Origin of the sequence: Streptomyces sp. CB00316, from assembly GCF_001905595.1 — a bacterium.
Lineage (GTDB): Bacteria > Actinomycetota > Actinomycetes > Streptomycetales > Streptomycetaceae > Streptomyces.
In genome coordinates this window covers 57,209-170,827 of sequence record NZ_LIXI01000010.1, presented here as the reverse complement: position 1 = coordinate 170,827, position 113,619 = coordinate 57,209, and the positions used below count along the sequence as shown (strand labels likewise).

Annotated in this window: 94 protein-coding genes and 7 pseudogenes (1 of these 101 running past the window's edge); 53 read left to right on the top strand and 48 right to left on the bottom strand. The window is 72.0% G+C overall.

Going from position 1 to position 113,619, the window contains the following annotated elements; all coding sequences use genetic code 11:
- Positions 1 to 134 precede the first annotated feature (134 nt).
- On the top strand, positions 135 to 542 hold the full coding sequence (locus tag AMK21_RS26155) for a rodlin (protein WP_073881650.1): 408 nt from the start codon (positions 135 to 137) through the stop codon (positions 540 to 542).
- A 166-nt stretch (positions 543 to 708) separates the two neighbouring features.
- Here the strand turns inward: AMK21_RS26155 and AMK21_RS26150 are convergent, their stop codons facing one another.
- A complete protein-coding gene (locus AMK21_RS26150; RefSeq protein WP_073881649.1) occupies positions 709 to 1,209 on the bottom strand; it encodes a DUF5949 family protein in 501 nt (166 codons plus the stop codon).
- A gap of 346 nt (positions 1,210 to 1,555) precedes the next feature.
- Between AMK21_RS26150 and rsgA the strand changes: the two genes are divergently transcribed.
- Both rsgA and AMK21_RS26140 read left to right on the top strand, forming a co-directional pair.
- Complete coding sequence (gene rsgA, locus AMK21_RS26145) at positions 1,556 to 2,713, top strand: ribosome small subunit-dependent GTPase A (protein WP_073881648.1); 1,158 nt, start codon at positions 1,556 to 1,558, stop codon at positions 2,711 to 2,713.
- A 75-nt stretch (positions 2,714 to 2,788) separates the two neighbouring features.
- Positions 2,789 to 4,219, top strand: a complete 1,431-nt coding sequence (locus AMK21_RS26140; RefSeq protein ID WP_073881647.1) for a DNA-3-methyladenine glycosylase 2 family protein — start codon at positions 2,789 to 2,791, stop codon at positions 4,217 to 4,219.
- Here the strand turns inward: AMK21_RS26140 and AMK21_RS26135 are convergent.
- Positions 4,144 to 4,626 carry a DUF456 domain-containing protein gene (locus AMK21_RS26135; RefSeq protein WP_073881646.1) on the bottom strand — a complete coding sequence of 161 codons (483 nt, stop codon included), beginning with the start codon at positions 4,624 to 4,626 and terminating at the stop codon, positions 4,144 to 4,146. The genes AMK21_RS26140 and AMK21_RS26135 overlap by 76 nt on opposite strands.
- Positions 4,627 to 4,662: 36 nt before the next feature.
- The gene (locus AMK21_RS26130) at positions 4,663 to 5,688 is read right to left on the bottom strand and encodes a helix-turn-helix domain-containing protein (RefSeq protein ID WP_073881645.1); all 1,026 of its coding nucleotides are present in this window, start codon (positions 5,686 to 5,688) and stop codon (positions 4,663 to 4,665) included.
- Between the two features lie 297 nt (positions 5,689 to 5,985).
- Between AMK21_RS26130 and AMK21_RS26125 the strand changes: the two genes are divergently transcribed.
- The 3 genes from AMK21_RS26125 to AMK21_RS26115 all read left to right on the top strand — a co-directional run bounded on the left by AMK21_RS26125 (position 5,986) and on the right by AMK21_RS26115 (position 10,123).
- A complete protein-coding gene (locus AMK21_RS26125; protein WP_073881644.1) occupies positions 5,986 to 7,587 on the top strand; it encodes a protein phosphatase 2C domain-containing protein in 1,602 nt (533 codons plus the stop codon).
- A 110-nt stretch (positions 7,588 to 7,697) separates the two neighbouring features.
- Positions 7,698 to 9,440, top strand: a complete 1,743-nt coding sequence (locus AMK21_RS26120) for a pyruvate dehydrogenase (protein ID WP_073881643.1) — start codon at positions 7,698 to 7,700, stop codon at positions 9,438 to 9,440.
- A 308-nt stretch (positions 9,441 to 9,748) separates the two neighbouring features.
- The gene (locus AMK21_RS26115; RefSeq protein ID WP_073881642.1) at positions 9,749 to 10,123 is read left to right on the top strand and encodes an ATP-binding protein; all 375 of its coding nucleotides are present in this window, start codon (positions 9,749 to 9,751) and stop codon (positions 10,121 to 10,123) included.
- Between the two features lie 51 nt (positions 10,124 to 10,174).
- Here AMK21_RS26115 and AMK21_RS26110 read toward each other — a convergent pair whose 3' ends face one another.
- Positions 10,175 to 11,284, bottom strand: coding sequence for a DUF2637 domain-containing protein (locus AMK21_RS26110; protein WP_073881641.1), 1,110 nt, complete (start codon positions 11,282 to 11,284; stop codon positions 10,175 to 10,177).
- 203 nt (positions 11,285 to 11,487) lie between these two features.
- Positions 11,488 to 12,336, bottom strand: a complete 849-nt coding sequence (locus AMK21_RS26105) for a (2Fe-2S)-binding protein (RefSeq protein WP_073881640.1) — start codon at positions 12,334 to 12,336, stop codon at positions 11,488 to 11,490.
- A gap of 145 nt (positions 12,337 to 12,481) precedes the next feature.
- On the opposite strand from AMK21_RS26105, the gene AMK21_RS26100 reads away from it, so the two are divergent.
- Positions 12,482 to 13,270, top strand: coding sequence for a GntR family transcriptional regulator (locus AMK21_RS26100; protein WP_073881639.1), 789 nt, complete (start codon positions 12,482 to 12,484; stop codon positions 13,268 to 13,270).
- Positions 13,271 to 13,292: 22 nt separating this feature from the next.
- On the opposite strand, the gene AMK21_RS26095 is transcribed toward AMK21_RS26100, so the two are convergent.
- Both AMK21_RS26095 and AMK21_RS26090 read right to left on the bottom strand, forming a co-directional pair.
- Complete coding sequence (locus AMK21_RS26095; RefSeq protein WP_199863289.1) at positions 13,293 to 14,075, bottom strand: hypothetical protein; 783 nt, start codon at positions 14,073 to 14,075, stop codon at positions 13,293 to 13,295.
- A 162-nt stretch (positions 14,076 to 14,237) separates the two neighbouring features.
- Positions 14,238 to 16,031: a PucR family transcriptional regulator ligand-binding domain-containing protein gene (locus tag AMK21_RS26090; RefSeq protein ID WP_073881637.1), complete on the bottom strand. Its 1,794-nt coding sequence runs from the start codon at positions 16,029 to 16,031 to the stop codon at positions 14,238 to 14,240.
- Between the two features lie 315 nt (positions 16,032 to 16,346).
- Between AMK21_RS26090 and AMK21_RS26085 the strand changes: the two genes are divergently transcribed.
- The 5 genes from AMK21_RS26085 (at position 16,347) to AMK21_RS26065 (ending at position 23,304) form a co-directional block, all read left to right on the top strand.
- Entirely contained in the window at positions 16,347 to 17,237 is an 891-nt protein-coding gene (locus AMK21_RS26085; protein WP_073881636.1) for an FAD binding domain-containing protein, read from the top strand.
- A gap of 2 nt (positions 17,238 to 17,239) precedes the next feature.
- Positions 17,240 to 17,839 (top strand): (2Fe-2S)-binding protein, encoded by a 600-nt coding sequence (locus AMK21_RS26080; RefSeq protein ID WP_073881635.1) that lies wholly within the window; start codon positions 17,240 to 17,242, stop codon positions 17,837 to 17,839.
- Positions 17,836 to 20,289 carry a xanthine dehydrogenase family protein molybdopterin-binding subunit gene (locus tag AMK21_RS26075; protein WP_073881634.1) on the top strand — a complete coding sequence of 818 codons (2,454 nt, stop codon included), beginning with the start codon at positions 17,836 to 17,838 and terminating at the stop codon, positions 20,287 to 20,289. Before AMK21_RS26080 ends, AMK21_RS26075 begins: the two co-directional genes overlap by 4 nt.
- A 374-nt stretch (positions 20,290 to 20,663) precedes the next feature.
- Entirely contained in the window at positions 20,664 to 22,121 is a 1,458-nt protein-coding gene (locus AMK21_RS26070) for an NCS2 family permease (RefSeq protein WP_073881633.1), read from the top strand.
- A 40-nt stretch (positions 22,122 to 22,161) separates the two neighbouring features.
- Positions 22,162 to 23,304 (top strand): XdhC family protein, encoded by a 1,143-nt coding sequence (locus tag AMK21_RS26065; RefSeq protein WP_073881632.1) that lies wholly within the window; start codon positions 22,162 to 22,164, stop codon positions 23,302 to 23,304.
- A gap of 412 nt (positions 23,305 to 23,716) precedes the next feature.
- Here AMK21_RS26065 and AMK21_RS26060 read toward each other — a convergent pair whose 3' ends face one another.
- The 4 genes from AMK21_RS26060 to AMK21_RS26045 form a co-directional block, all read right to left on the bottom strand.
- The gene (locus AMK21_RS26060) at positions 23,717 to 25,273 is read right to left on the bottom strand and encodes a peptidoglycan-binding protein (protein WP_073881631.1); all 1,557 of its coding nucleotides are present in this window, start codon (positions 25,271 to 25,273) and stop codon (positions 23,717 to 23,719) included.
- A gap of 262 nt (positions 25,274 to 25,535) precedes the next feature.
- The gene (locus tag AMK21_RS26055) at positions 25,536 to 26,267 is read right to left on the bottom strand and encodes a nitroreductase family protein (protein ID WP_073881630.1); all 732 of its coding nucleotides are present in this window, start codon (positions 26,265 to 26,267) and stop codon (positions 25,536 to 25,538) included.
- 81 nt (positions 26,268 to 26,348) lie between these two features.
- Complete coding sequence (locus AMK21_RS26050; RefSeq protein WP_073881629.1) at positions 26,349 to 26,963, bottom strand: GOLPH3/VPS74 family protein; 615 nt, start codon at positions 26,961 to 26,963, stop codon at positions 26,349 to 26,351.
- Between the two features lie 84 nt (positions 26,964 to 27,047).
- Positions 27,048 to 27,494, bottom strand: a complete 447-nt coding sequence (locus AMK21_RS26045) for a nitroreductase family deazaflavin-dependent oxidoreductase (RefSeq protein WP_073881628.1) — start codon at positions 27,492 to 27,494, stop codon at positions 27,048 to 27,050.
- Between the two features lie 283 nt (positions 27,495 to 27,777).
- Between AMK21_RS26045 and AMK21_RS26040 the strand changes: the two genes are divergently transcribed.
- The 3 genes from AMK21_RS26040 to AMK21_RS26030 are packed head-to-tail and all read left to right on the top strand — an operon-like array spanning position 27,778 to position 30,197.
- Entirely contained in the window at positions 27,778 to 28,011 is a 234-nt protein-coding gene (locus tag AMK21_RS26040; RefSeq protein ID WP_015612298.1) for an acyl carrier protein, read from the top strand.
- The gene (locus AMK21_RS26035; RefSeq protein ID WP_073881627.1) at positions 28,008 to 29,276 is read left to right on the top strand and encodes a beta-ketoacyl-[acyl-carrier-protein] synthase family protein; all 1,269 of its coding nucleotides are present in this window, start codon (positions 28,008 to 28,010) and stop codon (positions 29,274 to 29,276) included. Before AMK21_RS26040 ends, AMK21_RS26035 begins: the two co-directional genes overlap by 4 nt.
- Positions 29,277 to 29,297: 21 nt before the next feature.
- On the top strand, positions 29,298 to 30,197 hold the full coding sequence (locus AMK21_RS26030) for an alpha/beta fold hydrolase (RefSeq protein WP_073881626.1): 900 nt from the start codon (positions 29,298 to 29,300) through the stop codon (positions 30,195 to 30,197).
- Positions 30,198 to 30,225: 28 nt separating this feature from the next.
- Here AMK21_RS26030 and AMK21_RS26025 read toward each other — a convergent pair whose 3' ends face one another.
- The 3 genes from AMK21_RS26025 to AMK21_RS26015 form a co-directional block, all read right to left on the bottom strand.
- Positions 30,226 to 32,634, bottom strand: a complete 2,409-nt coding sequence (locus AMK21_RS26025; protein ID WP_073881625.1) for an endonuclease/exonuclease/phosphatase family protein — start codon at positions 32,632 to 32,634, stop codon at positions 30,226 to 30,228.
- Positions 32,635 to 33,046: 412 nt separating this feature from the next.
- Positions 33,047 to 34,126 carry a glycoside hydrolase family 5 protein gene (locus AMK21_RS26020; protein WP_073881624.1) on the bottom strand — a complete coding sequence of 360 codons (1,080 nt, stop codon included), beginning with the start codon at positions 34,124 to 34,126 and terminating at the stop codon, positions 33,047 to 33,049.
- A gap of 157 nt (positions 34,127 to 34,283) precedes the next feature.
- Positions 34,284 to 34,679, bottom strand: a complete 396-nt coding sequence (locus AMK21_RS26015) for a VOC family protein (protein WP_073881779.1) — start codon at positions 34,677 to 34,679, stop codon at positions 34,284 to 34,286.
- Positions 34,680 to 34,768: 89 nt separating this feature from the next.
- Between AMK21_RS26015 and AMK21_RS26010 the strand changes: the two genes are divergently transcribed.
- Together AMK21_RS26010 and AMK21_RS26005 are read left to right on the top strand one after the other, a co-directional pair.
- On the top strand, positions 34,769 to 36,265 hold the full coding sequence (locus AMK21_RS26010) for an MFS transporter (protein WP_073881623.1): 1,497 nt from the start codon (positions 34,769 to 34,771) through the stop codon (positions 36,263 to 36,265).
- Positions 36,262 to 37,299 carry a glutathione S-transferase family protein gene (locus tag AMK21_RS26005; protein ID WP_073881622.1) on the top strand — a complete coding sequence of 346 codons (1,038 nt, stop codon included), beginning with the start codon at positions 36,262 to 36,264 and terminating at the stop codon, positions 37,297 to 37,299. Before AMK21_RS26010 ends, AMK21_RS26005 begins: the two co-directional genes overlap by 4 nt.
- Before the next feature lie 9 nt (positions 37,300 to 37,308).
- On the opposite strand, the gene AMK21_RS26000 is transcribed toward AMK21_RS26005, so the two are convergent.
- Entirely contained in the window at positions 37,309 to 38,190 is an 882-nt protein-coding gene (locus AMK21_RS26000; protein ID WP_073881621.1) for a DMT family transporter, read from the bottom strand.
- A gap of 183 nt (positions 38,191 to 38,373) precedes the next feature.
- On the opposite strand from AMK21_RS26000, the pseudogene AMK21_RS37210 reads away from it, so the two are divergent.
- Positions 38,374 to 38,601 (top strand): annotated as a pseudogene (locus AMK21_RS37210) (DNA glycosylase AlkZ-like family protein); the annotation flags it as partial.
- 131 nt (positions 38,602 to 38,732) lie between these two features.
- Here AMK21_RS37210 and AMK21_RS25990 read toward each other — a convergent pair.
- The 3 genes from AMK21_RS25990 to AMK21_RS25980 all read right to left on the bottom strand — a co-directional run bounded on the left by AMK21_RS25990 (position 38,733) and on the right by AMK21_RS25980 (position 40,333).
- On the bottom strand, positions 38,733 to 38,930 hold the full coding sequence (locus tag AMK21_RS25990; RefSeq protein ID WP_073881620.1) for a hypothetical protein: 198 nt from the start codon (positions 38,928 to 38,930) through the stop codon (positions 38,733 to 38,735).
- A gap of 9 nt (positions 38,931 to 38,939) precedes the next feature.
- Positions 38,940 to 39,545, bottom strand: coding sequence for a GNAT family N-acetyltransferase (locus tag AMK21_RS25985; RefSeq protein ID WP_073881619.1), 606 nt, complete (start codon positions 39,543 to 39,545; stop codon positions 38,940 to 38,942).
- A 77-nt stretch (positions 39,546 to 39,622) separates the two neighbouring features.
- Complete coding sequence (locus AMK21_RS25980) at positions 39,623 to 40,333, bottom strand: hypothetical protein (RefSeq protein ID WP_073881618.1); 711 nt, start codon at positions 40,331 to 40,333, stop codon at positions 39,623 to 39,625.
- Positions 40,334 to 40,616: 283 nt separating this feature from the next.
- Between AMK21_RS25980 and gcl the strand changes: the two genes are divergently transcribed.
- Entirely contained in the window at positions 40,617 to 42,401 is a 1,785-nt protein-coding gene (gene gcl / locus AMK21_RS25975; RefSeq protein ID WP_199863288.1) for a glyoxylate carboligase, read from the top strand.
- Between the two features lie 148 nt (positions 42,402 to 42,549).
- Positions 42,550 to 43,467, top strand: a complete 918-nt coding sequence (locus tag AMK21_RS25970) for a pyridoxamine 5'-phosphate oxidase family protein (RefSeq protein WP_073881616.1) — start codon at positions 42,550 to 42,552, stop codon at positions 43,465 to 43,467.
- On the opposite strand, the gene AMK21_RS25965 is transcribed toward AMK21_RS25970, so the two are convergent.
- Positions 43,468 to 44,226: a TetR/AcrR family transcriptional regulator gene (locus tag AMK21_RS25965; protein WP_073881615.1), complete on the bottom strand. Its 759-nt coding sequence runs from the start codon at positions 44,224 to 44,226 to the stop codon at positions 43,468 to 43,470.
- Between the two features lie 912 nt (positions 44,227 to 45,138).
- Between AMK21_RS25965 and AMK21_RS25960 the strand changes: the two genes are divergently transcribed.
- Positions 45,139 to 46,758 (top strand): AfsR/SARP family transcriptional regulator, encoded by a 1,620-nt coding sequence (locus tag AMK21_RS25960; protein ID WP_234422051.1) that lies wholly within the window; start codon positions 45,139 to 45,141, stop codon positions 46,756 to 46,758.
- 54 nt (positions 46,759 to 46,812) lie between these two features.
- Here AMK21_RS25960 and AMK21_RS25955 read toward each other — a convergent pair whose 3' ends face one another.
- The 12 genes from AMK21_RS25955 to AMK21_RS25900 form a co-directional block, all read right to left on the bottom strand.
- Positions 46,813 to 48,141 (bottom strand): MFS transporter, encoded by a 1,329-nt coding sequence (locus AMK21_RS25955; protein WP_073881614.1) that lies wholly within the window; start codon positions 48,139 to 48,141, stop codon positions 46,813 to 46,815.
- Complete coding sequence (locus AMK21_RS25950) at positions 48,138 to 48,953, bottom strand: alpha/beta fold hydrolase (protein WP_073881613.1); 816 nt, start codon at positions 48,951 to 48,953, stop codon at positions 48,138 to 48,140. Before AMK21_RS25950 ends, AMK21_RS25955 begins: the two co-directional genes overlap by 4 nt.
- Positions 48,950 to 51,349 (bottom strand): non-ribosomal peptide synthetase, encoded by a 2,400-nt coding sequence (locus AMK21_RS25945; protein WP_073881612.1) that lies wholly within the window; start codon positions 51,347 to 51,349, stop codon positions 48,950 to 48,952. Before AMK21_RS25945 ends, AMK21_RS25950 begins: the two co-directional genes overlap by 4 nt.
- Positions 51,346 to 52,758: a serine hydroxymethyltransferase gene (gene glyA, locus AMK21_RS25940; protein ID WP_073881611.1), complete on the bottom strand. Its 1,413-nt coding sequence runs from the start codon at positions 52,756 to 52,758 to the stop codon at positions 51,346 to 51,348. Before glyA ends, AMK21_RS25945 begins: the two co-directional genes overlap by 4 nt.
- Positions 52,751 to 55,930: a non-ribosomal peptide synthetase gene (locus tag AMK21_RS25935; RefSeq protein ID WP_073881610.1), complete on the bottom strand. Its 3,180-nt coding sequence runs from the start codon at positions 55,928 to 55,930 to the stop codon at positions 52,751 to 52,753. The genes glyA and AMK21_RS25935 overlap by 8 nt, the downstream gene beginning before the upstream one ends.
- Positions 55,931 to 55,932: 2 nt before the next feature.
- Positions 55,933 to 57,063, bottom strand: coding sequence for a pyridoxal phosphate-dependent aminotransferase (locus tag AMK21_RS25930; protein ID WP_073881609.1), 1,131 nt, complete (start codon positions 57,061 to 57,063; stop codon positions 55,933 to 55,935).
- Positions 57,060 to 57,962, bottom strand: coding sequence for a diaminopimelate epimerase (gene dapF / locus AMK21_RS25925; RefSeq protein ID WP_073881608.1), 903 nt, complete (start codon positions 57,960 to 57,962; stop codon positions 57,060 to 57,062). Before dapF ends, AMK21_RS25930 begins: the two co-directional genes overlap by 4 nt.
- Positions 57,963 to 58,035: 73 nt before the next feature.
- Positions 58,036 to 58,728: a 2OG-Fe dioxygenase family protein gene (locus AMK21_RS25920; protein ID WP_073881607.1), complete on the bottom strand. Its 693-nt coding sequence runs from the start codon at positions 58,726 to 58,728 to the stop codon at positions 58,036 to 58,038.
- 34 nt (positions 58,729 to 58,762) lie between these two features.
- Positions 58,763 to 59,809 (bottom strand): iron-containing redox enzyme family protein, encoded by a 1,047-nt coding sequence (locus AMK21_RS25915; protein WP_073881606.1) that lies wholly within the window; start codon positions 59,807 to 59,809, stop codon positions 58,763 to 58,765.
- A 537-nt stretch (positions 59,810 to 60,346) separates the two neighbouring features.
- The gene (locus tag AMK21_RS25910; protein ID WP_073881605.1) at positions 60,347 to 61,804 is read right to left on the bottom strand and encodes a catalase; all 1,458 of its coding nucleotides are present in this window, start codon (positions 61,802 to 61,804) and stop codon (positions 60,347 to 60,349) included.
- Between the two features lie 187 nt (positions 61,805 to 61,991).
- The gene (locus AMK21_RS25905; RefSeq protein WP_073881604.1) at positions 61,992 to 62,885 is read right to left on the bottom strand and encodes a 2-hydroxy-3-oxopropionate reductase; all 894 of its coding nucleotides are present in this window, start codon (positions 62,883 to 62,885) and stop codon (positions 61,992 to 61,994) included.
- Positions 62,886 to 62,965: 80 nt separating this feature from the next.
- On the bottom strand, positions 62,966 to 63,805 hold the full coding sequence (locus AMK21_RS25900; RefSeq protein WP_073881603.1) for a TIM barrel protein: 840 nt from the start codon (positions 63,803 to 63,805) through the stop codon (positions 62,966 to 62,968).
- Positions 63,806 to 64,154: 349 nt separating this feature from the next.
- On the opposite strand from AMK21_RS25900, the pseudogene AMK21_RS36310 reads away from it, so the two are divergent.
- From AMK21_RS36310 to AMK21_RS25860, 9 genes and pseudogenes are all read left to right on the top strand, one after another.
- Positions 64,155 to 64,297 (top strand): annotated as a pseudogene (locus AMK21_RS36310) (GntR family transcriptional regulator); the annotation flags it as partial.
- A gap of 281 nt (positions 64,298 to 64,578) precedes the next feature.
- The gene (locus tag AMK21_RS25895; protein ID WP_073881602.1) at positions 64,579 to 64,818 is read left to right on the top strand and encodes a hypothetical protein; all 240 of its coding nucleotides are present in this window, start codon (positions 64,579 to 64,581) and stop codon (positions 64,816 to 64,818) included.
- The gene (locus AMK21_RS25890) at positions 64,815 to 65,213 is read left to right on the top strand and encodes a helix-turn-helix domain-containing protein (RefSeq protein ID WP_073881601.1); all 399 of its coding nucleotides are present in this window, start codon (positions 64,815 to 64,817) and stop codon (positions 65,211 to 65,213) included. Before AMK21_RS25895 ends, AMK21_RS25890 begins: the two co-directional genes overlap by 4 nt.
- A gap of 163 nt (positions 65,214 to 65,376) precedes the next feature.
- Positions 65,377 to 65,913 (top strand): 2-oxo-4-hydroxy-4-carboxy-5-ureidoimidazoline decarboxylase, encoded by a 537-nt coding sequence (uraD, locus tag AMK21_RS25885; RefSeq protein WP_073881600.1) that lies wholly within the window; start codon positions 65,377 to 65,379, stop codon positions 65,911 to 65,913.
- A gap of 20 nt (positions 65,914 to 65,933) precedes the next feature.
- The gene (uraH, locus tag AMK21_RS25880) at positions 65,934 to 66,323 is read left to right on the top strand and encodes a hydroxyisourate hydrolase (protein ID WP_073881777.1); all 390 of its coding nucleotides are present in this window, start codon (positions 65,934 to 65,936) and stop codon (positions 66,321 to 66,323) included.
- 7 nt (positions 66,324 to 66,330) lie between these two features.
- Positions 66,331 to 67,254, top strand: coding sequence for a factor-independent urate hydroxylase (gene pucL / locus AMK21_RS25875; protein ID WP_073881599.1), 924 nt, complete (start codon positions 66,331 to 66,333; stop codon positions 67,252 to 67,254).
- Positions 67,255 to 67,322: 68 nt separating this feature from the next.
- Positions 67,323 to 68,372 (top strand): solute carrier family 23 protein, encoded by a 1,050-nt coding sequence (locus tag AMK21_RS25870; protein WP_073881597.1) that lies wholly within the window; start codon positions 67,323 to 67,325, stop codon positions 68,370 to 68,372.
- A 45-nt stretch (positions 68,373 to 68,417) separates the two neighbouring features.
- Complete coding sequence (locus tag AMK21_RS25865; protein WP_073881595.1) at positions 68,418 to 69,806, top strand: 8-oxoguanine deaminase; 1,389 nt, start codon at positions 68,418 to 68,420, stop codon at positions 69,804 to 69,806.
- 293 nt (positions 69,807 to 70,099) lie between these two features.
- Positions 70,100 to 71,593 (top strand): nucleobase:cation symporter-2 family protein, encoded by a 1,494-nt coding sequence (locus tag AMK21_RS25860; RefSeq protein WP_073881593.1) that lies wholly within the window; start codon positions 70,100 to 70,102, stop codon positions 71,591 to 71,593.
- Between the two features lie 62 nt (positions 71,594 to 71,655).
- On the opposite strand, the pseudogene AMK21_RS25855 reads toward AMK21_RS25860, so the two are convergent.
- Positions 71,656 to 72,240 (bottom strand): annotated as a pseudogene (locus AMK21_RS25855) (chitosanase).
- Positions 72,241 to 72,322: 82 nt separating this feature from the next.
- Between AMK21_RS25855 and AMK21_RS25850 the strand changes: the two are divergent.
- Positions 72,323 to 73,006 carry an alpha/beta fold hydrolase gene (locus AMK21_RS25850; RefSeq protein ID WP_073881590.1) on the top strand — a complete coding sequence of 228 codons (684 nt, stop codon included), beginning with the start codon at positions 72,323 to 72,325 and terminating at the stop codon, positions 73,004 to 73,006.
- A gap of 112 nt (positions 73,007 to 73,118) precedes the next feature.
- On the opposite strand, the gene AMK21_RS25845 is transcribed toward AMK21_RS25850, so the two are convergent.
- A complete protein-coding gene (locus AMK21_RS25845; RefSeq protein ID WP_073881588.1) occupies positions 73,119 to 73,736 on the bottom strand; it encodes a TIGR03086 family metal-binding protein in 618 nt (205 codons plus the stop codon).
- Positions 73,737 to 73,896: 160 nt separating this feature from the next.
- On the opposite strand from AMK21_RS25845, the gene AMK21_RS25840 reads away from it, so the two are divergent.
- From AMK21_RS25840 to AMK21_RS25825, 4 genes and pseudogenes are all read left to right on the top strand, one after another.
- Positions 73,897 to 74,889, top strand: coding sequence for a fibronectin type III domain-containing protein (locus AMK21_RS25840; RefSeq protein WP_073881587.1), 993 nt, complete (start codon positions 73,897 to 73,899; stop codon positions 74,887 to 74,889).
- 36 nt (positions 74,890 to 74,925) lie between these two features.
- A pseudogene (locus AMK21_RS36305) lies at positions 74,926 to 75,118 on the top strand (YfcC family protein); the annotation flags it as partial.
- Between the two features lie 99 nt (positions 75,119 to 75,217).
- Entirely contained in the window at positions 75,218 to 75,853 is a 636-nt protein-coding gene (locus tag AMK21_RS25830; protein ID WP_234422059.1) for a DUF6338 family protein, read from the top strand.
- A complete protein-coding gene (locus AMK21_RS25825) occupies positions 75,850 to 76,065 on the top strand; it encodes a hypothetical protein (RefSeq protein ID WP_073881584.1) in 216 nt (71 codons plus the stop codon). Before AMK21_RS25830 ends, AMK21_RS25825 begins: the two co-directional genes overlap by 4 nt.
- Positions 76,066 to 76,083: 18 nt before the next feature.
- On the opposite strand, the gene AMK21_RS25820 is transcribed toward AMK21_RS25825, so the two are convergent.
- The 3 genes from AMK21_RS25820 to AMK21_RS25810 all read right to left on the bottom strand — a co-directional run bounded on the left by AMK21_RS25820 (position 76,084) and on the right by AMK21_RS25810 (position 83,671).
- On the bottom strand, positions 76,084 to 80,910 hold the full coding sequence (locus AMK21_RS25820) for a CHAT domain-containing protein (protein ID WP_073881582.1): 4,827 nt from the start codon (positions 80,908 to 80,910) through the stop codon (positions 76,084 to 76,086).
- 291 nt (positions 80,911 to 81,201) lie between these two features.
- A complete protein-coding gene (aceB, locus tag AMK21_RS25815) occupies positions 81,202 to 82,821 on the bottom strand; it encodes a malate synthase A (RefSeq protein WP_073881580.1) in 1,620 nt (539 codons plus the stop codon).
- A 244-nt stretch (positions 82,822 to 83,065) separates the two neighbouring features.
- Entirely contained in the window at positions 83,066 to 83,671 is a 606-nt protein-coding gene (locus AMK21_RS25810) for a nucleotidyltransferase family protein (protein ID WP_073881578.1), read from the bottom strand.
- 203 nt (positions 83,672 to 83,874) lie between these two features.
- Here AMK21_RS25810 and AMK21_RS25805 point away from each other — a divergent pair, with 203 nt between their 5' ends.
- Complete coding sequence (locus AMK21_RS25805) at positions 83,875 to 84,177, top strand: DUF5955 family protein (protein WP_199863287.1); 303 nt, start codon at positions 83,875 to 83,877, stop codon at positions 84,175 to 84,177.
- A 22-nt stretch (positions 84,178 to 84,199) separates the two neighbouring features.
- Here AMK21_RS25805 and AMK21_RS25800 read toward each other — a convergent pair whose 3' ends face one another.
- Both AMK21_RS25800 and AMK21_RS25795 read right to left on the bottom strand, forming a co-directional pair.
- Positions 84,200 to 84,844 (bottom strand): response regulator, encoded by a 645-nt coding sequence (locus AMK21_RS25800; RefSeq protein WP_073881575.1) that lies wholly within the window; start codon positions 84,842 to 84,844, stop codon positions 84,200 to 84,202.
- Positions 84,841 to 86,091, bottom strand: a complete 1,251-nt coding sequence (locus AMK21_RS25795) for a sensor histidine kinase (protein ID WP_073881574.1) — start codon at positions 86,089 to 86,091, stop codon at positions 84,841 to 84,843. Before AMK21_RS25795 ends, AMK21_RS25800 begins: the two co-directional genes overlap by 4 nt.
- A gap of 110 nt (positions 86,092 to 86,201) precedes the next feature.
- Here AMK21_RS25795 and AMK21_RS25790 point away from each other — a divergent pair, with 110 nt between their 5' ends.
- Both AMK21_RS25790 and AMK21_RS25785 read left to right on the top strand, forming a co-directional pair.
- Positions 86,202 to 87,284 carry an ABC transporter permease gene (locus AMK21_RS25790; protein ID WP_073881572.1) on the top strand — a complete coding sequence of 361 codons (1,083 nt, stop codon included), beginning with the start codon at positions 86,202 to 86,204 and terminating at the stop codon, positions 87,282 to 87,284.
- Entirely contained in the window at positions 87,281 to 87,961 is a 681-nt protein-coding gene (locus AMK21_RS25785) for an ABC transporter ATP-binding protein (RefSeq protein WP_073881570.1), read from the top strand. Before AMK21_RS25790 ends, AMK21_RS25785 begins: the two co-directional genes overlap by 4 nt.
- A gap of 11 nt (positions 87,962 to 87,972) precedes the next feature.
- Here AMK21_RS25785 and AMK21_RS25780 read toward each other — a convergent pair whose 3' ends face one another.
- The gene (locus AMK21_RS25780; RefSeq protein ID WP_030562551.1) at positions 87,973 to 88,770 is read right to left on the bottom strand and encodes an IclR family transcriptional regulator; all 798 of its coding nucleotides are present in this window, start codon (positions 88,768 to 88,770) and stop codon (positions 87,973 to 87,975) included.
- Positions 88,771 to 89,119: 349 nt separating this feature from the next.
- Between AMK21_RS25780 and allB the strand changes: the two genes are divergently transcribed.
- Both allB and alc read left to right on the top strand, forming a co-directional pair.
- Positions 89,120 to 90,463, top strand: a complete 1,344-nt coding sequence (gene allB / locus AMK21_RS25775) for an allantoinase AllB (protein WP_079181256.1) — start codon at positions 89,120 to 89,122, stop codon at positions 90,461 to 90,463.
- Positions 90,464 to 90,527: 64 nt separating this feature from the next.
- Complete coding sequence (gene alc / locus AMK21_RS25770) at positions 90,528 to 91,649, top strand: allantoicase (RefSeq protein ID WP_073881568.1); 1,122 nt, start codon at positions 90,528 to 90,530, stop codon at positions 91,647 to 91,649.
- Between the two features lie 67 nt (positions 91,650 to 91,716).
- On the opposite strand, the gene AMK21_RS25765 is transcribed toward alc, so the two are convergent.
- The 6 genes from AMK21_RS25765 to AMK21_RS25740 all read right to left on the bottom strand — a co-directional run bounded on the left by AMK21_RS25765 (position 91,717) and on the right by AMK21_RS25740 (position 99,232).
- On the bottom strand, positions 91,717 to 92,547 hold the full coding sequence (locus AMK21_RS25765; protein ID WP_073881567.1) for an aldo/keto reductase: 831 nt from the start codon (positions 92,545 to 92,547) through the stop codon (positions 91,717 to 91,719).
- A 158-nt stretch (positions 92,548 to 92,705) separates the two neighbouring features.
- Positions 92,706 to 93,461 (bottom strand): SDR family NAD(P)-dependent oxidoreductase, encoded by a 756-nt coding sequence (locus AMK21_RS25760; protein ID WP_073881566.1) that lies wholly within the window; start codon positions 93,459 to 93,461, stop codon positions 92,706 to 92,708.
- A gap of 475 nt (positions 93,462 to 93,936) precedes the next feature.
- The gene (locus AMK21_RS25755; RefSeq protein ID WP_079181255.1) at positions 93,937 to 95,316 is read right to left on the bottom strand and encodes an FAD-binding oxidoreductase; all 1,380 of its coding nucleotides are present in this window, start codon (positions 95,314 to 95,316) and stop codon (positions 93,937 to 93,939) included.
- A 312-nt stretch (positions 95,317 to 95,628) separates the two neighbouring features.
- Positions 95,629 to 96,258 (bottom strand): DUF305 domain-containing protein, encoded by a 630-nt coding sequence (locus AMK21_RS25750; protein WP_073881564.1) that lies wholly within the window; start codon positions 96,256 to 96,258, stop codon positions 95,629 to 95,631.
- Positions 96,259 to 96,344: 86 nt separating this feature from the next.
- Complete coding sequence (locus tag AMK21_RS25745) at positions 96,345 to 96,728, bottom strand: DUF6153 family protein (RefSeq protein ID WP_234422050.1); 384 nt, start codon at positions 96,726 to 96,728, stop codon at positions 96,345 to 96,347.
- A gap of 53 nt (positions 96,729 to 96,781) precedes the next feature.
- Entirely contained in the window at positions 96,782 to 99,232 is a 2,451-nt protein-coding gene (locus tag AMK21_RS25740; RefSeq protein ID WP_073881563.1) for a heavy metal translocating P-type ATPase, read from the bottom strand.
- Between the two features lie 534 nt (positions 99,233 to 99,766).
- On the opposite strand from AMK21_RS25740, the pseudogene AMK21_RS36300 reads away from it, so the two are divergent.
- Positions 99,767 to 99,982 (top strand): annotated as a pseudogene (locus AMK21_RS36300) (RNA polymerase subunit sigma-24); the annotation flags it as partial.
- Here AMK21_RS36300 and AMK21_RS25730 read toward each other — a convergent pair.
- Positions 99,978 to 100,619, bottom strand: coding sequence for a TetR/AcrR family transcriptional regulator (locus AMK21_RS25730; protein WP_073881562.1), 642 nt, complete (start codon positions 100,617 to 100,619; stop codon positions 99,978 to 99,980). The pseudogene AMK21_RS36300 and the gene AMK21_RS25730 sit on opposite strands and share 5 nt — an antisense overlap.
- A 268-nt stretch (positions 100,620 to 100,887) precedes the next feature.
- Here AMK21_RS25730 and AMK21_RS25725 point away from each other — a divergent pair.
- Positions 100,888 to 101,839, top strand: a pseudogene (locus AMK21_RS25725) (DMT family transporter).
- On the opposite strand, the gene AMK21_RS25720 reads toward AMK21_RS25725, so the two are convergent.
- On the bottom strand, positions 101,826 to 102,032 hold the full coding sequence (locus AMK21_RS25720; RefSeq protein ID WP_073881561.1) for a hypothetical protein: 207 nt from the start codon (positions 102,030 to 102,032) through the stop codon (positions 101,826 to 101,828). The pseudogene AMK21_RS25725 and the gene AMK21_RS25720 overlap by 14 nt on opposite strands.
- A 145-nt stretch (positions 102,033 to 102,177) precedes the next feature.
- Between AMK21_RS25720 and AMK21_RS25715 the strand changes: the two genes are divergently transcribed.
- The 4 genes and pseudogenes from AMK21_RS25715 to AMK21_RS36295 all read left to right on the top strand — a co-directional run.
- Positions 102,178 to 103,398 carry a sensor histidine kinase gene (locus AMK21_RS25715; RefSeq protein ID WP_073881559.1) on the top strand — a complete coding sequence of 407 codons (1,221 nt, stop codon included), beginning with the start codon at positions 102,178 to 102,180 and terminating at the stop codon, positions 103,396 to 103,398.
- A 47-nt stretch (positions 103,399 to 103,445) separates the two neighbouring features.
- Positions 103,446 to 104,192 (top strand): response regulator, encoded by a 747-nt coding sequence (locus tag AMK21_RS25710; protein ID WP_073881558.1) that lies wholly within the window; start codon positions 103,446 to 103,448, stop codon positions 104,190 to 104,192.
- A 114-nt stretch (positions 104,193 to 104,306) separates the two neighbouring features.
- Positions 104,307 to 105,479 carry a cytochrome P450 family protein gene (locus tag AMK21_RS25705; RefSeq protein WP_073881557.1) on the top strand — a complete coding sequence of 391 codons (1,173 nt, stop codon included), beginning with the start codon at positions 104,307 to 104,309 and terminating at the stop codon, positions 105,477 to 105,479.
- Between the two features lie 40 nt (positions 105,480 to 105,519).
- Positions 105,520 to 105,935: pseudogene (locus AMK21_RS36295) on the top strand (cytochrome P450); the annotation flags it as partial.
- 29 nt (positions 105,936 to 105,964) lie between these two features.
- Here AMK21_RS36295 and AMK21_RS25695 read toward each other — a convergent pair.
- Entirely contained in the window at positions 105,965 to 106,978 is a 1,014-nt protein-coding gene (locus AMK21_RS25695; RefSeq protein WP_073881555.1) for a Gfo/Idh/MocA family oxidoreductase, read from the bottom strand.
- Positions 106,979 to 107,077: 99 nt separating this feature from the next.
- Here AMK21_RS25695 and AMK21_RS25690 point away from each other — a divergent pair, with 99 nt between their 5' ends.
- The 7 genes from AMK21_RS25690 to AMK21_RS25660 form a co-directional block, all read left to right on the top strand.
- Positions 107,078 to 107,836 carry a GntR family transcriptional regulator gene (locus tag AMK21_RS25690; protein WP_073881554.1) on the top strand — a complete coding sequence of 253 codons (759 nt, stop codon included), beginning with the start codon at positions 107,078 to 107,080 and terminating at the stop codon, positions 107,834 to 107,836.
- A gap of 342 nt (positions 107,837 to 108,178) precedes the next feature.
- Positions 108,179 to 109,153, top strand: a complete 975-nt coding sequence (locus AMK21_RS25685) for a sugar ABC transporter substrate-binding protein (protein ID WP_073881775.1) — start codon at positions 108,179 to 108,181, stop codon at positions 109,151 to 109,153.
- Entirely contained in the window at positions 109,150 to 110,205 is a 1,056-nt protein-coding gene (locus tag AMK21_RS25680) for an ABC transporter permease (RefSeq protein WP_073881553.1), read from the top strand. The genes AMK21_RS25685 and AMK21_RS25680 overlap by 4 nt, the downstream gene beginning before the upstream one ends.
- Positions 110,202 to 111,056: an ATP-binding cassette domain-containing protein gene (locus AMK21_RS25675; protein ID WP_073881552.1), complete on the top strand. Its 855-nt coding sequence runs from the start codon at positions 110,202 to 110,204 to the stop codon at positions 111,054 to 111,056. The genes AMK21_RS25680 and AMK21_RS25675 overlap by 4 nt, the downstream gene beginning before the upstream one ends.
- Before the next feature lie 134 nt (positions 111,057 to 111,190).
- Positions 111,191 to 112,357, top strand: a complete 1,167-nt coding sequence (locus tag AMK21_RS25670; protein WP_073881551.1) for an ROK family glucokinase — start codon at positions 111,191 to 111,193, stop codon at positions 112,355 to 112,357.
- Between the two features lie 134 nt (positions 112,358 to 112,491).
- The gene (locus tag AMK21_RS25665; protein WP_073881550.1) at positions 112,492 to 113,088 is read left to right on the top strand and encodes a hypothetical protein; all 597 of its coding nucleotides are present in this window, start codon (positions 112,492 to 112,494) and stop codon (positions 113,086 to 113,088) included.
- Positions 113,089 to 113,133: 45 nt separating this feature from the next.
- Positions 113,134 to 113,619 carry the beginning of an alpha/beta fold hydrolase gene (locus AMK21_RS25660; protein WP_073881549.1) on the top strand. The gene runs 1,053 nt beyond the window's last position, so 486 of the gene's 1,539 nt are visible here — the first part of the coding sequence; the start codon lies at positions 113,134 to 113,136; the stop codon falls past the right edge of the window.

Sequence of the window (113,619 nt, the reverse complement as noted above, 5' to 3'; positions counted from 1 at the left end):
GGCTTGGGGGAACTGGGCAGTGGCGTCGACCTTGCGCCGGATCGAACCCATTTGAGTGGTACTGCGCAACCGATCGGGGCCCCTGGCAGTTGATCAGTACGTTCCACAACGGGACGCTCCGAAAGGTGAAGTTGATGAAGAAGATGATGGCCGGCGCTGCAGTGGCCGTGTCCCTGCTCGGTCTGTCCGCAGCCGCGGCTCCCACGGCCATGGCGATCGGCAACGACGGTGGCACCACCACCGTCAACGGCAACGGTGCCGAGTCGGAGATCGGCAACGCCGAGACCAAAGGCGACTGGAGCCCGCAGAACCAGCTCGTCCAGGGCACCCTGAACAAGCTCTGCGTCGGCCTGCCCGCCAAGGTCAACGTCGGTTCGCTCGTCGGCGTCGTGCCGATCACGGTCCAGGACATCAACGTCCTGTCCAACCCGCAGAACCAGCAGTGCACCGACAACTCCACCCAGGCGAAGGGCGACGAGCCGCTGTCGCACATCCTGGACGACATCCCGGTCCTCTTGGGCAACGGCGTCGGCAACAACTGACGCACTACAGCCTGACGTTTCGAGCGCGGGCGGTCCGGGGGTCACTCCCGGGGCCGCCCGCCCTCGCTGTCACGCCACCGCGCCCTTCGCGGCACCGGAGACGGCGATGCCCACCACTCCACGGGGGGTGGTGGGCATCGCCGTCTCCGGTGACCGGGGGGAAGGATCAGCCGAGGGAGCGGACCGGGAGCAGGCAGTGGGCGGCGGTTCGGACGACCTCCTCGTCCGCCGCGAAGGCCCGCAGCTGGTCCTCGCTGACCGGCTGCCCCGGAACGGCCTCCGGCCACGGGGTGGTGGCGAACATGCCGTACACCTGGCCCTGTCCCAGCGCGGCCGCGAGCCACTCCGCGGGGGCGGGGTACTGCGCCTTGAGGTGAGGCATCGTCAGGACGGCCTGGCCCGCCTGGACGAGGAGCTTCGCCTGGATGCCCGGGGCCTCGGCAGCGTCCTGGATCGGGCCGCCGATCTGGAGGCCCGCCCGCTCCAGTGCGATGCGCAGCGCGTTCCGGCCGGCCTCCGGTCCGTCCTGACCGTCGCCCAGCGAGTAGGCGAGGAGGTAGGCGGTGTCCTGGTCGGCGCCGGGCTGCCGACTGCTCCATCCGATCAGGGTCTGGGTGCCCAACTGGGCCGGTGTGAACGTGCCGGAAGAGGTCTGAGGTGTGGTCATGACCGGCACCCTAACGGTCACGGACCGGTCGGTATGCATGCGTATCACCCGATCGTGGGAGATCAGGGAGATCGCACGGCAACTCCGGTGCGGGCGCCGGAAAACCCGTTGACGCCGCCGGGAGCGGCGGGGCTAAGCTCAGCCGCGTAAGAACCGGGGGAATCAGGAACCGGGTAATCAGGATCCGAGGGATCAGGAGGTGAGGACATTGATGACTGTCGTTGCGATGGGCACTGCCCACAACCAGAAGAGCATCGTTCTCACCCCCGTGGCCACCGGCTGACCCACTTCACGTACCTCCCGCGCCGAGCGCGCGGTGCCGGGGCCACCCTGTGAAGGGTTTCCCTTGTCTTTCTCGTTTCTTCCGGTTCCGTCCTCCTCGCACCCGCTGGCTCCGTACGGCTGGGACGGCGACTGGGCGGCCTCCTTCTCCCCCTACGCCGAGCAGGGTCTCGTGCCGGGGCGTGTCGTACGGGTGGACCGCGGTCAGTGCGACGTGATCACCCCCGACGGCCCGGTCCGGGCCGACACCGCGTTCGTGGTGCCGCGCGACCCGATGCGGATCGTCTGCACCGGGGACTGGGTGGCGCTCGACGCGGACGGCGACCCGCGGTTCGTCCGTACGCTGCTGCCGCGCCGTACCGCCTTCGTCCGCTCGACCTCCTCGGAGCGGTCCGAGGGGCAGGTGCTCGCCACCAACATCGACCACATCGTCATCTGCGTCTCGCTCGCCGTCGAGCTGGACCTCGGGCGGATCGAGCGCTTCCTCGCGCTCGCCCTGTCCAGCTCCGACGGCGCCGCGCTGCTGGGCGACGGATACGGCCCCGGCGAACACCGGCCGGAAGCGGTCGTGCTGCTCACCAAGGCCGACCTGGTGCCCGACGCGGTCACCCTGTCCCACCTCGTCCAGGACATCGAGGCCATCGCGCCGGGCGTCCAGGTGTACCCCGTCAGCTCCGCCACCGGTGAGGGGCTGGAGGTGCTCGGCGCCGTCGTGTCCGGCGGTACGAGCGTGCTCCTCGGCATCTCCGGCGCCGGCAAGTCCACCCTCGCCAACACCCTGCTCGGCCGCGACGAGATGGAGGTGCGGGCCGCCCGGGACGTCGACGGCAAGGGCCGGCACACCACGACCACCCGCAACCTCCTCGTCCTGCCGCAGGGAGGCGTCCTCATCGACACCCCCGGGCTGCGCGGGGTGGGCCTCTTCGACGCCGGGACCGGGGTCGGCGAGCTCTTCTCCGAGATCGAGGAGCTGGCGGCCCGGTGCCGGTTCCACGACTGCGGCCACCGCAGCGAGCCCGGGTGCGCGGTCCTCGGCGCACTGGAGGACGGCACCCTGCCCGACCGGCGGCTGGAGAGCTACCGCAAGCTGCTGCGCGAGAACCAGCGGATCGTCGCCAAGACCGACGCCCGGGTGCGCTCGGAGATCCTGAAGGACTGGAAGCGCAAGGGCGCCGAGGGGCGCGCGGCCATGAAGGCCAAGCGCGGCGGCCGGGTGCGGTAGTCCGCCTGGTCCGTACGGTTCGGCGTCCGAAAACCGCGAGTGCGGCAGCGGCGGCTGCCGCACACTGGACGTGTGATGGACGAACGGACCAGGTACGAGGCGGTGAGCAGCCGCGACGCACGGTTCGACGGAGCGTTCTTCTTCGCCGTCGTGACCACCGGCATCTACTGCCGGCCGAGCTGCCCCGCCGTCACCCCCAAACGGGCCAATGTGCGCTTCTACCCGACGGCGGCCGCCGCCCAGGCGGGCGGCTTCCGGGCCTGCCGGCGGTGCCGCCCCGACGCCGTGCCCGGCTCGGCCGAGTGGAACGTCCGCGCCGATGTCGTCGGCCGGGCCATGCGGCTGATCGGCGACGGCGTGGTGGACCGCGAAGGCGTTCCCGGGCTGGCCGGGCGGCTCGGCTACAGCGCACGGCAGGTCCAGCGCCAGCTCAACGCCGAGCTCGGCGCGGGACCCGTCGCGCTCGCCCGCGCCCAGCGCTCCCACACCGCCCGGGTGCTCCTCCAGACCACCGGCCTGCCGGTCACCGAGATCGCCTTCGCGGCCGGGTTCGCCAGCGTGCGCCAGTTCAACGACACCATCCGCCGGATCTACGCCCGCACCCCCAGCGCCCTGCGCGCGGAGGCGGGGACCGGGCTCGGCGGGGGCCGGGGAGCGGGGCTGCGGGCCGGGATTCCGCTGCGGCTCGCCCATCGGGGCCCGTACGCCACCGGCGCTCTGTTCGATCTGCTGGGGGAGCGGGCCGTGGCACGGGTCGAGGAGATGGCCGGACCGCCGGGGCGCCGAACCTACCGACGTACGCTGCGGCTGCCGTGCGGGATGGGGATCGCCGCCGTCGACGAGGCCTCGCCCGGTCCCTGGCTGGAGGCCCGGATCCACCTCACCGACCTGCGCGACCTGACCACCGCCGCACAGCGGCTGCGGCGCCTGTTCGACCTGGACGCCGACCCGTACGCCGTCGACGAGGCCCTGGCGGCCGACCCCCGGCTCGCCCCGCTGGTCGCCGCCCGCCCCGGGCTGCGCTCGCCGGGAGCGGCGGACCCGGAGGAGGAGGCCGTACGGGCGCTGGTGGGGCGGGAGCGGGCCGCGGAGCTGGTCGAGCGGTACGGGAAGGTGCTGGACGTGCCGTGCGGCGCGCTCACCCATGTGTTCCCCGAGCCGGGCGTCCTGGCCGGTGCCGTCACCGACCCCGCCCTGCGGACCCTGGCCACCGCGCTCGCCGACGGGGAGCTGCGGCTGGACGCGGGGGCCGACCGGGAGGAGGCCGAGAGGGCGCTCGGCACGCTGCCCGGGGTGGACCGGCGGACCGCCGCGCTGATCCGGATGCGGGCGCTCGGGGATCCGGACGTGGATCCGTACGGGACAGCGGGCGCCGAGCGGTGGCGGCCGTGGCGCTCGTACGCCGTACGCCATCTGGAGACGGCCGCCCGTCAGCCCCAGATCAGCGCGCCCAGCCAGGCCCCCGCCACCAGCAGGCAGGCGAAGAGCTCCACCAGCACCGCGTAGCCCGTCGCCCGCATCACCGAGCGCACCGACGCCCAGCCCGCGCCACGACTGCCCAGCCGCAGCCGCTCCGCCCCGTAGATCGCCCCCACGAACCCGGCGATGCCGCCGACCACGGGCACCACGAAGAACCCCACGATCCCCGCGACCCCGCCGATCATCACCGTCCGGCGAGGCGCGCCCGACTTACCCGGGCGGCGCGGCGGCAACAGCGGTTTCAGGGCCTGGTTCAACAGCATGAGGGCCGTTGCGCCGATCAGGACGCCCCAGGCCGTCGGGGTCATGTCCGTCAGCGCCCACCACAGCACCGCCGCCCAGACGATCGCCTGGCCCGGCACGCCCGGTACCAGGACTCCGACCAGGCCCAGCAGCATGACCAGGCCCACGCCGACGAGCTGCCACAGACCCATTCGACCAGCGTGCCGGAGAGCGCACCGCTCCGCGCGTCAGCGCCCGCCCGCGACCGGCGCCGACGGCGGCCCGGGCGGAGCGGACCGGGCGACCCAGCCCCGCTCGTACGCGTGCCAGCCCAGCTGGAGCCGGGTGGAGACCCCGGTCAGCTCCATCAGCCCCTTGACCCGGCGCTGCACGGTCCGCAGCCCCAGCTCCAGCTGCTTGGCCACGCTGGCGTCGGTCAGCCCGGCCAGCAGCAGCGACAGGATCTCCAGATCGGTGAGGTCAGGGCCGACGCCATCCTCGTGCACCTCGCCGCCGCCCTCGCCCAGCCGCAGCGGCATGGCCTCCCGCCACACGGCCTCGAAGAGGCCTATGAGCGACTCCAGCAGCCCGCTGGCGTGCACGACCAGCGCGGCGGGCTCGGCACCGCGCCCGGTCAGCGGGACCATCGCCGTGGTCCCGTCGGCGATCACCAGCTTCGTCGGCACCCGGTCGACCACCCGGCACTGCTCGTCCCGGCTCAGCGCGGCCGACAGCTCCAAAACCCCCGACGGCAGCGACAGCACCTCGCGCTCGACGACCACCCGGTAGGCCACCCCGCGCGAGGCCGCCCGCTCCTCGGACTCGTCCTCCATGCCGGTCACCGCGATCGGCTTGCCGGTGACCAGGGCGCACACCTCGGACGCCGCGCCCAGCCGCAACTGGTGGAAGCGCTGGGCGACCGCCGCCGACCCGGTCACCACCTCCACCAGATCGTGCACCTCGGGCTCGCTCGCCTCCGCCCGGTACTCCGCGGCCAGCAGCGCGGACGCCAGCTCCGCCTGCCCCAGCTCGTGGCGCTGCTGGATGAGCAGCGCCCCCAGCGCCACGCCCGGCGGGGCCGCCACCCAGCGGCCCGGGCGGGCCGAGGACTGTGCGGCCAGACCCCGCTGCTCCAGCCGCCGCAACACCCGCTCGGCGTCCGCCTCCGGGAGGGACAGCCGGTGCGCGAGATCGGGGAGTTCCGCCGCTCCCGCCGCCACCAGCGCGCGGTACGCGGCTTCCTGCCTCTCGTCGAGACCTAGTGCCCCCAGCATCTCCCGACCCTCCCCGGGTGTGGTGATCGCGCGTCGCGGCGCCCGTTCCAGCCGGTCGGCCGTGGCGGAAAAGGGCCACGGCGTGAACCCGCCGCGCACATCATCCCCTGTACCCCTGGTCCCTCTGCCAGTCTTGCGCCACTCCAGTACCGACGACCTGCCCATCCGATAATCACACCGACCGGTCCGCCGGGCGCCCTTCCCGTGGGGGGTGGGGCCGCCCGGCGGACCTCATGTACGAGCCACTTTTTCCTGATGTCCCGTTTTCGGGCGGCCTTCGCGGTGGACAATAAGGGCATGAGTCAGCAGGGGGAGAAGCCCGCCGCCCATGAGGACGACTGGTGGCGGAAGCTGTACGACGAGACCGCGCCGGACACCGGTCCGGGCACCGCGCCCGACAGCCTCGACGACCGCTTCGACTCCGTGTCGGACACGGTGAGCCGGGTGGTGGGTCATCAGCGGGAGGCCGGCCCGGAGACGACCGGGGACGCGAGCGCCTGGCCGGATCCCGGCCCCGGGCTGAGACCGGAGCCGAAACCGGAGCCGAAACCGGACCCCCGCACGGCCTGGGACCCGCAACAGGAGCAGGCGCCGGACGAGGACCCGTACCAGGAGCAAGCGCCCTACGAGGAGCGGGAGCTGACGTCGCACGAGGCATCCCGCCCCGAGCGGGCGCAGTCCCCGCCCCCCGCTCCCACCGCTGTCCCCGGCCCCCGTGACACCGTCTTCCCCGCTCCCTGGGAAGCCCCCGCCGGCCCGTCCGGTCCCCGCACCTTCGCCGTGCCGAAGCCGTCCGAGCCCGAGCCGCCGCCCGCCCCGCTCACCCCGCCCGTCGCCGGACCCGCGGCGACCGATCCCGGCGCCCCGCACGAACTCCCCCCGGGCTGGGCCGCGAGCGACGCACCGGCCGATGGCGGCGGCGGGGCCCGGCCCCTCGTCGACCACCTGGGGGACCGGCCGCCCACCTACGACGCCGAGCCCGCCGCCCTGCCCGCCGCCACCTCGGAGAACCTGGACGCCCTGGTCCCCGACACCGTGCTGGACGGCGCCCGGTACGGGACGTACACCCTGCGCGCCGCCTCCGTCCGGGGCGACTCCGCCCGGTTCCGCGGTGAGCCCCGGCGCGACGCGCTGCTGACCGCCCGGTTCGGGGCGGCCGAGAGCGCCCTCGTGCTCGTCGCCGTGGCCGGGGGCGTACGGGGCGGCGAGGGGGCGCATCTCGCGGCGGCCGACGCCTGCCGCTGGATCGGCGGCGCGGTGGCCCGCAGCCACGCCCGGCTCTCCGAGGACATAAGGGCGGGCCGGAGGGCCGACCTGAAGTCCGGGCTGCACCGGCTCACGGACCGGACCTACGGCAAGCTCCGGGCGCGGGCCACCGAACTCGGCCTGGAACCGGGGGAGTACACGACCAGCCTGCGGTGCCTGCTGCTCTCCGCCGACCCCGACTGCCGTACCCGGGTCTTCTTCGGCGTCGGCAGCGGTGGCCTGTTCCGGCTCCGCGACGGGCTCTGGCAGGATCTGGAGCCCGTGCTTACGGAGCAGTCCGCCGCCTTTGACGCCGGCGGCGCGAGCGAAGAGGGGCCGGACGGTGACCGGCTGACCATGGACCTCCAGATCACCACGCCCCCGCCCCCGTCTCCGTACAGCGACGGTCCCGTCCCACCGCCCGCCGAACTCTTCCGGTTCCGTGCCTCCGTGGCCCGCCCGGGCGACACCCTGCTCCTGTGCAGCAACGGGTTGGCCGAGCCGATGCGCGACGAACCGGAACTTCCTCACGAGCTCGCCGAGCGCTGGGGGCCGCCGGGGCCGCCCGGACTGCCCGCCTTCCTCGCCGACACCCAGCTCCGGATCAAGGGGTACGCCGACGACCGCACGTGCGCGGCCGTCTGGGAGGCGTAACCGCGCACGCCATGGGTTGATGGATTCCGGAGGCCGAACGTCCGGCCGATGTTTCGGCCTCCGGAGTCCGGACAACCGACAGGCACGGGGCAAGGGAAGGGCGCGCACCCATGGCCAAGCAGAACGTGGCGGAGCAGTTCGTCGACATCCTCGCCAGGGCGGGCGTCAAGCGCCTGTACGGCGTCGTCGGTGACAGCCTGAACCCCGTGGTGGACGCCATTCGGCGTAACTCGGCCATCGACTGGATCCATGTCCGGCACGAGGAGACCGCCGCCTTCGCGGCCGGCGCCGAGGCCCAGATCACCGGGAACCTGGCGGCCTGCGCCGGCTCCTGCGGGCCGGGCAACCTGCACCTCATCAACGGCCTGTACGACGCGCACCGCTCGATGGCCCCGGTCCTCGCCCTCGCCTCGCACATCCCCTCCAGCGAGATCGGGCTCGGCTACTTCCAGGAGACCCATCCGGAGCTGCTCTTCCAGGAGTGCAGCCACTACAACGAGATGATCTCCAACCCGGAGCAGATGCCGCGCCTCCTCCAGAGCGCCATCCAGCACGCCATCGGCCAGGGCGGCGTCAGCGTCGTGACGATGCCGGGCGACCTCGCCTCCAGGACCGCCCCCGAGAAGACCGTCGAGCATGCCCTGGTCACCTCACGGCCCACCGTGCGCCCCGGCGACGACGAGATCGACCAGTTCTGCCGGATGGTGGACGAGGCCAAGCGGGTGACGCTGTTCTGCGGCAGCGGCACCGCGGGCGCGCACGCCGAGGTGATGGAGTTCGCCGAGAAGGTGAAGTCCCCGGTCGGGCACGCGCTGCGGGGCAAGGAGTGGATCCAGTACGACAACCCGTACGACGTCGGCATGAGCGGGCTGCTCGGCTACGGCGCCGCCTACGAGGCGACCCACGAGTGCGACCTGCTGATCCTGCTCGGCACCGACTTCCCGTACAACGCGTTCCTCCCCGACGATGTGAAGATCGTCCAGGTCGACGTCCGCCCCGAGCACCTCGGCCGGCGATCCAAGCTGGACCTCGCGGTGTGGGGTGATGTGCGCGAGACGCTGCGCTGTCTGACACCCCGGGTGAAGCCCAAGAACGACCGCAAGTTCCTCGACCGGATGCTGAAGAAGCACGCAGACGCGCTGGAGGGTGTCGTCAAGGCGTACACCCGCAAGGTCGAGAAGCACACCCCGATCCATCCCGAGTACGTCGCTTCCGTGCTGGACGACATGGCCGACGAGGACGCGGTCTTCACCGTCGACACCGGGATGAACAACGTGTGGGCCGCCCGCTATCTGACGCCCAACGGCAAGCGGCGGGTGATCGGTTCGTTCACTCACGGTTCGATGGCCAACGCGCTGCCGCAGGCGATCGGCGCCCAGTTCACCGACCGGAACCGGCAGGTCGTGGCGATGTCGGGTGACGGCGGATTCTCGATGCTGATGGGCGACTTCCTCACCCTGGTCCAGTACGACCTGCCGGTGAAGGTGGTGCTCTTCAACAACTCGTCGCTGGGAATGGTGGAGCTGGAGATGATGGTCGGCGGACTGCCGGCCTACGGCACCACCAACAAGAACCCGGACTTCGCCGCCGTGGCCCGCGCCTGCGGAGCGTACGGGGTGCGGGTCGAGAAGCCCAAGCAGCTGCAGAGCGCGCTGAAGGAGGCCTTCAAGCACAAGGGTCCCGCACTCGTCGACGTGGTGACCGACCCCAACGCGCTCTCCATCCCGCCGAAGATCAAGGCCGACATGGTCACCGGCTTCGCGCTCTCGGCGAGCAAGGTGGTACTGGACGGCGGCGTCGGCCGGATGCTGCAGATGGCCCGCTCCAACCTCCGGAACGTGCCCCGCCCTTGACGCCCTCTCCGCTCCTGGTGCGCCCCCGGCGCTGGCCGGAGCGCCCCTGAAGGCGTGTGCGGGACGACGCCGCCCCGTGCGCCCCCCGCTGCCTCTGCCCGTGCCCTTCCTGCCGGACCGGTAAGCGTGACCGTGTGCGTGCGGGGGCATGCATCCCGTGAGGCCGTTCGACGGACGGCCGGGACAGAGGAGGTCTGATCGCTGTGCGGGCGGGGGAAATGGTGAAGCGTCAGAAGAGGTCCCAGGCCGACGAGGGGTGCGGCCCTCAGGGGCGGAGACCGGGCGGGACGGCGCAGCAGCCGGCCCGGATGCGCCGCAGGGTCGGCCATACGGAACGGGCGGCGGTGGGGGAAGTCCGGCGCGAGCTGCGGGAGTTCCTGCGACATCGCTCGGGCCCCGATCAGGTGGAGGCGGCGGAGCTGCTGCTGAGTGAGCTGGTGACCAACGCGCTGATCCACACCCGGCACGGGGCCGTGGTCACCGCGACGGCGACGCCCGCGGCGCTACGGGTGGAGGTCCAGGACTTCGAGGCGGATCTGCCCGCGCCGTACGTACCGAACGCCGACGACGGTACGCACGGCAGAGGGCTGATCCTGGTGCGGAGCCTGGCCGACGCCTGGGGGGTCGAGGCGCGGGCCCTGGGCAAGGTGGTCTGGTTCGAGCTGCGCGGCGAGAGGGCCTGAACGGCCGCCTTCGGGACGGCTGTCGAGGCCTCTCACCGCGGCACGCGCGGGTCATGACCCCGTGTACTGCTGCTCCAGATCCTTCAGTTTCTGTTCCAGCGAGTCGAGCCGGGGGAGTGTCTGGGTGTCGTCCTCGGCGGTGAGGTCGACCGTCCGCGCGTCACTTCCCGGGTTCGAAGGGCCAAGGCTCTTCGAGCTCGAACCGTCCGCCGACTGCTTCGGGCCGACGGCTTGCAGGGATGGCCGGGGTCGCAGAGGCAGCTGACCCGGCTCTGCTATGGCGGGCTCCGCGACGGGCGGCGCCGCGCCTGTCGCAGCGGGGGCGAGGGCCGGGACGTCCACCTGGTGGCCCACCCGGCCGCCGCGGCCCCAGACCCGGTTCTGCCGGTTCAGGGCCTTGATGCGGGCCCGGTCCAGCTTCTCCTGGTCGCGCCGGCGCAGCCGGTCCTGCTCCCGCTCCCTGCGGTCCTCCCGCACCTCGTCCACCGCCTCGTCCAGCGTCCGGACGCCCTCCAGGAGCATCAGCGACCAGGCGCCGAAGGTCTCCCTGGGCGCCCGCAGCCAGCGGACGATGCGGATCTGCGGCAACGGACGTGGCACCAGGCCCTGTTCGCGCAGCGCGGCCCGGCGGGTCTGCTTCAGTGCGCGGTCGAAGAGCACCGCTGCCGAGAGGGACATCCCCGCGAAGAAGTGCGGAGCACCCGCGTGGTCCATGCCCCGCGGGGCGTGCACCCAGTTGAACCAGGCGGCGGCCCCGGCGAACGTCCACACCAGCAGCCGGGAGCCGAGTGCCGCGTCTCCGTGGCTCGCCTCCCGTACGGCCAGTACGGAACAGAACATCGCGGCGCCGTCCAGTCCGAACGGGACCAGGTACTCCCAGCCGCCGGTGAGGTTCAGGTTCTGCCGGCCGAAGCCGACGAGCCCGTGGAAGGAGAGCGCGGCGGCGACGGCCGCGCAGCAGAACAGCAGGACGTAACTGGCGGTGGCGTACAGCGCTTCCTTGCGCCTGCGGCGTTCCTCGCTGCGTTCCCAGCCGTCGTCGGCCACGGCCTTGCCGGCGGCACGCTTGCCGCGTGCGACCACCGTCACCGCCGCCATGACCCCCACGAGCAGCACGGCGCCCGGAAGCAGCCAGTCAAGCGATATGTCGGTCAGTCTCATGCGCGGTCCCTTGCGTCACGTAGGGCGTTTCGTGCGCCATCGTGACGGAATTCCCGTCCCGCTCCGGGGGTTTCGGGACAAGAGCACGCCATGGGGGTGGCAGAGGCTATCGATGGGTGGAATCTTCTCGAACTGTCGAGCTATGCGACCGAGTTGCGTTCGATTCCACATCATCCGGACGGGGGGTGTGGATGGTGCCGGGATCAGGAAGCGCTGGCGAGCTTCCGTACCCGGTCCGCGTCGCAGGTGCGCGGGCAGGTCACACAGGTGTCCTCGGGGCGCAGGGTGTAGAACAGGCAGCAGCTCGCCCGGTCCCGGGTCGGCAGCGACTGCCCCTCGGGGCCGGTCAGCTCGCGGAAGCCCGCGCTGCCGACGTACGGCTTCGTGGTGCCCGGGAGCAGCAGCTCCAGCTCGGCCATCGCGCGGCGCTCCTCGCCGAGCAGGTGCGCGATGTACCAGAGGCCCTCGACGATCTCGTCCGTCGCCATCCCCCACAGCGCCCGCTTTCCTCGCCGCATGCGCGGTCCGAACCCCGTCAGCACCGGTTCCAGGTGCTCGGTGAGGGACGCCAGCACCTCGGCTCGCAGCGCCGCTTCGTCCGGGACCACCCGGGCGCCGGGCAGGGACGCCACCGGGTCGCCCGGCAGGCAGGCGAACTCGCGGACCCGTACGGTGAGGTGTCCCAGCGCCCGCTGGAAGGCGACGTCCCCGACGGGGATGCGCGGCACCCGGCGGTGCAGGAACCAGGGCACGGTCACCAGCAGGCAGGCGGGCCAGGCGTACCGGTGGAGGCCGAAGCTGGCCACCACGTCGGGGCGGGCCTGCTGACCGTAGTCCCGGAGCACCTGGGCGTTGTCCCAGGCGAGAAAGGCGTCCACGGCCGGTCCGCCGGCGGCCAGCTCGGCCGCGCCGACCCAGCCGGCGCCGGAGGGGGCGGGCACGCCCTCGTCGAGCACCTCGGCGCGCAGCCCGGGGAAGACCTCGGTCAAGCGGGCGTACGCGGCGGTCATGGGGGACGTCGCGGCGCCGGTGAGCAGCGGAGTGAGGGTCATGCAGGGACCGCCGAATCGGGATCGTTTGCAGGTAAGGCTTACCTTACCCGACGCGATCGATGTTTGAACTGCGGCCTCCTCCCTCTATCGTGCACGGGGGCCGGGCGCACGCGAGCCGGCCCCGCGGAAGGCCGAGGAGGTCCGGGTGGAGCAGGGCAGCGCGCGAGAGGGCGTACGGCCGCCGTACGGGCCCGGCGCGTACGCGGGCACCCCGGCGACCGGCCGGGTGCCCGAACAGATGCGCGTCGGCCGTTCGCAGGACGCTCCCCTGGCCCGGGGCGAGCACACCCACAGCGAGCCGCCCGCCCCGCGTGTGATCCGTCACTCCGTCCGGGGCCAGATCCTCCAGGCCCTGCGCGCCGCTCTCGTCGACGGCGAGCTGACCCCCGGCCAGGTCTACTCCGCCCCCGCGCTCGGCGCCCGCTTCGGGGTCTCCGCGACCCCGGTGCGCGAGGCGATGCAGCAGCTGGCCACCGAGGGCGCCGTCGAGGTGGTGCCGAACCGCGGATTCCGGGTCAGCGAACGCGGGCCCCGCGAGCTGGCGGAACTGGCCGAGGTACGGGCCCTGATCGAGGTACCGGTGATGCTCCGGCTGGCCCGCACCGTCCCGGCGGACCGGTGGAGCGCGCTGCGTCCGCTGGCCGACGCCACGGCCACGGCGGCGGCCGTGGGCGACCGGGCGAGCTACGCCGAGTGCGACCGGGCCTTCCACCGCGCGGTCCTCACCCTGGCGGGCAACGGGCAGCTGGTCGCGATCGCCGACGAGCTGCACCGCCGCTCGCAGTGGCCGCCGGTCGCCGGACCCGCCACCCGCCGGGCCGACCTGCTGGCGGACGCCGCCGAGCACACCGCGCTGCTCGACGCGCTGATCGCCCAGGACCTGACCGTCGTCCAGGCCCTCGTACGGGAACACTTCACCGGCGCGGACGGCTGACCGCCCGCGCGGGGAGCGGCCCTCAGGTGGCCGCCGCCGGGCGCGGCCCCGGAACCCCGACGTGCGGCGCCAGCCACGTCGGCACCCCGCCGAGCAGCCGGAACAGCCGCCCCGCCTCCGCACGCAGCCGCGCTGCCTCCGGCTCGGGCTCCGCCTCCGCCAGGGAGATCAGCGCCGGGGCCGTACCGACCAGGTAGCCCAGCTCCTCGCGGATCCGCAGCGACTCCGAGAAGCCGTGCCGCGCCTCGGCCAGCTCACCCTCCTGGAGCGACAGGGAGGCGAGGTGGCGCCAGGTGAAGGAGAGCAGCAGCTCGTCGCCGCGCGCGGCCGCCCCGGTGTGCGCCCGGCGGTACGCCGCGCGGGCCGACTGCGGGGAGTCCGCGATGTACTGGGCGATCAGCCCGCGCCGGAAGTCCAGCAGCGGCCGTCCGGGTGCGGCGGGCGCCAGCAGTGCCGCCGCCCGGCTCAGCGCGACGCTCGCCTCGTCCGCCCGGTCCCGTACGCCCAGCAGGGTCGAGGCGTAGGCGAGATGGCCCCGCTCGCAGGCGGCCCCGCCGCGCTCGTCGTCGGTGCGGGCCAGCGCCTCCGCGCCGCGCAGCGCGTCCTCGGCGTCGGTCCAGCCCTCGCCGGTGTAGAGACACCGCTCGGTCAGCAGAGCGGTGCGCTGGAGCGCCGCCGCCGGATCGCCCGCCGCGTGCGGCTCCAGCAGGGCGGCGGCATCCGTCCAGCAGGCGCGGGACCGCAGCCGCCATACCGCTGTCTGGAGCGGCGGATCGTCATCTGCTGTCGTTCCGGAACCAGACATGGCGGTATCCGCCACATTGCCCTCCCCGAGCGCGCCATTGTGCTGTTGGGTACCGCCGAATCTCAGCACGGAATGGCACGCCGGGCCAAGGGGTCCGACCGATGTCAGGTGAAGGAATTCACAAACGGGGGAGCGGGTCCGCTCTCCGGCAGGGCCCGGGAGTCAGCTCATCCGCAGGGCGAGGAAGAAGTCGAGCTTGTCCTCAAGCCGCGAGAGGTCACGGCCCGTCAACTGCTCGATCCGCCCGACGCGGTAGCGCAGTGTGTTGACGTGGAGGTGCAGCCGGGCCGCGCAGCGGGTCCAGGAGCCGTCGCAGTCCAGGAAGGCTTCCAGCGTCTCGATCAGCTCCGCGCGGTGGCGCCGGTCGTAGTCGCGCAGCGGGTCCAGCAGCCGGGCGGTGAAGGCGCGGCGGACGTCGTCCGGGACGAACGGCAGCAGCAACACGTGCGAGGCCAGCTCGTGGTGGCCGGCCGCGCAGACCCGGCCCGGCCGGGCCGCCGCCACCCGGCGGGCGTGCCGGGCCTCCTCCAGCGCGCCGCGCAGCCCCTCTGCCGAGTGCACGGCCGCGCTGACACCCAGTGTCAGCCGCCCGTCGTCGGCGAGGCCCGCCGAGAGCGGTTCGCGTACGGCGGCGAGCAGCGCGTCGGCGTGCAGCGCGGGGTCCTGCGCCGGCGGGGCTTCCTCGGTCTCCGGCCCTTTCCCGGTCGCGGGCCCTTTCCCGGCCTCCGGCGCGGCGGCGTCGTCGGTGGGGCCGCCTACCGTGTCGGGGAGGGCGGCGGGCACAGCGGGCAGCGGTACGAGGGCGATGGCCTCCTCGCCCGTGTGGGCGACGGCGATGCGGTCGGCGGAGTCGGGCCCGCTGACCGCCGGGTCGACGAGGATCTCCTCCAGCAGGGCCTGGGCGACCGGTCCGCCCGCGATGTCGCCCGGGACGCCCTCCGGCCCCGCCGTGCCCGCGGCGGTCCAGTCGACCCGGGCCACCACGACCTGCCACTGCGGGGCCACCCCCAGGCCCGGCAGCAGGACCGGGGCGGCGACGCGGAGCCTGGCGGCGATCTCGGCCGGGGCGGCGCCCGCCTGGACCAGCTCCAGGACCTCCTGGGCGAGCCGGCGGCGTACCGTACGGGCCGCGTCACGGCGGTCACGCTCGACCGCGATCAGCTGGGTGACGCCCTGGAGCAGGTCGAGCCGGGCGGCGGGCCAGTCCGAGGCGTCCGCCTCGACGGCCAGCAGCCAGTCGGAGAGCACCGACTCCCGGACGTCACGGGCGGCCGGGACCGCGCCCCGGCCGGCGTTGCGGATCGGGAAGAGCGAATACGTCGAACCGGCGATGGCCGCCCGGTACGGCCCCCGGCGTCCGGTGCGGGTCGCCGCCAGGTGGTGCCCGGCCAGGGCCGCGCCCAGCGGACCGGGCAGCGGGGCGCCCGCCCCGGCGATCTGGCGGCCGGTGGGGGACAGGACCCAGGCCCGCAGGTCCAGGTCGGAGGTGAGGAGGTCCAGGACCACCTCGGGGCCGCCGCCCGCCGGACCCGAGGTCATCAGCCGGCGGTGCCGGTCCACCACGGCCGCCAGGTCGCCCGCGCGCTCCCCGGAGACCTGGCGCACGACGTGCTCGGTGATCGTCGCGAACGCCACGGTCTCGTTGACGGCGAAGAGCGGCAGGCGGTGCTGGAGGCACGCCTCCACCAGGTCGGCGGGGATGTCGCCGAGCTCCGCCTCGCCCGCCGCGAGCCCGGCCACCCCGGCGCCCGCCAGGATCCGGACGAACGGCTCGGAGTCGCTCGCGTCCCGGCGCCAGGCGAGTCCCGTCAGCACCAGCTCGCCGCCGGAGAGGTAGCGGCTGGGGTCACGCAGGTCGGTCGTCATGACGCCCCGGACCGTGCGGTCCAGCTCGTCCTCGCCGCCGAGCAGCCGCAGGCCCAGCGCATCGGTCTCCAGCAGTGCGCGCAGCCGCATCTCGTCGCCGCCGATCTTTTCCGTAGGGGTGGGAGCAGGTGGGTGAAGCCGGGAAGGGTGGGGGACCACAGGGGTGAACGGGTACCTGTGAATTGCGGCGAGGTTACTGATACCCGCCATTCGTTCGAATCTACAAGACGAGGACGGAGACCAGCCAACTCCTTCAGTGTTTCGGTGACTGCACCCACCGGGTCCTGGCTTGTGTACTGGGTCACACACCACGTGAACACCACATGAACGAGCCACACGAGCCAGTCGAGGGCCGGCCGTCCCCAGCCCCAGCGAACGACCCGATTGAGAAGAAGAGAGCCACTCATGGACTTCCTTCGCCCCGCCAGCTGGGAGGAGGCGCTCGCCGCCAAGGCCGAGCACCCCACGGCTGTGCCCATCGCGGGCGGCACGGATGTGATGGTCGAGATCAACTTCGACCACCGGCGACCCGAGTACCTCCTGGACCTGAACCGCATCGGTGAGCTGTCCGAGTGGGAGGTGGGCCAGGAGAGCGTACGGCTCGGCGCCTCCGTGCCGTACAGCGCCATCATGGAGCACCTGCGCACCGAGTTGCCGGGCCTGGCCCTGGCCTCGCACACCGTCGCCTCCCCGCAGATCCGCAACCGCGGAGGTGTCGGAGGCAACCTGGGCACCGCGTCGCCCGCCGGTGACGCCCACCCGGCGCTGCTCGCCGCGGGGGCCGATGTGGAGGCCGAATCCGTACGCGGAACGCGGCTGATTCCTATCGACACTTTCTACACAGGCGTCAAGCGCAACGCCCTGGAGCCGGACGAGCTGATCCGCGCCGTGCACATCAGGAAGGCCGACGGGCCCCAGCAGTACTCCAAGGTCGGCACCCGCAACGCGATGGTCATCGCCGTCTGCGCCTTCGGGCTCGCCCTGCACCCCGAGACCCGCACCGTGCGCACCGGCATCGGCTCCGCCGCCCCGACCCCCGTCCGGGCCAGGGAGGCCGAGGCCTTCCTGAACGCCGCACTCGAGGAGGGCGGGTTCTGGGAGAGCGGAAAGATCATCACCCCCGCGATCGCCAAGCAGTTCGCCGCCCTCGCCTCGGGCGCCTGCAATCCGATCGACGACGTACGGGGCACGGCGAAGTACCGCAGGCACGCGGTCGGCATCATGGCCCGCCGCACGCTCGGCTGGACCTGGGAGCAGTACCGCGGCGCGGGCCGCACGCTGGAAGGAGCTGCGTAACCATGCGAGTCAATTTCACGGTCAACGGCCGTCCGCAGGAAGCCGACGACGTGTGGGAGGGCGAGTCCCTTCTCTACGTGCTGCGTGAGCGTATGGGGCTGCCCGGTTCCAAGAACGCCTGCGAACAGGGCGAATGCGGGTCCTGCACGGTCCGCCTGGACGGCGTCCCGGTCTGTTCGTGTCTCGTCGCCGCCGGCCAGGTCGAGGGCCGCGAGGTCGTCACCGTCGAGGGCCTGGCCGACTACGCCAAGCACCGCGAGGACGCCCACCCCGGCGGCGGCTGCGCCTCCGGCGCCTCCGGCGCCTGCGGCACCACCCTGGACGCCGCCAAGCGCTGGCAGTCCAAGCCCACCGACGGCCGGGCCGCCGAGCTCTCCCCGATCCAGCAGGCGTTCATCGACGCCGGAGCCGTCCAGTGCGGCTTCTGCACCCCCGGCCTGCTGGTCGCCGCCGACGAACTGCTGGAGAACACCCCCTCCCCGTCCGACCAGGACATCCGCGAGGCGCTCTCCGGCAACCTGTGCCGCTGCACGGGCTACGAGAAGATCCTCGACGCGGTCCGCCTGGCGGCCGCCCGCCAGGAAGAGGCGGTCCAGTCATGACGACTTTCCCCGAAGCCACGACGCGGCCCACGGCCTCGGCGCCCCCGAAGGCCCGGACCGTACCGGCCGGAACGCCCACCAAGATCACCCAGGGTTCGCCCACCAAGGGCGGCATCGGTGAGTCCACGCTCCGCCCCGACGGCACCCTCAAGGTCACCGGCGAGTTCGCGTACTCCTCCGACATGTGGCACGAGGACATGCTGTGGGGCCAGACGCTGCGCTCCACCGTCGCGCACGCCGAGATCGTCTCCATCGACACCTCCGAGGCGCTGGCCACCTCCGGCGTCTACGCGGTGATGACCTACGACGACCTCCCGGCCGAGATGAAGAACTACGGCCTGGAGATCCAGGACACCCCGGTTCTCGCGAACGGCAAGGTCCGCCACCACGGTGAGCCGGTCGCCATCGTCGCCGCCGACCACCCGGAGACCGCGCGCCGCGCCGCCGCCAAGATCAAGATCGAGTACCGCGAGCTGCCGGTCGTCACCGACGAGGCCTCGGCGACCGCACCGGACGCCGTGCTCGTGCACGAGGGCCGCGACGACCACCACATCGGCCACGTCCCGCACCCCAACATCGTGCACCGCCAGCCGATCATCCGCGGCGACGCCGACGAGGCCGCCGAGCGTGCCGACGTCATCGTGAAGGGCGAGTACGTCTTCGGGATGCAGGACCAGGCCTTCCTCGGCCCGGAGTCCGGCCTCGCCGTGCCGTCCGAGGACGGCGGGGTCGAGCTGTACGTCGCCACCCAGTGGCTGCACTCGGACCTCCGCCAGATCGCCCCCGTCCTCGGTCTGCCCGAGGAGAAGGTCCGGATGACGCTCTCGGGCGTCGGCGGGGCCTTCGGCGGTCGCGAGGACATCTCGATGCAGATCCACGCCTGCCTGCTGGCGCTCCGCACCGGCAAGCCGGTCAAGATCGTCTACAACCGGTTCGAGTCCTTCTTCGGCCACGTCCACCGGCACCCGGCCAAGCTCCACTACGAGCACGGCGCCACCAAGGACGGCAAGCTCACGCACATGAAGTGCCGGATCGTCCTGGACGGCGGCGCCTACGCCTCCGCCTCCCCGGCCGTCGTCGGCAACGCCTCCTCGCTCTCGGTCGGTCCGTACAAGATCGAGGACGTCGACATCGAGGCGATCGCGCTCTACACCAACAACCCGCCCTGCGGCGCGATGCGCGGCTTCGGCGCGGTCCAGGCGTGCTTCGCCTACGAGGCGCAGATGGACAAGCTCGCCGCGAAGCTGGACATGGACCCGGTCGAGTTCCGGCAGCTCAACGCCATGGAACAGGGCACCCTGCTGCCCACCGGACAGCCCTGCGACTCGCCGGCCCCGGTCGCCGAACTGCTGCGACGGGTCAAGTCCCGGCCGCTGCCGCCCGAGCAGCAGTGGCTGGCGGCGGGCAGCGAGGGCACCTCCATCGACGTGCGGGCCCTGCCCGGCGGGCTCTCCAACACCACCCACGGCGAAGGCGTCGTCCGGGGTATCGGCTACGCGGTCGGCCTCAAGAACGTCGGCTTCTCCGAGGGCTTCGACGACTACTCCACCGCCCGCGTGCGGATGGAGGTCATCAACGGCGAGCCGGTCGCCACCGTCCACACCGCGATGGCCGAGGTCGGCCAGGGCGGCGTCACGGTCCACGCCCAGATCGCCCGTACCGAACTCGGTGTCAACCAGGTCACCATCCACCCCGCCGACACCCGCGTCGGCTCCGCCGGATCCACCTCCGCCTCCCGCCAGACGTACGTCACCGGCGGCGCGGTCAAGAACACCTGCGAAGCCGTACGGGAGAAGGTCCTGGAGCTCGGCCGCACCAAGTTCGGCACCTACCACCCGGCCTGGGCCACCGCCGAGCTCCTCCTGGAGGGCGGCAAGGTCGTGACCGACGGCGGCGAGGTCCTCGCGGATGTGGCCGACGTCCTGGAGGACGAGGCGTTCGACATCGAGCTGGAGTGGCGCCACCGGCCCACCGAGGCGTTCGACCTGCGCACCGGACAGGGCAACGGCCACGTCCAGTACTCCTTCGCCGCGCACCGAGCGGTCGTCGAGGTCGACACCGAGCTCGGCCTGGTCAAGGTCATCGAACTGGCCTGTGCCCAGGACGTCGGCAAGGCGCTCAACCCGCTCTCCGTCCTCGGCCAGATCCAGGGCGGCACCCTCCAGGGCATGGGCGTCGCCGTGATGGAGGAGATCATCGTCGACCCGAAGACCGCGAAGGTGCGCAACCCCTCCTTCACGGACTACCTCCTCCCCACCATCCTCGACACGCCGACCATCCCCGTCGACGTGCTCGAACTCGCCGACGAGCACGCCCCGTACGGGCTGCGCGGCATCGGCGAGGCACCCACCCTGTCGTCGACCCCGGCCGTCCTCGCGGCGATCCGGAACGCGACGGGACTGGAGCTCAACAGGACCCCGGTACGCCCCGAGCACCTCACCGGCACCTGAGAACCGGTACCTGAGACCGGGTATCCGAGAACCGGTACCGGAGGGCCCGCCGGGTGACCTACCACCGATCGTCACCCCGTAGCCCCTGAGCGGTCCCCCCCGAACTCTCCGGGCGGTGTGCTGAGCCGAGAACGTCACACTTTTCCGCACCCCGCACCGCCCGGAGACACCAAGCACCGCACCGCTCGCGGTACTTCGCCGTACGCCGGCACACGGCAGCGCCTCACGGATCATCCGTGCCTCCGGCACATCCGTATCTGCTTCAACAGTTCGTCCCGGCCGTCCCCGGGTCGTGCAGCCGACGCAGTCATCCCAAATCCCGCATTCAGGAATCTCCAAGCGGGTGCCCCTGTGAACCTTGGGAGTCAGGCATCATGACCCAGCAGTCAGTGGAACCGAAGACCAGCGCGGAGGCCGCGGGCCCCGGCTCGCGCGTCCCCGCCGGAAGATCATGGCTCGACCGCTACTTCCACATTTCCGAACGAGGCTCCACGGTCGCGCGTGAGGTGCGCGGCGGCGTCACGACCTTCATGGCCATGGCCTACATCCTTCTGCTCAACCCGCTGATCCTCGGCGGGGAGGACGTCAACGGGAACCTCCTCAGCCAGCCGGGCCTGATCACCGCGACCGCCTTCGCGGCTGCGGCGACGACCCTGCTCATGGGCTTCGTCGGCAAGGTGCCCCTGGCGCTCGCCGCCGGACTCAGCGTCTCCGGCGTGCTCGCCTCGCAGGTCGCGCCGAACATGACCTGGCCGCAGGCCATGGGCATGTGTGTGATCTACGGTGTGGTGATCTGCCTCCTGGTGGTCACCGGCCTCCGCGAGATGATCATGAACGCGATCCCGCTCGCGCTCAAGCACGGCATCACCATGGGCATCGGGCTCTTCATCGCCCTCATCGGCCTCTACAAGGCCGGCTTCGTCCACCAGGGCCAGGCCACCCCCGTCTCCCTCGGCCCGGCCGGTGAACTCGCCGGCTGGCCCGTCCTGATCTTCTGCGTGACCCTGCTCCTCATCTTCATGCTCCAGGCGCGCAACATCCCCGGCGCGATCCTGATCGGCATCGTCGTCGGCACCCTGGTCGCCATCGTCCTCAACGCGATCATCGACATCGACGTGAAGGCGTGGAGCAGCGGCCCGCCCACCCTGGAGGGCGGCGCGGTCGCCACGCCCGACTTCTCGCTCTTCGGCAACGTCGAGTTCGGCGGCTGGGGCCACGTCGGCGTGATGACCGTCAGCCTGATCGTCTTCACCCTGGTGCTGGCCGGCTTCTTCGACGCGATGGCCACCATCATCGGCGTCGGCACCGAGGCCGAGCTCGCCGACGACAAGGGCCGGATGCCGGGCCTGTCCAAGGCGCTGTTCATCGACGGCGCCGGCGGCGTCATCGGCGGTGTCGCCTCGGGCTCCGGTCAGACGGTCTTCGTCGAGTCGGCCACCGGGGTCGGGGAGGGGGCCCGGACCGGGCTCGCCGCCGCCGTCACCGGCCTCTTCTTCGCCGCCTGCCTCTTCTTCACCCCGCTCACCGCGATCGTGCCCACCGAGGTGGCCGCCGCCGCCCTCGTCGTCATCGGCGCGATGATGATGCAGAACGCCCGGCACGTGGACTGGAGCGACCGCTCCGTCGCCATCCCGGTCTTCCTGACCGTGGTCCTGATGCCCTTCACGTACACCATCACCACCGGTGTCGCCGCGGGTGTCATCGCGTACTCCGCCATCAAGCTCGCCCAGGGCAGGGCCCGCGAGGTCGGGGCCTTCATGTGGGGGCTGACGGTGATCTTCATCGTCTTCTTCGCCCTCAACCCGATAGAGAGCTGGCTCGGCGTCCACTGACGCCTGCCGTCCGACCCCTCTTCCCCTAAGGAGACACGCCATGCTGGACATCGCCGAAGAGCTTCACCGGTGGGTCTCGCAGGGACGCGAGTTCGCCGTGGCCACCGTGGTGGCGGTCGGCGGCAGCGCGCCCCGGCAGCCGGGTGCCGCCCTCGCCGTCGACGCCGAGGGCACGGCCATCGGCTCGGTCTCCGGCGGATGTGTGGAGGGCGCGGTCTACGAACTGTGCCGACAGGCACTTCAGGACGGGAGGTCCGTCCGCGAGCGCTTCGGCTACAGCGACGAGGACGCCTTCGCGGTCGGCCTGACCTGCGGAGGCATCATCGACATCCTGGTCACACCGGTGCGGGCGGACGATCCCGCCCGCCCGGTGTTCGCCGCGGCGCTCGCGGCCGCCGCCGAGGGGGCGGCGGCCGCCCTGGCCCGCGTCACGGAGGGCCCCGACGAGCTGCTCGGACTCCCGCTCCTGGTCCGGTCCGACGGGAGTCACGAGGGCGGGCTCGGCGGCCACCCGGCGCTGGACCGGACCGCCGCGGCCGAGACCCGGGCCCTCCTGGACGCGGGCCGCACCGGCCCGCTCGCCATCGGCGCGGAAGGCTCCCGCTGCGGCCGGCCGATCGAGCTCCTGGTCGAGTCCAGCGTGCCCCCGCCCCGCATGATCGTGTTCGGCGCGATCGACTTCGCCGCCGCGCTGGTGAGGGCCGGGAAGTTCCTCGGCTACCGGGTCACCGTCTGCGACGCCCGACCGGTCTTCGCCACCGCCGCGCGTTTCCCCGACGCCGACGAGATCGTCGTCGACTGGCCCCACCGCTACCTCGCGGAGACCGCAACCGACGCCCGTACGGTGCTCTGCGTCCTCACCCACGACGCCAAGTTCGACGTGCCGCTGCTGGAGGCCGCCCTGCGCCTCCCGGTCGCCTACGTCGGCGCGATGGGCTCGCGCCGCACCCACCTGGAGCGCAACGACCGGCTGCGCGAGGTCGGCCTCACCGACCGCGAACTGGCCCGGCTGCACTCGCCGATCGGCCTCGACCTCGGCGCCCGTACCCCGGAGGAGACGGCCCTGTCCATCGCCGCCGAGATCGTCGCGGTCCGGCGTGGCGGCAGCGGCGTACCGCTCACCGGGGCCCATACCCCCATCCATCACGACAGCAGCGGACAACCACTGGCGTCGGTGGCCTGAAACACCTGGTCGACGCAGGGCGGTTAGCCGCCACGGCGGTTTCCCGCCCATGCCGAACGCAGCGGACACCCCGGATCTACCGGTAGATCAACCGCATGACTCCTTCCCCCTCCTCCGTTCCCGGCCGGGCGAGATCCGCGCGCCCAGGACGCCGTCACCGTGGACCGCCCCGACGGGGCGAGCGGCGGGTCCGCGTCCAGCAGGCGGGCACCAGGGGATCATCAGGGCCTTCGGCCTGAAGTCCTGACACGACCTGCTGAGACGTGGTCCCGGGCCCCCGCGCTCCGGGGGCGCGGAACCACCTGCGTGGAGCGAGACCGGGTACCCGGTCGGCAGCGGCACGGAGTGAGCCGGTGCCGGTGTGCGGGGGCCTGCCCCGGGTCACACCGGCACACGGTCACGTCCTTCCCGCTCAGCGCCCCGCCTGCAGCGCCCCCCACGTGGCCGGGCCCACCTTGCCGTCGACGTCCAGGCCGCGGCTGGTCTGGTAGGTGCGTACCGCGCTCTCCGTCGTCTGGCCGAAGCTGCCGTCGGCGCCCACCGTGGTGCCGAGCGCCGCCGTCAGGGAGCGCTGGAGGCGCTTCACCGCGTCGCCGGAGCTGCCGCGGGCGAGGGCGGGGGTCGTGCCGGCGGAGAGCAGGGCCGTCCAGGTCTTCGGGCCGACCGCGCCGTCGGCGGTGAGGGAGCGGGCCCGCTGGAACGCCTGGGTGGCGCTCTTGGTGTCCGGGCCGAAGATGCCGTCCGCCGTGCCCGCCGCGTACCCCTGGGCGTTGAGCAGCTGCTGGATCGCCTTCACCTGCGGGCCCGACGAGCCCGACTGCTGGAGGGTGTACGAGGGGAAGGTCAGGCTGTCACCAGGGGTGCCGGGGCTGCCCCCGACCAGCTGCATGTAGTAGTTCCAGTCCCAGTGCACTCCGGGGTCGGTGTGGTCGTTGCCGGGGACCTCGCTGTGGCCGACGATGTGCGTCCTATTCTTCGGGATGCCGTGCCGCGCGGCGAGGTGCGAGGTCAGGGCGGCGGACGAGCGGTACATCGCGTCGGTGAACCAGGCCGGGTTGTCCACCCACCCCTCGTGCTCCAGACCGATGGACGAGGAGTTGGCGCTGCGGGCGTGCCACGCCGTGTCGGAGTCGCGGACCGTCTGGGTGATCTCGCCGTCCGAGGAGCGGATCACGTAGTGGGCGCTGACCTGGGACGCCGGGTTCTGGAACCAGCTGATGGAACCGGCGTACGAGCCCTGCGTGACGTGGACGACCACCTTGTCGATGGTCGCGGTCCGGCCGGTGGCGTAGTTCTGGGACGAGGCGGGGACCCAGAGCGCAGAGGGGTAGTCGGGGCTCTGCGCGTACACCCCGGCGGCGGCGAACTCGTCCTTGTCCGGGGCGACCGGGCGGGAGGGCACCCGAACCTCCTCGCCGCCGGGGGTTGTCGCGGTCAGGCCCTGGGCGAGGAACGTGAACACCGTGTCCGCGTAGAGCGCCGCCGCCGGCCCCTCGGCCTCGCTGTACCGGGCGACCGCCGGGTACCAGGCGTTCACATCCCGCCGCTCCGTACGGTCCAGGCCGAGGCGGTCGGCGTGGTCGCGCAGGACGGCGGCGCCGCCGAGGATGTTCGTCGCGGTGTCCCGGCGCAGCCGGTCGGCCGACTCGCCGGTCAGCGCCGCGGCCTTCTCCAGCGAGCGGTTGTCGGGGTTGCTCGCCAGGTGCATCACCCCGTACCCGTTCGCCTGGCTGGGCTCGCCCGCGTGGCCGTCGAGGCGGCTCTCGCCGTAGCCGACGGCGGCCAGCAGATCACGCGGTACGCCGTACTCCCGCGCCGCCCGGTCGAAGGCGCGGTTCAGCGGTTCGGCGGCGGGCGGGGCGGGGGCGGCGGTCGCCGGCTGGCCGGTGGCGACCAGTGCGGTGACCGTGAGGGCCGCCAGGACGGACGCGCGGGCCCGGGTGCGGGCGACGACGGGACTTCTGGGCATGGGGGCTCCTGCTCTGTGGGGAATCTGTGGGGAAATCCGTGGGAGGAGAAGAGAGCAGCCCCCGGCCCGGGTGAAGGACGCGAGGGGCTGCGAGCGCACCCAGGCTAGCGAGGTGAGAAGGGCATGACAATGAAGGCCGGTTCGCGGCGTGTCGCACAACTGGCCTTACAAGCGGGGAAGTTGATGGTCAATCAGGGTCCTGTCGGGTGACAGGGCGTGTCACCCGACAGGGGGTGCGATGGGCCGATCGGCTCCGCCTGCGCTACCAGCGGTTCCGGTGGATGACGTCCGCCACCGGGCGGCGCCGGACCGGTCCGAAGTTGCCCTGCGGCCACCCCACCGGGACGGCGGCGAACGTCGCCATGTCCTCCGGGATGCCCAGCTCCTGCTTCCACTCCTGCTCCAGGAACAGATGCCAGATGGTGATGTTCGCCGCGAGGCCGAGACCCCGTGCCGCGAGCAGCAGGTTCTGGACGCCCGGATAGACGCAGGAACCCTCCGCCAGCGCCTGGAACCGCGTCTGAGAGGCCATCATCCGCTTGCTCGCCTCCGGGCCGAGGGCCTGCGCGGAGGCGATCAGCCCCTCCTCGTCGAGCCGCGGCGCCGGGAAGCGGTAGCACGGCACGATCAGCGCGGGAGTGTCGGCGAAGTGGTCGCGCTGGTACTCGATCGCCGCCACCATCCGCCCGTACGCCGCCTCGTCCATGCCCTCGGGCGCGTACTTCCCGGTCGTCGCCAGGTAGGAGTCCACGCACCGCTTCCAGAGCGGCGCGAGCCGGGCCATCACCTCACGGTCGGTCACCACGACGTACTCGTAACACTGCATGTTGCCGCCGCTGGGTCCCCAGACGGCGGCCTGTATGAGCTGATCGATCGTCTCGTCCGGTACCGCGTCCGGCTTGAGGCGGCGCATGGCACGCATGGTGGCCATGGTGTCGAAGAGAGCGGGGCCGCCGAGGGCGGACGGGTCGGCCTGAACCGTTTTCATGGTCATGATCGCGGAGTCTAGGCAGAACTCCCGGCTCAGGGGAGTGGGGTGCCTCCCCGACTTCCGAGGCCGCGGCGCTCCTCCGCCTCAGGGGCCGCGCCAGAGGTTGGCGAAGGCCGAGTTCTCGATCGTCCGCCGCTGGCGTACGGCTTCCAGCTCCATCACCGCGTCGTGGACGGCGGTCACCACGGCCGTCACCGCATCGTCGTCCGGGCCCGGCTCGTCCTCGGCGTCCTCGGGCCGTCCGCCCTCGACGCCGACCGCCGAGGCGAGGGCGGCCAGGACGGGTTCCCGCCGCTCCCAGCGCTCGGCCGCCTCGCGTCGGGCGGGGGTGTCGGCCGGCTCCACGCGTTTCGAGCCGAAGGAGAGCCGGCCGCTCCGCTCCCGGGTCAGCTCACCGTCCTCCTCCAACGCGGCCTGGTAGGCGGCCGAGAGGTCCCGGCCCCGCCGCCACAGCCAGTCCTCGATCCGCTCGTGGGGCGACTCACGGGTGAGCTGCGCCGCGGCTTCGCCCAGGAGCCGGTCCTGCGGCGTCGCCGCCTCGCCCGGCACGATGTGGTCCTCGTCCACGGTGACGGCACCCGCGTCGATCAGATCGATCAGTTCGGCTCCCGCGAGTGCGAGCGACAGGTCGCCCTGCCCCACGGAATGCGCCGGCTCCGGTTCCATGGCGATGATGAACAGGTCTTTCGCCGTGGTCATGAACGGCTCCTCTCGGAACATCGGCGGAGAATCCACAGAAGATGGGTCGATCAGTATCACGCCGCCCGGGTGGCCGGGCGCCCGTCAGCTCCTCGTCAGCCGGACCACCGGGATGTCGCGCTCGGTGCCCGCCTGGTACTGCGCGTAGCGCGGGAACAGCTCCACCAGGCCCGGCCAGACCCGGGCCTTCTCCTCGGCCGGGAGGGTCGCCGCGACGGCCGGGAAGCGCTCGGTGCCCACGCGGAGCTCCACCTCCGGGTTGGCCTGGAGATTCAGGTACCAGAGCGGCGGGCGGTCCGAGCCGCCGTTGGAGGCCACGATCAGGTAGTCCTCGCCGTCCCGCCCGTACATCAGCACCGTCCGCCGTACGACCCCGCTGCGCCGCCCCACGTAGTCCATCAGCAGACAGGGGACCCCGAGCTGAGTCGTGCCCTTCGTGCCGCCGGACGACTCGTACAGCTCCGCCTGCCGGGCCACCCAGCCGGTGGGGCTGACCTCGACCTCCGCAGCTCCGTCCGCTTCCGCCGCCATGTGCCTCTCCTTCGCCTCGTGCGGTCCGTTCCCTCACCTCGTACGGTCCGTTCCCCCTTCTCGTACGGTCCGTCCCTCCATCCTGCACCCCCGTCCGGCCGCACCGGGGGATTCGTACACCTGGACAGGGCTCCCACCGCACGGGGGAACGCGAGCCGGGAACCCCTCGGTGAAGGCGTATAAAGGGTCCTTCCGGAGCAGCCGGCGTCCCCCGATGGCCCCTCCCCACCTCACCCCCAACCGCGCGGCCGGCGTCACCGCGTCACTGAGCCCAGGAGCGCCAATGAGCACCTCGGAAGAGATCAGCGCCCTGCTGGTAGCGAAGTTCGGAACCGACCCCGAGGCGCTGCGCCCCGATGTTCCGCTGCACCGGCTGCGGCTGGACTCCCTCGCCCTGGAGGAGCTGCGGCTGCTCATCGAGGACCGGCTGGACGTCGATCTGGAGGACGTCGCGCTCACCTCGCGCGACACTCTCGGCCGGCTGATCGAGGTCGTCCACGTGAAGGCCACCGCATGAGCGCCCCAGCGGCCCCCGCGCCCTACCGCCGTACGCCGCTCGCCCCGTTCGCCGCCGCCGTCACCGGGGTCGGCCTCGTCACCGCGGCCGGTACGGGCGCCCGGGCCGCCTGGCACGGCGTCACCGAAAAGCTCGCCCCGTCCGTCGGCCCCCGCCCCGAACTGGACGGCCTCCCCTGTGACTTCTTCTACTCGGTCACCGACTGCGACCCGCGCGAGGTACTCGGGGTGGCCGCCCAGCGGCTGATGGACCGCTTCGCCCAGCTCGCCGTCATCGCCGCCCGCGAGGCCGTCGCGGACGCCGGGCTCGACCCGGCCCTCTGGGACAGCGGCCGGGTCGGCATCGTCATCGGATCGGCGCACGGCGGGCTCCCCTTCTACGACGAGCAGCACGCCGCCCTCACCGCGCGCGGCGCCCGCCGGGTCTCCCCGAAGCTCGCCCCCCTCAGCGTCGTCAACGGTGCGGCCAGCAGCGTCAGTCTGGACCTCGGCGTCCAGGGCCCCAGCCAGGCCGTCTCCACCGCCTGCTCCTCCGGCACCGTCGCCATCGGCACCGCCCACCAGATGCTCCGCTCCGGGGCCTGCGACATCGTCATCGCGGGCGGTGCCGAATCCACCTGCAGCCGCCTGCTGTTGGCCAGCGCCTGCAGCCTGAAGGCCGTCTCCACCCGCCGCGAGGACCCCACGGCCGCCTGCCGCCCGTTCGACACCCACCGCGACGGCTTCGTCGTCGGTGAGGGCGCGGGCCTCCTCGTCCTGGAACACCCCGAGCACGCCCGCGCCCGCGGCGCCACCGTCCGTGCCCATGTGAACGGTTACGGAGCCTCCAGCGACGCCCACTCCGCCGTCGCCCCGGACCCCGAAGGCCTCGGCATCGAACGGGCCCTGCGCACCGCCCTCGCGGACGCCGGGCTCTCCCCGGCCGACGTCGGACACGTCAACGCGCACGGCACCTCGACGCTCGCCAACGACCTCATCGAGGCGACCATGCTCCGCCGCGTCCTCGGCGCGAGCCCTCTCGTCACCTCCACCAAGGCGATGACCGGCCACACCCTCGGTGCGGCGGGCGGCATCGAGGCCGCGCTGACCGTGCTGGCCCTTCAGCACCAACTGGTCCCGCCCACAGTCAATCTGGACGCCCCTGACCCGCTGATCGAGATGGACGTCGTCGCCAAGGAGGCCCGCAGCGCCTCCTTCGAGTGCGCGGTGAAGACCTCGCTCGGCTTCGGCGGACACAACGCGGCACTCGTCCTCACCAGGGCCTGAACGGAAGGGAGTCGGGGAACGATGCCCGAGGAGATCATCCGGACGCTGTCGGTGGACGGCGTGCGTTACGGCTACCGCGTCCTGCCGCACGCCTCCGCCGGCGGCGCCCCCCTCACCGAACCCGCGCTCGTCCTCGGCGGCGCCCTCCAGGGCATGTACGGCTGGCCCCAGATGGACGACCACCTCGGCCCGGCCACCGACGTGGTCACCGCCGACCTGCCCGGCATGGGATCCGCCGACCCCCTGCCGCCCGGCCCCAGCGCCGACATCCTGCGCCGGGCCGTGCTCCGGATCGCCGACGACCTCGGCGCCCCCCGGCTGAACCTCTTCGGCTTCTCCTACGGCACCGCCATCGCCTTCGGCTTCGCCCGGCGCCATCCCGAGCGGGTGGCCCGGCTCGCCCTCGGCGGCGTACCGGTCCATATCGACCAGGCCCAGGTGGAGCGCTGGGAGCGGGCGCGGGAGGTGCTGGCGGGCGGGGACCGCGAGGGCTTCGCGGCGATGGCCGCGGACGCGCTGATGTGCCTGGACCCGGAACGTATCGTGCATCGGCGGGAGTTGGCCCGCCGCTACGTACGCCGCTCGTTCCTGCACGCTCTCACCCACTCGCCGCACGCGACCAACTCGCTCTACCGGGCGCTGGCCGACCGGCCGGACTTCTCCGGCGGGCTGAGTGGCGTCCAGGCCCTGGTGTTCGCCGGGGAGCACGACACGGTGACCTCGCCGGAGCGGCAGCGGGAGTTCGCGGCGACCATCGAGGGCAGCCGGTTCCTGACGGTTCCGGAGTCCGACCACTGGGTGGTCCTGGAACGGGCCGTCGAGGTGGCGGACCTGGTGTCACGGTTCTTCCTGGAGGGGCCGCCCGCGAGCGCCCCCGTCAGCCTGCCGCGTCAGGCGGGTGCCCCGGCGGGCCGGACCTGAGGGTCCGGCCCGCCCGGGCGCCTGGGGCTCAGTGCCCGGAGCCGCCGACCTTGATCCGCACCACCTGCGGGTCGTGGTCGCTCGCCTGGTCGGCGAACTCCGCGTTGATGTGCACCACGTCGTAGTCGAAGCGCCGGACCGCCGGGCTCGTCAGGATGTGGTCCAGCGTCTGTGAGTTGCCGTCGAAGACGTAGCTGTACCGCTCCGAGGGGTGCAGCGTCGTGATCAGAGGCTTGAGCACCTTGCCCTGGGTCAGCGCCGTGAACGTCGGGGAGAACTCGAAGTCGTTGAAGTCCCCGAGCGCCACCACCTGCGCCGACTTGTCCGCCTTCAGCAGGGAGGTGACGAAGGTGTTCACCTCGGCGGCCTGCTGGATCCGCTTGGTCTCCGAGGAGCGGTTCGGCTCCTGGAAGCGGCCGTGCAGCGGCTGGTCGCCACCCTTGGAGCCGAAGTGGTTGCCGATGACGAAGACCGGCTTGCCCCGGAAGGTGAACTCGCCCACCAGAGGCTTGCGGCTTGCCTCCCACGCCGGGCTCGCCGGGTTGATCCGGCCGGGCGAGGCGGAGAGCTCGACGCCCTTGCGGGTCTTCACCGCCTGGACCGGAGTGGTGGCGTCGCCGCCCGACCGGTCGGCGAAGGAGACCCGCTCGGCGTTGTAGAGGAAGACGTTGCGGATGTTGCCGCCGGGCTCGCCGCCGTCCTTGTTGTTCTCGGGGGCGATGTAGCGCCAGGCGTAGCGCGGGCCGCCCTTGGCGACGATCGCGTCCGTGAACCGCTTCAGCGTCGCCTCGGAGCCCACGGTGCCGTCGTTGACCGGCCCGTTGTCGTCCTGGATCTCCTCCAGCGAGACGATGTCGGGGGAGGAGAGGTTCGTCGCGACGCCCTCGGCCAGCGTGTCGAACTTGTCCTGCGGGTCGGCCGCGTCCAGGTTCTCCACGTTGTACGTGGCGACCGCGAGCTCGTTCCTCTTCTGCTTGCGGGTCACCTCGCGCCCCAGCTTCTTGTCGACGTGCGTGCCCAGCTCGGTGGCCTGCACGTTGTAGCCGCCGTAGGAGGCGTAGTCGAGCACACCGGTGGTGCGGCCCTTCAGCACGTCACCCACGTTCGCCGTGGGGATCGGCTGCGCCGGGTCCAGCGACATCACCTTGAGGCGGCCGGTGTTCTGGTCCGTGTACGAGGCGTAGAGCGTGCCGCCGCGCCGGGTCGGGTTCTCCTTCGGCTTGACCGTCACCCAGATCTCGTCGTACGCGGTCGTCGCCCCGGTCACCCGGGTGTCGGCGATCTCGACCCGGGCGCCCTCCAGGGCCTCGTACAGGTCCAGGGCGTAGCGCTTCGGCTCCAGGGGCAGCGCGTCGGTGGCGCCGCCGCCCGCCGAGGGCACGTAACGGCCGGGCACCGAGCGGGCGTCGAGGACGACCGGCGCGGGCAGCGCGTTGCCGGAGGAGAGGACGGTGGTGCGCGGCGCGGTGAGCTGGGTGATCGACTGGGTGCTGGTGCCCGGGTAGTACTCGGCCACCTTGCCGCTCACCAGGACCGCGTCGCCGACCTTGACGGCCGGTGCTGCGGAGCCGGTGTAGACGAACAGGCCCTCGCTGGTCCGCACGTCCTGGTCGGGCGCGGTGTCCTGGATCCAGAAGCCGCGCGAACCCGTGGTCCGTACGCCGGTGACGGTGCCCGGCACGCCGGTGACCGCCGTGCCGGCGAGCGGGGAGATACGGGTGGTGCCCTGGATGTCGTGGATCCGTACGGGGCCGGGCTCGGTCGGGCCGGGCTCCTCCGGCTCCTGGCCGCCGCCGGACGTCTCGCCCGCCGCGTTGACGGGGGTCGGGGCGCCGGCGGAGAGGTCGGCGGCGTTGTCGTCGGTGTCGGTGAGCGAGGCGGTCCGGGAGACGGAGGCGGTGGCCGAGGCGGTGGGGGCCGGGCCGCTGCCCTCCCGGACGACCGCGGAACCGTAGCCGACCAGGTCCACGATGCGGGGCTCGGCCGCGCAGTCCGCCGCCGTTTTGCAGGTGAGCGGCGTGGTGCCCGAGACCAGGGCCACGGTGCCGCTTCCGGCGGCCATGGCGATGGTGCCGGTGGCGTCCGGGGTGGGCAGGGCGACGGTGCCGCCGGTGCCCGCGGCCTGGGCGACCAGGTAGCGGCCGCCGGGGGCGATCGCCCCGGTGAGCGCGGAGACCTGCCACTGCGAACCGGCCGACGGAGCGCCCGGCAGGTACTGGACGCTGAAGCCGGCGACCTCGAACGGCGTGGAGCCGGCGTTGGCCAGCTCGACGAAGTCCCGGGTCAGCGTCGCGCCGGAGTTGCCCCCGCCGCCGTACACCTCGGAGATCACCGCGGTGGCGGACGGGGCCGCCTGGGCGGCGGGCAGGGCGGTCACCGCGAGCGCGACGGCGACGGCGCCGGTCAGCAGGACGGAACCGGATCTGGATATCTGCACGGGAGGTGCCCCTCAAGCTTGGTGGTAAGAGCCAAAAACTATGCGCGTAGAACGGGGCATGACAAGGCATCACCGGTTAATTCCCGGCGTCACCCCCATGGAGGACAGGCTGCCACGCCTCGCACGGCCCCTCGTACGGGCTCGTCGCGCGCCCGCCACGCGCCCGTCACGTGCGGCAATGTCCGGGCCAGACGCCCCCGTGAGACGGCCGTCCACCATGCGGTCAACGGTTCGGCGTCGTCGACCACCGCCCGGCCACCACCGCCCGCGCGGACCGGGTCGTCGTCCTCGACGCCCGAGCCGTCACCGAGAGCGGCAGCCATGGCGCGCGACGCCGGTCACTCCCCGGCGGTCACCGACGGCGCCTCGTCGCGCCGCCGTTCTGCGTGACCGCCGAGGAGGCCGGTCGGGGTCACTGGCGGATGCGCTCGCGGATCCAGACCCCGGCCTCCTTCAGGACCCCGGTCCCGGTCCAGTTGGAGCCGTTGCAGGTGCCGGTCTTGAAGACGGCACCGGAGCGGTGGTCGTCGGAGTAGTTCCAGTTGGTCCAGGAGATCTTCTTGCGCTTCATCAGGTCGAGGTAGCGCTGCGACATCGTGAAGTCGTTGGCGCCCTCGCCCGCGTAGTTCTGCGTCCCGAACTCCGTTACGAAGACCGGGAGTTTGTCGGAGGCCCGATCCAGGGCGCTGAGGTACGCCTCACGGTGCGACGACGCGTAGAAGTGGAAGGTGTACATGATGTTCGAGGCGCGGACCGGGTTGTTCACGACCTCCGACTCGTTCGAGCCCTCCGAGACCCCGAACGAGGACCAGGCGCGCGTCCCGACCAGGACAACCGCGTCGGGGTCCTGCGCCCGGATCACCGGGATGATCTGCTCGGAGTACGACTTGATGGCCGACCAGCTCACCCCCGAGGGCTCGTTGGCGATCTCGTAGAGCACGCCCGGGTGGTCCTTGTACTTCTTCGCCATCGCGGTGAAGAAGGTCTTGGCCCGCGCGAGGTTCGCGTTCGGGTCGCCCGGCGTGAGCATGTGCCAGTCGATGACCGCGTACATGCCGCGCGCGTGTGCCGCGTCGATGAACTTCTGTGCCCGGGCGGTGAATCCGGCCGGGTCGGTCTCGTACCCGCCCTCCTGTACGTAGGTGGAGACGCGCAGCACGTCGGCGCGCCAGTCGGTGGCCAGGGCGTTGAGCGACCCGTCGGTGACGCACTGGGCGTACCACTGGGTGCCGTGGGTGCTCATGCCGTTCAGGGCGACGGCCTGGCCCGAGGCGTTACAGAGCTGCCGACCGCAGACGGAGAGCTGGCCGTTGGCCGCGAGCGGGGTCGCGGCGGTGGGGGCGGCGGGGGCCGGTGCGGCCCCCGCCCGGACGGGGGCCAGGAGTGCGGTGACCACGCCGAGCGCGGACGCGGCGATCAGGGCCTTGCGGGTGAATCTGCGCCGGCCGGCCGTGGGGGTCGGCTCGGTGGGAGAAGTGGTGCGCTGGTACATGGTGGTGCTCCCTTCGGGTGGGGGTGGGAGACGCCATGGCGGCAGAACTGAAAGTAAAGCTTCCTTCCAATTGACGCAACAGTGTGGGGAAACTCTCCTGTCTGTTGAGGCCAAGAGAAAAGGGGCCCCTAAGAGCCCCTGGGTCTCTCGCCGTTGATCAGCCCTGCGGCAGCGGGTACACCGCCAGCGAGAACGAGTGGCCCGCCGGATCCCCGTACACCCGGACATCGCGCGGACCGCTGTTGCTGTCACCGGTGTCGACGGGCCGGGCCCCGAGCGAGATCGCCTCGCGCTCGGCCTCGTCGATGTCGTCGCTGCTCACCAGGATCCGCAGATGGGCCTGTTGGGAGTCCTCCGGGCGGGGCCAGCTCGGTGGTGCGTAGCCGTGGTCGCGGCGGATCGCCAGCCGGACGCCGTCGTTGCCGACGATCTCCACGAAATCGGGGTCGGAGCCGATCCGTATGTCCGCCGCGAGCAGACCGGCGTAGAACTCGGCCAGCTCCATGGGTTCGGCACAGTCGAGGACGAGGACGCTCGTTTTCTCCACAGTCATGCGGGAACAGGTACCCCCGGTCACCCCGGACACGCCGTGCACCGGATGTCCGGATGAGGAAAGACCCGGCCCGACCTAAGGTGCGAACCATGGCAGAGAGCGCGGCGCGTCCCGGCCCGGGCGGACGGGACGCCGACCCCGGCCCCGACCCTCGGCGCTGGAAAGCGCTGGCGGTGTGCCTGGTGGCGGGGTTCATGACCCTGCTGGACGTCTCCATCGTCAACGTGGCCCTCCCGTCCATCAGGGAAGGGCTGAACACTGCCGAGTCCGACCTCCAATGGGTGCTCTCCGGCTACGCCCTCGCCTTCGGCCTCTTCCTGATCCCGGCCGGGCGCCTCGGCGACGCGCGCGGCCGCCGGGTCGTCTTCATGGCCGGACTCGCCCTGTTCACCCTGGCCTCCGCCGCCTGCGGAGCCGCCCAGTCCAGCATGTGGCTGGTCATCGCCCGACTGGTCCAGGGCGTCGCGGGTGGCCTGATCTCGCCGCAGATCTCCGCGCTGATCCAGCAGATGTTCTCCGGGCGCGAGCGCGGCCGCGCCTTCGGCATGTTCGGCACGGTCGTCGGGATCTCGACCGCCGTGGGCCCGCTGCTCGGCGGTCTGCTCATCCAGGCGGCGGGCCCCGACCACGGCTGGCGCTGGGTCTTCTACGTCAACCTCCCGCTCGGCGCCGTCTGCCTCCTGCTGGCCCACCGCCTCCTCCCGGACACCCCCTCCGCCGGCCGGGTCCGCCCGCGCGACCTGGACCCGGTGGGCGTCCTGCTCCTGGGGGCCGGGGTCCTGGCCCTGCTGCTGCCCTTCGTCCAGGCCCAGCAGTGGCCCGGCAACGGCAAGTGGCTCCTGGTCGTCCTCGCCGCCGCCCTGCTCGGCGCCTTCGTCGCCTGGGAGGCGCGATGCACGGGCGGGCCGACCCACCCCGTGCTGGACCTCTCGCTGTTCCGACTGCGCTCCTACTGGCTGGGGTGCCTGCTGATCCTGCTCTACTTCGCCGGGTTCACCTCGATCTTCTTCGTCACGACCCTCTACCTCCAGTCCGGCCTCGACTACTCCGCCCTCCAGGCCGGGCTCGCCGTCACCCCCTTCGCCCTCGGCTCCGGGGCCGCGGCGTCGATCGGCGGCCGGCTCGTCGGGCGGTTCGGCCGCCCGCTGGTGGCGGTCGGACTCACGATGGTCGCCCTCGGCCTCGCGGGCACCGCGCTCGCGGTCCACTGGGTCCCGGGCGGCGGCGCGGGCTGGGCGATGGCCGCGCCGCTGCTCCTCGCCGGCCTCGGCAGCGGGCTGGTGATCGCCCCCAACCAGACGCTGACCCTGGCCGAGGTCCCCGTACCCCGGGCCGGTAGCGCCGGAGGTACCCTCCAGACCGGTCAACGGGTCGGCTCCGCGGTGGGGATCGCCGCCGTGGGCGCGGTGTTCTTCGCCCAGGTCGGCACGGAGGGCTGGGCCGACGCGTACGACCACGGCCTGATCGTCTCGGTCGCCTTCGTGCTGGCCGCGCTGATCGTGGCGCTGGCCGATGTCGGAGCCGACCGGCGGGGCAGACGACGTGAACGGAAAGAACGCACCGATCCGACGAGGAGCGCGGCATGAGCGACACATCCGGAAAGAGCGCCGGGAGCGACGGCAACACCTCCTACGGCCACAAGCCGTTCAAGCGGTCCCGCAGCCACTTCGCCGACCGCATCACCGCCGACGGTCAGGACGGCTGGCCCGTCGAACCGGGCCGCTACCGGCTCGCCGTCAGCCGGGCCTGCCCCTGGGCCAGCCGCGCCCTGGTCTCCCGGCGCCTCCTCGGCCTGGAGGACGCCCTCTCCCTGGCCGTCACCGACCCCCTCCAGGACGACCGCAGTTGGCGCTTCACCCTGGACGCCGGCGGCAAGGACCCGGTGCTCGGCATCCGCTATCTGAGCGAGGCGTACGACGCCCGGGAGCACGACTACCCCGGCGGCGTCAGTGTGCCCGCGATCGTCGACGTACCGAGCGGGCAGCTGGTCACCAACGACTTCCAGCAGATCACCCTGGACCTCGCCACCGAGTGGACCGGCCTGCACCGCCCCGGCGCCCCCGACCTCTACCCCGAGCCGCTGCGCGCGGAGATCGACGAGGTCATGGAGGGCATCTACCGGGACATCAACAACGGGGTCTACAAGGCCGGGTTCGCCAGCAGTCAGCAGGAGTACGACGAGGCGTACGAGGCCCTCTTCGCCCGCCTCGACCAGGTCTCCGCCCGCCTCGCGGACCGGCGCTACCTGGTCGGCGACACCATCACCGAGGCCGACATCCGGCTCTTCACCACCCTGGTCCGCTTCGACGCGGTCTACCACGGACACTTCAAGTGCAACCGTACGAAGATCACCGAGGACCCCGTCCTGTGGGCGTACGTCCGCGACCTCTACCAGACCCCCGGGTTCGGGGACACGGTCGACTTCGACCACATCAAGCGCCATTACTACCAGGTGCACACGGGCATCAACCCGACCGGCATCGTCCCCCTCGGCCCCGACCTCTCCGGCTGGACCACCCCGCACCACCGCGAACAGCTCGGCGGCCGCCCGTTCGGTGACGGGACGCCGCCGGGACCCGTACGGGACGACGAGCGGGTCACGTCGGTCGACCAGGTCTGAGCCCGGGCCTCAGCTCACCCGAGGCGGGGGCGGCTGCGCCGCGAGGGCGTCGGCGGCGAGCGGGGAGCGGGCCAGCACCACACAGCCCGTGGCGATCAGCCCGAGCCCGGCCAGCTCGGGCAGCAGCCACCAGCCGGTGCGCAGCTCCTCCTCGAAGAGCGTCACCCCGTACAGGATGCTGATCAGCGCGTCCCCGAGCGTCAGCACCGGCTGCACGGCCACCAGGCTGCCCGCGTGCAGGGCGTTCTGGAGCAGGAAGAGCGCCCCCACCCCGGCCGCGGCCGTCGCGTAGAGCTGCCAGGACGTCACCAGCGCGACGGCCCCGCCGTCCGGGCCGAGGTGCGCCATCGCGTCCTTCATCAGCGCCGCCGTCAGCGCGTAGCCGCAGGCGGCGGCCAGCCCCAGCAGGGCCGCCCTGGCGTTGCCGCGCACCCGCAGCGCGGCGACGATCAGCACCGCCTCGAACGTACCGGTCAGCAGCAGCGTCGGGACCCAGTCCGCACCCCGTACGGCGTCGGTGCCGTCGACCGGCGCGGCCGACGCGAGCCCGATCGCGAGGCCGGCGGTCACCGCGGCGACGCCGTACCAGACCGTGCGCGGCGCGCGGACCCGCATAATCCAGCCGGCCAGCAGCAGGGTCGCGGGCAGCTCGATGACGAAGATCGGCTGCACCACCGAGATCGGCCCGGTCGCCAGCGCCACCGCCTGGCAGACGGCGGCCACGATCACCAGGGCGATCCCGGCCAGCCACACCTTCTGGCGCACCAGATGGCCGATCAGGGAGAGGTGCAGCGCCTCGCTGTCCGGCACCCGCATCGCCGCCCGGCGCTGGAGCACCGAGGCGGAGCCGTTGCTCAGGGCGGTCAGGACGGCGAAGAGGACACTGATCACCGGTTCATCATGGGGCGGGCGGGGGAGGAGCGCGCGGGGCGGGGGCCGATGGGCGTAACGCCGTAACTCCCGTGATCCGTGGTCGCGGACCGTACCTGTCCGCATGCATCGCTACCGTACGGACCATGGCCGCGAAGAAGCACCCCGCCGTCCTCTCCACCCGGGCGCTGAACCGGGCGATGCAACGGGGCGGGCAACCAGTCGTACGGGACCGTCCTGGTCGACGGGTTCTTCGACGCCGTCTGGCGGGTCGACCGGGACGGGGACGCGGCGGCCCTGACCGTGCGGCCGCTGCGCACCCCGCGGCCAGGCGAGCGCGCTGAGATCACCGAGGAGGGGCAGCGGATGCTGTCGGTGATGACGGACGCGACCTCGTACGCCGTCCGGTTCGGCACGTTCCTGGACTTCGGGACGGAGGCCCTGCCCACACATGCCACGACGTCCACCTCACGCGGCGCGAGCCGCACCTCCCGGACCACCGCATCGGCCGGTTCCGGCGCTTCGACGCCTTGTCCGAGCGCGCCATGCCGAGTGCGGCCCGGTCAGGCGGCTTCGATGATGTCGGAGCCGTCCGACCGGGTCGCCGTCGCCCATTCGATGAGCAGCACCTCGTACGTCGCGGACTCCACCGCGGACCAGTCCTGGCCCGCACGTGAGTCCACGAGCGCGCGGATGGCTTCGTTCGCCTGGGCGGCGGACGCGACGGCGGGCTGCGCGGCATGACGTGGAGTCAAATCCATGCCCTTAGCTTACGGGGCACCACTGACAGCGACCGACGCCGACTCAGGCGCCGGTACGGACGCCGGTGGTGGTGCCGGTGCCGAAGGCTGTAGGGGCAGCAGTTCTCGCCGCATGCAGACCCGCGGCCAGCGGTCCAGGCCGTGCTGCGCCTCCTCCCCGCGGATCGTGCGCAGCCCGTCGGTGAGCTCGCGCTCGTGCAGCACCCGGAAGCCGATGCGCGTGTAGTACGGGGCGTTCCAGGGCACATCGCTGAAGGTGGTGAGAGTGAGCGCGGTGAGCCCCTGTCCGAGGGCGAGCGCGGCGAGCCGGTCGATCAGCGTGCGGCCGATGCCCCGGCGGGCCGCCACCGGGTCCACCGAGATCTGCTCGATGTGCAGGGCCCCGTCGACGGGATCGGCGATCACATAGCCGAGCGGCCGGTCACCGGTGGCGGAGAGGGGATCGGTGGCCACCCAGCACCGTCCGGCCCGCCGGTAGCTCTCCAGCAGGTCGAGCGGGGGCGGATCGTCGTCGGCCACGGAATGCATGCCGAGGGTGCGGAAGGGTTCCCCTGCGGCGCGCTCGATGTCCTGGAGAAGGCGGAGATCGGAGCGTCTGGCGGAGCGGATACGCATGTACTCAGTGTGCCGCGCCGGGCGGGGCACCGGTACGGGGTGGCCCGAAAACGCCCCCCGGGGAAGCGCCCGGCCGTTCAGGCCCCGGTGCTGACCAGCTCGTCCGCCGGACTGTTCACCGGCTGCGGCGCCCCCGTGAGGTCCATGACGAAGAGCGGAAGGCCGACACCGTCCGCCCGGGCCCGCGCCTCGGCCCCGTACCCCGCGAGCGAGAAGAACACCCCGGCCGCCGACGAGCCCAGGGCGTTCAGCCAGAGGCACTCCACCGCGCGCAGTTCCACCGGCCGGGTCGTGGCGTCGACCTGGGCGACGAGTCCGGTGGCCCGCAGATCGATCCCGCCGGCGGTGCGCACCCGGGGCCGGGCCACCTCGCGGTAGCCGAGCCAGGTGAGGTAGAGGGCGGCCGCGCTCACCGCGTCGTGGCCGGTACGGATCGTCCGCGGCCGGAACGAGGGGCGGGGGTGGGCGGCGGTGCGCGGCAGCGGGATGTGCGCCGGGGCGGCGGGCCGGGGCGGGGGCGCGGGCTCGTCCACCGGGCGCACCGGTATCCGCAGCAGTGCTCCGCACGGGCAGCACAGCTCCGGCTGGGGCCACTGGTCCCGCCGGTCGCAGGCCGTGCAGCGGACGGTGACCCAGTCCTCGTCCCAGGTGCGCCGCGTGACCTGGAGCGCCGGGGCGCCGGGCAGCAGCGGCGGGGCGGTGGGGGCTCCGCACGGGCACGGGTAGGCCGGTGCGACATAGGCGTGGTCCCGGCTGCAGACCGGGCACCTTACCGGCACGGACGTCACGATCGTCTCCCTCCGGCACGGCCCCGCAGGACGGCTGCGCTCCGTGCCTCCCTCGTCACCTCATCGTCCACCAGGAGCGAGGTCCTGGGGAGGGAATGCGCGCCTTTCCCGCCACTGGGCGCCGACTCCCGCTCTTGACGGCGGCCTCGTCCGCTCTTGACGGCGACCCCGCCACGTTTTAGATTGCTTCCGTATAGCAGAACTGAATTTCCGCCATGCGGAATTGGTGCTCTCAGGTGGCGCGACAGAGCCCGACTCCACCAATCCCGAGCAGGAGCTCTCCATGCCTCGTATGACCGCTGCCCGTGCGGCAGTCGAGATCCTCAAGCGCGAAGGCGTCAGCAACGCGTTCGGTGTGCCGGGTGCGGCGATCAACCCCTTCTACGCCGCCCTCAAAGCCTCCGGCGGGGTGCAGCACACGCTGGCACGGCACGTCGAGGGCGCCTCCCACATGGCGGAGGGCTACACCCGGGCCAAGGCCGGCAACATCGGCGTCTGCATCGGTACGTCGGGCCCGGCGGGCACCGACATGATCACCGGTCTGTACTCCGCCATCGCCGACTCCATCCCGATCCTCTGCATCACCGGTCAGGCCCCGACCGCCGTCCTGCACAAGGAGGACTTCCAGGCCGTCGACATCGCCTCGATCGCCAAGCCGGTCACCAAGGCGGCGACCACCGTCCTGGAGGCCGCCCAGGTGCCCGGCGTCTTCCAGCAGGCTTTCCACCTGATGCGCACCGGCCGTCCGGGCCCGGTCCTCATCGACCTGCCGATCGACGTCCAGCTCACCGAGATCGAGTTCGACCCCGAGCTGTACGAGCCCCTCCCGGTGCACAAGCCCGCCGCCTCCCGCAAGCAGATCGAGCGGGCCGTGCAGATGCTGAACGCCTCGGAGCGCCCGCTGCTCGTCGCGGGCGGAGGCATCATCAACGCCGACGCCTCCGAACTGCTCGTGGAGTTCGCCGAGCTGACCGGCGTCCCCGTCATCCCGACCCTGATGGGCTGGGGCATCCTCCCCGACGACCACGAGTTGAACGCCGGCATGGTCGGCCTGCAGACCGCGCACCGCTACGGCAACGCGAACTTCCTGGAGTCCGACTTCGTCCTCGGCATAGGCAACCGCTGGGCCAACCGTCACACCGGCAAGCTGGACGTCTACACCCGGGGCCGCACCTTCGTCCACGTCGACATCGAGCCCACCCAGCTCGGCAGGATCTTCGCCCCCGACCTCGGTATCGCCTCCGACGCCAAGGCCGCGCTGGAACTCCTCGTCGAGGTGGCGCGCGAGCTGAAGGCCGCGGGCAAGCTCACGGACCGCTCGGTCTGGGCCGCCTCCACCCAGGAGCGCAAGGCCACCCTCCAGCGCAGGACCCACTTCGACGACGTGCCGCTGAAGCCGCAGCGCGTCTACGAGGAGATGAACCGGGCGTTCGGTCCCGAGACCCGCTACGTCACCACCATCGGGCTCTCGCAGATCGCCGGCGCGCAGATGCTGCACGTCTACAAGCCGCGCCACTGGATCAACTGCGGCCAGGCGGGCCCCCTCGGCTGGACGATCCCGGCCGCGCTCGGCGTCGCCACCGCCGACCCGGAGGGCACGGTCGTCGCCCTCTCCGGCGACTACGACTTCCAGTTCATGCTGGAGGAGCTGGCCGTCGGCGCGCAGCACCGCATCCCCTACGTGCACGTCCTGGTGAACAACTCCTACCTGGGGCTCATCCGCCAGGCGCAGCGCAACTTCGACATCGACTTCCAGGTCAACCTGGAGTTCGAGAACCTCAACTCCCCGGAGCTGGGCGTCTACGGCGTCGACCACGTCAAGGTCGTCGAGGGTCTCGGCTGCAAGGCCATCCGGGTCACCGAGCCGGACCAGCTGCTGCCCGCCTTCGAGGAGGCGAAGAAGCTCGCCGCCGAGTTCCGGGTCCCGGTCGTCGTCGAGGCGATCCTGGAGCGGGTCACCAACATCGCGATGAGCGGCACCGACATCGCCTCGGTCAACGAGTTCGAGGACATCGCCACGGACCCGTCCCACGCCCCCACCGCGATCCGCCCGCTGACGGTGTCCTGAGCCCGTCTCAACTCCCCTGCGTCAGGCCCCCGACCCGGATTCTACTCCGGGACGGGGGCCTTCCCCTCGTACGGAGGTACGCTCGCCCCGGAGGCCCGCCCGGTCCGGGACGCGGGCCCACCGGTGGCCGAAGGGCGGGGAACGGACCATGGCCGACTACCACCAGGGCGAACTCACCGTCCAGCACCGGGCCGGACTGCGCGCCCCGGCGGCCGGCTCGCTCCGGGCCATCCGCGACGCGGTGCCCGACGCGGCGGCGGTGTTCCTGGCCCGCCAGCCGATGATCGTCATCGGCGCGGCCGACGCCTCCGGACGCCTCTGGTCCACCCTGCTCACCGGCGAGCCCGGCCTCCTCGGGCTGCCGGACCCGCGAACCCTGACGATCGGCGCCCTTCCCGCGGCCGACGACCCGCTCGGCGCGGCGCTCCGGGAGCCCGGCACCCGGGTCGGCATGATCGCCATCGAACCGGCCACCCGGCGCCGTATCCGCCTCAACGGAACCTCGGTCCCCGAGGCCGACGGCGTACGGGTCGCTCTCGACCAGGTCATCGGCAACTGCCCCAAGTACCTCCAGAAGCGGGAGTACGCCGTGCTCCCGCCGGACCGGGGCGGCCGCCGCACGGCGGTCGGCCGGGGAGAGGCGCTGACCACCGTCCAGCAGCTCACCCTCGCCACCTCCGACAGCTTCTTCGTCGCCACCGCCTCCCCGGGCGGCGACGCGGACGCCTCGCACCGGGGCGGCAACCCCGGCTTCCTCCAGGTGCTCTCGCCCACCCGGCTGCGCTGGCCCGACTACGCGGGCAACGCCATGTTCCTCACCCTCGGCAACCTCGAACTCCACCCGCGGGCGGGGATGTTGGTACCCGACTGGGAGACCGGCGACCTCCTCCAGCTCTCCGGCACCGCCCACACCGTCTGGGACTCAGCGGAGGCGGCCGCCGTACCGGGCGCGCAGCGCGTCGTGGAGTTCCGCGTCGAGGCCGTCCAGGAGACCCGGGACGCGGTACGTCTGCGCTGGAGCGATCCGGAATTCTCCCGGTTCAACCCGCCGGTGGCCCCGGGGTAGTCAGCAGCACGGGGAGGCCCGGACGGCATGGGCCGGAGCCCCCGCGGCCTCGGCCTTCCATCCCGCGACCCCGGTCCGCCGCTCCACCCGGCCTGTCTTCTGCTCCAGCAGCCCGGCGACGACGGCCTCCAGGCCCTTGCGGTGGTCATCCCGGGCGGTCAGCCCCGCCCACCGCCTGCCGACCGCGTTCAACCGGGGGAAGTCCACCGAGTCCAGGAATTCCAGGGCGTGCTCGCGGTACTCCGGGCGCTCGGCCCGGCCCCGCACGCGCTCCCGGCTGACCCGGATGGCGAGTTCGCCCGTGGTGTAGTGCCAGATCACGCGGTACGCGTACACGGCGTCCTCCAGCGCCATCCCGCACTCGACCGCCGCGTCGACGATGCTCTCCACGACCCACAGGGCGGACTCGCTGACGAAGTCGTCGAAGGAGAGCACCTCCACGATCCACGGACAGTCCGCGAGGAGATCGTGCAGCACCTGGGCGGCGGCGAGGAGCCGGGTCCGCGGTTCGCTCGGCAGCACCGGGCGCGGGTAGCGCCGGGCGTGCGCGTCCAGCAGCAGCAGGAGGAGCTCGTCCTTGTCCTTGACATGGTGGTAGAGGGCCATGGCCGTACTGGACATCTCCCGGGCCAGCCGGCGCATGGAGAGGCGCTCCGGACCCTCTGTGTCGAGGATGCGCTGTGCGGCGACGAGGATCGCCTCCTGCGAGAGGCGGGGCGGGCGGCCGGTTCGGCCGGAGCGTTGTCCGCGGGACTCCATACATCCATCTTTCTTCGCGAGGCAACTTGCGAACCGGCCGGATCGGGCCGAATGTTCCGGCCACCGGGGCGAATCCGCGTCCTGGGCAGGGAAGGCGGCGGCATATGCCGCTGAGGTGAATACCTGTAAGGGAAAGCTTGGCAGAAGGGTGCTGCACATAAACTGGACGACCGGGGAATGCGTGGCCGCCGCAGTGAAGTGCGCGGACGCGTCGGGATCACCTCGCGAACCGCCACGGACACGTCGCAGACCCGCCATGGGTTCGCCGCTCAAACCTGAGTTGGCCGGTAACAGCAGTATGAAAAGGCGTCAGTGACAACCCACTATCACCCCGCTACTGTTATCTTACGCGTACGTCTCAGGGATACAGGAATGGCCGGAAGAGAGGCGCCTGAAGTGGTCATCGACGGCGAGGCCGTGTTGATCTTAAAGGCAGGTGCGGGCTGCGAAAGGAATCATGCCGCCCGCAATCCTGTCGGGTGTCTGAATTCCACCCCATGTCATTCACCCCGCCGGGGAACCGCCGGGGCAACGTCCACGCGGAGCGCGATGTCGCGGACGTGTCCGGGCCACTGGCCCTGAGCCTCACGCGCCCGCATCCCGGGCACGACCCGCCCGGAGCGGCCCCGCTTCACCACCCGGCCCGCCTCCTTCCCGGAGGGCGTACGGGCCGGACCGACCGGTCCCGGAGCCACCTCGTGGATCCGGTGCGCCGTCGCGGCGCCTTCCGGGGCGCCCCCACCGGGACCTGGCGCGAGCCGCCCCCGGACACCACCAGCCGGCCGCCGTACCGACGAGGTGCGGTGCGCACGCGACACGATCACAGGAGGCGACCGAGTGTTGGCCACGTCGGGGGAACCGTTGCGCATACAGCTCTTAGGGCCGATACGTGTATGGCGGCAGGGCCAGGAGGTGCCTCTCGGGCCGCCCAAGCAGCGCGCGGTGCTCGCTCTGCTCGCCAGCAGGGCCGGCGAGGTGGTCGGTGTCGACAACATCGTCGACGCGCTCTGGGAAGGTGACATCCCGCAGACCGCGACGAACGGGGTCCACACCTATGTGGCCGGCCTGCGTCGCGCGCTGGAACCGGGGCGCAGCAGACGCGAGGCGGGGGCGATCCTCACCTCGGTCTCCGGCGGCTACTGCCTGCGGATGGACCCGGAACAGGTGGACGCCACGCTCTTCACCCGCCGCCACGCCCGGGCCCGCAGATCACGGATCGGGGCGAGCCCGGAGGAAGCCGTCCGGTGGTACGAGGAGGCCCTCGCGCTCTGGCACGGTGACGCGTACTCCGGGGTCCCGGGACCGTTCGCCGCCGTTGAGCGGACCCGGCTGCGGGACCTTAGGCTGACCGCCGTCGAGGAGTGGGCCGCCGACATGCTGGAGGCGGGCCGCCACGCGGAGGCGGTCGCAGAACTCTCCGCCGCCGTGAGCGAGGAGCCGCTGCGCGAGAAGTTGAGCTGGCTGCTCATGCTCACCCTCTACCGCAGCGGACGACAGGCGCACGCGCTGGCCGTCTACGCCGGGACCAGGAATCTGCTCAACCGGGAGCTGGGCATCGAGCCGGGCGCCGAACTGCGCAGCCTGCACCAGCAGATACTGGCCGGTCACCCCAGGCTGCGCCGGGAGGGGGAGGCCACGGACCCACACCACGGCCGAAGACGCGTGGACGCCACCCCCGACCTCTCCCGTCCGGTGCAACTGCCGCCGCTGGCACGCGGATTCATTGGGCGCACGGCAGAACTCGGGCACCTGGAGGAGCTGTTGGACGACGAGCGTGGCAGGTACGGTGTCAGCACCCCCATCGCCGTCGTCGACGGCCCACCGGGCGTCGGCAAGACGGCGTTCGTCCTGGAGCTGGCCCACCGGCTGCTGGACCGTTTCCCGGACGGCCAGCTCTATGTGGACCTCTGCGGCACGGGCCGGCAGGGCCGGCCGCTGACCGCCTCGGACGCGCTGGAACAACTCCTGACCAGCCTCGGCGTCGAGCGCTCCCGGATGCCCGCCGACGCGGCCGGCCGCTCCACGCTCTACCGCAGCCTGCTGCACGGCCGCCGGATGCTCGTGGTGCTCGACGAGGCCCTCGGCGCCGACCAGTTGAGGCCGCTCATACCGCGCGGCTCGTCCTGTGTCCTGGCCACCAGCCGACAGCGGTTCAGTGGACTGGCCGCCCGCGACGGCGCGCATGTGCTGACGATGGGCCCGCTGGCCGACCATGACGCGGCGACCCTGCTCACCAGTCTCTGCGGGGGCCGGCTCCGCGGGCAGGAAGCGGCCGTGGTGCGGCTGGTGCGGCTGTGCGGCGGACTGCCGCTGGCCTTGCGGATCGCGGCGGAGGAGTTGGCGGCCAACCCCACCGTCCCGCTCGCCGCCGTCATCGAGCGGTTCGCCGCCGCCTGCGCGGAGCGCGAGTCGCCGGGGAACCGTGAGGCGGCCCTGATCCGGCTGGTCGAGTGGGAGACCGGGTCCGGGCGGGAGGCGCAGCCGCCCGTGCAGGTGGAGATGGGCGACGTCCGCACCGTCGTCCTGCGGTAGCCGGCCGCCGGCGGGGCGGACGCGGTCCACCGCATCCGCCCCGCCGGCGAAGAGTCAGGCCGGGAGCTCCTCCGGCCCGGTCGGCATCGTGCGCAGCTTTCCGACGGGCGAGAGGATGATCGGCACGAGCATCGCGGCCGACAGCACCCCCGCGACCCACAGCGCCGCGTGCAGCCCCAGCACCCCGGCCAGCAGCCCGCCGACCGGTCCGCCGAGCGCCCCGCCGCCGTACAGCAGCATCCGCATCGCGGCCGTCATCCGGCCCATCAGCGGCTGCGGGGTGATGCTCTGCCGCAGGCTCACGATGATCACGTTGGAGATGCTGGAGCCGAAGTACTCCAGGAAGAACGACGCGACGAACAGGCCCACCAGCAGCCACGACGGCCCGCCCGCCGCCGGGATCAGCAGCGGGCCCAGGAAGATGATGGAGACCGACACCCGGTAGGCCGTCCCCACCGAGAGGCGGCGGACCACCATCCCGGCGATCAGCGCACCGAGCAGGCCGCCCACCGCCGCCGCGCCCATCACGAAGCCGACCGTCGCCGCGGACAGCTCCTTGTCCCGTACCGCGTACAGCAGGAACAGCGACTGCACCATGGTCAGGAAGAAGTTGCAGGAGCAGCCGATGAGCGCGATCGCGCGCAGCCACCGGTTGCCGAACACCCAGCGCAGCCCCTCCGCCAGCTCGGTGCGCAGCCGCCGCTTCGAGGCCCGCGCCGGAGGATCCGGCTCCGGCGCCCGGACCAGCAGCAGCGAGATCACCGACAGGGTGTACGAGAAGGCGTTGGCAGCCATCGCAGCGGGCGCCGAGAAGGCGGTGACCAGTGTCCCCGCGATCCCGGGCCCCGCCACATCGGCCGACGACAGGGTGGCGTTGAGCTTGGTGTTGGCCTCCAGCAGGCTGCGCCTGTCCTTCACCAGCACCGGTACGTAACTCATCCAGCTGACGTCGAAGAGCACCGCCGCCGTGCCGACCCCGAACGCCAGCACGTACAGCAGCGGCAGGGTCAGCAGCCCGAAGTGGTACAGCAGCGGCACCAGGCCGATGAGGACCATCCGGACGATGTTGGCGCCCAGCATCACCGGGCGTTTGCGCACCCGGTCCACCCAGACGCCGAAGACCAGGGCGAGCGCCAGGAACGGCACCAGCTGGGCGAAGCGGAGCATGCCGAGTTGCTCGGGCCCGACCTGGAAGACCAGGACCGCGGTGAGCGGCAGGGCGAGGTTGGCTATCTGGGTGCCGTACAGGGAGAGCCCTTCGCCCACCCAGAAGACCAGGAAATCCCGGTTGTGCCACAGGCTCCGGGGCGGCGGTGGCTCGGCCTCCTTCGTCCCGGAGCCGGTGGCGGTGCCCGCGTCGCCGCGGCCGTTGTCCTCGCTCACACCGAAGCTCCCCTGCGCAGTGCCTGGTTGACGATGTCCGTGATGGCCACGAGCCCCGGTTCCCGCCAGATGGAGTGATGGTCGCCCGGCACGGTGTGCTGGTCGAGCCAGCTCGCGTACGGCTCCCAGAGCAGCAGGTGCGGCTCGGACCCCTCCGCCCTGACCAGGGTGGTCGGGCCGTCGTGGACCCCGTCGATGACGTGGTCCACCATCGCGCGGGCATGGGCCCGGAACAGGGTGAACCGCTCCAGCAGGAACTCCGCGTCGAACTCCTCCGGTACGGTCCCGGAGTCCGCGATGGCCTCCAGCCGCTCCTGCGGCCCCGCCTCCGGGCCGAGCTTCGCCAGCGCCCGGTCCAGCTCCGGCGCCCCGCCGCTCACCAGACCCAGGAAGTCGTGGAGGAAGTACCGGACCAGCGCGGGCCCTGGTGGGAAGGGCTGGGTGCCGGGCAGCGCCGCGTCGATCACGACCAGCAGCGGCACCTCCTCACCCTCGGCGGCCAGCAGCCGGGCCATCTCGAAGGCCACGACCCCGCCCAGGGACCAGCCGAGCAGCTGGTAGGGCCCGTGCGGACGAGCCGCCCTGAGCGTGGCCGTATGCGCCTCGGCCAACTCCCCGATCGACTGCGCCGGTTCGCCGACCCCGTCGAAGCCGGGGGCCTCGAAGCCGAACACGGGGGTGCCGGGGTCGAGCCGCGCGGCCAGGTCGGTGTAGCAGTACGGCGAGCCGGAGACCGGGTGGACGCAGTACACGGGAGGCAGGTGGCCGCCCGCGCGGAGCGGGACGAGGCTGTCGTCGGGTGGGGCGGTCACCTTGTCCGGCCTCCGTCTTCCTGTGCTGTCGCGGGTGGCGCGGAACCGAGGAGCTCGTCGATGGCGGCGGCGACACCGCTGACGGTGCCACCGCCGTGGAGCAGACGTACGTTCACCTTGATCCCGAAGTGTTTGCTGAGCCGGCTGACCGCCCGCATGGCCTGGAGTGAATCGCCACCGGCGGCGAGGAAGGAGCTGTTCGCCCCGATCTTCGGGGCCGACAGCACGGTGGAGAAGATGTCGGCCACCGCCTTCTCCGTCGGGGTGGCCGGCGCCACGTACGACGCCTCCCCGTCCTCCGGCGGCGGCGGCGCGGGCAGCGCCCTGCGGTCGGTCTTGCCGTTGGCGGAGAGCGGCAGCCGGTCCAGGACGAGGACGACGCCCGGCACCATGAACGGCGGTAGAGCGCCCTGCAGATGGGCGCTGATCACCCGGGGCCGGACCGTGCGGCCGGGGTGCGGCACGACGTATCCGACCAGCCGCAGATCACCGGCGGCGTCCCTGCGGGTGGCGACGACCGCCTCCCTGACCGCCTCGTGGGACCTCAACACCGCCTCGATCTCTCCGAGTTCGATGCGGTGGCCGTTCACCTTGACCTGGAAGTCGGACCGGCCGAGCAGCTCGATCAGCCCGTCGGGGCCGTACCGGGCCACATCGCCGGTCCGGTAGAGCCGTTCGTTCCCGACCTCGCCGTAGGACCAGTCGAAGAACCGCTCCCCGGTCAGCTCGGGCCGGTCGAGATATCCGGTGGCCAGACCGATGCCCGCCAGATGAAGTTCGCCCGCCACGCCGGGTGGCACCGGCTGGAGGCCGTCGTCCAGGATGTACGTGCGCTGGTTGGCCATCGGCCGCCCGTAGGGGATGCTCGTCCACCCCGTGTCGACCTCTCCCACCTCGTACAGCGTGGAGTGGATCGACGACTCGGTGGCCCCGCCGAGCGCCACGAACCGGAGCCCTGGAGCGGCCTTTCGCGTCCGGTCCGGCAGGGAGAGCGGTACCCAGTCCCCGCCCAGCAGGGCCAGGCGCAGGGCCTCCAGCGGTGGGGCGCCGCTCTGCTCCAGCTGCTCCACGACCAGTTCGAGGAGCGCGGGTGCCGAGTTCCAGACCGTGATCCGGTGCGTGGCCAGCAGATCGGCCCAGTGCTGCGGGTCCTTGGCGAGCGCGGGCTCGGGCAGGACGACCGTGCCCCCGGCGGCCGTCAGCCCCAGGAACTCGTAGACGGACATGTCGAAGCTGGGGGACGAGAGAGCGAGCACCCGGTCCCCGGGGCCCACGGCATAACGGGAGTTGAGGTCCGCGATGTTGTTCATCACCCCGCGGTGGCGCAGTGCGATCGGCTTGGGCGCGCCGGTCGACCCCGAGGTGTGGATGACGTACGCGAGGTCCCCCGGGACCACCCCGCTGCTGACGTTCCCGGCCGGGGCGCCGGCCCACCGCCCCGCGTCCCGGTCCAGCTCCACGACCTGCGGACCCACATCACAGAGCCGTGACGAGAGCCCGCTCCGGGAGACGATCACCGCGCACGAGGTGCCGGTGGCCATCGCCACGATCCGCTGCTCCGGATAGTCCGGGTCCAACGGCACGTAGGCGGAGCCAGACTTGAGGACGCCCAGGACTGCCACGAGCAGGTCGGGCGACCGGTCCAGGCAGATACCCACCCGTCCCCCGACACCCGCGCCGAGCCCGCGCAGATGACGCGCCAGCCGGTTGGCCGCCGCGTTGACCTCGCCGTACGTCCACTGCTCCGCGCCACGGATCAGCGCGAGCGCCCCGGGGTCGGCGGCCGCCCGCTCCTCGAACGCCTGGTGCAGGCAGCGCTCGTGGGGGAGTTCGGCGGCGGTGTCGTTCCACTCCACCAGTGTGCGGCGCAGCTCGCCGTCGGAGAGGAGCCGCAGCCGGGAGACCACGACGTCCGGGCGGGCGAGGGCGTCCTCCATCAGCGTACGGAAGTGGGTGAGCAGACGGAGGACGGTCTCCTGGTCGAACAGCGTCGCGTCGTAACGGAGTTGGACGGTGCGGTGGACGTAGGACCCGCCGCTGCGCTCCAGTAGCACCAGCTCGTAGTCGGCCGGTTCCTCGCCATCGGCCACCGGTTCGCGGTTCTCCAGGAGGGTGCGGGCGAGACCGGCCGGTGTCGTCCCCTCGTCGATGGCGCAGCTCAGCCGGAGGGAACCGGCACCGGGCGTACGGACGCGGAAGGCGAACTCCTGCTGGCCCGTGTACCGGTGGAGCAGCGCGGCGAACCCGGCGAGCAGCAGCTCCTCCGGTGCCGTCCCGGCCGCACCGTCGAGCACGACCCGCTGCCGGGCGGTGCAGCCCGCGGGTTCGCTCCGGCGCGGCCGGTCGGTCGGCAGCAGGGCGGGGGGCGCCGAGCCGTCCTGGTGATGGAGCGTCACGCCATGCCTCCCACCCGCACACCGGAGGCCGCCGCAGCGGGCACCCCTGCGGCCTGCACCCCGGACACCGCCCCCAGGGGCAGCGGATGGCGGGCACACAGCTCCGCCACCCCCGCCCGGACCGCGTCCCGCTCCCCGGCGTCGAGGACGTACTCCCGCTCGCCCCGGACCGTCGTCGCCTCCAGCACCCGGTGCAGCAGAGCGGCACAGCTGCGCATCGCGGCCGGGCCCATGCCGCGCTGGGCCAGGATGTTGGTGCCCAGCCGCAGCCCGCTGGTGACGAGCGGCGGCCGGGTGTCGTCCGGGACCCGGTTCCGGTTGGCGAGGATGCCGCACTCCTCCAGGGCCCGTTCCGCGACCACCCCGGTCATGGGGCGGCCCGTGAGGTCGATCAGCACCATGTGGTTGTCGGTGCCGCCGGTCAGCACCCGGTGGCCGAGCGCCGACAGGGCGTCCGCCAGGGCCGCCGCGTTGTCGACGACGAGGCGCATCGTCTCCTTGAAGGCGGGCTCCGCGACCAGCGCGAGGGCCCGGGCCTTCGCCGCGATGGCCGCCGGGTTCGGCGTGCCCTGGGACAGCGGGAAGACGGCCCGCTGCATCAGCCGCGACAGCGGGGTGCGGCCGTCGGGGCCGGGCGTCGCGTGCTCACGCCCGATCAGGATCAGCCCGCCGCGCGGCCCGCCGAGCTGCTTGTAGGTACTGGTCGTCGTGGCGTGTGCCAGATCGACCGGCGTCGGATGCTCCCCGGCCGCCACCAGACCCGCGATGTGCGAGATGTCCGCGACCAGGTACGTCCCCACCGAGTCCGCAATGGCGCGGAAGCGCGGGAAATCCAGCGTGCGGGGGTGGGCACTGGCCCCCGCGATGAGCACGCTCGGCCGGTGCAGCTCGGCCAGCGCCGCCACCTGCGCGTAGTCGATCCGACCCTCGCCGTCCAGGCCGTAGTGCACGGCGTTGTAGTGCATCCCGGTCACCGAGGCCGGGGAGCCGTGGGTGAGGTGCCCCCCGGAGTCCAGGTCGAGGGCGAGGATGGTGCCGCCCGGGCGGACCAGCGCGGCCAGCACCGCCTGGTTGGCCGAGGAGCAGGAGTGCGGCTGGACATTGGCGTACACCGCGCCGAACGCCTGCCTGGCCCGCTCCACCGCGAGCCGCTCCACCCGGTCGAACTGCGAGGCCCCCGGGTGGTAGCGGGCCCCGGGATACCCCTCGGCCGTGACATTGGAGAGCGCCGATCCGGCGGCCGCCAGCACGGAGGGATCGGCGATGCTGGTGGACGCCACCATGGCGAGCGTCGCGTGCTGCTGCGCCACCTCGGCGTCCAGCAGTCCCGCCAGCTCGGGGTCGGCCGCACTCAGCGCGGCGGCCCCCTGCTGCGCCAAATCCGCCTGTGACAGGACGGGTTCAGGCACGGCTGGCCGCCTTTCCGGCCTTCGCCACCAGCTCGTCGATCGCCGTCGCGAGCGCGCCGACCGTGGCACCGCCGTACAGCAGCCGGACGTTGACCTTCACCTTGAAGTGCTTGTTGAGCCGGCTGACCGCCCGCATCGCCTGGAGCGAGTTGCCGCCCAGCTCGAAGAAGCTGGCACCGGTCCCGACGCGCTCCTGGGCGAGCACGGTCCCGAAGACCTCGACGACCTTCTCCTCGGTCGGGGTGGCCGGGGCGATGTAGGAGTCCGCCGCACCGCCCGCGCTGACCGGGGCCGGCAGCGCCGCCCGGTTGATCTTGCGGGCCGGGGTCAGCGGGAACTCCTCCAGCTCCACCCACGCGGTCGGCACCATGTACTCGGGCATCGTCCGCCCCAGGTGGTCCCGCAGCTCCGCCACCGTCGGCGAGGTGTCCCCGAGAATTGTGTAGTACCCGACGAGCTGCTTCTCCCCGTCGTCCTCGCGCAGCAGCACCAGCGCCATCCGGACCTTGGGATGGGTCAGCAGCCCCGACTCGATCTCACCCAGCTCGATCCGTAGACCACGCAGCTTCACCTGGTTGTCCAGGCGCCCGATGAAGTCGATCTGGAGGTCGGGCGTCCAGCGCACCAGGTCACCCGTGCGGTAGACGCGCCCCTCGCCGAGGAACGGGTCCGGCACGAACTTCTCGTCCGTCAGCTCCGGCAGGTTGAGGTAGCCGCGCGACAGCCCCTCGTCGCCGCCGATCAGCAGCTCACCCGGGACGCCGATCGGCACCAGGTTGAATTCCTTGTCGACCACATAGTGCAGTCGGCTGAACTCCGGGCGCCCGATCGGCGGCGAGGACTTCCACTCGCGGTGCTCACACAGGTACTCCGTGGTTGCCACCGACGCCTCGGTCGGCCCGTACAGGTTCACGAACTGGCGGCCCGGCAGGTTCCACTTGTTGACCAGCTCGGCCGGGAGCGCCTCCGCCCCGCCCATGATGTATTTGAGGTCCGGGTACGGCTCCGCCTCCACCAGCGACAGGATCGCCGGCGAAAGCCCCGCGTAGGTGACGCGCTGGTCGCGCATCAGGGCACCCAGCGACTCCGGAGACGAGGCGTCCTCCGGCGCAACCAGCACCATCGCGGACCCGCTGATCAGTCCGGCGAAGATCTCGCCCTGCGACATGTCGAAGGTGAGCGCGGGCAGTTGGAGCAGCCGGTCCGTGTGGCCCCACTCGCCGAAGGTGCGCCGGTAGGCCTCGATGAACATGCGCAGCCCGCGCTGTTCGATCATCACGCCCTTGGGCTTGCCGGTCGACCCGGAGGTGTAGAGGACATAGACGAGGGAGGTCGGCTCCGCCCACTCCTCCAGGGGCACGTCGTCGGCCTCGGCCTCCACCGTCTCCCACTCGGTGTCGATCCGCAGCACTTCCCACCCGCTGGAGGGCGGCAGGTCACCGACGTCGGCGTCCCGGGTGATGACGAGCGGCGCGGCGGTGTCCCGCAGCATGTGGTCCAGGCGCGCGTTCGGGTGCGACGGGTCGATGATCGTGTACGCGGCCCCGGAGACCATCACGCCGACGATCGCCACCAGGGCGTCCAGGTCCCGGTCCATCGCGATGGCGACGACCTGCTCCTGCTTCACACCCCGCGAGCGGATGTGGCGGGCCAGCTTGTCCGCCCGCCGGATCAGCTCCGCGTACGTCATCTCCTTGCCCCGGCACACGGCGGCGACCAGGTCGGGGTGCTCGCGCGCGATGCGGGCGATGGTGGCGTGCACCGGCTCGGTCGGGTAGTCGAAGTCGGCCCCGCGCCCGGCCTCCAGCAGCTCGCGCCGCTCCTCCTCGGAGAGCAGCGGCAGCTTGGAGACCGGTGTGTCCGGGTCGGCGGCGGCCGCGCCCAGCACCGTCCGGAAGTGCTCGACCATCGCCTCGACCCGGCGGCGGTCGTACAGGTCGGTGGCGTACTCCACGATCAGCCGCAACCGGTCCGCGCCCTCGATGAAGCTGAAGGACAGATCGAAGCGTGAGCGCCCGCCGGAGACCAGGATCGACTCGGTCTCCAGGCCGTCCAGCTGGAGCGCGTCCCCGGTGGTCGTCTCGCCGAGCAACTGCACGGCGATCTGGAACAGCGGGTTGCGGCCCGCGTCCCGCACCGGCTGCACCCGGTCGACGACATGGTCGAAGGGCACGTCCTGGTTGTCGTACACATCGAGGTTGTTGTCGGCGATCCGCTCGATCAGCTCAGCGAAGGTGATCCCGCCGGAGAGGTCCGAGCGCAGCACCGTCATATTGATGAACAGGCCGACGACGTCTTCGAGTTCGGGATCGGTACGGCCGAGCATCGGCACCCCGATCGCGATGTCGTCCTGCCCGCTGTACCGGGCCAGCACCACCTTCAGCGCCGCCGCCACCACCATGTACAGCGAGGCGCCCTGCTCCTGCGCGAGGGAGCGCGCGTGGCCGAGCAGGTCGGCCGGGAAGCTGACGGTGAAGGTCTCGCCGTTACGGGTGGGCTCCGCCGGGCGGACCCGGTCGGCGGGCAGCTCCAGCGCCTCCAGACCGGCCAGTCGCTCCTGCCAGAAGTCCAGCTCGCTCTCCCACTGCCCCGAGGCGCGCTGCTCCCGCTGGCGCTCCACATGGTCGGCGTAGGTCGCGGCCGGGGCCGGCAGATCGGCAGTGAGGCCCGCCCGCAGCTGGCGGTACGCCTCGGTGATGTCCCGGCTGATCACCCCGCCGGACCAGCCGTCGGTGACGATGTGGTGGTAGTTGAGGGAGAGTACGTGCTCCTCGTCCGCCAGCCTGAACAGCTGGAACCGGCGCACCGGCCCCGCCGCCAGGTCGAACGGGGTGTCGGCCTCGGCCTTCAGCGCCCTGTCGAGCGCCTGTTCCCGCTCCTCCTCCGTGAGCCCCGACAGATCCGTGACCGGCAGCGGGGTGTCCTCGGCCGGGGCGACGACCTGGTGCGGCACGCCGTCCACCGCGTGCAGGGTCACCCGCAGCTGGTCGTGACGGGCCACGAGGAGGTTGAGCGCCCCCTCCAGCGCGGGCAGGTCCAGCGGGCCGCGCAGCCGGTAGGCGGTGGGGACGTTGTAGGTGGTCTCCCCGGGGTTCATCTGGTCCAGGAACCACAACTGCTCCTGCCCGAAGGACAGATGCATACGGGACTCGTCAGCGTCCGACGCGCTCATGGTCACAGGACTCCGTTCGGCAGATTGCTGTTCTGTCCGCTGAAGGGAGCAGCGGACGGGGGAGCTTGGGGGGTGGGGCGGAGCAGCGGTTCGATCCGTCTCAGCCCCTCGGTCACGGCCTCGGGATCGCGGGCGAAACAGATCCGGAAGCCGTCGGTGGCCCCGAGGGTCTCGCCGGGCATCAGCAGCACTCCGGCGTCCAGCACCCGGCGGCAGAGCGACAGCGGCTGCTCCCCGGTGGTCAGCCGGAGCCAGGCGAAGGGGGTGTTCTCCGGCTCCACGAGCTGCACGGCGTCCGCGTTGCGCCTCGCGAACTCCCGTACGAGCCTCAGTCCTTGGCTGGTGATGTCCGCGTACCGGCGCAGATAGTGGTCCCGGTGGTCCAGCACATCGCAGGCCAGCGTCTCGCAGAGCACCGAATTGGCGATGGTGGAGAGGAACTTGCGTCGTGCGCACCCCTCGACGACCTCCGGCGGCCCGTACATCCAGCCGACCCGCAGACCGGGGAATCCGTACACCTTGGAGAGGCTGGAGACCGAGATCACCCGGTCGCTGGAGCGTGCGGGGGAGTCCCTCAGATCGAGCGCGTACTCCTCGTCGAGCAGCAGATAGGCGTCCCGCCGCTCCGCCAGCTCAAGCAGCCCGCGCAGATCGGCGTCGGCGATCCGCCGACCCGTGGGATTGCAGGGGGAGTTGGCGACTATCAGCCGCAGCCCGGGCCCGGCCAGCGCGGCGGCCGCCTCCACGTCGAAGGTGAGGTCCTCGCGGTAGGGGGCGCAGTCGACCTGGCACCCCAGATCGGCGGTGATGTCCCAGGACTGCTGCCACCCCGGCCGGTAGACGATCACCTGGGCGCCGGGGGCGAGCAGGGAGGCGTAGACGAGGTAGAGGGCCTGCTGGGCACCCTGGGTGATCAGTACGGAGGCGGCGTCGCCGGCGTAGAGGTCCGCGACCCGGTCGCGCAGCGCGCCGATGCCCCGGTCGTGCCCGTAGTCCAGCTCCAGCCCGGGGTCCACGGCGAGCTGGTCGAGCCGTCCCGGGAGCATGTTGCTGTCCCCGAGGTCGATGTCGAAGCGTCCGGCGGCGTCCTGGAAGACCCACCGCTGCATGGGGTACTCATCCGTGATGCTCATCGGGCGGCCTCCGCGGTGCGGTCCAGCCGGGCGCGCAGCGCCGGGGCGAACACACCGGTCGCCACCTGCTGGGACTCTCCGGTCAGCGTCACCGACCCGTCCGGCGCGAGGGCCACGGTCACACTGCCACCTGGCATACGGACCTCCACCCGGTCCTCGCAGAGCCCCAGTTCGCGGGCGGCGGAGGCGGCGGCGCAGGCGCTGCTGCCCGAGGCCAGCGCGTAACCGGCGCCACGTTCGTACACCTCGATCTCCAGGACCCTCCGGCTCACCACCCGCAGGAACTGCACATTGGTGCGCTGCGGGAAGCGGGCGTGCCCGGCGATCTCGGGGCCCAGGCTCCGGGCCAGCTCGGCGGTCGGCGCGTCCACGGGCACCACCGTGTGCGGGTTGCCGTTGTGGAGGGCGGTCACCGTCAGCTTGCGCTCCCCGACCGTCAGCGGCACGGAGAGCGTCGGTCCCTCGGCCGGCGTGCCGTCCTCGTCCAGCAGCGGCAGGGCGGCGGCATCGAACAGGGGCCTCCCCAGGCCGACTTGGACGATCCCGGCCGCCCGGTCCAGGATCTGCACGGGGCTGTCGCCCGCGGCCGTCCGGAGCGTGAACGGCTCACCGCCCGCCCACGTCCCCGGGTCCCGCTCGGCCAGGTGCAGGGCGAACATCCGCAGCCCGTTGCCGCTGCGCTCGCAGACGGAGCCGTCCGAGTTGAAGAGGGCCAGCGGGACCGGGCGCCCGGGGCGGGGCTCCTCCAGCGGGCCGTGCAGCACCCCGTCCGCGCCGATGCCGAAGTGCCGGTCGCAGAGAAGTCGTACGGACTCCGGCGAGACGGGGACGTCGGTGCAGCGGGGGTCGATCACCACGTAGTCGTTGCCCAGTGCCTGATACTTGAAGAAGTCGGTCATGACTCGTCTCAGGTAGGTGGCGGGGGACAGGGCCGCTCCCGGCGCGAGCTCGGGCCGGGAGCGGCCCCGTACATCAGGCGTCCTGCTCCTCCAGCGCCGCCGCGTCGTGCTCCTCGCCGTACCACTTCTCCGCCCAGCGGGAGAAGGCGATGATCACGATGTCGCGGTGGCCGGGCCCGCCGTCGGCGGAGAGGACGTCGGTGACGTCGTGGGCGAGCCCCCGGTCGTCCAGCAGGACCGCCTGGCCGGCGTCGAGCGTGCCCGACCAGAAGGGTGCGTCCGCCCCCGGCTTCCACAGCCGGGTGGTGCCGCCCGCCACGTTCACCTTGTTCAGGATGGCTATCATGACGAACTCGTGCCCGTCGTGGTGGACGCCCTCCGGCGTGAGCGGGCCCGGCTTGCCGCCGTCGGCGCGGGTCCGGTTCTGGTGGACGTTGATCTGCCACGGCTCGGACCGGTCCAGGCCCAGTTCGCGGATGCCCTCGGAGATCAGCGGGGTGAAGTCCACCTCGATCGGCTCGTAGACGCGGCGGATACCGCCACCGACCGGATTGAACTTCTTGTACGTGGTGTAGTCGCGGTGCGGAAGCCGCTTGAACGACCAGCTCTCGTCCTCGGCGGGCGTGAGCTTGTACTGCGAGAACCGCTTGAAGCGGGTCCCGTTCCCCATGTAGTCGTCGACCGGGCACCGGTCGTAGCTGGGCAGGATGTCGGGCGCGACCTCGGGCAGGTCGATGACGGTGAATCCTTCGGCGCCGAGCGGCATGTGCTCTCCCCTCCTGGTGGGTGGTGGCGGAATGTCAGGCGGTGACCGACGGCATGCGCTCGTCCAGGTACGTCGCCGAGGAGTTGAGGCGCCACAGGATGCCGCGGGCGATGGCCCGGCGCATCCGGGGGGACTCGGCGGCGGGCAGCACCACGTTGTGGAACCAGCCCTGGGCGTGCTGGGAGTCGATGGTGATGTGCAGCCGGTGGTAGACGATGCCGACGTCGGGCAGCCCGAGCCGCTCCCAGGCGTGCACGACCTGGACGAACCGGTCCGGCGCCATCCACTCGGTCATCCCGAGGTAGCCCACGGCCTCCGGGTACAGGGCGCGGTAGCGGCACAGCAGGACGGCCAGGTTGCCGTTGAGGAGCGAGTTGGCGGTGAGCGAGCGCTCCAGCTCCTCGTCCGGGATCTCGAAGACCTCGAAGATCTTGTTGAAGAGGGTGGTATGGACCTGGGCGTGGTCCCCGTTGCCCATCTCGTCCCAGAAGTTGGAGGCGATCTCCATCTTCGCCGCACCCGCCGTACCGACCTGCATCATCGCCAGCAGATCGTCGAAGCGGCCGTCGACCACGGACTCCTGCATCACGTAGTTGCGCAGGTCGGACTCGGTGGCCCGGTTGCGGATGAACTCGTGGTAGTAGGGGTGTTTGTACACCCGGTGCTCACGGGCGGTCTTCTTCAGCCAGGAGAGGTAGGCCCGCGGTTCGGTGGGCGCTTCCTCCAGCAGCCCCGGCTCGATCAGCCGGTCCTGCGCCTCGGCGGTCGCGGCCTCCAGCTGCCGGCCGATCTCGTGCACGACGACCGAGCCCTCGGCGGTCTCCTGGTCGGTGAGTTTGGTGTGCAGCCGGTAGACCCGGTCGAGCAGGAACTGTTGGGCGTAAAGGGCCTGTTGGTCGTTGGCGGCCGCCGCCTTGTTGATCTCGGCCACCCGGCCGAGCAGGGCGGTGCGAGCGTCGCCCGCGAACTGGGAGTCGACCTTGTCGGCGGCCGTCGCGAGTATCGCGGTGACCTCGTCGACGGTGGCCAGAAAGCCGGTGGCGGGCTCGGTCCCGGCCCGGGAGGTACCAACTTCGAGCATCTGCTTCCCCTTGTGTTCACCTGATGACTGTGACGTGCCGTATGTGCTGTGCGGGTAGCCGTCTGTCGTGCTGAGGAGAGGAGGGAGGAGGAAGGGGTATCGCACCGCACACGGCCCTGAGGTGCCGGGCAGGGTGTGTGCCAGAACGGCAGAGGCGGTCAATGCGCGCCCATAGTGCCCGCAGAGCTCTGGGCAGACTCTGTACGCGGTCTATATGGATTCAAGCCACCGGCCGGGACGCGTGGGGAGCGCGCCCGGACCTGGGCGAGGACATGCCGAAGAGGGCGCGCAGTACGGGACCGTATCCGTACTCCGCGCCCTCGTTCGGGGGTGGTGGAGAAGTGGTGCTGGGGTATGACAGGGACCGCGGCGGCGGCGATCGGAGCCGGGTGAGCGCGTCTCCTTCAGGTCAGAAGACGGTCCCCGGGTCCTTCACCACCGCACTGGCATCGCACAGCCGCCGCGGCCTCGTCGTCCTGCCCGCGCCGCGCGGCACCCCTCATCCGGGTGCGCGGTGCGGGCAGGGGCTTTGAACGCTCAGTCCTCGCGCAGGGCGCGGACGGCCTCCTCGACGCGCTTGCCGTAGTCGGTGTCGGCCGCGTGGAAGTGGGTGAGGTTCTTCTCGATCACATCGTCGCGGGTGACCTGCGAGAGGCCCCCGGCGATGTTGGCGACCAGCCGGCCCTTCTCCTCCTCCGACATCAGCCGGAAGAGTTCGCCGGCCTGGAAGAAGTCGTCGTCCTTGGCGTGGGCGGGCGCCTCGTGCGTGCCCGTCCAGCCGTGGATCGCCAGCGGGGCGGCGAGCGCCGCGTCGGTCTGGGCCGGGCCGGCGTACGAGTTGGGCTCGTAGTTCTTGTCGTGGCGCGAGCCGTGACGTGTGGCGTGCAGCCCGTCGCGGCCGTAGTTGTCGACCTCGGCCGCCTTGGGTGCGTTGACCGGCAGCTGGGTGTGGTTGACGCCCAGGCGGTAGCGGTGCGCGTCCGCGTAGGCGAACAGCCGGCCCTGGAGCATCTTGTCCGGGGACGGGCCGATGCCGGGCACGAAGTTGTTCGGCGAGAACGCGGCCTGCTCGACCTCGGCGAAGACGTTGTCCGGGTTCCGGTTCAGCACGAGGCGGCCGACCCGCTGGAGCGGGTAGTCGGCGTGCGGCCACACCTTGGTGAGGTCGAACGGGTTGAACCGGTACTCGGCGGCCTCTGCGGCCGGCATCACCTGGACGTGCAGCGTCCAGGACGGGTTGACGCCCCGCTCGATGGCCTGCAGCAGGTCCGTCTGGTGCGAGTTGGCGTCCTTGCCGACGAGCTCGGCTGCCTGCTCGGCGGAGAGGGAGCGCACACCCTGGTTGGTCTTGAAGTGGTACTTGACGAAGAACGCCTCGCCCTCGGCGTTCGTCCACTGGTAGGTGTGCGAGCCGTAGCCGTTCATGTGGCGGTACGAGGCGGGGATGCCGCGGTCGCCCATCAGCCAGGTGACCTGGTGCGTCGCCTCGGGGGCGTGCGCCCAGAAGTCCCAGACGTTGTCCGGCTCCTGCCTGCCCGTGAACGGGTCGCGCTTCTGCGAGTGGATGAAGTCGGGGAACTTGATCGGGTCCTTGATGAAGAACACCGGGGTGTTGTTCCCGACAAGGTCGTAATTGCCTTCGTTCGTATAGAACTTGAGGGCGAAGCCGCGCGGGTCACGGACAGCGTCCGCGCCACCGAGCGAGTCGGCGACGGTGGAGAAGCGGATGAACGTCTCGGTGCGCTTGCCCACCTCGGAGAGGAAGTCGGCGCGGGTGAAGCCGGTGACGTCGTCGGTCACCTCGAAGTAGCCGTACGCGCCGGAGCCGCGGGCGTGGACCACGCGCTCCGGGATGCGCTCACGGTTGAAGCGGGCGAGCTTCTCCAGGAGGTGCTGGTCCTGGAGGAGGATCGGTCCACCGACACCGGCGGTGGCGGAGTTCTGGTTGTCGGCGACCGGGGCGCCTGACTCGGTCGTGAGCACACGCTTAGCCATGTGGCGGGATGACCTTTCGTACGAGCTGCTGACGGCTTGAGGAGCGTAGATTCGCCGCGAGGCGGCGTCAACAGTTTGTTGAAATCGAAGGGTGTGGTTCCGGGCCGCGGCAGCGCCTGGGCGCGACAGGACAGGTGTCAGCGCCACCGCGGCCCGGAGTTCGTGGGGCTCCTTGCGGAGCGAGGGGTCAGACCTGGGAGCCGGAGAGCCGCTCGACCGAGCGCAGCAGCGCCGAGTGGTCCAGGCCGCCGTCGCCCTGGGCGCGCAGCGAGGCGACCAGCTGGGCGACCACGCCGCCGACGGGCAGAGCGGCGCCGACGTTGCGGGCGGCGTCGGTCACGATGCCCATGTCCTTGTGGTGCAGGTCGATCCGGAAGCCGGGGGCGAAGTCCCGCTTCAGGAAGTTGTCCTTCTTGCGGGTCAGCACGGTCGAGCCGGCCAGACCGCCGTTGAGGACGTCCAGTGCGGCGGCCAGGTCCACCCCGGACTTCTCCAGGAAGACCACGGCCTCGGCGCACGCCTGGATGTTGACCGCGACGATCAGCTGGTTGGCCGCCTTCACCGTCTGGCCGGAGCCGTGCGGGCCGCAGAGCACGATGGTCTTGCCGAGCGCCTCCAGGAGCGGCTTCGCGGCAGCGAAGTCCGCCTGCTCACCGCCCACCATGATGGACAGCACCGCCTCGATGGCACCGGCCTCGCCGCCGGAGACCGGCGCGTCCAGGACCCGCAGGCCCTTCTCGGCCGCGTTCTTGGCGAGGTCCACCGAGGTCTGCGGGGTGATGGAGGACATGTCCACCAGCAGCGCGCCGCGCTTGGCGTTCTCCAGGATGCCCTCGGGGCCGTAGGCGATGGCCTCGACCTGCGGGGACGCGGGCACCATCGTGATGACGACATCCGCGTCCCTGACCGCGTCCGCGATCGAGGGGGCGCCGCTGCCGCCGGCCGCGACCAGCCGGTCGATCTTGTCCTGCTCCAGGGTGTATCCGGTGACGGCGTAACCGGCCTTGACCAGGTTCTCCGACATGGGGGAGCCCATGATGCCGAGACCGATCCAGGCGACCTTGGGGAGGTTGTTGCTCATGAGGGTGCCTTCCTGAAAAACGTGTGTACGTAAGGGGGTTGGGCGCAACTCTCAGGTCCGCCCGGCCCGTCCGCAGCTGGTCAGCCGGCCGCTCGGGCCGACGCCGGGAGCCAGTCGAAGGACTCGGCGCTCGGCCGGTCGCCCGGCTTGTACTCCAGGCCGACCCAGCCCGCGTAACCGGCGTCCTTCAGCTCGTCGAGCAGTCGCTCCAGCGGGAGGGTGCCGGTGCCCGGCGCGCCGCGGCCCGGGTTGTCGGCGATCTGGACGTGGCCGGTCTTGGCGGCGTACGCCTTGATGACCTGGCTCAGGTCCTCGCCGTTCATCGACAGGTGGTACAGGTCCAGGAGGAACTTGGCGTTCCCGAGGCCCGTCGCCGCGTTGACCTTGTCGACGACCTCGATCGCTGCCGGTGCGCCGACCAGCGGATAGAGCGGCGACTCCGGCTTGTTGAGGGCCTCGACCAGGAGGATCGCCCCGATACGGTCCGCCGCGCGGGCGGCCAGCACCAGGTTCTCCAGAGCGAGCGTGTCCTGCACCTGCGGGTCCACGCCTTCGACGCGGTTGCCGTACAGCGCGTTGAGCGCCGTGCAGCCGACCGAGGCGGCGAAGTCGGCCGCCACCTCGATGTTGGCCCGGAAGCGGTCCGACTCCGTGCCGGGCACGGAGAGCGCGCCGCGGTCGGGGCCGGGCAGCTGTCCGGCGTAGAAGTTCAGCCCCACCAGCTGGGTGCCGGCGTCGTCGAGCGCCTTCTTGAGGGCGTCGAGCTCGACCTGAGGCGGGGTCGGGGTCTCGATCCAGGGCCACCACAGCTCGACCGCCGTGAAGCCCGCCGCGGCGGCTGCCGCGGGACGCTCCAGGAGCGGGAGTTCCGTGAAGAGGATCGAGAGGTTCACATCGAAGCGCTGGTCCGGGTATCCCATGAGGGTGTCGGCGCTCCTTCCGTATTGCGGAAGTTAGTTTCTGCTTAACGGAAGATTGCCTGGGGGGTGGTGGGGCTGTCAAGGGGGCGGAACGAAATTCGTCCCGGTGGGCGGGGTGCTGAATCGGTGGCAGGAGCCCCTTCGGGCATACGAAGCGGAAGATCCGCCCCGCCGGGGTGTGCTGGGTGCTGGGATCCGTTCGACGACGACCGGCACGGCACGCCTCCTTCCCGTGGCTGGGGGTCGGGTGGGGCCGGGTCAGGAACCGGCGTTCATGGCCCGGCTGATGTCCTGCGAGGCCCTCGCCGCCTCCTTGGCCGGATCACCCCCGGTGAGCACGGCCGTCATGATCGTCTCCCGCCTCGCCCTCGGCCCCGCCGCCGAGGTCACCCCGGACCGGGGGGCCACCACCCGGGCATCCCGCCGGGCGACTTCGCTCACGGCGACGCGATCACGTCCTCGACCAGGGGGGACATCCAGACGGGGGCCTGACCGCCGGCTCCGACGCGCGTCGCGCAGAACGCGACTGCGGTTGCACTTCTTGCCGCTCGGGGCCTGGCAGGCCAGGGTGGCGGCACATCCGAAGCAGCCGAACCCCCACACGAGGTGCCTCGCATGAACGCCGTACCCCGCCCTGCCCTCGCCCACGGTCACGGCCTCCCGCCGCCCCATCGGCGGCTCCGGCCCCACCCGCCTCTCCGAGTTACAGTCGTGGCCGAGCCGCGCTCCCGCACCCGCGGCGAGGACATCAGGGAGGCACAGTGCGCTTGAGGGTGGAATTCACCACCGAGCCCTTCGATCTCGACGAGGCGCCCGCCCACGCGGTGGTGGCCCGTGAGGTCATCCAGAGCGCCGAACTCGACGCCGTGGACGTCGGGCCGTTCGGCAACACGGCGGAAGGGGGCGCGGACGAGGTGCTCACCGCCGTGGACTCCCTGCTGCGCCGGGCCCTGGCCTCGGGTGCCACCCGGGTGTCGCTCCAGGTCAACGTGATCGGGGAGGAGGTCCAGTGACCGAATCCGCCGATCACGTTCCGGTCACCGTCGACCACCCCTTCGTATCGGCGGTCAAGCCGCTCGTCGACGCGATGGGCGCCGAGCTGCTCGGTCCCGAGCAGGCCCAGCCGGACGACGTGGTGCTCGCGTGGGAGGGCCAGGACGTCATAGCCGTACGCCTGCCCCAGCTCTCCGACTCGCTGGACCACATCCTCGCCGCGCTGGAGAGACGGCACGGGATGCCGCTCGCCGAACTGGACCGCAAGGCCAAGCAGTCCGTCGTCCGGACCCTGGAGGCACGCGGTGCCTTCTCCGTACGGCACGGGGTGGAGACCGTGGCAGGCGCCCTGGGCGTCTCCAGATTCACCGTGTACAACTATCTGAACCGGGAACATTCGGCCAAGGGTGAGTAGTTGGCCGAATCCGCCGAACCTCCGGGAAGCCGCTGTCCGCATGCCGGGACGGCGGCTTTCTTCGTTCGCGAGATTTCAACAAAGTGTTGACGTCGTGTTGCGGAGGGCGTTAGCTATCCGCAGCCCGAACAACGCACAGCGAAAAACAGCCACGGAGGCTCCCGTGACTTCGAGCTCCACGCCGGGCCTCACCCGGTTCAACACCCTGGCGGACGGCGAGGCCACCCCCGTACTGCACGAGGTCTGTGCCAGCGCGGCCTGGGGAGAGAACGTCCTCGCCGGTCGTCCGTACGCCACCGAGGAAGCCCTGCTGTCCGCGAGCGACGCCGCCATGGCCGAGCTCACCGCCAAGGACCTGGCCGAGGCGATGGCGGGCCACCCGCCGATCGGCCGCCCGAAGCCCGGCGACCCGACCTCCTCCCGCGAGCAGCGGGGGATGGCCGGCGCCTCCGAGGAGCTCAAGACCGAGATGCTCGAACTGAACCTGGCCTACCAGGAGCGGTTCGGACATGTCTTCCTGATCTGTGCCACCGGCGCCACCGGTGAGCAGATGCGCGACGCGGTGAAGTCCCGGATCGGGAACTCGCCCGAGCAGGAGCGGGAGATCGTGCGCGCCGAACTGGGCAAGATCAACCGCATCCGGCTGACCCGTCTCGTACGGGAGACCCTCGCAGAGGAAGCTCCCGTGCAGGACTCTTGAGATCTAGGAGAGTGACGGTCTTGAGTACCGACACGACCGCATCGGTGTCCACGCACATCCTGGACACCAGCATCGGCCGCCCCGCCGCGTCCGTCGCCGTCTCGCTCGCCGCCCGCAGCGGCGGCGACGCGCCGTACGTGACGCTCGGAGCCTCCGCGACCGATGCGGACGGGCGCTGCAAGGACCTGCCGGCGCTGCCGGAGGGCACCACCCATGTGCGTCTCGACTTCGACACCGAGACGTACTTTTCCAAGAAGCAAGCCGAGGCGCAGCAGGACGCCCCCCGCGTAAGGGACAGCGGCGCGTTCTTCCCGGAGGTGACCATCGCGTTCGCGGTCGTCCCGGGCGAGCACTATCACGTACCGCTGCTGCTCAACCCGTTCGGCTACTCCGTTTACCGAGGGAGCTAGCACCGACATGCCCACGATTCTCGGCCAGAACCAGTACGGCAAAGCAGAGAACCGCGTCGTAAAGATCACGCGGGACGGCGACACCCACCACATCAAGGACCTCAACGTCTCGGTCGCCCTCTCCGGCGACATGGACGACGTCCACTACTCCGGCTCCAACACGCACGTCCTGCCGACCGACACCACCAAGAACACGGTGTTCGCGTTCGCCAAGGAGCACGGGATCGAGTCCGCCGAGCAGTTCGGCATCCACCTCGCCCGGCACTTCGTCTCCTCGCAGGAGCCGATCCACCGCGCCCGGATCCGGATCGAGGAGTACGCCTGGGAGCGCATCGCGACCTCCGACGGCAACTCGAAGTTCATCGGCGCCGACGAGGTCAAGCACTCCTTCGTCCGCAAGGGCCAGGAGACCCGTGTCTCCCAGATCACCTACGACGGTGAGAACTGGGAGGTCATCTCGGGCCTCAAGGACCTGACGGTGATGAACTCGACCAACTCCGAGTTCTGGGGCTACGTCAAGGACCGGTACACCACGCTCAAGGAGGCGTACGACCGCATCCTCGCGACGGACGTCTCCGCGCGCTGGCGGTACAACTGGACCAGCGACGAGCAGCCCATGCCGAACTGGGAGAAGTCCTACGAGCAGGCGCGCAAGCACATGCTCCAAGCTTTCGCCGAGACGTACTCCCTCTCGCTCCAGCAGACCCTGTACCAGATGGGTTCGCGGATCATCAACAGCCGCAGCGAGATCGACGAGATCCGTTTCTCGCTGCCGAACAACCACCACTTCCTGGTGGACCTCGAACCGTTCGGCCTCAAGAACGACAATGAGGTCTACTTCGCGGCGGACCGTCCCTACGGTCTGATCGAGGCCACCGTGCTCCGGGACGGCGTAGAGCCGAAGATCCCGGTCGACATGACCAACCTCTGACGCGGCACTGAACCCGCCCCCGCCCGCCCGTGGTCGGGCGGGGGCCGGTCATCCCGGAGGAATCACCCATGGCACAGCCTGCAACGGGGCCGGTCGAAGGCCTGTGCGAAGCCCCGAGAACCCTCACCGCCACGGCAGTTCACCCGGTCGACGAGAAGCTACCTCCCGCCCGGCTCGTTCCCGCCGCGCTCCAGCACATCGCCGCCATGTACGCGGGCGTCGTCACCCCTCCGCTGATCATCGGCCAGGCCGTCGGCCTGGACACCGCCGGCATGACCCGGCTCATCGCCGCGAGCCTCCTGATCGCCGGAATCGCCACCATCGTGCAGACGGTGGGAGTCGGCACCTTTGCCGGGAACCGGCTGCCGTTCGTCAACGCGGCCTCCTCCGCCGGTATCGCGCCGATGCTCGCCATCGCCGAGACCAGCGCGCCCGGCCACCGACTCCCCGCGATCTACGGGGCGGTGCTCGTCGCCGGGGTCCTCTGTCTGGCGGTCGGGCCGTTCTTCGGCAGGCTGTTGCGCTTCTTCCCGCCGCTCGTCACCGGGGTGGTCATCACCCTCATCGGCGTCACCCTCATGCCCGTGCCGGTCGCCTGGGCGCAGGGCGGCGACGCCACCGCCGCCGACTTCGGCGCGATGAAGCACCTGGCGCTGGCCGCCTTCACCCTCGTCGTCATCCTGCTCATTCAGCGTTTCGGCCGTGGCTTCCTCAAGAAACGCCGCGCCGACGGCCGTACGACCGCCCGGGGCCTGCGCACGGACGGCATCGCCACCAGCGCCTTCGCCCAGAACGTCGGCGTCGTCTCGCTCGTCCCGATGCCCGTCCTCGGCGGCGCCGGCGTCGTCCTCTTCGGCTCCATCGCTGTCAGCGGCATCCGTACGCTCTCCGAGGCCGGACTGGACGACAGCTCCAACATCATCCTGGTCGCGGTGGCGCTCGGCGCGGGCGTCATCCCGCTCGCCGCGCCCACCTTTCACACCGGATTCCCGGCCTGGGCGCAGACCGTCCTCGGCTCCGGGATCAGTGCGGGAGCACTGGTCGCGGTCGTGTTCAACCTGTTCTTCCACCATCTCGGCACCCACAGCCGCCCCGCTGTGGCACTCAAATCCTCCTAGGGTCCTGCCGTGCCCACATCGCCACAGAGAGAAGAAGGAAGCGCCATGGCAGCTTCGGCAGACCCTCAGCGCATCGTCATCGAGAACTGCTCGATCGCCACCGTCGACGCCCACGACACGGAGTACGCCTCCGGGTACATCGTCGTGGCGGACAACCGCATCGAGTCCGTCGGCGCCGGCAAGGCGCCCGAGGGGCTCACGGGGGTCGTCCGGCGTATCGACGCCTCCGGGCACCTCGCGACACCCGGTCTGGTCAACACCCACCACCACTTCTACCAGTGGATCACCCGGGGCCTGGCCACCGACCACAACCTCTTCAACTGGCTGGTCGCCCTCTACCCGACCTGGGCCCGCATCGACGAGCCGATGGCCCGCGCCGCCGCGCAGGGGTCGCTCGCCATGATGGCCCGCGGCGGAGTCACCACCGCCATGGACCACCACTACGTCTTCCCGAAGGACTCCGGCGACCTGTCCGGCGCCATCATCGGGGCCGCCCGCGAGATGGGCGTACGGTTCACCCTCGCCCGGGGCTCCATGGACCGCGGCGAGAAGGACGGCGGCCTGCCCCCGGACTTCGCCGTCGAGACCCTCGACGGCGCGCTCGCCGCCACCGAGGCCACCATCGACGCCCACCACGACGCCTCCTTCGACGCCATGACCCAGGTCGCCGTCGCCCCTTGCTCGCCGTTCTCGGTCTCCACCGAACTGATGCGCCAGGGAGCCGAGTTGGCTCGCCGCAGAAGTGTCCGGCTGCACACACACGGCTCGGAGACCGTCGAGGAGGAGCAGTTCTGCAAGGAGCTGTTCGGGATGGGCCCGACCGACTACTTCGAGTCGACCGGCTGGCTCGGCAGCGACGTGTGGATGGCGCACTGCGTCCACATGAACGACTCCGACATCGCCGCCTTCGCCCGTACGGGAACGGGCGTCGCCCACTGCCCGTCCTCCAACGCCCGCCTCGCCGCGGGGATCGCCCGGGTCCCCGACATGCTCGCCGCCGGTGTCCCGGTCGGCCTCGGCGTGGACGGCACCGCCTCCAACGAGTCCGGCGAGCTCCACACCGAGCTGCGCAACGCGCTGCTCATCAACCGCCTCGGCGCTCACCGCGAGGCCGCCCTGAACGCCCGTCAGGCCCTGCGCCTCGGGACCTTCGGCGGGGCCCAGGTGCTGGGCCGCGCCGACCAGATCGGCTCCCTGGAGGCCGGCAAGCTCGCCGACCTCGTCCTGTGGAAGCTGGACACCCTGGCCCACTCCTCGATCGCCGATCCGGTGACCGCGCTCATCTTCGGCGCGGCCGCCCCGGTGACCCTCTCCCTCGTCGACGGCAAGCCGGTCGTCGAGGGCAACCACCTCACCACGGTGGACGAGGACGCCATCGCCCGCGTCACCCGCGACGAGGCCCGCCGCCTCGCGCAGATCGCCGCCGGAGCCTGACTCCCGCGGTATCCCCGACCGGCCGGTCGAGGGGGACGGCCCGAGACCGGCCGCCGTGGACCCGAGCGGGGTCCGCGGCAGCCGGTCCGGCGGACGCGCACCCGATGGTGGGCGCCCGCCGGACCGGTGATCAACGCTGCCCGCACACACCTGACCGTGCGCGCCCCCCCCCCGCACCCCCCTCTGCACGACCTGCACCACCTGAGAGAGCCGCAAGCACCACCGCACCACATACGCAGCACCTCCCTGACACCCGCGTCGCCGACGACGCGTAACCGACCGGAGGAACCGCCGTGGCCGCTGAGCCCAGGTTTCGCAAAGACGCAGACACAGCCGCCCCCGACGTGACGGACGGTGCCGTCACAGAAGCAGAAGCAGAAGCAGAAGCAGAAGCAGAAGCAGAAGCAGCAGACGGCCGGAAGCATCCGGTCGACGAGACCCTCCCCCCAGTGAGGATGTTCACCAGCGGCCTCCAGCACGTGGCCGCGATGTACGCGGGCGTGGTGGCCCCGCCGCTCATCGTGGGGCCGGCGGTCGGTCTCACCGCCAAGGAGACGGCCTTCCTGATGGGGGCGAGCCTCTTCACCGCGGGCATCGCCACCCTGCTCCAGACCATCGGCTTCTGGAAGGTCGGTGCCAGGCTGCCCTTCGTCAACGGCGTCTCGTTCGCCGGTGTGGCCCCGATGATCGCGATAGGCAAGGACCGGGGGCACGACGGCATAGCCGTGATCTTCGGCGCGATCATCGTCGCGAGCGTGCTGGGCTTCCTCCTGGCACCGTACTTCTGCAAACTGGTCCGCTTCTTCCCACCGGTCGTCACCGGCACCGTCATCACCCTGATCGGTGTCTCGCTCCTGCCGGTCGCCTTCAACTGGTCCCAGGGCGGCAACGCGGCGACGGACGACTACGGTTCGATGACCAACATCGCCATGGCCGCCGTGACCCTGGTGATCGTGCTGGCCCTGCGTAAGCTGCTGCGCGGCTTCCTCCAGCAGATCGCGATCCTGCTCGGCCTGATCATCGGAACCCTGATCGCCATCCCGGCGGGCATCACCGACTTCAGCGCCATGAGGAACGCCGACGTGGTCGGCTTCCCGACGCCGTTCGCCTTCGGTGGCCCGCAGTTCGAGATCGCCGCCATCATCAGCATGTGCATCGTGATGCTGGTCTGCATGACCGAGTCCACCGCGGACATGCTGGCGCTCGGCAAGATCGTCGGCCGCCCGGCCGACGAGAAGGTCATCGAGGGCGGCCTGCGGGCCGACACCCTCGGCAGCGCCATCAGCCCCTTCTTCAACGGCTTCATGTGCAGCGCCTTCGCCCAGAACATCGGGCTCGTGGCCATGACCAAGGTCCGCAGCCGCTTCGTCGTCGCGGCGGGCGGCGTGATCCTGATCGTCCTCGGCCTGGTCCCGGTCGCCGCCTCCGTCATCGCCGTCGTCCCGCTGCCGGTGCTCGGCGGCGCGGGCATCGTCCTCTTCGGTACGGTCGCGGCCAGCGGCATCCAGACCCTGGCCACCGCCGCACTGGAGAAGGGCGAGAACGCGCTGATCGTGGCGGCGGCCGTCGGCATCGGCCTGATCCCGATCGCGGCGCCGCAGTTCTACCACGCCTTCCCGGAGGACCTGCTGGTCGTCCTGGACTCGGGCATCTCGACCGGCTGCGTGGTGGCCATCGTGCTGAACCTCGCCTTCAACCACTTCGGCCGCAAGCCTGATGCGGAGGACGAGGAGGGGGCGGACGGCGAACATGTGGTCCCGGCGGCGGCCGGGGTGGGCGTGCACTGACGTATCCCACGCCCGATCGCACCCGGTGAAGCCCCGTGCCCCGCACGGGGCTTCGGCCGTCGTCAGCCCTTGTCGATGCGGTACCCGTCCCCGTGCACCTTCCACCGCAACGGTGTCTCCAGCTCCAGCTTCCCCTCCCGTACGAAGACCCGCTGGGCGCTCTCCACCCGGCCGGCGGCGGTGTGCGGCGGCTCCCGGCCGATCGCGGCCACCCGGGCATAGAGGAACGCGTTCAGACATGCCTGCTCGTCGCCGCTCCGCGCGGGCGGCCGGGCCGCCGCCAAGGCCTCGGGGCATATCGTGCGGAACCCGACCGAGCCTTCGGTGTCACCCGCGCCGTTCATCACCTACGCGTCGTAGTAGACCTTCCTCATGTCACCGGTGCCGGAGCAGAACCCGATGACGCCCGCCGTGTACCCCCGGCCGTCCCCGATGTCCTCGATGTACGGGTACTGCGCCTCCCAGTCCAGCGAGGAGTTCTCCGCGCTGGAGACCAGCTCCACGGCGATCCGCTTCTTCGCAGGTTCGGCCGGCTGCGTGTCGGTCTGCCCCGCCTCGGACGCGGATCCGGAGCAGCCGGTCAGGGCGGCGGCCGTGAGGAGGGTGACCGCGAGGGGGAGGCGCAGGGCGCGGACGATGTGCTTCACCCGCCCCGCCTGCCAGGCCGGGACCGGGACCGGGCCGGGGCCGTGGAGCGGACGGCCGCCCGGCGGCTGTAGCGTCAGGGGTATGGAAGATCAGTCAGTTGTGGATGTCGGCGATGTGCGCCTCGCGTACCGGACCTGGGGCGATCCGTTCGGCTCGCCCGTCGTGCTGCTGCACGGCCTCGGCGGCTCCGCCGCGGACTGGGAGGCGGCCGGCCCCCTGCTGGGCCAGGAGTGGCGGGTCTTCGCCCTGGACCTGCGCGGCCACGGCGAGAGCGACTGGCCCGACGCGTACGACCTGGAGCTGATGGCCGAGGACGTCGTCGGCTTCCTCGACGAGCTGGAGCTGAACCGGGTGGGCCTGGTCGGCCACGGCATGGGTGGCGTCGTCGCCCGGCTGGTGGCCCACGAGCACTCCGACCGGGTGGAGCGGCTGGTGCTGATCGAGACCCCGGCCCCCTTCCCCGGCGACCCTGGCCCGGCCGGGCGGCCCGAGGGCCCGGTGGACTACGACGAGAACGCGGTGCCCGCCGTACGCGACCAGCTCGCGGACCCGGGCCCGGACGCGGACGAGGGGCTCGGCGAGATCGTCGCCCCCACGATGATCATCACCGGAGGTCCGGAGAGCCGGATGCCGCAGGAGCGCCAGGCCGACATGGCCTCCCTGATCCCGGACTGCCGGCTGATCACGGTCCCCGGCGGCCACCGCATGCATGAGACCCGGGCCGACCAGGTGGCCGCGCACATCACCGAGTTCTTCACCAGCTGAGGGACGCTCCGGCGATGCCGGGGACCGTAGGCGAGCAGGGTCCGAACTGGAAGAACGCACCTTTCTGGTGCGAGAGGCACCGGAACGGAACCGTGTGGCGCGCCGGGTGTTCTCAGCCCCCCGGCCGCCAGTCGGGCCGGCGGCCGCTGAGGCCGATCACCCGGTCCAGCAGCGGGGCGTCGTCCGGCACCGGGACCGGCGGGCCGAAGATGCCCCCGCGATCCGGGTCGTCGTCGACCGGGGCGAGCAGGGCCGCGCAGGCACGCAGCTCGGCCTCCCCGGCGTCGTACGGCTGTCCGGTCGACCGGGCCAGGTCCCAGCCGTGGACGACGAGTTCGTCCAGCGCGACGGCCCCGGCGACCTCGCCGGGCAGCTCCACCCCGCCGGCCCGGGTCATGCCCGTCCAGGCGGCGGGGGAGCGCCAGGCCGCCGCGACCTGCTCCAGCCGCCGGGGCAGAACCTTGCGCCACTCGTCGTCGAGTACGGGCAGGGCGGAGTCCGGCGAGACGGCCGTGCTCGCCCCGAGATCCTTGCGGGCCGCGTCACGGAAGGCGGCGGCCAGCCCGTTCAGGTGGGCCAGCAGCTCCCGCACGGTGTAGTCCGGGCAGGGAGTGGGGCCGCCCAGCCGGTCATCGTCGATCGCGTCGAGCAGTTCGGTGACGCGCCGCGCGGCCGGCTCCAGGTCGAGGGTGGGGGCGGGGGTGGAGGCATGCGTGCTGTCGGAGTTCATGAAGGGCAGACCGTGCCGCGGCCGAGAACTCATCGGACCGGACCCGCCGGTCCGCGGCAAGGCGCGCGGCGCACACCACCACATAGCGGAAGGTTCCTCGTCGTCCTCTTGTCGGAGACCCCCGTGCCATGTCATACAGGTCTGGACCATTGCTGTCCGGATGGAAGGCACCACCGTGCAACGCCCCCACATATCAGCCGCGTTGGCCTGTTCCGCCCTGCTCCTCGCCCCCCTCCTCGTCGCCTGCGGCTCCACCGCCGAAGCCGACACGCAGCCCCCCACCACCCCCGGCGGGGTGACCGCGCAGGCCAGCAGCTCCACCTCGGTGCACGTCATGTGGGAGGCCGCCTCCGACGACGAGGCGATCGCCGGCTACGAGGTCTTCCGAGGGAAGGCCAAGGTCAGGAGCGTTCCCGCGACCAAGCACATGGTCGACGTCGACGGGCTGACGGCCTCCACCGACTACACCTTCACCGTCCGGTCCAAGGACGCCGCCGGGAACCTCTCCGCACCCAGCAAGGCCATTCCCGTCACCACCCAGGCCATCCCGCCCGAGGACGACGCGCCCCCCACCGCCCCGGCGAAGCTCACAGGCGGCGCCGAGGGAAGCCGGGCCGCCACCCTCACCTGGGGCGCGTCCACGGACGACGTCGGCGTCACCTCGTACGACATCTACCAGGAGGACTCCCGTATCCACAGCGTCCCGGCCTCCCAGACGACGGCGAAGCTCACGGGCCTGCGCCCCGGGACCGTCTACACCTTCACCGTCCGGGCCCGCGACGCCTCCGACAAGTCCTCGGCCGACAGCAACGCGCTCGACCTCACCACCGCGTCGGCCCCCGGCGCCCCCGCGAGCACCGCCCCCACCGGGCTGCGCACCGAGATCGGCAAGGAGGGGGCGGAGTTCACGGTCGACCTGTCCTGGGACCAGCCCGACACGGGCGGAGTCGTCCCCGCCTACCAGCTCTACCTGAACGGCAAGCTGACCACCACGATCGTCTGGGGCGGTGCGCCCCCGAAGGGCCGGGCCACCTACCGGCTGAACCTCGCCGACCCGCCCGGTACCCGCTACTCGGTGAAGCTCAGGGCCAAGCTCCCGGACGGCAAGTGGGGTGACTTCTCGGCCCAGCCCACGATCGTCCTGGCGGACTGACGCCTTCCGGTCCATCCCAGCGCCCTCACCATCCTGGTGGTCGTCACGGCCCGGCAGGCGTCGAGCGGCTGGATGAACCTCTGGGTCCCGACGACGGCGGTGACCATCGGCGGGGTGGCGCCGGCGAGGATCGGCTACGACAGGTACCTCCGGGTTCGTCTGGCCGCTGCCGGCCATTCTGGCCGTGCTGGTCTGCGGGTTCGCGGCGCTGGGGGCGGTGTGGACGTGAAGGGGCTTGGGCGGGCCGGGAATCATGCGTCATCCTGGGGCGGCAACGAGGTCGAGGCGATGAGCACGGGGGTGCGGCACCACCATGGTTCCGGGAACGGTGGGGCAATTGGCCATCCTGCTGGTCCTCGTGCTGCCCGGTGTCTTCTACCAGGCGGTGCGGGAGCGGCTGCGCGGCGCGCTGGCCAGTGAGCAGGAGCCGCAGAACCGGCTCGTGCGCGCCATCGCCGCGAGCGCCCTCCTCGACACCCTGTACGCGGTGGTCGCGGGGCCGTGGCTGGTGCGGCTGCTGGCCGGGGGAGGGGAGGGGCCCGTCGCCGGAGTGCTGCGGCAGCCCCGTCAGGCGGGGCTCGCCGCGCTGCTGCTGATCGTCGCCGTGCCGTCCGCGCTGGCCTGGGCGGAGGCGGTGTGGGGGAGGCGGCGTGCGGGGGCGCGGTACGAGCCGACGCCGACCGCCTGGGACGCCCTCTTCAGGGATCGTGGGTCCTGCTTCGTCCGGGTGCGCCTCAGGAGCGGCCTGTGGGTGGGGGGCTGGCTCGGTTCGCGGTCGGCCGTCTCGGCGTTTCCGCAGCCGGGTGACCTCTATCTGCAGGCTCAGTACCGGATGGGGCCCGACGGCAGGTTCCTCGGCAGGATGCCGGGCACGGCGGGTGTGTATGTGCGGGCGGACGATGTGGAAGTGCTGGAGGTGCTGCTGCCGCCGTCGGCGGGAGCGGACGGAGGGAGTGACCGGTGACGAAGAAGCACGGGACGGGCGACGGCGGGGAACGAGGGGCGGGCGACGACGCCGAGTTGGCGGCCCTTGTCGCGGAGTTCTCCTTCCGCAAGACCTATCGCCCCACCGATGAGATGGCCGAGCCGGACGACGTGCCGCACGGGCCATCGGGCACGGCGATGGGGGATGTCGCGCCCACCGCTCAGGTGGCCCCGGAGCCGGACGTGCCCTGAGCGCACACCGGCCCCTCCTCAGGGGCCCGTGTGGATGTGCGCCGCCCACAGGTGCGGTGCCTGCGCGTAGCGGTCGCGCAGGGCCCTGACCGGGCGGTGCAGGGCCGTGGCCGGATCGATGGGGCGGCCCCGGGCCAGGTCCTCGGCGAGCGCGGCGTAGAACTCCTCGGTGAGGTGCGTCGCCAGTTTGTCGGCGACGGGCCACAGGGTGCCGATCACATGCGGGTATCCGGCCAGTTGGAAGGAGGAGGCCAGCTGGACCGCCTCGTCGGACAGCGTGATGCCGCCCTGGGCCGCGGAGCAGGCGGACAGCACGGCGAGTTCCGGGTTCCCCGGACGCCGGGCCGCCGCGTCGGACGCGGTGAGCCGTCCGTCGTAGAGGATCAGCCCGCTCCGCGACGGGTTGAGCAGTTCGCTGACGCCGTGGCAGCTGAAGTGGACCCACGGGTGGGCCTCCAGCGCCCGGCCGACCGCCTCCACCGTGGCATCGGGCCCGGCCAGCAGCCGCCCCTGCGGGAACAGCTCCATGAGCAGCTCCACCTCCCGCGAGACACCCGGCAGCGGCGCGGCCCCCGGCGTCTCGGCGAGGGCCACGACCAGCGGGGCGGGGTGTGTGGAGCCGCCCGCGCCCCGGCCGCCGCGGGCCCGCACCAGGGCCCGGAGGGTCGGGGTGTACGAGGAGACCGCACGGTCGACGACCCAGGTGCCGGAGTCCGCCGCACCGCGACCGGCGGCGTGCAGTGGCAGGAAGGAGAGCCGCCCGGTGGGGCACCACCACAGGCGGGGCCACGGGTCGCCGTCACGCGGTACGGAGTCCAGGCCGAGGTGGTCGAGTACGGGCGCGGCCACGGCATCCCAGAGCCAGCCCAGCGTGCCGGATAGCGTACGCATCATGGCGACGGCCTCCTCGACGCCGTTCTCCCCGTACGCCGTGTCCACGCCCTCGATGAACTCCGCCGCCCGCGACACGGTGGCTTCCAGCGTGAGGTCGGGCAGGGGGACCACGTCGATCCCGGCATCGGCGGTCACCACGAGGGCGTCGCAGCGGTAGGTGCTGACGTTGACGACCACCACAGGCCCTTCGGCGGCGGAGGCCACCAGCTCCGCCACGGAGGGCGGTCGCAGGAAGTCATCGAGACCCGGCAGCTCCCGTATCTGTGCGATGAGCTGCTCCCAGCGCCGGGCCAGGGCGTGCCGGGCCTCGGCGATGACGGCCGCCTCCTGGGCTCCGTGGAACGGGGCCGCCGGGCCGTCGACTCCGGGGGCCGGCACCGGGGAGGGCCGGGCCGGCTCGCTCAACCGGCCCCGTATCCGCTCGAACTCGGCCGCGAGGCCCGGAGCGAGGGTGTGCAGCCGCGACACATCGGCCCGGTCCTCCAGCCCCTGGGCCAGCAACACCCCCCTGCCCTGTTCGAGGAGGGCGAGGGCACGGTCCGCCGCACCCTCGTCGAGCGCCAGCGCGGCGGCGTCGCTCGCCAGGCCCTCGCTGACCAGCAGCCGCGCCTCCTGATCGGCTCGGGCGAGGCTGCGCGGTGCGATGCCGGGCAACAGGCCGACGGCGTACGCGTACCCCTCCAGGGCGTCCGCGTCGTGCCCCGCCTTCACCGCGGCCCGCCCCCAGGCGTGGGCGGCCCGGATCCGGGCGGCGACGGGGGCGACCGGATTGTGTGCGCCGTCGCGGGCGACGCGGGCCACCTCCACCAGGTCGACCCGGTCCCCCAGTGCCGTGCGGGCCAACTGCACCCAGGCCAGAAGCATCTGGGAGGGGCCGTGCTGCGCACGGTCCGCGGACGTGCCCGCGAGGGCTTCCCGGGCGGCGGCCTCCGCCCGGTGCAGCGCCCGCCGGGCGACGTCCTCGGCGCGCTCCCGCGCCAGGGCGGCGACGATGGTGCAGGCGCTCGCGAGCTTCTGCAGGGCGTAGGGGCGCGCGGGGTGATGCTCCCCGAACCCGGCGACCACCTCTTCGAGGACCCGCCGGGCCTCGTCGGCGATGCGCAGATCCTCGTCGTGGTGGGCCCTGTTGGTCAGCAGGACCCCCAGGTTGATGCCGGCCATCTCGGCACCCGAGCGGTCGCCGTGCTCCACGGCCATGGCCTCGCGCAGGAGCCCGGCCGCCTCGTCGGCGGCGGACCTGTCGCCGACGGCCTCGTACCAGCAGCGCAGTGCCTCGGCGAGGTTGTTCAGGTGCAGGGACCGCTCCACCCCCGCCGGCGGGCTCTCCTTCACCGCGCGGCGCAGCACCGTCACGGCCTCGGCCAGCCAGACGCGGTTGCCGGTGGCCAGACCGCGGTTCATGAGGGCGCTGCCCAGGTTGGTGAGCGCCATGCCGCGGCGCATCTGGAGCACATGGGTCACGGCCTCGCGCAGCGTGGCGACGGCCAGGTCCATGAGCCTCTCGTCGCCGCTGTCGACGGCCCGGCTCCACCGGACGTAACCGAGGCCGGTGAGGAGGGTGCCCCGCAGGCTCGATGCCACAGGTTGCGGGGCGGCGAGGGCGGCCTCGTAGTGCCGCACGGCCTCGTCGCTCCACCGCGCGTCACCGGTGCGGCGGTAGAGGGCCCCCAGGCTGTTGGCGAGGCCGAGCAGGGCCTGGGGCGAGGGTGGTCCCGCCGCCATGGCGACCGCCTCCCGGTGACACCGTACGGACTCCTCCAGCGGAGCGTCGTCGGCGGTGAGGCGGGCGAGGTTGCGCAGGGCGTCCCCGAGGGCCGTGCGGCAGTCCGCCCCGCTGTACGTGGACGCGTCGGAGGCGGCCACGGCCCTGCGTAACACCGCGACGCCCTCCTCCAGTGCCTCGGTGTCCGAGCGGAACTCGGCGAGGGCCAGCAGGGCCTCACCGAGACTCATGAGCAGATGGACGGAGAAGGGGTCCTGCGCCGACGACAGGGCGACGGCCTCCCGATGGGCGGCCACCGCCTCGGGCAGGAGCTCGGTGCGACCGGTACATGTGGCGATGCTCAGCAGGCCGAAGCCGATGTTCGACCGGCGTACGGCGCTTTCGGCGCGGGGGAGCGGAGCGTGCCGCACCTCCTCGCGCAGCAGGCGCACCCCTTCCTCGTACAGGGCCGCATCGTTCGTCGCGTCGGCCCGGTCCATGAGGGCGTGGGTGTACTCCGCATGGCAGTCCCAGTGCTCCGGGCCGTCGGCCCGGAGCAGCCCGAGGCCCCGGAGCATCTCCTCGCTCCCTCTTCGCCAGGCCGCGTCGTCGTCCGCCCCGGCGCGTCGAGCCAGCGCGGCCCCGAGGGCGAACCGGGTGGTGGCCCGGAAGCTGCCGGTGGGAGGAGGCAGGGCGAGGCACTTGTGGTAGCAGTCGACGGCCTCGTCGAGGCCGTCCGTGTCGCCGGGGATCTGCAGGCAGCGCCCGAGCGCCAGCAGGATCCGGGCCCGCTCGGCGGAACGGGCCGGGACCTCCGCGGCAAGGGCCCGGAGCACCGTGACCGGGTCGTCGAGTTCCCCGGGGTCACCGGGCTCTCCGGTGGCCACGACATGCCGGACGGCCCGCTTCCACAGCAGCTCCGCGTGGCCGGTGGCGTGGAGCACCCGCCGGGCCACGTCGTCGGCCGGCGCGCACTCCGTCGCCCGGCGGGCCTGCGCGACGGCTTCGTCCAGGTCGCCCATGGAGCCGGTCGCCGTGTACCTCGCGTCCAGCACCTGCGAGAGGGCGAAGTGCGCCCGGCCACGCACCGGATGGCCGGGCGGGGCACCGTCGAGGGCCTCGCGGGCCGTGGCGTACGCGTCGTCGAGGAGCCCTGGACGGCCGGTGCGGGCGGCGACCCCGGCCAGCATCAGTCCGAGGTTGATGAGGTACGTGGCGCGTTCGAAGGCGTTCGGGGCCGTGTCCGCGGCCCCGCGGCAGGCGGCGACACCCTCCTCGTGGAGTTCGTCGCCGCTACCGCTCGCGACGGCTTCCGCGAAGAGGGCCACACCCAGGTCGGAGAGGAGCCCGGCACGGTTGGCCACGGCGGCGTCCGGCTCCGCGAGGGCCGTGCGCAGCAGGGCGACGCCCTGGGAGCGCAGCGCGGGATCGTCCAGGTGGTCGGCGGCCAGGCACAGCGCGGAACCGAGGGTGGCGCTGTGCTGCGCACGGTGGGGACTGTTCTCCGTGCAGAGCTCCACCGCCTTCCGCAGTTCGGCGACCGACTCCCGCATCGCGTCCATGTCCCCGGTCACGTCGGCCCAGTGCCGGAGCGTGTGCCCGAAGTTGCTGTGCCTGCGGGCCTGCTCGTCCCGGTCCCCGGGGGCGCAGACCACGGCGGCGCGGCCCGTGCCGACGGCGTCCGAGAGCGCCTGGCGGCCGACGCCGTCCTGGAATCCGTAGAAGAGGACGAGACCCAGGTCCGACAGGCAGACGCCCTGCTCGACGCTGCCCTGTCCGGAGACGGTGGCGGCGTGCCGCAGCAGGGTCTCGGCCATACGCAGGACCCCGGGGTCGCGGCCCCGCTGGAACACCGTCATCATCCCGACCCCGGCGTCGTACGCCAGGCCGGGGTGGGTCGCGGCCCCGTCCGGTTCGCCGGACAACGTGGCGAACAGCGGGCGCAGCCCGAACGGAACCTGCTCGGGGTCCTGTTCGTGGACCACGCCGAACCGGAGCAGCGCGGTGGCGAGCGCCCCTCGGTCGGCCGCGCCCCGGGCGGCGTAGCGGAACAGGTCGGCGTAACCGAGCGCCAGGACGCCGAGGGCCCACGCGCTCCCGTCGGGGAGGGCGATGGAGCCGAGCACCTCGTCGGCCGCCCGCGCGGCCTCCGGCCCGGCGAACCATTCCAGGACGCCGGGCTCGGCGTCCGCGCGCTCGGCCTGCTGGAGGATGCGGCGGGCGGCGTCCTCGGCCCTCGTCGGCGTCATCGGCCCCCCCCGTCGCGTCGGCCTGTCACTGTCCCGGCGGGGCGGACGCCGGTATCGCGATCACCCTACTGATGCGGAGGTCGTCTCCGGGCCGTCGATTTCGGCCTTTCCGAACGTCCATGCCGCCGGGCTGTTGCTTCGCCGGCGCGGCACGACGGGTCGGGCGGGTTCGTTCTCCCACCCCAATCACCGGCCCCACGGGTTCGGGTGAGGGGCCCTGGACAGCAGCCGCACCGCCCCCGGCGCTGTGCGGTGCCGGGGGCGGTGCGGCTGCTGTTCCGTTCACGCGGGTCAGCGCAGCTGCTCGTACGCGGGCAGCGTCAGGAAGTCCGCGTAGTCCTGGTCCAGGGAGACCTGGAGCAGGAGGTCGTGGGCCTGCTGCCACTTGCCCGCGGTGAAGGTCTCCTCGCCGATCTCCTCGCGGATCGCGGCCAGTTCCTCGGCGGCGACCTTGCGGGCCAGGTCCGCGGTGGCGTGCTCGCCGTTCTCGAAGACCACCTCCGCGTTGATCCACTGCCAGATCTGGGAGCGGGAGATCTCGGCGGTGGCCGCGTCCTCCATCAGGTTGAAGATGGCGACCGCGCCCAGGCCCCGCAGCCAGGCCTCGATGTAGCGGATGCCGACCGCGACGGCGTTGCGCAGGCCCTCGTACGTGGGCCTGGCGTCGAGCGTGTCGATGGCGATCAGGTCGCCCGCCGCCACCGAGACGTCCTCGCGGAGGCGGTCCTTCTGGTTCGGCTTCTCGCCGAGGACCGCGTCGAAGGAGGCCATGGCGATCGGGACCAGGTCGGGGTGGGCGACCCAGGAGCCGTCGAAGCCGTCGCCGGCCTCGCGGTCCTTGTCCGCCTTGACCTTCTCGAAGGCCACCTTGTTGACCTCGGCGTCGCGGCGCGAGGGGATGAAGGCCGCCATGCCGCCGATCGCGTGCGCGCCGCGCTTGTGGCAGGTGCGGACCAGGAGTTCGGTGTACGCCCGCATGAACGGGGCGGTCATCGTCACCGCGTTGCGGTCCGGCAGGACGAACTTGGCGCCGCCGTCACGGAAGTTCTTGACGATGGAGAAGAGGTAGTCCCAGCGGCCGGCGTTCAGCCCGGAGGCGTGGTCGCGCAGCTCGTAGAGGATCTCCTCCATCTCGTACGCGGCGGTGATCGTCTCGATCAGGACCGTCGCGCGGACGGTGCCCTGCGGGATGCCGACGTAGTCCTGGGCGAAGACGAAGATGTCGTTCCAGAGGCGGGCCTCCAGGTGCGACTCCGTCTTGGGGAGGTAGAAGTACGGGCCCTTGCCGAGGTCGATCAGGCGCTGGGCGTTGTGGAAGAAGTAGAGCCCGAAGTCGACCAGCGCGCCGGGCACGGGGGTGCCGTCCAGCTGGAGGTGGCGCTCGTCCAGGTGCCAGCCGCGCGGGCGGGTGACGACGGTGGCGAGCTCGTCGGCGGGGTTCAGCGCGTACGACTTGCCCGACTTCGGGTCGGTGAAGTCGATGCGGCGCTCGTAGGCGTCGGTCAGGTTGAGCTGGCCGAGGATCACGTTCTCCCAGGTGGGGGCGGAGGCGTCCTCGAAGTCGGCGAGCCAGATGCGGGCGCCCGAGTTGAGCGCGTTGATCGTCATCTTGCGGTCCGTCGGACCGGTGATCTCCACCCGACGGTCGTTCAGAGCGGCCGGGGCCGGCGCGACCTTCCAGGAGTCGTCCGCGCGGACCGCCGCCGTCTCGGGCAGGAAGTCCAGAGTGGAGGTACGGGCGATCTCGGCGCGGCGCTCGGTGCGCCGGGTGAGCAGCTCATTGCGGCGCGGCGTGAACTGCCGGTGCAGCTCGGCCACGAACGCGAGGGCCGCGTCGGTCAGGACCTCGTCCTGCCGGGGCAGGGGCTCGGCATCGACGATGGCCAGCGTGGACGGCGCTGGTGCGGACATGAGCTGTCACTCCTTCAGCGGGCGGCGGCGTCTCATGGCCGCCGGGTCGCCTGGCACGGCGTGCCATGGGCTCCGAGATACGGCCGTGGGTGCCGCCTGAGGTTCAGAGGGCTTCTGACCAGTGGATAGTAGTTTCCTCATGGTGGAAGTTCAATGGTTTGTTGATATCGAGATTCTCCGGCTCGACAGAAATGGGCCGTCGGCGGCGCGGCGTGCCAGGGCGGGTACGGAGCGTTCATCGGGCTCATTCCAGGTGGGTCAGGTCGTGTGCGGTGTCGATGTCGTACGCCTGCGCCACATCCGAACACTCCACCAGCGTGATCGCATCGCGGTGCTCGCGCAGATACGCCCGGGCCCCCTGGTCGCCCACCGCCCCCGCCGCGATGTCCGCCCACCGGTCCGCCCCGAACAGCACCGGATGACCGCGCTCCCCGTCGTACGAGGCGGCCACCAGGCTCGTCCGCGACCGGTACGCCAGACGCACCCGCGCCACCGCCTCCGCGCCGATGCCCGGCTGGTCCACCAGCAGGACGAGTGCCGCGTCCGCCCCCGTAGCGCTCGCGGCCGCCAGGCCCAGTCGCAGCGAGGAGCCCATGCCCTCCTCCCACCCCGGGTTCACGGTCACCGCCGAACCCGTCAGATCGGCCCGGGCCCGCACCTCGTCGGCCGCCGCGCCCAGCACCACATGGAGCGGGCCGCAGCCGCCGTTGCGCAGGGCCCGCAGGGCGTGCTCCACCAAAGGGCGGCCGCGGCGCTCCAGCAGGGCCTTGGGGCGACCGCCGAGCCGCCGGCCGCCGCCCGCGGCGAGCAGCACCCCTGCCACCTTGGGATTCTTCGCATGAGAAGCCATGAGCCCTGGATACCACCGAGCCGTTCGCACACGCGACACGCATGTCACTCTCAGGGGTCACCCTGATTTCTGTCCGTGGAGTGGCGCACACAGCCTGTCATGGCGTTAACTTGCGGGCGAACCCCGGTACTTGGCCACCGTCCCGGGGCTGGGGGGCCACACCGGCACAAGGACGTGTGAGGGGGAGTGCTGTGTTGCGAAGCGTGGGGCAGAAGCGGGTCACCGGCAGCGGCGAGGACCCGAGGGTGGCGGAGCTGCGCATAGCCGTCTCCCGGCTCCGCCGAGAGCTGGCCTCACTGTCCTTCGAGTTCCCGGACCGGCCCATCGCCGAGGAAGAGCTCGCGGCACTCGATGCCATGGCGGTCGGCGGGGTCCCGGAGATCCCGCGCATGCGCAGCTCGCTGCTGCTGATCGCGGGGTCGGTCGGCTCGGTCAGCGCACTCGCCGCCGCACTGCGCGACGTGCGCAACGCGGTGGACCTCTTCGGGGAGCCGCCGCGCGGGTGAGGCCGGGCGTCGCCCGGTCGACTCAGCGGCGGATCAGCCGGCGGGCCGTCGCCGCCGCGACCGCCGACGTACGGGAGTCCACGCCCAGCTTCGCGTAGATGTGCACCAGGTGGGACTTGACCGTGGCCTGGCTCAGGAAGAGCTTCTTGCTGATCTGGAGGTTGGACAGCCCCTCCCCGACCAGTTGCAGCACCTCCAGCTCCCGCCGCGTCAGCGCCTCGGCGGGTGTGCGCATCCGGTCCATCAGCCGGTGGGCCACCGAAGGGGCGAGCGCGGAGCGGCCCGCCGCCGCCGTGCGCACCGCCGCCGCCAGCTCCTGCGGGGGCGCGTCCTTCAGCAGATAGCCGCTCGCGCCCGCCTCGACGGCCGCCAGGATGTCGGCGTCGGAGTCGTACGTGGTGAGGACCAGGACGCGGGGGCCGTCGGCGACGGCGGTGATCGCCGCCGTGGCCTCGGAGCCGTGCATCCCCGGGCCCGGGCCGAACTGGAGGTCCATGAGGACGACGTCGAAGCCGCCCGCCGCCGTCAGCGCCACGGCCTCCTCGGCGGTGGCCGCCTCGCCCGCGACGCGGAAGTCCGGCTCGGTGTCCAGGACCGCGCGGAGCCCCGCCCGTACGACGGGGTGGTCGTCGGCGAGCAGCAGCCGGATGGTGCTCTCCTCGCTCATGCGGCGCGCTCCCGGTCCCGAGGGCGGCCTGCCAGCGGCAGGGTGACCGCCAGCGCCGTGCCCTGGCCCGGCGCCGACTCCACGCTCAGCGTGCCGCCCAGCGTGGCCGCCCGCGACCGCATCGCGGGCAGCCCGAAGCCGCCGTCGCCGCGCTCGTCGACCGGCGCGCCCGAGGGGTCGAAGCCGCGCCCGTCGTCCACCACGTCCAGCGCCACGGAGGTGTCCATGAAGCTCAGCGTGATCTCCGCCCGGCCCGCCCGCGCATGGCGCACCGTGTTGGCCAGCGCCGACTGGGCGGTCCGCAGCAGCGCCACCTCGTACGGGGTCGGCAGCTCCACCGGCGTACCGCTGACCGCGAACCGTACGCTGAGGTCCGGCCCGGTCGTCCGGGCGCAGAGCCGCTCCAGCGCGGCCGCCAGCGAACCGTGCTCCAGGTCCGGCGGCGTCAGCGCCCGTACGAAGGAACGCGCCTCGGCCAGGTTGGCCTGCGCGGCCTCCCGGGCGGCGCGGACGTGCGCGGCGGCGGGCGCGTCCTCGGGCAGCGTGCGCTCGGCCGCGCGCAGCAGGAGCTGGATGCTGGACAGGCCCTGGGCGAGCGTGTCGTGGATCTCCCGGGCGAGCCGTTCGCGCTCGGCGAGGGTGCCCGCCGTACGCTCCGCCTCGGCCAGCTCCGCCCGGGTGGCGACCAGCTCCACGATCAGCTCCCGGCGCCGCTCGCTCTCCCGGAACAGCGCGTCGTACCCGAGGACCGTGGCGATGGCGACGGCCGCGCCGAGCAGCGGGCCGATGAACGCGCCCGGGGCGATCTCCTGCCGGTGCGCGACGAAGCTGGTGATCGCGGCCACCGCGGTGACGGCGACGGCGGGCACGCCCCAGCGCGTCGGCAGCAGGTGCAGCTGGAGGAAGTAGAGCGGGAAGGCGACCCACAGGGCATCGGGGGAGAGGGCGAGCAGCGCCAGCCAGAGGGTCCCCAGCGCGGCGAGCCAGGTGGCGGCGGCCTTTGTGCCGGGGCGCACGGACGCGGCGAGCGCCCCTTGCCGTACGGAGGCGGCGAGGGCCCCGGTCCCCGCCAGCGCCCCCGCCGCGTACGCCCCCGCCGTCACCAGCGTCAGCGCCACCACCGCCCCCGCGTGCGGCGCGCCCTCGCCCACCGCGCGCACCGCCACCAGGGCCAGCAGGCCCGTCAGCAGCGCGTGCAGACAGAGCCGCAGGGCAGCGGTGACGTGGGTGTGCGAACGCGAATCCATGGTCCGTCCAGCGTAGCGGCGGTCCCCGCTCGGCCGGTCAATCGAAAGGTTGATCCGGGGACCGTCCCCCGCGCGATGTTTCCCCGCCCCGAACCACCGACGATGGATCCATGTTCGTCGCATGGAGAGACCTTCGGTTCGCCAAGGGCCGGTTCGCGCTCATGGGGTCGGTCGTGGTCCTGATCACGCTGCTCGTGGGCCTGCTGTCCGGCCTCACGGCCGGCCTGGCCCGGGAGAACGTCTCGGCCGTCACCGGCCTGGACGCCGACCACCTGGCCTTCGCCGCCCCGCGCGGTGACCAGTCGGTGTCCTTCACCAACTCGACCGTCCGCGAGGACGACTGGCGGGCCTGGGCCGATCGCCCCGGGGTCGAGGCCGCCCAGCCGTTGGGCATCCGCACCCTGAACGCCACCGCCCCCGGCGACCGTACGGCCCCGGTGTCGGCCTTCGGCGTCGAACCGGACGGCACGCTGGCGCCGGAAGGCATCGGCCCGGGACGTGTCGTGCTCTCCGGGAAGGCGGCCGAGGAGCTCGGCGCGGCCCCCGGCGACAGGATCGCGCTCGGCCGGGCCGAGCGGGAGGTCGCCGCCGTCGCCGAAGACGCCTCCTACAGCCACACGCCCGTCGTCTGGACCACCCTCGACGACTGGCAGCAGATCGGCCACGACGGCGCGGGCCCCGCCGAACAGGCGACCGTCATCGCCCTGACCACCACCGACGGCGCCGACCTGGCGGCCGGGGACGAGGCCGCGGAGACCCGCACGCTCTCCCTCGACGACTCCCTCACCGCGATCGGCTCCTACCAGGCCGAGAACGGCTCGCTGCAACTCATGCGCGGCTTTCTCTTCGCCATCTCCGCCCTCGTCATCGGCGCCTTCTTCACCGTCTGGACCATCCAGCGCAGCGCCGATGTCGCCGTACTGAAGGCGCTCGGCGCCTCCACGCCGTATCTCCTGCGCGACGCACTCGGGCAGGCCGTGGTGATGCTCGTCCTCGGTACGGGGCTCGGGACGGCGCTCGCCGCCGGGGCCGGGGTCCTGATCGGCGGGGGGCCGGTGCCGTTCGTGCTGGTCGCGGCGACCGTCCTGATCCCCGCCGCGATCATGATCGTCCTCGGTGCCCTCGGGGCCGCCCTGTCCATCCGGCGGATCACCGCCGTCGACCCCCTCACCGCACTCGGGAGTGCCCGATGACGCTCACCCTCACCGATGTGACCCTCACGTACCCGGACGGCGACGGGCGGCTCACCGCCCTGGACCGGGTCTCGCTGGAGGTTCCGGCGGGCACGCTCACCGCCGTCGTCGGGCCGTCAGGGTCGGGCAAGTCCAGCCTGCTGGCCGCCGCCGCGACGCTGGTCACCCCGGACTCCGGCGAGGTCGTCGTGGCCGGTACGAGGACGGGGCCGCTCACTCCGGCGGCGCGGGCGGCCCTGCGCAGGGAGCACATCGGGATCGTGTTCCAGCACCCGAACCTGCTGTCCTCGCTCACCGCCGCCGAGCAGCTCCAGGTGATGGCCCACCTGTCGGGCGGGCGGGCCGGGGGAGCCCGCCGCCGGGCGCTGGAGCTGCTGGACGCGGTGGGTCTGGCGGAGCAGGCGGACCGGCGGCCGCACCAGCTGTCGGGCGGTCAGCGCCAGCGGATCAACATCGCCCGCGCCCTGATGAACGAGCCTGAGGTGCTCCTCGTCGACGAGCCGACCAGCGCGCTCGACCATGAGCGCGGAGCGGCGGTGCTGCACCTGCTGGTCACCCTGACGCGGGAGCGCGCCACGGCCACGGTGCTGGTCACGCACGACCTGGCCCACCTGGACCGGATGGACCGCACGGTGACGATGGACGACGGGCGGCTGACCGTACCGGCGCAGGTCTGAACCCCCGGAGGTCAGTTCGCCCCGTTGCTCGCCAGCGCGTCCGACAGCTCGCCCGCGACCTGCTGGAGGATCGGCACGATCCGCTCCGTCGCGCTCTCCGTCACCCGGCCCGCCGGGCCCGAGATGGAGATGGCGGCCGAGGTGGGGGAGTTCGGCACGGAGACCGCCAGGCAGCGGACCCCGATCTCCTGCTCGTTGTCGTCCACCGCGTACCCCGCCCGGCGCACCTGCTCCAGCGCGTCGAGGAAGCCCTCGGGCGTGGTGATCGTCTTCTCGGTCGCGGCCGGCATACCGGTGCGGGCGAGCAGCGCGCGGACCTCGTCGGCCGGGGTGTCGGCGAGGAGCGCCTTGCCGACCCCGGTGGAGTGCGGGAGGACCCGGCGGCCCACCTCGGTGAACATCCGCATCGAGTGCTTGGACGGCACCTGGGCGACGTACACGATCTCGTCGCCGTCCAGCAGCGCCATGTTCGCCGTCTCGCCGGTCTCCTCCACCAGCCGCTGGAGGTAGGGACGGGCCCAGGTGCCGAGCAGCCGGGAGGCGGACTCGCCCAGGCGGATCAGGCGGGGGCCCAGCGCGTAGCGGCGGTTGGGCTGCTGGCGTACGTAACCGCAGACGACGAGCGTGCGCATCAGTCGGTGGATGGTCGGCAGGGGCAGGCCGCTGCTCGCGGACAGCTCGCTCAGCCCGACCTCGCCCCCGGCGTCGGCCATCCGCTCCAGCAGGTCGAAGGCGCGCTCGAGCGACTGCACCCCACCGCTGGCACCGGAGGGCTTGGAGTCGGCTGTGCTGGCGTGGGACGGCGGCACGTCAACGGTCCTTTCGAAGCGGAAGGCAAGGCAGCAGCCTACCGGGCGCTTCCCGATCGGCCCACAGCTGTCCGGTCGGCGTCCGTGCCGGTCAGGGGCTGTTTTGTCCGGGTGCCGAGAGTGTGGGGGCGGCCGGCGCGGCAGCTCGGTGCCGCCTCTCCTGGCCCATACTACGTTCCGCACTCCGAAATATGACTTTTACTTTGTGGAAACCTCCAGTCGGGCGACGGGGGGTGGCCCCTCGGGCCCTCTCGGAGGAAAGTGGGTCTTGACGAGGGTGATTCCCGAGTAGAAGACTCCCTCAGGAGTTTCAACAGTTCGTTGAATTCCTGGAGTGAAGGAGGCACGGGTGTCCGGTCCGGACGTGAACCTGGTACTGCGCTCGACGCGCGTCGTCACCCCCGAGGGCACCCGCCCGGCGACGGTCGCCGTCGCGGGCGGCACCATCGACGCGGTCCTGCCGTACGACACCGAGATGCCGGCGGGCGCCCGCCTGGAGGACTTCGGCGACGACGTCCTGCTCCCCGGCCTTGTCGACACCCACGTCCATGTGAACGACCCCGGCCGCACCGAGTGGGAGGGCTTCTGGACCGCCACCCGCGCCGCGGCGGCCGGCGGCATCACCACGCTCCTGGACATGCCGCTCAACTCCCTCCCGCCGACCACCACCGTCGAGAACCTGCGGATCAAGCAGCAGGTCGCGGCCCCCAAGGCGCACGTCGACACGGGCTTCTGGGGCGGTGCGCTCCCCTCCAACGTGAAGGACCTGCGCCCGCTGTACGAGGCCGGGGTCTTCGGCTTCAAGTGCTTCCTCTCGCCCTCCGGGGTGGAGGAGTTCCCCGAGCTGGACCAGGAGCAGCTGGCCCGCTCCCTGGCGGAGATCGCCGGATTCGGCGGGCTGCTCATCGTCCACGCCGAGGACCCGCACCACCTCGCCGAGGCCCCCCAGCGCCCCGGCCCCGCCTACGCCGACTTCCTTGCCTCCCGCCCCCGCGACGCCGAGAACACCGCGATCGAGGGGCTCATCGCCCACGCCAGGCGGCTGAACGCCCGGGTCCACGTGCTGCACCTCTCCTCCAGCGACGCCCTGCCGCTGATCGCCGACGCCAAGCGTGAGGGCGTCCGGGTCACCGTCGAGTCCTGTCCGCACTTCCTCACCCTCACCGCCGAGGAAGTCCCTGACGGGGCCACCGAGTTCAAGTGCTGCCCGCCGATCCGCGAGGCCGCCAACCAGGACGCCCTGTGGGCCGGGCTCGCCGACGGCACGATCGACGCGATCGTCTCCGACCACTCGCCCTGCACCACCGACCTCAAGACCCCGGACTTCGCCTCCGCCTGGGGCGGCATCTCCTCCCTCCAGCTCGGCCTGCCCGCCATCTGGACCGAGGCCCGCAGGCGCGGCCACTGTCTGGACGACGTCGCCCGCTGGATGTCCGCCGGCCCGGCCGAGCTGGCCGGACTGAGCCGCAAGGGCGCCATCGAGGCCGGACGCGACGCCGACTTCGCGGTCCTCGACCCCGAGGCGACCTTCACCGTCGACCCCGCCGAGCTCTTCCACCGCAACCAGGTCACCGCCTACGCCGGGAAGACCCTGCACGGCGTGGTCCGCTCCAGCTGGCTGCGCGGCGTCCGCATCGCCGCCGACGGCGTCCTCGCCGAGCCCACCGGCCGCCTCCTCGAACGCGACCACTGACCGCGTCCCTGGGCCGCCCGCCCTCGTACGAGACCACCGACCGTCCCCGAAAGGACCCCTCACCATGACGGACGCCGCGATACCGAGCTTCACCGGCGACGCCGCCCCGTACGCGGGCGGCGACCCGTACGCCGACCACCGCACCGCCGCCTTCCCCTTCACCCACCTCGTCGACCTGGCCGACCGGCGCCTCGGGGCCGGGGTCATCGCCGCCAACGACGAGTTCTTCGCCGAGCGCGAGAACCTGCTGAAGCCCGGCCCCGCCGTCTTCGACCCGGAGCACTTCGGCCACAAGGGCAAGATCATGGACGGCTGGGAGACCCGCCGCCGCCGCGGGGTGAGCGCCGCCGAACCGCACCCCACCCCCGACGACCACGACTGGGCCCTCGTCCGCCTCGGCGCCCCCGGTGTCATCCGGGGCATCGTCCTGGACACCGCCCACTTCCGGGGCAACTACCCCCAGGCCGTCTCCGTCGAGGCCGTCTCGCTCCCCGGCTCCCCGTCGCCCGAGGACCTCCTCGCCGCCGACGTGAAGTGGACGACCCTCGTCCCGCGCACCCCGGTCGGCGGCCACGCGGCCAACGGCTTCGCCGTCGACGCCGAGCAGCGCTTCACCCACCTGCGGATCAACCAGCATCCGGACGGCGGGATCGCCCGGCTGCGCGTGTACGGAGAGGTCGCCCCGGACCCCGCCTGGCTCACCGCGCTGGGGACGTTCGACCTCGCGGCGCTGGAGAACGGCGGCCAGGTCGAGGACGCCTCCGACCGCTTCTACTCCCCGGCCACCAACACCATCCAGCCGGGCCGCTCGCGCAAGATGGACGACGGCTGGGAGACCCGCCGCCGGCGCGACCGCGGCAACGACTGGATCCGCTACCGCCTCGCCGCGCGGTCCGACATCCGGGCCGTCGGGATCGACACCGCCTACCTCAAGGGCAACTCGGCGGGCTGGGCGAGCCTTTCGGTACGGGACGGCGAGGACGGCGACTGGTCGGAGGTCCTGCCCCGGACCCGGCTCCAGCCCGACACCGACCACCGCTTCGTGCTGGACGGTTCGGTGCGCGCCACCCACGTGCGGATCGACATCTTCCCGGACGGCGGGATCTCCCGGCTCCGGCTGTACGGATCCCTTACGGACGAGGGCGCGACGGCACTGGCGGCCCGTCACCGGGAGCTGGGCGGCTGACCTCAGGCCGGCGTGCCAACGTGATCGCAGAGGGACCGCGGCGGCGCACCGGCCTGTCCACCGCGCCTCAGAACTCCTCGTGCGTGTCCGGGTCGCCGCCGAAGCGCCGCTGCCGCCCCGACGCGATCGTGGTCAGCTCCTGCGCCGTCAGTTCGAACCCGAACAGGTCCAGGTTCTCCCGCTGCCGCCCCCGATCCGCCGACTTCGGGATCGGTACCGCACCGACCTGCGTGTGCCACCGCAGCACCACCTGCCCCGGGGTCACCCCGTGATCCTCGGCGATCGCCACCGTGGAGGGGTCCTCCAGCACCTCACGGCCCCGGGCCAGCGGGCTCCAGGCCTCCGTGACGACGCCCTTCGCCGCGTGCACCGCCCGCAACTCCTCCTGGGGGAGCAGCGGGTGCATCTCGATCTGGTTCACCGACGGCAGCACGCCCGTCTCCCGCTCCAGCCGCTCCAGATGGGCGGCGGTGAAGTTGGAGACACCGATGGAGCGGACGAGTCCGTCCTCGCGGAGCCTGATCATCGCCTTCCAGGTCTCCACGTACTTGTCGACGTGGGGGAGCGGCCAGTGGATCAGATACAGGTCCACGTACTCGACGCCCAGCCGGGCCCGCGACTCCTCGAACGAGGCCAGCGTCTGCTCGTACCCCTGGTGCCTCCCCGGCACTTTGGTGGTCAGGCGGATCTCCTCGCGCGGGACGCCGCTGCGGGCGATGCCCCGGCCGGTGCCGGCCTCGTTGCCGTAGTTCAAGGCCGTGTCGATGAGCCGGTATCCGAGTTCCAGGGCTCCCGCGACGGCCTCCTCCGCCTCCGCGTCGTCCAGCGGATAGGTGCCGAGGCCCACCGCCGGGAGGGTGGTGGAGTCGTTGAGCGTATGAACGGGTACGTCGCCCATGGTCCGTCCTGACCTTTCCGTAGCCCTTGTCGCGTCACGTCACGTCATGTCACGTCCTGCCCCGCCCCGGCCAGCGTAGGCGGGCGGCGGGGGCGGGGCAGCTCGGAGTGATCGCGGAAGGGGAGGCGGGATCGCGGTTACGGGAGGCCGGGGACGGCTCAGGCCGCGTGACCGCCGTCCACCACGACCTCCGTACCGGTGATGAAGCCCGCGTCCGCGCTCGCGAGGTACGCCACCAGCGACGCCACCTCGTCCGCCGTACCGAACCGGCCCAGTGCCGTCGCCGCCCGCTGGCCCTCGGCGAACGGCCCGCCGACCGGGTTGAGGTCGGTGTCCACCGGGCCGGGCTGGACCAGGTTCACCGTGATCCCGCGCGGCCCGAGCTCCCGGGCGAGCGGTTTGGTCAGCCCGATGAGGGAGGACTTGCTCATCCCGTACAGCGTCGATCCGGTCCCGCCCACGTACCGGCTCAGCGCGGTGCCGACCGAGATGATGCGCCCACCGTCGGCCAGCCGGTCCGCCGCCGCCCGGCAGGCGAGGAAGACCGCCCGCACGTTCACCGCCAGGACACGGTCGACCTCGGCGTCGGGCAGTTCCGCTATCGGGCCGAGGACGCCGATGCCCGCGTTGTTGACCAGGACGTCGAGCCGGCCGAGCGCGTCCGCCGCGCGGTGCACCCCCTCGGCGGCGGCCCCGACGTCCGCCGCGTCACAGCGCAGGGCGACCGCGCGCCGGCCCGTCCCCTCGATCTTCGCCACGACCGCGCGGGCCGCCTCCTCGTCCCGTACGTAGGTGACGGCGACGTCCGCCCCCGCCTCTGCGAGCCGCAGGGCGATGGCCGCGCCGATGCCGCGGCTGCCCCCGGTGACCAGGGCGGCCCGGGATGCGGAGGTGGTGATGGTGGTGCTGGACATGGTGGGGTTCCTTGCCTTCGGGGAGCGCCGCCGATCCGGCGACAGGAACCAGCAAACTCGCCCGGAGGCCCGGACACCGGCGGGAATCGGACGGGGTGTGGCCACGGCCCGCCCCGGCCGCCGTCGTCCTGTCGGGGCTTCCGCGGCTCGGAGCAACGGAATCGTCCGGCGCGCGGGCAGACCGTGCGCCGGGAAGTGCAAGCCCGTGCGCTGTCGGCGGGCGATGCTGCTGCTCGCCCGTCGTGGCGTCACCCACTCCCTCGGCTGCCACTCCGTCGATGACGGCCCCGAGGCGGCGTCACAGGGTGGCGCGGGCGTGCGGCGCCATGATGTCCGTCGCCGAGGACATGGGCCGAGCACGCTGAAGCAGTCAGCGAGGGTGCTCGCGTCTGCCTCTCCCGGACTCCTGGACGACGCCTCGGAGTGGGCCCAGCCGCCTCAGGTACGTCCGTTCCCCTATGGTCGCCGATCGCCCCTACGGCTTGATGTTCTGGTTCACGTGGAACAGGTTGCCGGGGTCGTAAGCCCTTTTGACCTCTACGAGGCGTTCGTAGTTGCCCTGGTAGTTGGCCTTGATACGGCCCTGGTCGTCCTCGGCCATGAAGTTGATGTACCCGCCTTCCTCCGAGTGTGGAGCCGTGGCCTGGTAGTAGTCGCGCACCCAGGCGGTGTTGGCCTCGCTGTCGGCAGGGTCCGGCCACATTCCGGCGATGACGGTGGCGAACGTGGCATTCCGGTAGGCGAAGGCCGTGTCCTCCGGTGCCACGCGGTGGCAGGCGCCGTTGATCGGATAGATGTGCACCGTCGAATTCATGGCGGGCAGCCGAGGCCCGTGATCGAGGTGTGCTGTGATCGCCGCATCACTGAGCTCTGTCACGAAGTTGGCCTTCCAGTAGTGCTGCAGGCCAGGCGGCACGAGCGCGTCGAACGCGCTGTTGAGTGCGGGATACGGCATGGGGCCGACGTGCTCGGCAACCACCGGTGCGAAATCACGGAACCGCTGGACGGCGCGCTCTCCCTCATGCATGGGTCCGGCCCAGCACGCGACGATGAGGATGAAGGTGTCGCCGTGCCGGTCCTCCGGGATGAACGGCAGTGGCGGGGCGATCTGGAAGGCAGGGAAGCAGCCGAGTTCCTCCGGGGCGTCGGCTATGAGTTCGCGGAACGAACGCAGAACCGTGCCGGCATCTTGCAACTCGTACAGGATGGGCCCGCCGTAGACGTCCTCGACCGGACTGAGCCGGAACTCGAACGATGTCACCGCGCCGAAGTTGCCGCCGCCGCCACGGATGGCCCAGAACAGGTCGTCGTGTTCGTGCTCGCTCGCGACGAGCAGCCTGCCGTCCGCAGTCACCACATCGGCCGAGATCAGGTTGTCGCAGCTCAGGCCCAGGCTGCGGGCGAGGTATCCGATGCCGCCACCCAGAGTGAGCCCTCCGACGCCGGTGGTGGAGACGATTCCTCCCGTGGTCGCCAGACCGAACGCGTGCGTCGCCGCGTCGAAGTCGCCCCAGGTCGCTCCGCCGTCCACCCGCGCGGTCCGTCGCTCGGGATCGACGCGGACGCCTCGCATGCCGGACAGATCGGCCACCACGCCGTCGTCGCAGGTCCCGAAGCCGGGCACACTGTGGCCACCACCACGCACCGCGAGGTCCAGCTCATTGCCACGTGCGAAGTCGACCGCAGCCATGACATCGCCCGCGTTGGCACACTGCACGACGGCAGCCGGGCGCCGGTCGATCATGCCGTTGTACACCTTGCGCGCCTCGTCGTAGCCATCGCTGTCGGGTGTGACTACCGGCCCCCGTGCACGCTCCCGCAACTGGTTGATCGATGAGGTGTTCACCAACCTCACTCCTTGCGCGTCATTTGGCACGAGTTCCGGAATCACTCAGCCCTCGACTTCCGGAGTTACTCAGCCCTCGACCACGGTCGCCCGTCGCTCCCCCGGCCGCTCTGCGACCCGGCTCCGCCCGGTCCAAGTCTCTTTCACGCTACGCCGATGAGCCGGATGCTCAACTCGACAGCCTCGGGAACGTCCACGCGGCCGGGGAACCGGTGCCAGGGCGTGTCCGCGCCCTTGATGACGTAGGCGACGAAGGAGACGACCAGACCGGCGGGGGCGAGGGCGGCTCCGCGGGCCGGGCAGGTCGCCGCCCTGCCGCTGTCAGCCGGTCTTGAGCATGGTGCGCATCTGGGCGATCTCGGCGGTCTGGGAGGTGATGATGTCGTCGGCCAGGGCCTTGGCGGGGTTGTAGGCGCCTTGCTGCTTCTCCGTCTCGGCCATGCCGATCGCGCCCTCGTGGTGCTCGATCATCAGGGTCAGGAACATGGTGTCGAAGGCGTTGCCCTCGGCATTGCCTAGCCGGCTCATGTCCTGGTCGTTCATCATCCCGGGCATGCCGGAATCGTCATCGCCGTGGCCCATGCCGTCCATGCCGTGGCCGGTGGGGACCTTCTCGCCCCACGCCTTGAGCCAGCCGGACATGGTCTCGATCTCCGAGGCCTGGGCCTTCTTGATCTTCTTCGCGAGTGTCTTGACGTCGGTGGAGGCGGCGTGGGTGGCGACCATGTCCGACATCAGGACGGCCTGACGGTGGTGGGGGATCATCCCCTGCGCGAAGGTGACGTCCGCCTGGTTGTGCCGGTCGGCCTCTGTCGACGCCGGGGCGGTCGCGGGAGTGGTTCCGGCCGTGTTCGCACTGTTGTCGCTGCCGCACGCGGCCAGGACCAGGCCGACGGCGGCCGCAGTGGCCGCCAGGGCCGCGCGGCGCGGCAGGGATCGGTTCGTGTTCATTTCGTCGGGCTCCAGTGATCGGATGCGGGAAGGAAGGGCTGGGCCGTCCGTGGTCGGCGCCCTCGGCGCGTGCATAGGAGGAGCCCTCATATCCGCAGGATCTGGAGTTCGGTGAGCATGGGTGGTGCCCGCCCTCCGGCGGGCTCGTAGTCCAGCGCGAGCGGCAGCGCGGCCGGGGTGTCGGCGATGCCGGGGGATCCGGGCAGCGCCGTGGATGCGCACCTCTGGTCCGCGTGGCCGCCGTGGCGGGTCGGGCCCGGGGCGTCGTCGGGGCACAGGCACTGCGGGCCGGCCTGCGCCGCCGCCACGTGGTGGGACATGTGCTCGGTGGCGCCCGACGACGGCAGCGCGGCGGCAGTGCCCAGAGCATGCAGGCCGACCAGCCCGAGGGTGAGTCCGGGAACCAGCAGCAGCCTGAGCCACAGCACCGGCTGGGGCCGCGGCGGCGTGCGGGGCTCGCCGACGGTCACATCTTCCCACCGTAGGCCGCACTGGCGCCCGGCGGAGCGCGGCCTGGGCCCGGTCACCTGCCACTGCCATCACCTCCGTCCACCGGAGCCGTAGGGGCAGGGCGCGGCAGGGGGAGGCGTTTGAGGGCGAGGGCGTTGACGGCGACGATGATGCTGGATCCTGACATGGACAGTGCCGCGATCTCGGGGCGCAGGATCAGGCCGGTGGCGGGTTCGAAGACACCTGCGGCGATGGGCAGGGCGATGGCGTTGTAGCCGATCGCCCAGCCGAGGTTCTGGCGCATCTTGCGCACGGTGCCCCTGCCGATGCGCAGGGCGGTGGGGACGTCGAGGGGGTCGGAGCGCATCAGGACGAGGTCGGCCGTCTCGATGGCGACGTCGGTGCCGGCGCCGATGGCGATGCCCAGGTCGGCCTGGGCGAGGGCGGGTGCGTCATTGACGCCGTCACCAACCATGGCAACCTGGCGGCCGCCGCGCTGAAGCCCGGCGATGATGGCGGCCTTGTCGCCGGGCAGGACCTCGGCGATGACGGTGTCGATGCCCAGACGCTGCGCGATCCGCTCGGCGGTGGCCTGGTTGTCGCCGGTGAGCATGACGACCTCGACGCCCAGGGCGTGCAGTTCGCGTACGGCAGCCTCGGAGGTCTCCCGCGGCGCGTCGGCGATGCCGATGAGGGCGGCGGCCTGGCCGTCGACAGCGGCGATGACGACGGTGCGGCCGGTGGCTGCGAACTCGTCCCGCCGGGCGGCCAGAGGACCGAGGTCCACGCCTTCGCGTTCGGCCAGCCGGCTGTTGCCCACGGCGACCCGGTGGCCGTCCACCACGGCGGTCGCCCCGTGGCCGGGAACGTTCTCGAAGTGCCGGGCCTGCGCCGGCCCGGCACCGCGCGACTCGGCGTGGCGTACGACCGCCTCGGCCAGCGGGTGCTCGGACTCCCGCTCGACGGCCGCGATCAGCCGCAGGATCTCGTCCTCGTCTCGGCCGGGCGCGGTGGTCACCTCGGTGACCTCGGGTTCGCCCTTGGTGAGGGTGCCGGTCTTGTCCATCACCACGGTCTGGATCCCGGCGGACGTCTCCAGGGCCATCGCGTTCTTGAACAGGACTCCCCGCTTGGCCCCCAGGCCGGTGCCGACCATGATCGCGGTGGGAGTGGCCAGGCCCAGCGCGTCCGGGCAGGTGATGACGACCACCGTGATCGCGAAGAGCATCGCGCTGCTGAAGGGGCGGTCGGTGGCCAGCAGCCAGACGGCGAGGGTGAGCGCGCCGCCGATGAGGGCGACGAAGACCAGCCAGAATGCGGCTCGGTCGGCGAGCCGTTGGCCCGGTGCCTTCGAGTTCTGTGCCTCCTGGACCAGCTTGACGATCTGAGCCAGTGCCGTGTCCGCGCCCACCCTGGTCGCTTGTACCCGCAGGGTGCCGTTGGCGTTGAGGGTCGCACCGACCACGGCGTCGCCCGGCGCCTTGTGCACCGGCAGGCTCTCCCCCGTCACGGTTGACTCGTCGACCTCGCTCTCGCCCTCCTCCACGACCCCGTCCGCGGCGATCTTCGTTCCGGGGCGGACGAGCAGCAGGTCACCGACGGCCACCTCGGTGGTGGCGACCTCGACCGGTTCGCCGTCCCGCAGGACGACGGCCTTGGGCGGGGCGAGGTCCAGCAGAGCGCGGATCGCGTCGTTGGCACCGCCGCGGGCGCGCATCTCGAACCAGTGGCCGAGCAACACGAAGGACGCCAGCACCGTGGCGGCCTCGTAGAAGACGTCCCCGCCGCCGGTGAGCGTGACGACGAGGGAGTACAGCCAGCCCGCGCCGACGGCGACCGCCACCAGCACCATCATGTCCAGCGTCCGGGCGCGCAGGGCCCGTACTGCGCCGACGAAGAAGATCGAGCACGAGTAGAAGATCACCGGCAGGCTCAGCAGGAGCGCCCACACGTCCTGACGGAGCCCGAACGGCACGGGCACGTGCCAGCCGAAGACCTCCTCGCCGATGGGGGACCAGATCACGATAGGAATGGAGAAGATCACCGCGACGAGGAAGCGGTTGCGCATGTCGGCGGCCATCGCCGCCATCGACATCCCCGCATGACCGCCATGACCGTGATGGCCGTCATCGTCCACCGTCGCCTCGTGGGGCGAGTGCATGACCTCTGGCTCGTGCCCCACGGGCGCGGGCCGCACGGCTTCGGGCGCACGTGCGGGGCCGGGCGGGTCAGGCTCGTCCATCGGGTCGCAGACGTGTGACGGCACCGACTGGCCGGCGCAGTGGTAGCCGCACTCGGTCACCCAGCCGCGCAGCTCGGCCAGGGAGGTCCGCGTCGGGTCGAAGACGACGGTGGCCGACTGCGCCACGGGGTTGACCTCGACGTCCAGGACACCCGGCCGGCGGCCCAGAACGGCGGCGACGGTGTTCTGCTGACTGGCACGCACCATGCCCCGCACGTCCAGCACCGCCGTGCTCCGATCCGTACGCGGATCGCTCGGTCCCAGTCCTGGCGGGTGCCTCATGCGCGTTCAGCTCCTAGGCGCGTACGTGCTCATCCATGTAAACGGTTCGTCTGGCAGCAGCCTGCGGCGGTCGTAGCCGCGCCGCAACGGCTGATACGGCTCGCGGGCGCATAATGGCGCATAACGGCGTGAAAGAGGAATAGGGCGACGTTCTCGTGACAGCGGCGTCAGTCGGGAGGTGCCCGCCTTCCCGCCCCCTGCCAGGTGGTCACTTCCGTCGGGGCCTGGGATGGTCGTGGTGCCTGCGGTCCATGTCCGGTATTTCCTGCATGCTGCGGTCGTCGCTTTTGTCGCGCGTGTCTCACATCATGAAGAACATCATCAGCGGGCACATGGCAACGATCCCGACCCAGGCCAGGGCCGCCAGCGGGATTCCCCGTGTGAGGGCTCCGACCCGAGAGCCGGACCACCCGTGAGCCCGAGTTCCGCCTGGTCCCGCGCGCCTCGCTGTATCCGCCCCCAAGCCGCAAACAACCCCGGGAGAGATCCGGGCGACTTCACGTCGGCACCGACCAGCTGTGCCGTGTCCTGTCAGCCGGGCTGCGCCCGGTCGAGGGCGAGCGCGTCGCCCAGTACCTGATCCACATCGCCGACAAAGCCCCTGGGCTGACGCTCCTGGAGCGGACGGTCAACGGCCGGCCCGGCCTGGTCGCCCAGCACGCCGGCGTCACCGTCACCGTGGCGGCGTTCAGCCTCACCGGCGGCCGCATCACTCGCATCCGGGCGGTCCGTGCCCCGGAGAAGCTCAGGGCACCGGCAGCGAAGCACCCTCCGTCGCCGCCGCCCGCAGCCGTCCCAGGATCGCGCGCGCCGCCTTGGCGTACCCGAGGCTGTTGTTCTGCAGCACCGACTCCGCGTTGGCCAGCTCCAGGAACGCGATCACCTCGAAGGCCAGCTGCCGTACGTCGGTGTCCCCGGCCAGTTCGCCCGCGGCCCGCGCCTCCTCGATGGTCTCCTCGACGAAGATGACCCAGCCGGTCTGTGCGGCGGCCAGGGCGTCGTGCACCTTGCCGCCGCGCGCGTCGAACTCGGCGGTGGCCGCGTAGAAGAAGCAGCCGCCCCGGAAGACCCGCTCCCGGGAGTACGCGATCCACGCCTCGCACATCCGCCAGACCCGGCCGATCCCCGGCGGGACCGAGCGGGTCGGACGCAGCACATGGTCGACGTAGACCGCGACCGCGGCGCGCACCGTGGCGAGCTGCAACGCCTCCTTCGACCCGAAGAGGGCGAACACACCGCTCTTGCTGAGCTTCAGCTCGGCCGCCAGCCGCCCCAGGGAGAGACCTTCCAGCCCCTCCACCGAGGCGATCTGGACCGCGCGCCCCAGGATCAGCTGCCGCGTCTGGTTGCCCCGCTCGATCCGCCCGTCCAGCCGTACTGCCGCCATGTGACCACTCCGTACCTCAGAGTTATCGAGGCGTCAGTCTAGAGACGGCCGGAGGCTCCCCCGGACCCCCCGCCGCCCGCTCCGCCTCCCCGTTCACCGGCGCGTCCGGCTCTGACCACGGGTGATACCGGCGGATGATCCGGGCGGGATCCGCTCCGTGAGACAGGTGTTCCTTTCCGCCACGCCCGGCGAGTAGCGTGATCGTTTCCGCGTGTGAGCCGGTGAGGTCTCCACCATCTGTCCCCCTGTGGAGAACCAGGAGCACCAGGTGTCCGCTGCCGTCGCGCCCGCACCCGCCCTCGCACCACCCCGCAGAGCCTGGCTCACCGACCTCCCGGTCCTGGCGGTCGCGGTCGTCTGGGGCGCCAGCTATCTCGCCGCCAAGGGCATCACCACCACCCACACCGTCATCGCCGTCCTCGTCCTGCGCTTCGCGATTCGTGCTGCCCGTCCTGGTGGCCACCGGGTGGCGCAAGCTGCGGGCGCTGACCGGCGCGCAGTGGCGGGGGGCCGGGCTGCTGGGCCTGGTGCTGAGCGGGATCTTCCTGCTGGAGACGTACGGGGTCGTCCACACCTCGGCCACCAACGCCGGGCTGATCATCAGCCTCACCATGGTCTTCACGCCGCTCGCCGAAGCCGCCGTGACCCGGGTCCGGCCCCCGGCCTCCTTCGTCGCGGCGGCCGGGCTCTCCGTCGCCGGGGTGATCCTCCTGACCCAGGGTGGCGGGTTCACCAGCCCTTCGGCCGGAGACCTGCTGATGCTGCTCGCCGCCCTCGCCCGTACGGTTCACGTCCTGGCCATGGCCCGCATGAAGGCGGTCCGGTCGGCCGACTCGCTCTCCCTGACCACGGTCCAGCTCGGCAGCGCGGTCGCCGTCTTCGCCGTCCTCGCCGCGCTCCCGGGGACGGGAGCCTCGCCGTGGAGCGTGGCGGCGGACTTCGGTCCCCGGGAGTGGGCGGGGCTGGTCTTCCTCTCCGTGTTCTGCACGCTGTTCGCGTTCTTCGTGCAGATGTGGTCGGTACGCCGCACATCGCCGTCCCGGGTCAGCCTGCTGCTCGGTACGGAACCGCTGTGGGCCGCCGCCGTCGGCATCAGCCTCGGTGGCGAGCGGCTCGGCGCCTTGGGGGTGGCCGGGGCCGTCCTCGTCCTGGCAGGCACCGCGTGGGGGCGCCGCAGCGCGGAAGGAGCGGACCGAGGAGCGGGCCCTACTTCTTCGTGACCGCGTCCGGCGCGATCATGACCGCGAAGCCCGTCACGATCAGCACGATGCTGACGAACAGCGCGCGGTCACCGAAGAAGTCGATGTGCTGGGCCAGCGTCCACAGCCGCAACCACCCCGTCCACTCGTAGACCAGCCCTCCCACGCCCTGCAGCAAGATGATGAACCCGACCGCCTCTATGAACTTCTTCATGCGCCGAGCTTCGTGGCACACCCGTTCGCGCCGCGTCGGCCACAGGGCCCGACCGCCGCGCCGAAAGTAGCGGGTCCCGCGACTTTGGTCGCTCCCTCGCCGCACCGGGCCCGTCCCGGGTGCCCGGCTGCGTAGCTTCGTCGATATGACGCGCAACGAGTACCCCTGGCCGCTCCCCTCGGAGATGGCCGGAGCCGAGCTGCCCGGCGACCCGGCCCGGACGCGGCGGACCGTACGCGACTGGGTCGTCGACATCACGGCTTTCCTCATCGCGGCGGGCATCGCCCTCATCGCCCTCGCCGCGATCGAGACCGAAGGGTCCACCCCGGACGCCGTGCTCGTCGTCGACTCGGTGGTCGGCGCCGCCGCCTGCTGCGCCCTCTGGTTCCGGCGGCGCTGGCCCGTCGGGCTCGCCGCCGCCCTGACCGTCCTGTCCGTCGTGGAGCCCGTCGCGGGCGGCGCCCTGATGGTCGCCCTGTTCAGCCTGGCCGTCCACCGTCCCTTCAAGCCGGTGGCGATCGTCGGCGCGGGCGCACTGATCGTGGCGCCCCTCCAGCCCTGGCTGCGTCCCGACCCGGAGACAGGCTTCGTCACCTCGGTCGTCTTCGGGGTCCTGCTGATCCTGCTGGTGCTCAGCTGGGGCATGGTCGTACGTTCCCGGCGCCGGCTCGTCCTCACGCTCCGCGAACGGGCCCGCCGCGCCGAGGCCGAGGCGGAACTCCGCGCCGAGCAGGCCCAGCGGCTGGCCCGGGAGGCCATCGCCCGCGAGATGCACGACGTCCTCGCCCACCGGCTCACCCTGCTCAGCGTCCACGCCGGGGCCCTCGAATTCCGGCCCGACGCCCCCACCGCCGAGATCGCCCGGGCCGCCGGAGTCATCCGGGACAGCGCCCACGAGGCGCTCCAGGACCTACGGGAGATCATCGGCGTGCTGCGCGGCCCCGGGGACACCGGCGAGGGCGAGCGGCCGCAGCCCACCCTCGCCACCCTGGACGGGCTGATCGACGAGTCCCGCCGGGCGGGCATGAAGGTCACCGTCGACCAGCGCGTCGACACCCCGGCGGACGCCCCCGCCGCCACCGGCCGCACGGTGTACCGCATCGCCCAGGAGTGCCTGACCAACGCGCGTAAACACGCACCCGGTACGGAGGTCACCGTCACCGTGACCGGCGGCCCCGGGGACGGGCTCACCATCGAGGTGGCCAACCCGGCCCCCACCGAACCCTTCGAGCGGGTGCCCGGCTCAGGCCAGGGCCTCATCGGCCTCACCGAGCGCGCCACGCTCGCCGGGGGCCGGCTGGAGCACGGCCCCACGCCGGACGGCGGTTTCCTGGTCCGCGCCCGGCTCCCGTGGCCCGCCGCGTGAGGCGGGGGGTGGCGGCCGCCCGGGACCGACTGGCTACGGTGGCTGTCATGAACACCCCGGCGTCCCCGCACTCTTCGGCGTCCTCCGCGTCCGCGTCCTCCCCTGTCCGGCTGCTCATCGTCGACGACGACCCGCTCGTGCGCGCCGGACTCACGCTGATGCTCGGCGGGGCCGACGACGTCGACATCGTGGGGGAGGGCGCGGACGGCAGCGAGGTCGCCGCCCTGGTCGAACGGCTGCGCCCCGACGTCGTCCTGATGGACATCCGGATGCCCGGCATGGACGGGCTCACCGCGACCGAGGAACTGCGCCGCCGCCCCGACGCGCCCGAGGTCGTCGTCCTCACCACCTTCCACGCCGACGAACAGGTCCTGCGGGCCATCCGTGCCGGAGCCGCGGGATTCGTCCTGAAAGACACCCCGCCCGCCCGGATCGTGGACTCCGTCCGCCGGGTCGCCGCCGGGGACCCGGTGCTCTCGCCCGCAGTCACCCGGCAGCTCATGGCCCGGGCCGTCGGCGGTGCGCAGGATGACCGCACCAGCCGGACCGAGCGGGCCCGCAGGCGGTTCGCGGAGCTGGCGGAGCGGGAGAAGGAGGTGGCGGTGGCCGTCGGACGCGGACACTCCAACGCGGAGATCGCGGGCGAGCTCTACCTCAGCGTCGCCACCGTCAAGACCCAGGTCTCGCGGATTCTCGCCAAACTCGACCTGAACAACCGCGTCCAGATCGCCCTGTTGGTCCACGATGCCGGGCTGCTCGACACGGACGACGAGGAGAGCGACGGCCTACGCTGACCGGACCGGTCCGGACGGGACCGGCTTGCGCCGCGTGGCCGGGCCGACCTACGCCGACCGGATCGGGCCGGCCCTACGCTGAGTGGTCCGGACCGGAAGAGAAGGCTGACCACGATGGCTGTGCTCGATCTGCGGGATCTGCCGGATTTTACGGCGAATCCCTACCCCTACTATGCGAAACTGCGCGCCGAGGGCCCGGTGCACACGGTGCGCACCCAGCACATCGAGCGCCTCCACCTGATCGTCGGCTACGAGGAGGCCCGCTCGGTCCTCGCCGACCAGCGGTTCGGCAAGGACTGGCGGACCACCGAGCGTTGGACCGCCCAATCGAACGCGATCAGCTCCAACATGCTGGAGCTGGACGCCCCGCACCACACCCGGCTGCGCAAGCTGGTCGTCCGTGAGTTCACCGCCCGCCGGATCGAGGCGCTGCGGCCCCGCGTCACCGAGATCACCACGGAGCTCCTCGACGCCATGGTCCCGGCCGGCTCCGCCGACCTGGTCGACACGCTGGCCTTCCCGCTCCCGATGACCGTCATCTGCGAGCTGCTCGGCGTCCCCGACATCGACCGGGACGCCTTCCGGACGCTCTCCAACGGCGTCGTCTCCCCGACCCCGGCCCAGCGAGAGGCCGACCTCGTCGGCGCGATGGGTGCCTACCTCGTCCAACTGATCGAGGACAAGCGCAGTTCGCCCGGCGATGACCTGCTGAGCGCGCTGATCCGGAGCCGCGACGAGGGCGGCGACCGGCTCTCCGCCGACGAGCTGGTCGGCATGGCCTTCCTGCTGCTCGTGGCCGGGCACGAGACCACCGTCAACCTGATCGCCAACGGGGTGCGGGCCCTCCTCGACCACCCGCACCAACTGGCCCTGCTGCGCGCCGATCCCGAGCTGCTCGACGGGGCGGTGGAGGAGATGCTGCGGTACGACGGCCCGGTGGAGACCGCCACCTTCCGCTTCACCCAGGAGGACGTCACGGTGGGCTCCACCGTGATCCCGCGCGGCGAGGTGGTGCTCGTCGCCCTCGCCTCGGGCGACCGCGACCCCGAGCGGTTCGAGGACCCGGACACCTTCGACATCCGCCGCGCCCCCCAGGGGCACCTGGCCTTCGGTCACGGGGCGCACTACTGCCTGGGCGCCCCGCTCGCCCGCATGGAGGCACGCATCGCGATCGGGGCCCTTCTGGAGCGCTGCCCGGACCTCGCCCGTGACCCGGCGGGCGGCGAGCCGGACTGGCTGCCCGGCCTGCTGATGCGCGGGGTGCGGCGGCTGCCGGTGCGCTGGTGAGGCCGCTGTACCCGCACAACTCTGCGAGAGGGGAGACGCCTTGACCACCCAAGCGACCCCGGAATCCGAGGAGCTGGTCGATCTCGCCGCACTCGGCCATGAGTTGATCCGCGACCCCTACCCCGTCCACGCCGCGTTACGGGCCAGGGGCCCGGTCCACCGGGTCCGCAATCCCCGAGGGCACCCACGCCTGGCTCGTCGTCGGGTTCGAGGCCGGGCGGACGTTCCTCGCCGACCAGCGGCTCTCCAAGGAGTGGGCCAAGGCCTCGGCTCGCACTGGGCGCCACCAAGGTCTCCCCAGGCACCTCGATGCTCAGCAGCGACACCCCTGACCACACCAGGCTGCGCAAACTCGTCGCCCGGGAGGTCACCCCGCGCCGGGTGGAGCAACTCGCCCCGCGCGTGCGGAAGATGACCGACGAGCTGCTGGACCGGATGCTCGCGGCCCCGGACCGGCGGGGCGTCTCAGCCGCCCGGCCCCGGCCTCACCCGCCCGGGATCTCCTCCATCGCCACCGGGCGGCGTTCGCGGCGCGAGACCTCGCAGGCCTCGGCGATCCGCAGCGCGTGCAGGGCCTCCCGCCCGTCGCACGGGTTGGCCAGCTCGCCCCGGGCGACCCGGAGGAAGGCGTATAGCTCCGCCTCGTACGCCGGGGCGAACCGCTCCAAAAACCCGGGCCACGGCTTCGGCGGTGCGCCCGGGCCCTCCGGCTCGGCCGAGGTCAGCGGCGTACGGTCGTCCAGGCCGACGGCGATCTGGTCCAGCTCGCCGGCCAGCTCCATACGGACGTCGTAACCGGCACCGTTGCATCGGGTCGCCGTGGCGGTGGCGAGCGTGCCGTCGTCCAGGGTGAGCAGGGCTGCGGCCGTGTCCACGTCGCCCGCCGCGCGGAACATCGCGGGACCGGCGTCCGACCCGGTGGCGTACACCTCGCTCACCTCGCGGCCCGTCACCCACCGCAGGATGTCGAAGTCGTGCACCAGGCAGTCCCGGTACAGCCCGCCGGAGAGCGGGAGGTAGTCGGCGGACGGGGGAGCGGGGTCGGAGGTGACCGCCCGTACGGTGTGCAGCCGCCCGAGCCTGCCCTCCCGCACCGCCGCCCTCGCCTCGGCGTACCCGGCGTCGAAGCGGCGCATGAAGCCCAGCTGGAGGACGCTGCCCGCCGCCTCGACCTCCGCGAGGGCGCCGAGCGTGCCGGGCAGGTCCAGGGCGATCGGCTTCTCGCAGAACGCGGGCAGCCCGGACCGGGCGGCGCGGGCGATGAGCGGGGCGTGGGCGGCGGTCGCCGAACAGATCACCAGCGCGTCGGGGAGGCCGTGGCCCTCGCCGGTGAACATCGCGTCCACCGGGACGGCCGAGGCTCCGGTCCGGGTGGCCGCCACGGCGGCGCGCTCCGGATCCGCGTCCGCCACCAGCAGGGAGTCCACGGCGGGGTGACGGCTCAGCACCTCCGCATGGAAAGTGCCGATACGTCCCGTTCCGATGAGTCCGATGCGCATGGCCCCAAGGTGGCCTTCGCCCGGTCATCATGTCAAGCGTTTGTCCTGACAAATGACGCCACCATGGCTTTGTCCGGACAATCGAACTAGGCTCGCCGCGTGACCGTACAAGGAGCCGAACAGCCGCTGCCGCTGAGCGTGGACCGCACCAGCCCGGTGCCGCTCTACTTCCAGCTGGCGCAGCAACTGGAGGCCGCCGTCGAACAGGGCCGGCTGACCCCCGGCACCCTGCTCGGCAACGAGATCGAGCTCGCCGCCCGGCTCGGCCTCTCCCGGCCCACCGTCCGCCAGGCCATCCAGTCGCTCGTCGACAAAGGGCTGATGGTCCGCCGCCGGGGTGTCGGCACTCAGGTCGTGCACAGCCAGGTCCGCCGCCCGCTGGAGCTCAGCTCGCTCTACGACGACCTGGAGGCGGCCGGCCAGCGCCCCGCCACCAGGGTTTTGCGTACCACCATGGAACCGGCCACCGCCGAGATCGCCGCCGCCCTCGGTGTCGCCGAGGGCACCGAGGTCCACCTCGTCGAGCGGCTGCGCTACGCCCACGACGAGCCGATGGCCCTCCTGCGCAACCACCTCCCCCCGGACCTGCTCGCCCTCACGGGGCGGGAGCTGGAGTCCACCGGGCTCTACCGGATGATGCGGGCCTCGGGCATCACCCTGCACAGCGCCCGACAGTCCGTCGGCGCCCGCGCCGCCACGGCGGGGGAGGCCCGGGCCCTGGACGAGGAGCCGGGGGCGCCGCTGCTCACCATGGAGCGGACGACGTACGACGACACGGGTCGTGCGGTCGAGTTCGGCTCCCACGTCTACCGCGCGTCGCGCTACGCGTTCGAGTTCCAGCTGTTGGTGCGCGCCTGAGCCGCCTGATCCAGCCCTTCCGGGGTGCCCGATCAAGCCCGTCCGGCGTTCGAGGGCGGAACCCTTGCGCCGGTGAGCCCGCAGGCAGAGGATTCCTGGGGCACGGGCTCCCCCGAGGGCGACCGGCGCCCACATCGACGGGTCCGTCCTCAAGCGCCGGACGGGCTGGAGGTGGCACCCCGCACGGGCTGGAAGGCGCCCCCCGGGCGGGAGCGGGCAGGGCTCGGGGATACTGGGCAGCCGGTCCGGGGCCCCGTACACTCCCCGGCCCGATCAAGCGCACAGCGAGCAGCAGTAGAAGGGCACGGCGTCGTGGCAAGGGTTCGGACAGGGGTACGCGCGCTGGGCGCCGTCCTGGCAGTGGTGCTGGCAGCCGCAGGATGCAGCAGCACCGGCGGCAAGCGGGCTGAAGAGCGCGCGGCTGAGGCCGCCGGGGGCCGGGCCGCGGTGAACACGCCCCGCTGGACCTTCGCCATGGTCACCCACTCGGGCGACGGCGACACCTTCTGGGACATCGTCCAGAAGGGCGCCGAGCAGGCCGCAGTCAAGGACAACATCAACTTCCTCTACTCGCACAACGACGAGGCCAACCAGCAGGCCCAGCTCGTCCAGACCGCGATCGACAAGAAGGTCGACGGGCTGATCGTCTCGCTGGCCAAGCCCGACGCCATGAAGGCCGTGATCGGCAAGGCCGTCAAGGCGGGCATCCCGGTCATCACGGTGAACTCCGGCTCCGCCGAGTCCAAGGAGTTCGGCGCCCTGGCCCACATCGGCCAGGACGAGTCGATCGCCGGTGAGGCCGTCGGCGACGAGCTCGACAAGCGGGACCGCAAGAAGGTCCTCTGCGTCCTGCACGAGCAGGGCAACGTGGGCCACGAGCAGCGCTGCGCCGGGGCGAAGAAGACCTTCGACGGCACGCTGCAGAACCTGTACGTCGACGGCACGAACATGCCCGACGTCACCGCGTCCATCGAGGCCAAGCTCCAGTCCGACAAGAGCATCGACGCGGTCGTCACCCTCGGCGCGCCCTTCGCCGACGCCGCCGTGCAGGCCAAGCAGACGGCGGGCAGCAAGGCCGAGATCGACACCTTCGACCTCAACGCCAAGGTCGCCACCGGCCTCCAGACCGACAAGCTCGGCTTCGCCGTCGACCAGCAGCCCTACCTCCAGGGGTACGAGGCCGTGGACCTGCTCTGGCTCCACCGCTACAACCGCAACGTCCTCGGCGGCGGCCTGCCCGTCCTGACCGGCCCGCAGATCATCACCAAGGACGACGCGGACGCCCTGGCCGACTACACCAAGCGGGGCACCCGATGAGCGGCTCCACCGCCGCCCCGCAGAAGCCGGCGGAGGTGGACGAGCGCCTCGTACGCACCTCGCCGCTGCGCAAGCTGCTCAGCCGCCCCGAGCTCGGCTCGGTCGTCGGCGCGGCGGCCGTCTTCCTCTTCTTCGCGATCGTCGCCGACAGCTTCCTCCAGGCCTCCAGTTTCGGCACCGTGCTGTACGCGGCCTCCGTCCTCGGCATCATGGCCGCCCCGGTCGCGCTGCTGATGATCGGCGGCGAGTTCGACCTCTCCGCCGGTGTCCTGGTGACCAGCTCCGCGCTGATCTCCTCGATGTTCAGCTACCGGATGACGGCCAACGTCTGGGTCGGCGTCTTCGTGTCGCTGCTGGTCACGCTCGCCATCGGCGCGTTCAACGGGTTCGTGCTGACCCGCACCAAACTGCCGAGCTTCATCATCACGCTCGGTACGTTCCTGATGCTCACCGGCCTGAACCTCGGCTTCACCAAGCTGATCAGCGGCACGGTCTCCACCAAGGCCATCGGCGACATGGAGGGCTTCGAGTCCGCCCGGGCCCTGTTCGCCTCGACGCTGACCCTCGGCGGCGTCGAGTACAAGGTGACGATCCTGTGGTGGGTGGCGCTCGTCGCGCTCGCCACCTGGATCCTGCTCCGTACCCGCTTCGGCAACTGGATCTTCGCCGTCGGCGGCGAGGCGGATGCCGCCCGCGCGGTCGGCGTCCCCGTCATCCGTACGAAGATCGGGCTCTACCTCGGTGTCGCCTTCGCCGCCTGGATCTCCGGCCAGCACCTGCTCTTCAGCTACGACGTCGTCCAGTCCGGCGAAGGCGTCGGCAACGAGCTGACGTACATCATCGCGGCCGTCATCGGCGGCTGCCTGATCACCGGCGGTTACGGCTCCGCGATCGGCTCGGCGGTCGGTGCCTTCATCTTCGGCATGACCAGCAAGGGCATCGTGTACGCCGAGTGGAACCCGGACTGGTTCAAATTCTTCCTGGGAGCGATGCTGCTCCTGGCCACCCTGCTCAACGCGTGGGTGCGCAAGCGCGCGGAGGCGACGTCATGACGGCCACTTCTGACACTACCGAGAAGACCGCCGGCCCCCTCGTCGAGCTGGACGACGTATCGAAGTTCTACGGCAACATCAAAGCCCTGGAACACGTCTCGCTGGAGGTCCACGCGGGCGAGATCACCTGCGTCCTCGGCGACAACGGCGCCGGAAAGTCCACCCTCATCAAGATCATCGCGGGGCTGCACCGGCACGACGCCGGCCGGTTCCTGATCGAGGGGGAGGAGACGATGCTCGCCAACCCTCGCGACGCGCTGGACCGGGGCATCGCCACCGTCTACCAGGACCTCGCCGTCGTCCCCCTGATGCCGGTCTGGCGGAACTTCTTCCTCGGCTCCGAACCCACCATTGGCTTCGGCCCCTTCAAGCGCCTCGACGTCCGGAAGATGCGCGGGACGACCCGTACGGAGCTCCTCCGCATGGGCATCGACCTGCGCGACGTCGACCAGCCCATCGGCACCCTCTCCGGCGGTGAGCGCCAGTGCGTGGCGATCGCCCGCGCCGTCTACTTCGGCGCCAAGGTCCTCGTCCTCGACGAGCCGACCGCCGCCCTCGGTGTCAAGCAGTCCGGGGTGGTGCTCAAGTACGTGGCGGCCGCGCGCGACGCCGGCCTCGGCGTGGTCCTCATCACCCACAACCCGCACCACGCCCACCTCGTCGGCGACCGGTTCGTCCTCCTCAAGCGCGGGGCGATGTCCGGCAGCCACACCAAGGACGACGTCACGCTGGACGAACTGACACGTCAGATGGCGGGCGGCAGCGAGCTGGAGGAGCTCAGCCACGAGCTGGAACGCACCCCTACCCCCACCCTCCCGGGCGGTCCCGCCGCGACCGACGACACCCCCTGACCGACGACCCGCCCCGGCGCGGCCCACCCCCACCCAGCGGTCGCAGGGGCCCGGCAGTGGCAGAATCGGGCGCGGCGGGCGCCGTCCGCCGCCGGGCGCGAGAGGCGACCGGCCCCCCAGACCCCGCAGGGACGATGAGCACGTACCGCGACTTCGCAGACCGCGGCTCCGCCCGCGCCACCGTCCTCAAGACCGTCGGCACCAAGGAACGCCGCTCGCACCTCACCGCCCCCCGCGTCCCCACGGTCGGGATCGACATCGGCGGTACGAAGGTGATGGCGGGCGTCGTCGACGCCGACGGCACCATCCTGGAACAGCTGCGCACCGAGACCCCCGACAAGTCCAAGAGCCCCAAGGTCGTCGAGGACACCATCGTCGAACTGGTCCTGGACCTCTCCGACCGGCACGACGTCCACGCGGTGGGCATCGGCGCGGCGGGCTGGGTGGACGCCGACCGCTCCAAGGTCCTGTTCGCCCCGCACCTCGCCTGGCGCGACGAACCTCTGCGTGACGCCATCGCCTCCCGCCTCGTCGTCCCCGTCATGGTCGACAACGACGCCAACACCGCCGCCTGGGCGGAGTGGCGCTTCGGAGCGGGCCGCGGCGAGGACCACCTCGTCATGATCACGCTCGGTACGGGGATCGGTGGCGCGATCCTGGAGGACGGCCAGGTCAAGCGCGGCAAGTACGGCGTCGCCGGCGAGTTCGGCCACATGCAGGTCGTGCCCTCGGGCCACCGCTGCCCCTGCGGCAACCGGGGCTGCTGGGAGCAGTACAGCTCGGGCAACGCCCTGGTCCGCGAGGCCAGGGAGCTGGCCGCCGCCGAATCCCCGGTCGCCCACTATCTGCTGGACCGGGTGAAGGGCAACGTCTCCGACATCACCGGCCCCCTCATCACCGAACTGGCCCGCGAGGGCGATGCCATGTGCATCGAGCTCCTCCAGGACATCGGCCAGTGGCTCGGCGTCGGCATCGCCAACCTGGCCGCCGCGCTCGATCCGTCCTGCTTCGTCATCGGAGGCGGCGTCAGCGCCGCCGACGACCTCCTGATCGGCCCCGCCCGGGACGCCTTCAAGCGCCACCTCACCGGCCGCGGCTACCGCCCCGAGGCCCGCATCGCCAAGGCGCAGCTGGGCCCCGAGGCGGGTATGGTCGGCGCCGCGGACCTCGCCAGGCTGGTGGCCCGCCGTTTCCGCCGGGCCAACCGGCGCCGCGTCGAGCGGTACGAGCGGTACGCGCAGATCTACGACCAGGCGGCGAGCACCATCCGCAACACCCGTTCGACCCGCACGGTCGACTGAACCGCGACGGCCCGCCCGGCGTCTCAGCTCCGTACGCGCTTTCGGACCCGTACCCGACCCTGTACCCGACTCCGTACCCGACCGGCCTTTGCGCCTGACGTACTCCGCTCCGCAGCACGAGGGACCTCCTGATCATGATCGCAGCCGACCACCCCGTGGCGCCGCCCCAGTCCGAGTCGCCGGGCGACGGCGGGGGCAAGCCGCCTGAGAGCCCCCGACAGGTCTTCAGGCGGCGGTTCATCACCGCCACGATCATCGTCCTGCTGATCGGCATCCCGGCGGGCTACCTCCTCGTCTCCGCGGGCCAGAGCCGCCGCTCGGGCAAGGACAAGGAGGCCGAGGCGGCCGCCGTAGGCCTCCGCGAGGGCTGGCCCTCCAAGATGCAGCGCCGGATCTTCGAGATCCCGATCCCCGGCAACGGGATCGGGGTCCAGTACTACGAGACGAACAACTGGAAAGCCAGCCGGATGTACGCCAAGTTCCGGACGACCTCCGCCGGTCTCGACCGCTTCCTGTCCGGCGTCGGCACCGGCCGCGCCGCCCTGGAGCCCGGGAAGGTCAACATCAGCCCCCGGGACACCGCCATCACCGGGTGGTACTTCAGCCCCAACGAGGACTGGGCGAGCGTCACCCACACCAACAAGAAGCCGCGCCCCACCCAGACCATCACGGTCAACATGACCGACCCGGCCAGTCCTGTCGTCTATGTCGTTTCCGCGGCGACCCCCTGACCGGGACCCGGAGGGGCGCTCACTAACCTGGAGCGAGTGAGCGAAGTGAGCGAGACGACCCCGCAGCCCCCGCGCGCCCCCCACCCCGGCGGACCCGCCCCGTACCCCGGCCCCCCGCTCCTGGCGGCTCCGGCCCCGGAGCCCGCGGCCCCGCAGCTGATGGGACCCGGGTTCCCGCAGCCCGTGGCGCCGCCGGCCACCCCCGTACAGCTGCCGGCACCTGCACCGCACCCCCCGGCGGCGGAGCAGGCGCCCGCCCCGCAGCCCCAGCCCCCCTCGCCCCGGCCCTCCAGCCCACGGCCCGCCGCCGAGGCCCCGCGCACCCTCCAGTACCGGTTCGACGGTCCTGAGGACGCCCCGGTCCTGGTGATCGGGCCCTCCCTGGGGACGACGTGGCACATGTGGGATCGCCAGATACCCGAGCTGGCCCAGCACTGGAGGGTCTTCCGCTACGACCTGCCGGGCCACGGCGGCGCCCCCGCCCACGCGGCGCCGTCCGTCGCCGAGCTCGCGGACCGGCTGATCGCCACG

What these genes read in the sequence shown, in the direction of transcription:
- gcl (WP_199863288.1), top strand. Translation starts at nt 40,617, where the DNA reads ATGCCTCGTATGACCGCTGCCCGTGCGGCAGTCGAGATCCTCAAGCGC.
- AMK21_RS25705 (WP_073881557.1), top strand. Translation starts at nt 104,307, where the DNA reads ATGGCTGTGCTCGATCTGCGGGATCTGCCGGATTTTACGGCGAATCCC.
- AMK21_RS26070 (WP_073881633.1), top strand. Translation starts at nt 20,664, where the DNA reads ATGACCCAGCAGTCAGTGGAACCGAAGACCAGCGCGGAGGCCGCGGGC.
- AMK21_RS25905 (WP_073881604.1), bottom strand. Translation starts at nt 62,885, where the DNA reads ATGAGCAACAACCTCCCCAAGGTCGCCTGGATCGGTCTCGGCATCATG.
- AMK21_RS25870 (WP_073881597.1), top strand. Translation starts at nt 67,323, where the DNA reads ATGGCACAGCCTGCAACGGGGCCGGTCGAAGGCCTGTGCGAAGCCCCG.
- AMK21_RS26110 (WP_073881641.1), bottom strand. Translation starts at nt 11,284, where the DNA reads ATGAGACTGACCGACATATCGCTTGACTGGCTGCTTCCGGGCGCCGTG.
- AMK21_RS26060 (WP_073881631.1), bottom strand. Translation starts at nt 25,273, where the DNA reads ATGCCCAGAAGTCCCGTCGTCGCCCGCACCCGGGCCCGCGCGTCCGTC.
- AMK21_RS25730 (WP_073881562.1), bottom strand. Translation starts at nt 100,619, where the DNA reads ATGGCGGCAGTACGGCTGGACGGGCGGATCGAGCGGGGCAACCAGACG.
- AMK21_RS25710 (WP_073881558.1), top strand. Translation starts at nt 103,446, where the DNA reads ATGAACACCCCGGCGTCCCCGCACTCTTCGGCGTCCTCCGCGTCCGCG.
- AMK21_RS26080 (WP_073881635.1), top strand. Translation starts at nt 17,240, where the DNA reads ATGCGAGTCAATTTCACGGTCAACGGCCGTCCGCAGGAAGCCGACGAC.
- AMK21_RS25930 (WP_073881609.1), bottom strand. Translation starts at nt 57,063, where the DNA reads ATGAGCATCACGGATGAGTACCCCATGCAGCGGTGGGTCTTCCAGGAC.
- AMK21_RS25900 (WP_073881603.1), bottom strand. Translation starts at nt 63,805, where the DNA reads ATGGGATACCCGGACCAGCGCTTCGATGTGAACCTCTCGATCCTCTTC.
- aceB (WP_073881580.1), bottom strand. Translation starts at nt 82,821, where the DNA reads ATGTCCGCACCAGCGCCGTCCACGCTGGCCATCGTCGATGCCGAGCCC.
- AMK21_RS26120 (WP_073881643.1), top strand. Translation starts at nt 7,698, where the DNA reads ATGGCCAAGCAGAACGTGGCGGAGCAGTTCGTCGACATCCTCGCCAGG.
- AMK21_RS26020 (WP_073881624.1), bottom strand. Translation starts at nt 34,126, where the DNA reads ATGTACCAGCGCACCACTTCTCCCACCGAGCCGACCCCCACGGCCGGC.
- AMK21_RS25715 (WP_073881559.1), top strand. Translation starts at nt 102,178, where the DNA reads ATGACGCGCAACGAGTACCCCTGGCCGCTCCCCTCGGAGATGGCCGGA.
- AMK21_RS26125 (WP_073881644.1), top strand. Translation starts at nt 5,986, where the DNA reads ATGAGTCAGCAGGGGGAGAAGCCCGCCGCCCATGAGGACGACTGGTGG.
- AMK21_RS26045 (WP_073881628.1), bottom strand. Translation starts at nt 27,494, where the DNA reads ATGGCGGCGGAAGCGGACGGAGCTGCGGAGGTCGAGGTCAGCCCCACC.
- AMK21_RS25665 (WP_073881550.1), top strand. Translation starts at nt 112,492, where the DNA reads ATGATCGCAGCCGACCACCCCGTGGCGCCGCCCCAGTCCGAGTCGCCG.
- AMK21_RS26075 (WP_073881634.1), top strand. Translation starts at nt 17,836, where the DNA reads ATGACGACTTTCCCCGAAGCCACGACGCGGCCCACGGCCTCGGCGCCC.
- AMK21_RS25800 (WP_073881575.1), bottom strand. Translation starts at nt 84,844, where the DNA reads ATGAGCGAGGAGAGCACCATCCGGCTGCTGCTCGCCGACGACCACCCC.
- AMK21_RS25750 (WP_073881564.1), bottom strand. Translation starts at nt 96,258, where the DNA reads ATGAACACGAACCGATCCCTGCCGCGCCGCGCGGCCCTGGCGGCCACT.
- AMK21_RS25935 (WP_073881610.1), bottom strand. Translation starts at nt 55,930, where the DNA reads ATGAGCGCGTCGGACGCTGACGAGTCCCGTATGCATCTGTCCTTCGGG.
- AMK21_RS25785 (WP_073881570.1), top strand. Translation starts at nt 87,281, where the DNA reads ATGACGCTCACCCTCACCGATGTGACCCTCACGTACCCGGACGGCGAC.
- AMK21_RS26040 (WP_015612298.1), top strand. Translation starts at nt 27,778, where the DNA reads ATGAGCACCTCGGAAGAGATCAGCGCCCTGCTGGTAGCGAAGTTCGGA.
- AMK21_RS26140 (WP_073881647.1), top strand. Translation starts at nt 2,789, where the DNA reads ATGGACGAACGGACCAGGTACGAGGCGGTGAGCAGCCGCGACGCACGG.
- AMK21_RS25720 (WP_073881561.1), bottom strand. Translation starts at nt 102,032, where the DNA reads ATGAAGAAGTTCATAGAGGCGGTCGGGTTCATCATCTTGCTGCAGGGC.
- AMK21_RS25820 (WP_073881582.1), bottom strand. Translation starts at nt 80,910, where the DNA reads ATGACGCCGACGAGGGCCGAGGACGCCGCCCGCCGCATCCTCCAGCAG.
- AMK21_RS25765 (WP_073881567.1), bottom strand. Translation starts at nt 92,547, where the DNA reads ATGGGCGACGTACCCGTTCATACGCTCAACGACTCCACCACCCTCCCG.
- AMK21_RS26035 (WP_073881627.1), top strand. Translation starts at nt 28,008, where the DNA reads ATGAGCGCCCCAGCGGCCCCCGCGCCCTACCGCCGTACGCCGCTCGCC.
- AMK21_RS26105 (WP_073881640.1), bottom strand. Translation starts at nt 12,336, where the DNA reads ATGACCCTCACTCCGCTGCTCACCGGCGCCGCGACGTCCCCCATGACC.
- AMK21_RS25865 (WP_073881595.1), top strand. Translation starts at nt 68,418, where the DNA reads ATGGCAGCTTCGGCAGACCCTCAGCGCATCGTCATCGAGAACTGCTCG.
- AMK21_RS26030 (WP_073881626.1), top strand. Translation starts at nt 29,298, where the DNA reads ATGCCCGAGGAGATCATCCGGACGCTGTCGGTGGACGGCGTGCGTTAC.
- AMK21_RS25985 (WP_073881619.1), bottom strand. Translation starts at nt 39,545, where the DNA reads ATGCGTATCCGCTCCGCCAGACGCTCCGATCTCCGCCTTCTCCAGGAC.
- AMK21_RS25810 (WP_073881578.1), bottom strand. Translation starts at nt 83,671, where the DNA reads ATGGCTTCTCATGCGAAGAATCCCAAGGTGGCAGGGGTGCTGCTCGCC.
- AMK21_RS26010 (WP_073881623.1), top strand. Translation starts at nt 34,769, where the DNA reads ATGGCAGAGAGCGCGGCGCGTCCCGGCCCGGGCGGACGGGACGCCGAC.
- AMK21_RS25760 (WP_073881566.1), bottom strand. Translation starts at nt 93,461, where the DNA reads ATGTCCAGCACCACCATCACCACCTCCGCATCCCGGGCCGCCCTGGTC.
- AMK21_RS26050 (WP_073881629.1), bottom strand. Translation starts at nt 26,963, where the DNA reads ATGACCACGGCGAAAGACCTGTTCATCATCGCCATGGAACCGGAGCCG.
- AMK21_RS26155 (WP_073881650.1), top strand. Translation starts at nt 135, where the DNA reads ATGAAGAAGATGATGGCCGGCGCTGCAGTGGCCGTGTCCCTGCTCGGT.
- AMK21_RS25845 (WP_073881588.1), bottom strand. Translation starts at nt 73,736, where the DNA reads ATGAACTCCGACAGCACGCATGCCTCCACCCCCGCCCCCACCCTCGAC.
- AMK21_RS25990 (WP_073881620.1), bottom strand. Translation starts at nt 38,930, where the DNA reads ATGGATTTGACTCCACGTCATGCCGCGCAGCCCGCCGTCGCGTCCGCC.
- AMK21_RS26135 (WP_073881646.1), bottom strand. Translation starts at nt 4,626, where the DNA reads ATGGGTCTGTGGCAGCTCGTCGGCGTGGGCCTGGTCATGCTGCTGGGC.
- pucL (WP_073881599.1), top strand. Translation starts at nt 66,331, where the DNA reads ATGCCCACGATTCTCGGCCAGAACCAGTACGGCAAAGCAGAGAACCGC.
- alc (WP_073881568.1), top strand. Translation starts at nt 90,528, where the DNA reads ATGACGGACGCCGCGATACCGAGCTTCACCGGCGACGCCGCCCCGTAC.
- dapF (WP_073881608.1), bottom strand. Translation starts at nt 57,962, where the DNA reads ATGACCGACTTCTTCAAGTATCAGGCACTGGGCAACGACTACGTGGTG.
- AMK21_RS26085 (WP_073881636.1), top strand. Translation starts at nt 16,347, where the DNA reads ATGGACTTCCTTCGCCCCGCCAGCTGGGAGGAGGCGCTCGCCGCCAAG.
- AMK21_RS26005 (WP_073881622.1), top strand. Translation starts at nt 36,262, where the DNA reads ATGAGCGACACATCCGGAAAGAGCGCCGGGAGCGACGGCAACACCTCC.
- AMK21_RS25670 (WP_073881551.1), top strand. Translation starts at nt 111,191, where the DNA reads ATGAGCACGTACCGCGACTTCGCAGACCGCGGCTCCGCCCGCGCCACC.
- AMK21_RS25910 (WP_073881605.1), bottom strand. Translation starts at nt 61,804, where the DNA reads ATGGCTAAGCGTGTGCTCACGACCGAGTCAGGCGCCCCGGTCGCCGAC.
- AMK21_RS25795 (WP_073881574.1), bottom strand. Translation starts at nt 86,091, where the DNA reads ATGGATTCGCGTTCGCACACCCACGTCACCGCTGCCCTGCGGCTCTGT.
- AMK21_RS26095 (WP_199863289.1), bottom strand. Translation starts at nt 14,075, where the DNA reads ATGTCTGGTTCCGGAACGACAGCAGATGACGATCCGCCGCTCCAGACA.
- AMK21_RS25695 (WP_073881555.1), bottom strand. Translation starts at nt 106,978, where the DNA reads ATGCGCATCGGACTCATCGGAACGGGACGTATCGGCACTTTCCATGCG.
- AMK21_RS26015 (WP_073881779.1), bottom strand. Translation starts at nt 34,679, where the DNA reads ATGACTGTGGAGAAAACGAGCGTCCTCGTCCTCGACTGTGCCGAACCC.
- AMK21_RS26055 (WP_073881630.1), bottom strand. Translation starts at nt 26,267, where the DNA reads ATGACCATGAAAACGGTTCAGGCCGACCCGTCCGCCCTCGGCGGCCCC.
- AMK21_RS25675 (WP_073881552.1), top strand. Translation starts at nt 110,202, where the DNA reads ATGACGGCCACTTCTGACACTACCGAGAAGACCGCCGGCCCCCTCGTC.
- AMK21_RS25840 (WP_073881587.1), top strand. Translation starts at nt 73,897, where the DNA reads ATGGAAGGCACCACCGTGCAACGCCCCCACATATCAGCCGCGTTGGCC.
- AMK21_RS25965 (WP_073881615.1), bottom strand. Translation starts at nt 44,226, where the DNA reads ATGGAGTCCCGCGGACAACGCTCCGGCCGAACCGGCCGCCCGCCCCGC.
- AMK21_RS25920 (WP_073881607.1), bottom strand. Translation starts at nt 58,728, where the DNA reads ATGCCGCTCGGCGCCGAAGGATTCACCGTCATCGACCTGCCCGAGGTC.
- AMK21_RS25915 (WP_073881606.1), bottom strand. Translation starts at nt 59,809, where the DNA reads ATGCTCGAAGTTGGTACCTCCCGGGCCGGGACCGAGCCCGCCACCGGC.
- AMK21_RS25790 (WP_073881572.1), top strand. Translation starts at nt 86,202, where the DNA reads ATGTTCGTCGCATGGAGAGACCTTCGGTTCGCCAAGGGCCGGTTCGCG.
- AMK21_RS25970 (WP_073881616.1), top strand. Translation starts at nt 42,550, where the DNA reads ATGGCCGACTACCACCAGGGCGAACTCACCGTCCAGCACCGGGCCGGA.
- AMK21_RS25680 (WP_073881553.1), top strand. Translation starts at nt 109,150, where the DNA reads ATGAGCGGCTCCACCGCCGCCCCGCAGAAGCCGGCGGAGGTGGACGAG.
- AMK21_RS26130 (WP_073881645.1), bottom strand. Translation starts at nt 5,688, where the DNA reads ATGCTGGGGGCACTAGGTCTCGACGAGAGGCAGGAAGCCGCGTACCGC.
- AMK21_RS26115 (WP_073881642.1), top strand. Translation starts at nt 9,749, where the DNA reads ATGCGCCGCAGGGTCGGCCATACGGAACGGGCGGCGGTGGGGGAAGTC.
- AMK21_RS25740 (WP_073881563.1), bottom strand. Translation starts at nt 99,232, where the DNA reads ATGAGGCACCCGCCAGGACTGGGACCGAGCGATCCGCGTACGGATCGG.
- AMK21_RS25850 (WP_073881590.1), top strand. Translation starts at nt 72,323, where the DNA reads ATGGAAGATCAGTCAGTTGTGGATGTCGGCGATGTGCGCCTCGCGTAC.
- AMK21_RS26090 (WP_073881637.1), bottom strand. Translation starts at nt 16,031, where the DNA reads ATGCGGCTGCGCGCACTGCTGGAGACCGATGCGCTGGGCCTGCGGCTG.
- AMK21_RS26065 (WP_073881632.1), top strand. Translation starts at nt 22,162, where the DNA reads ATGCTGGACATCGCCGAAGAGCTTCACCGGTGGGTCTCGCAGGGACGC.
- AMK21_RS26150 (WP_073881649.1), bottom strand. Translation starts at nt 1,209, where the DNA reads ATGACCACACCTCAGACCTCTTCCGGCACGTTCACACCGGCCCAGTTG.